This is a genomic window from Micromonospora sp. L31 (assembly GCF_052068075.1).
In the GTDB taxonomy this organism is placed as follows: Bacteria; Actinomycetota; Actinomycetes; order Mycobacteriales; family Micromonosporaceae; genus Micromonospora; species Micromonospora purpureochromogenes.
The window spans coordinates 1-104,406 of record NZ_JBQHDC010000017.1 but is presented as its reverse complement, the minus strand read 5'-3'; the positions used below and the strand labels follow the sequence as shown (position 1 = coordinate 104,406).

100 protein-coding genes and 1 riboswitch are annotated in these 104,406 nt (G+C 74.3%); of the genes, 83 read left to right on the top strand and 17 right to left on the bottom strand.

Annotated elements, in window-relative coordinates:
- Nucleotides 1-1,992: 1,992 nt before the first annotated feature.
- The 20 genes from ACTMS9_RS29235 (at nucleotide 1,993) to ACTMS9_RS29140 (ending at nucleotide 25,613) form a co-directional block, all read left to right on the top strand.
- Entirely contained in the window at nucleotides 1,993-2,616 is a 624-nt protein-coding gene (locus ACTMS9_RS29235) for a hypothetical protein (RefSeq protein WP_441166505.1), read from the top strand.
- Between the two features lie 147 nt (nucleotides 2,617-2,763).
- Complete coding sequence (locus ACTMS9_RS29230) at nucleotides 2,764-3,225, top strand: DUF948 domain-containing protein (RefSeq protein ID WP_179804301.1); 462 nt, start codon at nucleotides 2,764-2,766, stop codon at nucleotides 3,223-3,225.
- Nucleotides 3,226-3,257: 32 nt separating this feature from the next.
- On the top strand, nucleotides 3,258-3,563 hold the full coding sequence (locus tag ACTMS9_RS29225; RefSeq protein WP_441149164.1) for a hypothetical protein: 306 nt from the start codon (nucleotides 3,258-3,260) through the stop codon (nucleotides 3,561-3,563).
- The gene (gene alaS / locus ACTMS9_RS29220; RefSeq protein WP_441149165.1) at nucleotides 3,560-6,238 is read left to right on the top strand and encodes an alanine--tRNA ligase; all 2,679 of its coding nucleotides are present in this window, start codon (nucleotides 3,560-3,562) and stop codon (nucleotides 6,236-6,238) included. Before ACTMS9_RS29225 ends, alaS begins: the two co-directional genes overlap by 4 nt.
- A 72-nt stretch (nucleotides 6,239-6,310) precedes the next feature.
- On the top strand, nucleotides 6,311-6,772 hold the full coding sequence (ruvX, locus tag ACTMS9_RS29215; protein WP_088962751.1) for a Holliday junction resolvase RuvX: 462 nt from the start codon (nucleotides 6,311-6,313) through the stop codon (nucleotides 6,770-6,772).
- Nucleotides 6,769-7,971 carry an endolytic transglycosylase MltG gene (mltG, locus tag ACTMS9_RS29210; protein WP_441149167.1) on the top strand — a complete coding sequence of 401 codons (1,203 nt, stop codon included), beginning with the start codon at nucleotides 6,769-6,771 and terminating at the stop codon, nucleotides 7,969-7,971. Before ruvX ends, mltG begins: the two co-directional genes overlap by 4 nt.
- Nucleotides 7,972-7,999: 28 nt before the next feature.
- Nucleotides 8,000-8,827: a shikimate dehydrogenase gene (locus tag ACTMS9_RS29205; RefSeq protein WP_441166502.1), complete on the top strand. Its 828-nt coding sequence runs from the start codon at nucleotides 8,000-8,002 to the stop codon at nucleotides 8,825-8,827.
- A 102-nt stretch (nucleotides 8,828-8,929) separates the two neighbouring features.
- Entirely contained in the window at nucleotides 8,930-10,441 is a 1,512-nt protein-coding gene (locus tag ACTMS9_RS29200) for a family 16 glycosylhydrolase (protein WP_441166501.1), read from the top strand.
- Nucleotides 10,442-10,563: 122 nt separating this feature from the next.
- On the top strand, nucleotides 10,564-11,805 hold the full coding sequence (locus ACTMS9_RS29195; RefSeq protein WP_441166500.1) for a hypothetical protein: 1,242 nt from the start codon (nucleotides 10,564-10,566) through the stop codon (nucleotides 11,803-11,805).
- 301 nt (nucleotides 11,806-12,106) lie between these two features.
- Nucleotides 12,107-12,946: a phosphatase PAP2 family protein gene (locus tag ACTMS9_RS29190; protein WP_441166499.1), complete on the top strand. Its 840-nt coding sequence runs from the start codon at nucleotides 12,107-12,109 to the stop codon at nucleotides 12,944-12,946.
- 80 nt (nucleotides 12,947-13,026) lie between these two features.
- Nucleotides 13,027-13,968, top strand: a complete 942-nt coding sequence (locus ACTMS9_RS29185) for a glycosyltransferase (RefSeq protein WP_441166498.1) — start codon at nucleotides 13,027-13,029, stop codon at nucleotides 13,966-13,968.
- A gap of 121 nt (nucleotides 13,969-14,089) precedes the next feature.
- Nucleotides 14,090-16,111, top strand: coding sequence for a hypothetical protein (locus ACTMS9_RS29180; RefSeq protein WP_441166497.1), 2,022 nt, complete (start codon nucleotides 14,090-14,092; stop codon nucleotides 16,109-16,111).
- A 190-nt stretch (nucleotides 16,112-16,301) separates the two neighbouring features.
- Nucleotides 16,302-17,936, top strand: coding sequence for a Wzz/FepE/Etk N-terminal domain-containing protein (locus ACTMS9_RS29175; RefSeq protein ID WP_441166496.1), 1,635 nt, complete (start codon nucleotides 16,302-16,304; stop codon nucleotides 17,934-17,936).
- Nucleotides 17,929-18,870, top strand: coding sequence for a glycosyltransferase family 2 protein (locus tag ACTMS9_RS29170; RefSeq protein WP_441166495.1), 942 nt, complete (start codon nucleotides 17,929-17,931; stop codon nucleotides 18,868-18,870). Before ACTMS9_RS29175 ends, ACTMS9_RS29170 begins: the two co-directional genes overlap by 8 nt.
- Nucleotides 18,863-20,617: an O-antigen ligase family protein gene (locus ACTMS9_RS29165; RefSeq protein WP_441166494.1), complete on the top strand. Its 1,755-nt coding sequence runs from the start codon at nucleotides 18,863-18,865 to the stop codon at nucleotides 20,615-20,617. Before ACTMS9_RS29170 ends, ACTMS9_RS29165 begins: the two co-directional genes overlap by 8 nt.
- On the top strand, nucleotides 20,614-22,179 hold the full coding sequence (locus tag ACTMS9_RS29160; protein WP_441149177.1) for a lipopolysaccharide biosynthesis protein: 1,566 nt from the start codon (nucleotides 20,614-20,616) through the stop codon (nucleotides 22,177-22,179). The genes ACTMS9_RS29165 and ACTMS9_RS29160 overlap by 4 nt, the downstream gene beginning before the upstream one ends.
- 19 nt (nucleotides 22,180-22,198) lie before the next feature.
- Nucleotides 22,199-23,083 carry a sulfotransferase domain-containing protein gene (locus tag ACTMS9_RS29155; RefSeq protein WP_441166504.1) on the top strand — a complete coding sequence of 295 codons (885 nt, stop codon included), beginning with the start codon at nucleotides 22,199-22,201 and terminating at the stop codon, nucleotides 23,081-23,083.
- Between the two features lie 167 nt (nucleotides 23,084-23,250).
- Nucleotides 23,251-23,793 (top strand): class I SAM-dependent methyltransferase, encoded by a 543-nt coding sequence (locus ACTMS9_RS29150; protein WP_441149241.1) that lies wholly within the window; start codon nucleotides 23,251-23,253, stop codon nucleotides 23,791-23,793.
- A gap of 100 nt (nucleotides 23,794-23,893) precedes the next feature.
- Entirely contained in the window at nucleotides 23,894-25,072 is a 1,179-nt protein-coding gene (gene aroC, locus ACTMS9_RS29145) for a chorismate synthase (protein ID WP_441166493.1), read from the top strand.
- Nucleotides 25,073-25,106: 34 nt separating this feature from the next.
- Complete coding sequence (locus ACTMS9_RS29140; protein ID WP_210776852.1) at nucleotides 25,107-25,613, top strand: shikimate kinase; 507 nt, start codon at nucleotides 25,107-25,109, stop codon at nucleotides 25,611-25,613.
- 12 nt (nucleotides 25,614-25,625) lie between these two features.
- Here ACTMS9_RS29140 and ACTMS9_RS29135 read toward each other — a convergent pair whose 3' ends face one another.
- Nucleotides 25,626-26,354 (bottom strand): alpha/beta fold hydrolase, encoded by a 729-nt coding sequence (locus tag ACTMS9_RS29135; RefSeq protein ID WP_441166492.1) that lies wholly within the window; start codon nucleotides 26,352-26,354, stop codon nucleotides 25,626-25,628.
- Between the two features lie 82 nt (nucleotides 26,355-26,436).
- Here ACTMS9_RS29135 and ACTMS9_RS29130 point away from each other — a divergent pair, with 82 nt between their 5' ends.
- Nucleotides 26,437-27,417 (top strand): helix-turn-helix transcriptional regulator, encoded by a 981-nt coding sequence (locus ACTMS9_RS29130; protein WP_441166491.1) that lies wholly within the window; start codon nucleotides 26,437-26,439, stop codon nucleotides 27,415-27,417.
- Between the two features lie 113 nt (nucleotides 27,418-27,530).
- Here ACTMS9_RS29130 and ACTMS9_RS29125 read toward each other — a convergent pair whose 3' ends face one another.
- Nucleotides 27,531-28,298 (bottom strand): cytochrome c oxidase assembly protein, encoded by a 768-nt coding sequence (locus tag ACTMS9_RS29125; RefSeq protein WP_441149182.1) that lies wholly within the window; start codon nucleotides 28,296-28,298, stop codon nucleotides 27,531-27,533.
- Nucleotides 28,295-28,816 (bottom strand): DUF2243 domain-containing protein, encoded by a 522-nt coding sequence (locus tag ACTMS9_RS29120; protein ID WP_441149183.1) that lies wholly within the window; start codon nucleotides 28,814-28,816, stop codon nucleotides 28,295-28,297. The genes ACTMS9_RS29125 and ACTMS9_RS29120 overlap by 4 nt, the downstream gene beginning before the upstream one ends.
- Nucleotides 28,817-28,963: 147 nt before the next feature.
- On the opposite strand from ACTMS9_RS29120, the gene aroB reads away from it, so the two are divergent.
- The 4 genes from aroB to nusB all read left to right on the top strand — a co-directional run bounded on the left by aroB (nucleotide 28,964) and on the right by nusB (nucleotide 32,020).
- Nucleotides 28,964-30,040, top strand: a complete 1,077-nt coding sequence (aroB, locus tag ACTMS9_RS29115; protein ID WP_441166490.1) for a 3-dehydroquinate synthase — start codon at nucleotides 28,964-28,966, stop codon at nucleotides 30,038-30,040.
- The gene (aroQ, locus tag ACTMS9_RS29110; protein ID WP_441149185.1) at nucleotides 30,037-30,477 is read left to right on the top strand and encodes a type II 3-dehydroquinate dehydratase; all 441 of its coding nucleotides are present in this window, start codon (nucleotides 30,037-30,039) and stop codon (nucleotides 30,475-30,477) included. Before aroB ends, aroQ begins: the two co-directional genes overlap by 4 nt.
- Before the next feature lie 551 nt (nucleotides 30,478-31,028).
- Entirely contained in the window at nucleotides 31,029-31,586 is a 558-nt protein-coding gene (efp, locus tag ACTMS9_RS29105; protein WP_088962732.1) for an elongation factor P, read from the top strand.
- A gap of 23 nt (nucleotides 31,587-31,609) precedes the next feature.
- Nucleotides 31,610-32,020 (top strand): transcription antitermination factor NusB, encoded by a 411-nt coding sequence (nusB, locus tag ACTMS9_RS29100; RefSeq protein ID WP_172894702.1) that lies wholly within the window; start codon nucleotides 31,610-31,612, stop codon nucleotides 32,018-32,020.
- A 97-nt stretch (nucleotides 32,021-32,117) separates the two neighbouring features.
- Here the strand turns inward: nusB and bldD are convergent, their stop codons facing one another.
- Nucleotides 32,118-32,606 (bottom strand): transcriptional regulator BldD, encoded by a 489-nt coding sequence (gene bldD / locus ACTMS9_RS29095; RefSeq protein WP_013285505.1) that lies wholly within the window; start codon nucleotides 32,604-32,606, stop codon nucleotides 32,118-32,120.
- Nucleotides 32,607-32,894: 288 nt separating this feature from the next.
- Between bldD and pyrR the strand changes: the two genes are divergently transcribed.
- The 19 genes from pyrR (at nucleotide 32,895) to ACTMS9_RS29000 (ending at nucleotide 55,411) form a co-directional block, all read left to right on the top strand.
- Nucleotides 32,895-33,479, top strand: a complete 585-nt coding sequence (gene pyrR / locus ACTMS9_RS29090; RefSeq protein WP_280837108.1) for a bifunctional pyr operon transcriptional regulator/uracil phosphoribosyltransferase PyrR — start codon at nucleotides 32,895-32,897, stop codon at nucleotides 33,477-33,479.
- Nucleotides 33,476-34,402, top strand: coding sequence for an aspartate carbamoyltransferase catalytic subunit (locus tag ACTMS9_RS29085; RefSeq protein ID WP_154938070.1), 927 nt, complete (start codon nucleotides 33,476-33,478; stop codon nucleotides 34,400-34,402). The genes pyrR and ACTMS9_RS29085 overlap by 4 nt, the downstream gene beginning before the upstream one ends.
- Complete coding sequence (locus ACTMS9_RS29080) at nucleotides 34,399-35,676, top strand: dihydroorotase (RefSeq protein WP_441149186.1); 1,278 nt, start codon at nucleotides 34,399-34,401, stop codon at nucleotides 35,674-35,676. Before ACTMS9_RS29085 ends, ACTMS9_RS29080 begins: the two co-directional genes overlap by 4 nt.
- Nucleotides 35,677-35,734: 58 nt before the next feature.
- The gene (gene carA / locus ACTMS9_RS29075; RefSeq protein WP_441149187.1) at nucleotides 35,735-36,880 is read left to right on the top strand and encodes a glutamine-hydrolyzing carbamoyl-phosphate synthase small subunit; all 1,146 of its coding nucleotides are present in this window, start codon (nucleotides 35,735-35,737) and stop codon (nucleotides 36,878-36,880) included.
- On the top strand, nucleotides 36,873-40,220 hold the full coding sequence (gene carB / locus ACTMS9_RS29070) for a carbamoyl-phosphate synthase large subunit (protein WP_441149188.1): 3,348 nt from the start codon (nucleotides 36,873-36,875) through the stop codon (nucleotides 40,218-40,220). Before carA ends, carB begins: the two co-directional genes overlap by 8 nt.
- 97 nt (nucleotides 40,221-40,317) lie before the next feature.
- Nucleotides 40,318-41,355 (top strand): quinone-dependent dihydroorotate dehydrogenase, encoded by a 1,038-nt coding sequence (locus ACTMS9_RS29065; protein ID WP_441166489.1) that lies wholly within the window; start codon nucleotides 40,318-40,320, stop codon nucleotides 41,353-41,355.
- A gap of 43 nt (nucleotides 41,356-41,398) precedes the next feature.
- Nucleotides 41,399-42,673: an adenosylmethionine--8-amino-7-oxononanoate transaminase gene (locus ACTMS9_RS29060; protein ID WP_441149190.1), complete on the top strand. Its 1,275-nt coding sequence runs from the start codon at nucleotides 41,399-41,401 to the stop codon at nucleotides 42,671-42,673.
- A 92-nt stretch (nucleotides 42,674-42,765) separates the two neighbouring features.
- A complete protein-coding gene (gene pyrF / locus ACTMS9_RS29055) occupies nucleotides 42,766-43,599 on the top strand; it encodes an orotidine-5'-phosphate decarboxylase (RefSeq protein ID WP_357920364.1) in 834 nt (277 codons plus the stop codon).
- Nucleotides 43,600-43,768: 169 nt separating this feature from the next.
- Complete coding sequence (gene mihF / locus ACTMS9_RS29050; protein ID WP_088962722.1) at nucleotides 43,769-44,086, top strand: integration host factor, actinobacterial type; 318 nt, start codon at nucleotides 43,769-43,771, stop codon at nucleotides 44,084-44,086.
- Nucleotides 44,087-44,111: 25 nt separating this feature from the next.
- On the top strand, nucleotides 44,112-44,645 hold the full coding sequence (locus ACTMS9_RS29045) for a guanylate kinase (RefSeq protein WP_441149191.1): 534 nt from the start codon (nucleotides 44,112-44,114) through the stop codon (nucleotides 44,643-44,645).
- Between the two features lie 47 nt (nucleotides 44,646-44,692).
- The gene (gene rpoZ, locus ACTMS9_RS29040; protein WP_007075826.1) at nucleotides 44,693-44,956 is read left to right on the top strand and encodes a DNA-directed RNA polymerase subunit omega; all 264 of its coding nucleotides are present in this window, start codon (nucleotides 44,693-44,695) and stop codon (nucleotides 44,954-44,956) included.
- Between the two features lie 14 nt (nucleotides 44,957-44,970).
- Nucleotides 44,971-46,179 (top strand): bifunctional phosphopantothenoylcysteine decarboxylase/phosphopantothenate--cysteine ligase CoaBC, encoded by a 1,209-nt coding sequence (gene coaBC / locus ACTMS9_RS29035; protein WP_441149192.1) that lies wholly within the window; start codon nucleotides 44,971-44,973, stop codon nucleotides 46,177-46,179.
- A gap of 99 nt (nucleotides 46,180-46,278) precedes the next feature.
- Nucleotides 46,279-47,469: a methionine adenosyltransferase gene (gene metK, locus ACTMS9_RS29030; protein ID WP_179804331.1), complete on the top strand. Its 1,191-nt coding sequence runs from the start codon at nucleotides 46,279-46,281 to the stop codon at nucleotides 47,467-47,469.
- A gap of 65 nt (nucleotides 47,470-47,534) precedes the next feature.
- Entirely contained in the window at nucleotides 47,535-49,652 is a 2,118-nt protein-coding gene (locus ACTMS9_RS29025; RefSeq protein ID WP_441166488.1) for a primosome assembly protein PriA, read from the top strand.
- Nucleotides 49,653-49,856: 204 nt separating this feature from the next.
- Complete coding sequence (locus tag ACTMS9_RS29020; protein ID WP_441166487.1) at nucleotides 49,857-50,840, top strand: AAA family ATPase; 984 nt, start codon at nucleotides 49,857-49,859, stop codon at nucleotides 50,838-50,840.
- A gap of 141 nt (nucleotides 50,841-50,981) precedes the next feature.
- Nucleotides 50,982-52,253, top strand: coding sequence for a cytochrome P450 (locus ACTMS9_RS29015; protein WP_441149195.1), 1,272 nt, complete (start codon nucleotides 50,982-50,984; stop codon nucleotides 52,251-52,253).
- Nucleotides 52,254-52,296: 43 nt separating this feature from the next.
- Complete coding sequence (gene def, locus ACTMS9_RS29010; RefSeq protein ID WP_441149196.1) at nucleotides 52,297-52,857, top strand: peptide deformylase; 561 nt, start codon at nucleotides 52,297-52,299, stop codon at nucleotides 52,855-52,857.
- A 5-nt stretch (nucleotides 52,858-52,862) separates the two neighbouring features.
- The gene (fmt, locus tag ACTMS9_RS29005) at nucleotides 52,863-53,789 is read left to right on the top strand and encodes a methionyl-tRNA formyltransferase (protein ID WP_441149197.1); all 927 of its coding nucleotides are present in this window, start codon (nucleotides 52,863-52,865) and stop codon (nucleotides 53,787-53,789) included.
- The gene (locus ACTMS9_RS29000) at nucleotides 53,786-55,411 is read left to right on the top strand and encodes an RsmB/NOP family class I SAM-dependent RNA methyltransferase (RefSeq protein WP_441166486.1); all 1,626 of its coding nucleotides are present in this window, start codon (nucleotides 53,786-53,788) and stop codon (nucleotides 55,409-55,411) included. Before fmt ends, ACTMS9_RS29000 begins: the two co-directional genes overlap by 4 nt.
- 63 nt (nucleotides 55,412-55,474) lie before the next feature.
- On the opposite strand, the gene ACTMS9_RS28995 is transcribed toward ACTMS9_RS29000, so the two are convergent.
- Complete coding sequence (locus ACTMS9_RS28995) at nucleotides 55,475-56,365, bottom strand: septum formation family protein (protein WP_441166485.1); 891 nt, start codon at nucleotides 56,363-56,365, stop codon at nucleotides 55,475-55,477.
- A gap of 79 nt (nucleotides 56,366-56,444) precedes the next feature.
- Entirely contained in the window at nucleotides 56,445-57,332 is an 888-nt protein-coding gene (locus ACTMS9_RS28990; protein WP_441149200.1) for a septum formation family protein, read from the bottom strand.
- A gap of 258 nt (nucleotides 57,333-57,590) precedes the next feature.
- On the opposite strand from ACTMS9_RS28990, the gene rpe reads away from it, so the two are divergent.
- The 28 genes from rpe to argH all read left to right on the top strand — a co-directional run bounded on the left by rpe (nucleotide 57,591) and on the right by argH (nucleotide 84,933).
- Entirely contained in the window at nucleotides 57,591-58,271 is a 681-nt protein-coding gene (gene rpe, locus ACTMS9_RS28985; RefSeq protein ID WP_436682863.1) for a ribulose-phosphate 3-epimerase, read from the top strand.
- A 1-nt stretch (nucleotide 58,272) separates the two neighbouring features.
- The gene (locus tag ACTMS9_RS28980; RefSeq protein ID WP_357920337.1) at nucleotides 58,273-59,232 is read left to right on the top strand and encodes a response regulator; all 960 of its coding nucleotides are present in this window, start codon (nucleotides 58,273-58,275) and stop codon (nucleotides 59,230-59,232) included.
- A 62-nt stretch (nucleotides 59,233-59,294) separates the two neighbouring features.
- A riboswitch (FMN riboswitch) is annotated at nucleotides 59,295-59,469 on the top strand.
- 148 nt (nucleotides 59,470-59,617) lie between these two features.
- Nucleotides 59,618-60,679 (top strand): bifunctional diaminohydroxyphosphoribosylaminopyrimidine deaminase/5-amino-6-(5-phosphoribosylamino)uracil reductase RibD, encoded by a 1,062-nt coding sequence (ribD, locus tag ACTMS9_RS28975; RefSeq protein WP_441166484.1) that lies wholly within the window; start codon nucleotides 59,618-59,620, stop codon nucleotides 60,677-60,679.
- Between the two features lies 1 nt (nucleotide 60,680).
- A complete protein-coding gene (locus tag ACTMS9_RS28970; protein ID WP_334573467.1) occupies nucleotides 60,681-61,319 on the top strand; it encodes a riboflavin synthase in 639 nt (212 codons plus the stop codon).
- Nucleotides 61,319-62,011: a nicotinamide riboside transporter PnuC gene (gene pnuC, locus ACTMS9_RS28965; RefSeq protein WP_441166483.1), complete on the top strand. Its 693-nt coding sequence runs from the start codon at nucleotides 61,319-61,321 to the stop codon at nucleotides 62,009-62,011. Before ACTMS9_RS28970 ends, pnuC begins: the two co-directional genes overlap by 1 nt.
- Nucleotides 62,008-63,273 (top strand): bifunctional 3,4-dihydroxy-2-butanone-4-phosphate synthase/GTP cyclohydrolase II, encoded by a 1,266-nt coding sequence (locus ACTMS9_RS28960; RefSeq protein WP_441149203.1) that lies wholly within the window; start codon nucleotides 62,008-62,010, stop codon nucleotides 63,271-63,273. The genes pnuC and ACTMS9_RS28960 overlap by 4 nt, the downstream gene beginning before the upstream one ends.
- Before the next feature lie 2 nt (nucleotides 63,274-63,275).
- Nucleotides 63,276-63,776 (top strand): 6,7-dimethyl-8-ribityllumazine synthase, encoded by a 501-nt coding sequence (ribH, locus tag ACTMS9_RS28955; RefSeq protein ID WP_334573470.1) that lies wholly within the window; start codon nucleotides 63,276-63,278, stop codon nucleotides 63,774-63,776.
- Between the two features lie 170 nt (nucleotides 63,777-63,946).
- Nucleotides 63,947-64,210: a phosphoribosyl-ATP diphosphatase gene (locus ACTMS9_RS28950; RefSeq protein ID WP_013732805.1), complete on the top strand. Its 264-nt coding sequence runs from the start codon at nucleotides 63,947-63,949 to the stop codon at nucleotides 64,208-64,210.
- 45 nt (nucleotides 64,211-64,255) lie between these two features.
- Entirely contained in the window at nucleotides 64,256-65,101 is an 846-nt protein-coding gene (gene hisG / locus ACTMS9_RS28945) for an ATP phosphoribosyltransferase (RefSeq protein ID WP_088962703.1), read from the top strand.
- A complete protein-coding gene (locus tag ACTMS9_RS28940) occupies nucleotides 65,098-66,135 on the top strand; it encodes a DMT family transporter (protein WP_441166482.1) in 1,038 nt (345 codons plus the stop codon). Before hisG ends, ACTMS9_RS28940 begins: the two co-directional genes overlap by 4 nt.
- Before the next feature lie 82 nt (nucleotides 66,136-66,217).
- Entirely contained in the window at nucleotides 66,218-66,691 is a 474-nt protein-coding gene (locus ACTMS9_RS28935; RefSeq protein WP_441166481.1) for a PH domain-containing protein, read from the top strand.
- Nucleotides 66,692-67,038: 347 nt separating this feature from the next.
- The gene (gene infC / locus ACTMS9_RS28930; protein WP_441149207.1) at nucleotides 67,039-67,683 is read left to right on the top strand and encodes a translation initiation factor IF-3; all 645 of its coding nucleotides are present in this window, start codon (nucleotides 67,039-67,041) and stop codon (nucleotides 67,681-67,683) included.
- Nucleotides 67,684-67,702: 19 nt separating this feature from the next.
- The gene (gene rpmI, locus ACTMS9_RS28925; RefSeq protein WP_280837083.1) at nucleotides 67,703-67,897 is read left to right on the top strand and encodes a 50S ribosomal protein L35; all 195 of its coding nucleotides are present in this window, start codon (nucleotides 67,703-67,705) and stop codon (nucleotides 67,895-67,897) included.
- Nucleotides 67,898-67,929: 32 nt separating this feature from the next.
- The gene (rplT, locus tag ACTMS9_RS28920) at nucleotides 67,930-68,322 is read left to right on the top strand and encodes a 50S ribosomal protein L20 (protein ID WP_441149208.1); all 393 of its coding nucleotides are present in this window, start codon (nucleotides 67,930-67,932) and stop codon (nucleotides 68,320-68,322) included.
- A 29-nt stretch (nucleotides 68,323-68,351) separates the two neighbouring features.
- Nucleotides 68,352-69,191 carry a TrmH family RNA methyltransferase gene (locus tag ACTMS9_RS28915; protein WP_441149209.1) on the top strand — a complete coding sequence of 280 codons (840 nt, stop codon included), beginning with the start codon at nucleotides 68,352-68,354 and terminating at the stop codon, nucleotides 69,189-69,191.
- Between the two features lie 215 nt (nucleotides 69,192-69,406).
- Nucleotides 69,407-70,486, top strand: coding sequence for a phenylalanine--tRNA ligase subunit alpha (gene pheS, locus ACTMS9_RS28910; protein ID WP_441149210.1), 1,080 nt, complete (start codon nucleotides 69,407-69,409; stop codon nucleotides 70,484-70,486).
- Nucleotides 70,487-70,526: 40 nt separating this feature from the next.
- On the top strand, nucleotides 70,527-73,073 hold the full coding sequence (pheT, locus tag ACTMS9_RS28905; RefSeq protein ID WP_441166480.1) for a phenylalanine--tRNA ligase subunit beta: 2,547 nt from the start codon (nucleotides 70,527-70,529) through the stop codon (nucleotides 73,071-73,073).
- A gap of 263 nt (nucleotides 73,074-73,336) precedes the next feature.
- A complete protein-coding gene (locus ACTMS9_RS28900; protein ID WP_441149212.1) occupies nucleotides 73,337-74,548 on the top strand; it encodes a nucleotide sugar dehydrogenase in 1,212 nt (403 codons plus the stop codon).
- On the top strand, nucleotides 74,545-75,333 hold the full coding sequence (locus tag ACTMS9_RS28895; RefSeq protein WP_441166479.1) for a glycosyltransferase family 2 protein: 789 nt from the start codon (nucleotides 74,545-74,547) through the stop codon (nucleotides 75,331-75,333). Before ACTMS9_RS28900 ends, ACTMS9_RS28895 begins: the two co-directional genes overlap by 4 nt.
- An 8-nt stretch (nucleotides 75,334-75,341) precedes the next feature.
- A complete protein-coding gene (locus ACTMS9_RS28890) occupies nucleotides 75,342-76,367 on the top strand; it encodes an NAD-dependent epimerase/dehydratase family protein (RefSeq protein ID WP_441166478.1) in 1,026 nt (341 codons plus the stop codon).
- 173 nt (nucleotides 76,368-76,540) lie between these two features.
- The gene (argC, locus tag ACTMS9_RS28885; protein WP_441149215.1) at nucleotides 76,541-77,542 is read left to right on the top strand and encodes an N-acetyl-gamma-glutamyl-phosphate reductase; all 1,002 of its coding nucleotides are present in this window, start codon (nucleotides 76,541-76,543) and stop codon (nucleotides 77,540-77,542) included.
- Nucleotides 77,539-78,711 (top strand): bifunctional glutamate N-acetyltransferase/amino-acid acetyltransferase ArgJ, encoded by a 1,173-nt coding sequence (gene argJ / locus ACTMS9_RS28880; RefSeq protein WP_441149216.1) that lies wholly within the window; start codon nucleotides 77,539-77,541, stop codon nucleotides 78,709-78,711. The genes argC and argJ overlap by 4 nt, the downstream gene beginning before the upstream one ends.
- Entirely contained in the window at nucleotides 78,708-79,595 is an 888-nt protein-coding gene (gene argB, locus ACTMS9_RS28875) for an acetylglutamate kinase (RefSeq protein ID WP_441149217.1), read from the top strand. The genes argJ and argB overlap by 4 nt, the downstream gene beginning before the upstream one ends.
- Entirely contained in the window at nucleotides 79,592-80,818 is a 1,227-nt protein-coding gene (locus ACTMS9_RS28870; protein WP_441166477.1) for an acetylornithine transaminase, read from the top strand. Before argB ends, ACTMS9_RS28870 begins: the two co-directional genes overlap by 4 nt.
- Nucleotides 80,815-81,741, top strand: coding sequence for an ornithine carbamoyltransferase (gene argF, locus ACTMS9_RS28865; RefSeq protein ID WP_441149219.1), 927 nt, complete (start codon nucleotides 80,815-80,817; stop codon nucleotides 81,739-81,741). Before ACTMS9_RS28870 ends, argF begins: the two co-directional genes overlap by 4 nt.
- A complete protein-coding gene (locus ACTMS9_RS28860; protein ID WP_280837074.1) occupies nucleotides 81,738-82,253 on the top strand; it encodes an arginine repressor in 516 nt (171 codons plus the stop codon). Before argF ends, ACTMS9_RS28860 begins: the two co-directional genes overlap by 4 nt.
- A complete protein-coding gene (locus ACTMS9_RS28855; RefSeq protein WP_210778356.1) occupies nucleotides 82,250-83,452 on the top strand; it encodes an argininosuccinate synthase in 1,203 nt (400 codons plus the stop codon). Before ACTMS9_RS28860 ends, ACTMS9_RS28855 begins: the two co-directional genes overlap by 4 nt.
- Before the next feature lie 17 nt (nucleotides 83,453-83,469).
- Nucleotides 83,470-84,933: an argininosuccinate lyase gene (gene argH, locus ACTMS9_RS28850; protein ID WP_441166503.1), complete on the top strand. Its 1,464-nt coding sequence runs from the start codon at nucleotides 83,470-83,472 to the stop codon at nucleotides 84,931-84,933.
- 37 nt (nucleotides 84,934-84,970) lie between these two features.
- Here the strand turns inward: argH and ACTMS9_RS28845 are convergent, their stop codons facing one another.
- The 3 genes from ACTMS9_RS28845 to ACTMS9_RS28835 form a co-directional block, all read right to left on the bottom strand.
- Nucleotides 84,971-85,324, bottom strand: a complete 354-nt coding sequence (locus ACTMS9_RS28845; RefSeq protein WP_346534861.1) for an MmcQ/YjbR family DNA-binding protein — start codon at nucleotides 85,322-85,324, stop codon at nucleotides 84,971-84,973.
- 205 nt (nucleotides 85,325-85,529) lie between these two features.
- Nucleotides 85,530-85,949, bottom strand: coding sequence for a DNA-binding protein (locus ACTMS9_RS28840; RefSeq protein WP_441149220.1), 420 nt, complete (start codon nucleotides 85,947-85,949; stop codon nucleotides 85,530-85,532).
- 31 nt (nucleotides 85,950-85,980) lie between these two features.
- Complete coding sequence (locus ACTMS9_RS28835) at nucleotides 85,981-88,500, bottom strand: AMP-binding protein (protein WP_441166476.1); 2,520 nt, start codon at nucleotides 88,498-88,500, stop codon at nucleotides 85,981-85,983.
- A gap of 75 nt (nucleotides 88,501-88,575) precedes the next feature.
- Between ACTMS9_RS28835 and ACTMS9_RS28830 the strand changes: the two genes are divergently transcribed.
- From ACTMS9_RS28830 to ACTMS9_RS28805, 6 genes are all read left to right on the top strand, one after another.
- Nucleotides 88,576-89,199 (top strand): DNA-3-methyladenine glycosylase, encoded by a 624-nt coding sequence (locus ACTMS9_RS28830; RefSeq protein WP_357610162.1) that lies wholly within the window; start codon nucleotides 88,576-88,578, stop codon nucleotides 89,197-89,199.
- An 82-nt stretch (nucleotides 89,200-89,281) separates the two neighbouring features.
- Nucleotides 89,282-90,358 carry a WD40/YVTN/BNR-like repeat-containing protein gene (locus ACTMS9_RS28825; protein ID WP_441166475.1) on the top strand — a complete coding sequence of 359 codons (1,077 nt, stop codon included), beginning with the start codon at nucleotides 89,282-89,284 and terminating at the stop codon, nucleotides 90,356-90,358.
- A 2-nt stretch (nucleotides 90,359-90,360) separates the two neighbouring features.
- On the top strand, nucleotides 90,361-90,636 hold the full coding sequence (locus tag ACTMS9_RS28820) for a ubiquitin-like small modifier protein 1 (protein ID WP_088962682.1): 276 nt from the start codon (nucleotides 90,361-90,363) through the stop codon (nucleotides 90,634-90,636).
- Between the two features lie 77 nt (nucleotides 90,637-90,713).
- Nucleotides 90,714-91,025 (top strand): hypothetical protein, encoded by a 312-nt coding sequence (locus tag ACTMS9_RS28815; protein WP_441149223.1) that lies wholly within the window; start codon nucleotides 90,714-90,716, stop codon nucleotides 91,023-91,025.
- A 342-nt stretch (nucleotides 91,026-91,367) separates the two neighbouring features.
- Nucleotides 91,368-92,474, top strand: coding sequence for an LLM class flavin-dependent oxidoreductase (locus ACTMS9_RS28810; RefSeq protein ID WP_441149224.1), 1,107 nt, complete (start codon nucleotides 91,368-91,370; stop codon nucleotides 92,472-92,474).
- Nucleotides 92,471-93,094, top strand: coding sequence for an FMN reductase (locus ACTMS9_RS28805; protein WP_441149225.1), 624 nt, complete (start codon nucleotides 92,471-92,473; stop codon nucleotides 93,092-93,094). The genes ACTMS9_RS28810 and ACTMS9_RS28805 overlap by 4 nt, the downstream gene beginning before the upstream one ends.
- Nucleotides 93,095-93,098: 4 nt before the next feature.
- Here ACTMS9_RS28805 and ACTMS9_RS28800 read toward each other — a convergent pair whose 3' ends face one another.
- Nucleotides 93,099-93,980, bottom strand: coding sequence for a universal stress protein (locus tag ACTMS9_RS28800; RefSeq protein ID WP_441149226.1), 882 nt, complete (start codon nucleotides 93,978-93,980; stop codon nucleotides 93,099-93,101).
- Between the two features lie 257 nt (nucleotides 93,981-94,237).
- Here ACTMS9_RS28800 and ACTMS9_RS28795 point away from each other — a divergent pair, with 257 nt between their 5' ends.
- On the top strand, nucleotides 94,238-94,708 hold the full coding sequence (locus ACTMS9_RS28795; protein WP_154937978.1) for a cyclic nucleotide-binding domain-containing protein: 471 nt from the start codon (nucleotides 94,238-94,240) through the stop codon (nucleotides 94,706-94,708).
- Here the strand turns inward: ACTMS9_RS28795 and ACTMS9_RS28790 are convergent.
- Genes ACTMS9_RS28790 through ACTMS9_RS28780 form a run of 3 tightly spaced genes read right to left on the bottom strand, consistent with a single transcriptional unit; the run spans nucleotide 94,684 to nucleotide 97,559 of the window.
- On the bottom strand, nucleotides 94,684-96,750 hold the full coding sequence (locus ACTMS9_RS28790; RefSeq protein WP_441166474.1) for a M48 family metalloprotease: 2,067 nt from the start codon (nucleotides 96,748-96,750) through the stop codon (nucleotides 94,684-94,686). The two genes, ACTMS9_RS28795 and ACTMS9_RS28790, sit on opposite strands and share 25 nt — an antisense overlap.
- Nucleotides 96,747-97,217: a hypothetical protein gene (locus ACTMS9_RS28785; protein ID WP_441149228.1), complete on the bottom strand. Its 471-nt coding sequence runs from the start codon at nucleotides 97,215-97,217 to the stop codon at nucleotides 96,747-96,749. The genes ACTMS9_RS28790 and ACTMS9_RS28785 overlap by 4 nt, the downstream gene beginning before the upstream one ends.
- Before the next feature lie 51 nt (nucleotides 97,218-97,268).
- On the bottom strand, nucleotides 97,269-97,559 hold the full coding sequence (locus ACTMS9_RS28780) for a hypothetical protein (protein WP_441149229.1): 291 nt from the start codon (nucleotides 97,557-97,559) through the stop codon (nucleotides 97,269-97,271).
- 253 nt (nucleotides 97,560-97,812) lie between these two features.
- On the opposite strand from ACTMS9_RS28780, the gene ACTMS9_RS28775 reads away from it, so the two are divergent.
- The 3 genes from ACTMS9_RS28775 to ACTMS9_RS28765 all read left to right on the top strand — a co-directional run bounded on the left by ACTMS9_RS28775 (nucleotide 97,813) and on the right by ACTMS9_RS28765 (nucleotide 100,416).
- Complete coding sequence (locus ACTMS9_RS28775) at nucleotides 97,813-98,316, top strand: GNAT family N-acetyltransferase (RefSeq protein ID WP_441166473.1); 504 nt, start codon at nucleotides 97,813-97,815, stop codon at nucleotides 98,314-98,316.
- A gap of 10 nt (nucleotides 98,317-98,326) precedes the next feature.
- Nucleotides 98,327-98,959 (top strand): YgjV family protein, encoded by a 633-nt coding sequence (locus ACTMS9_RS28770; protein ID WP_238450274.1) that lies wholly within the window; start codon nucleotides 98,327-98,329, stop codon nucleotides 98,957-98,959.
- A gap of 128 nt (nucleotides 98,960-99,087) precedes the next feature.
- A complete protein-coding gene (locus ACTMS9_RS28765; RefSeq protein ID WP_441166472.1) occupies nucleotides 99,088-100,416 on the top strand; it encodes a hemolysin family protein in 1,329 nt (442 codons plus the stop codon).
- 110 nt (nucleotides 100,417-100,526) lie between these two features.
- Here ACTMS9_RS28765 and ACTMS9_RS28760 read toward each other — a convergent pair whose 3' ends face one another.
- The 4 genes from ACTMS9_RS28760 to ACTMS9_RS28745 form a co-directional block, all read right to left on the bottom strand.
- Nucleotides 100,527-100,838, bottom strand: coding sequence for a PRC-barrel domain containing protein (locus tag ACTMS9_RS28760; RefSeq protein ID WP_441149233.1), 312 nt, complete (start codon nucleotides 100,836-100,838; stop codon nucleotides 100,527-100,529).
- The gene (locus ACTMS9_RS28755) at nucleotides 100,825-101,205 is read right to left on the bottom strand and encodes a hypothetical protein (protein ID WP_441149234.1); all 381 of its coding nucleotides are present in this window, start codon (nucleotides 101,203-101,205) and stop codon (nucleotides 100,825-100,827) included. Before ACTMS9_RS28755 ends, ACTMS9_RS28760 begins: the two co-directional genes overlap by 14 nt.
- Nucleotides 101,202-102,428 carry an NRAMP family divalent metal transporter gene (locus ACTMS9_RS28750; RefSeq protein ID WP_441166471.1) on the bottom strand — a complete coding sequence of 409 codons (1,227 nt, stop codon included), beginning with the start codon at nucleotides 102,426-102,428 and terminating at the stop codon, nucleotides 101,202-101,204. Before ACTMS9_RS28750 ends, ACTMS9_RS28755 begins: the two co-directional genes overlap by 4 nt.
- A gap of 87 nt (nucleotides 102,429-102,515) precedes the next feature.
- Nucleotides 102,516-102,899, bottom strand: a complete 384-nt coding sequence (locus ACTMS9_RS28745; protein ID WP_172894699.1) for a PaaI family thioesterase — start codon at nucleotides 102,897-102,899, stop codon at nucleotides 102,516-102,518.
- Nucleotides 102,900-103,005: 106 nt separating this feature from the next.
- Here ACTMS9_RS28745 and tyrS point away from each other — a divergent pair, with 106 nt between their 5' ends.
- Nucleotides 103,006-104,289 carry a tyrosine--tRNA ligase gene (gene tyrS / locus ACTMS9_RS28740; RefSeq protein WP_441149243.1) on the top strand — a complete coding sequence of 428 codons (1,284 nt, stop codon included), beginning with the start codon at nucleotides 103,006-103,008 and terminating at the stop codon, nucleotides 104,287-104,289.
- Nucleotides 104,290-104,406: the final 117 nt, after the last annotated feature.

The window sequence follows — 104,406 nt, the reverse complement described above, 5'->3', positions numbered from 1 at the left end:
CGGGCCGCCGCGCCGCGCCCTGACGCGCCGCCACCCGGCCGTGCCGCCGGCCCGCGCGCCGACGCGTCTGCCGCACCCGCCGCCCCGCGTCCCGGGCCCGCCGGGCCGCGCCCGGACGGCGGGCCGGTCCGTCCCGGCCCGGTCGTCGGTCCGGGCCCGGACGGCCCCCGCCCGCCGCGCGCCGACGGCCCGCCCGCAGCGCGCGCGGGCGTTCCGCAGGCCACCCCGCCGGTACGCGGCGGCTGGCCCGCCGCTCCCGAACAGCGTCCCCGCCCCGGCGAGGGTGCCTGGCCCGGCCCGGCGGCCACGGCGCGCCCCGGCCAGCGGGGGCCCGAGCGACCCCAGCCGGACGCCGCCGGCGCCCCCGTCTCCGGTGCCGGTGGCGGCGCGGCGGCCCGCGCCCAGGCGCCCCGGGCCGCCGGTGCCGGGCAGTCGCCGTCCGGCTGGCCGGCCCCCGGCCCCGAGGCGTCGGCACCCGCCCCCCGAGCCGCAGGCCCCGCCTCCGGACGCCGCACCGTGCCCCGCGAGGGCGCCCGCCGCCCGGCCGACGCCACCGACCCGGCTCGTCGCGGGCCGGCCTTCCCGCCGGACCCGGCCTACCCGAACCCGGTCAGCGGCGGCCCGCGTCCCGACCAGACGCCGGTGAGCGGTGGGCCCCGTCCCCCGACGCCGGTCAGCGGCCCACCCCGCCCGGACCCGGCGGCCCCCGAGCCGCGTGGCCGGGGTCGCCGCGCCGCGGCGGAGCCGACCGGCGGCGAGGACCCCGGTGCCGCCGCGCGCCGAGGCGGCCGGGGCGCGGCCCCGGAGCGGGCCACCGGTCGACGCCGCGCCGCCGAACCGGACCCGTCCGTGCCGATGACCGGCAACGCCCCACCCGTGCCGCCGACCGCTCCCGTCTCGGGCGCCGGCGCCACCCCGCCCGGCCCTGTGCCCGCCGGACGGGACTCCGACGGCCGACGCCGGCCGCGCGCCGACGAACCCGGCACCGGACGTCGGGCCACCCCGCCCGGCGGTACGCCCCGCGGCGACCGGCCGGAACGGCCGGCGGACTGGCTGCGCCAGGCCGGCCGGACCTCGCACACCGATCCGGCGCTGCCGACCCTCGACCGCTCGACCCCGGCCGGCCGTACCGCCGTGCCCCCGGGCACGCCGGCTCCCGGCCGTCGTGGTGGCCCGGCCCCGGCGGGTCGGGCCCGCCCCGGTGCCGAGCCACCCGCCCCGCCCCGTGAGGGCGTACCCGGTCAGCCGGGTCCGGCGCGGGGAGCGGCCCGGCCGGACGGAGCGCACCCCGGCGGCCCCACCTCCGCCCGGGGTCCGCGTGCCGACGGTCCGCACCCGACGGCGGGTCCGCGGGCCGACGGTCCGCACCCCACCGGGGGTGCCCGGGCCGAGGGTGCCGCACCCGTCCGGGGCCCTCGTGGCGACGGCCCGCAGCCCGGCCGGGGGGCGCGTCCCGCCGGCCCGGAGGCCGCTGCCCGGGGGGCCGCCCCCATCCAGGGCGGGCGCCCCGGCGCGTCCCCGGCCGGCACCGGCGCGGTGTCCGGCCCCCGTCCCGCCGTCCCCGAGCAGCAGCCCGGGGCGCGCCCCGGAGGGCCGGCCCGCGCGGCGGTGCGCCCGGACGGCGCCGGTCCAGGCGTCGCCCGACCGCCGGGCGACGACCCGCGTCGGGGCGGTGCCCAGTCCGAGGGCGGGCCGCGTGCCGGGGCCCCGGGCCAGCCGGCGGTGGCCCGCGCGGCCGCACCGGCCCTGCGCCCCGACGAGCACCCCGACCGGGCCACCGGGCCGCAGCGGCAGCCCACTCGGCCGGAGCCCGGCGGCACCGGGTCCGCCGCGCCACGCCCGGGCGAGCCGGTGGGCGTCGCCCGCGCGGCGGCGGTGGTGCCGCCGGCCGGGCCGCGACCGGCCACCGAAGCGGTCGGCGGTCCGGGCCGGCCCGACGAGGAGGAGCCCGCCGGCGGGCTGCAGGGCGCCCGCTCCGAGCTGCGCCGGCAGATGCGCGAGCGGCGCCGGCTCCGGCTGGGCATCCTGGTGCTGGTCAGCGTGGTGCTGCTCGGCGCGATCCCGCTCTACTTCGGCATCAGTACGCTCAGCCGCGATCCGGTCTTCGACACCCTCGACGAGCTCGACGTGCCCGGCTGGGCGTCGGCGCAGACGGTCGACAACGTCAGCGGCAGCCGCTGGTGCCTGCAGGACTGCCGGCTGCGGGAACGCACCATGGAGTCGGAGCGCGCGCCGGAGGAGACCGCCGGGGTGTACGAGGCGGCGCTGCGCCGGGACGGCTGGGAGCCCTGGCAGGTCAGCCGCTGCCCGGAGCAGAAGGAGAAGGGCCGGTACACCTGCTGGCGTCGCGACGAGCTCACCCTCGACCTGTGGGTACGCGAACCGACCTGCGCGGCGCCGCCGGCCGCCGGGGCGTCGACGGTCCCGCCGTCCACCGAGGCGTCGCCCGCTGCGGGGACGTGTGCCGGCTCGTTGGTGTCGGTGAAGGTCCGCAACGCGATCGACGACGAACGGACCCGGCCGCAGCCGAGCACGGACCCGTCGCTGACCGGTGAGGATCCCTTCCCGACGTTCACCGAGGATCCGCTCGAGGAACTGACACGCTCACCGTCCTGAGCCGGTTTTCATCACGGACGGTAGGGTCTGGGGCTGGCGTGCCCGCCCGCTCCCGCCGGCCCCTCGTGGGCGCGGAGCGACGGCGGGCCCGGAGACGGTCGCGCGTTCCGGACGTTCGTTCCGGAACTCTGCTTGAGGAGGACATGCGTGGATGGTGGACAGATCGCTGCGCTGATCGCGGCCGGCGCGTTCCTGATGCTGGTGCTCGTCCTGGCGGTGCCGATCCTGCGCCTGCGGCACACCGTGGACGCCACGACCCGGATGATCAACGACATCAACGAGCAGACCACCCCGCTGCTGGGGGACGTGAACACCACGGTGAAGAACGTCAACACCGCCCTCGAGCAGGTGCAGACCTCGCTGGACGGGGTGAACCTCCAGCTCGCCAAGGTCGACACCATGACCAGCCACGCGCAGAACGTCACCGCCAACGTGGCGAACCTGGCGACCGTCGTCTCCGCCGCCGCGGCCAACCCGCTGGTCAAGGTGGCCGCCTTCGGGTACGGCGTACGCCGGGCCGCCTCGGCCCGCCGGCACGCGGAGACCGAGCGTGAGGTGCGCGACACCATCAAGCAGCAGCGCCGTGCCGCGCGGCGCGGCAACCGCTGAGCCGGTGGGCGACGAGCCGGAGGGATGAGAGCATGAGGCGACTGTTCTGGCTGGGCATCGGCCTGGCCGTGGGCGTGGTGGTGGTCCGCAAGGCGACCCGCACCGCGCAGGCGTACACCCCGGCCGGAATCGCGAGCGGGCTGTCCGAATCCGCTGGCAGCCTGGTCGAGTCGCTGCGTAGCTTCGTGGAGGACGTACGGATCGGGATGGCCGAGCGCGAGCAGGAGATCCACGAGGCGTTCGCCCGGGGCGAGGCGTTCGACGACCAGTTCGCCGAGCTGCGGGAGGACCCGCGCATCGGCGACCGAGAAATCTTTCCGGAGGAACACCAGCGATGAAGACGGCGGAGATCAAGCGGCGGTACCTCGCCCACTTCGAGGCGAACGGCCACACCGTGGTGCCGTCCGCTCCGCTGCCCGCCATCAGCGACCCGAACCTGCTGTTCGTCAACGCCGGCATGGTGCAGTTCGTCCCCTACTTCCTCGGGCAGCAGACCCCGTCGTACCGGCGGGCGGTCAGCGTGCAGAAGTGCATCCGCACCCCGGACATCGACGAGGTCGGCAAGACCAGCCGGCACGGCACGTTCTTCCAGATGAACGGCAACTTCTCCTTCGGTGACTACTTCAAGGACGGGGCGATCCCGCTCGCCTGGGAGCTGGTCACCAAGCCGGTCGCCGAGGGCGGCTACGGGCTGGACCCGGAGCGGATCTGGCCGACGGTCTACCTTGACGACGACGAGGCGTTCCAGATCTGGCGCTCGGTGGGTGTGCCGGCCGAACGGATCGTCCGGCGGGGCAAGGCCGACAACTTCTGGTCGATGGGCATTCCCGGCCCGTGCGGCCCCTGCTCGGAGCTGTTCTACGACCGCGGTCCCGAGTACGGCCGCGAGGGCGGCCCGGCGGTCGACGAGGACCGCTACATGGAGTTCTGGAACCTCGTCTTCATGCAGTACGAGCGGGGCCCGGGCACCGGCAAGGAGAACTTCCCGATCCTCGGCGACCTGCCGGCGAAGAACATCGACACCGGCATGGGCCTGGAGCGGATGGCCTCCATCCTCCAGGGCGTCGACAACCTCTACGAGATCGACGAGGTCCGGCCGATCCTCGACCGGGCGGCCGAGCTGACCGGCAAGCGGTACGGCGCCCAGTCCGGGCACGTGGCCAGCGAGTCGCACCCCGACGACGTGCGCCTGCGGGTGGTCGCCGACCACGTGCGGACCGCGCTGATGCTGATCGGCGACGGGGTGACCCCGAGCAACGAGGGTCGCGGCTACGTGCTGCGGCGGATCATGCGCCGGGCGATCCGGGCGGTGCGCCTGCTGGGCTACCAGGACCGGGCGCTGCCCGAGCTGCTGCCGGTGGCCCGGGACTGCATGTCCCCGTCGTACCCGGAGCTGGCGGAGGAGTTCGACCGGATCTCCCAGTACGCGTACGCCGAGGAGGACGCCTTCCTGGCCACGCTGCGCGCCGGCACCACGATCCTGGACACCGCCATCGCCGAGACGAAGTCGGCCGGCAAGCCGGCCCTCTCCGGCGACAAGGCGTTCCAGCTGCACGACACCTACGGGTTCCCGATCGACCTGACCCTGGAGATCGCCGGCGAGCAGGGCCTGCAGGTGGACGCCGAGGGCTTCCGCCGGCTGATGGCCGACCAGCGTAACCGGGCCAAGGCCGACGCGCAGGCCCGCAAGACCGGGCACACCGACGTGTCGGCGTACCGGTCGGTGCTGGACGCGGGCGGGGCGGTCGAGTTCACCGGCTACACCGAGCTGAACCGGGAGTCCCGGGTCCGCGCGGTGCTCGCCGACGGTGCCCAGGTGGGCGCGGCGGTCGAGGGCGACACCATCGAGCTGGTGCTGGACACCACCCCGTTCTACGCCGAGGGCGGTGGCCAGCAGCCGGACCAGGGCCTGATCACCGTGGGTGGCGGCCAGGTCGAGGTCTTCGACGTGCAGCAGCCGGTGCCGGGGCTGATCGTGCACCGGGCCAGGGTGCTGCGCGGCGAGGTGCGCGCCGGGGAGACCGGGTATGCGGAGATCGACGTGAGCCGGCGGCGGGCGATCTCCCGCTCGCACACCGCGACCCACCTGGTGCACCAGACGATGCGCAACTTCCTCGGCGAGTCGGCGACCCAGGCGGGTTCGCTGAACGCGCCGGGCCGGCTGCGGTTCGACTTCAACACCCCGACCGGGGTGGCGCCGAGCGTGCTGCACGACGTGGAGCAGCAGGTCAACGAGGTGCTCCAGGCGGACCTGGAGGTGCACGCCTTCATCACCACGCAGGAGGAGGCGCGCCGGATCGGCGCGATGGCGCTCTTCGGCGAGAAGTACGGCGAGCGGGTCCGGGTCGTCGAGGTCGGCGACTACGCCCGGGAGCTGTGCGGCGGCACCCACGTGGCCCGCTCGGCGCAGCTCGGCCTCGTCAAGATCCTCTCCGAGGCGTCGGTGGGCTCGGGCGTGCGCCGGATCGAGGCGCTGGTCGGCATGGACGCGTTCGGCTTCCTGGCCCGCGAGCACCTGCTGGTCTCCCGGCTGGCGGAGCTGTTCCGGGTGCCCGGCGACCAGGTGGCCGACCGGGTCGAGCAGACCGTGACGCAGCTGCGCGACGCCGAGAAGGAGCTGGACAAGCTCCGGGCCCAGCTGGTGCTGGGCGGCGCCGCGGCGCTCGCCGGGCAGGCGAAGGACGTCCGGGGCGTGGCGTACGTCGGCACCGAGGCGCCGGAGGGCGCGGCCGGCAACGACGTGCGGACCCTGGCCCAGGAGATCCGCGGCAAGATCGACCCGGCCCGGCCGGCGGTGGTGGCCGTGGCGGCCCGCGCCAACGGCAAGGCGTCCCTCGTGGTGGCCGTGAACGCGGCGGCCCGGGGTCGCGGGCTCGCGGCCAACGACCTGGTCAAGGCGGCGTTCTCCGGCCGCGGCGGGGGCAGCCCGGACGTCGCCCAGGGTGGCGGCCTGCCGGCGGCGGAAGCGCCGAACCTGCTGCTCACGGTCGAGAAGGCGATCGCCGAGGCGTGATCACGCACCATGGAACCCAGGGCGGACCGAACCGGTCCGCCCTGGCCCGTTCCGCCGGGGAAGTGGTCCGCCGTGGGTGAGTTGACCCGGGGCGTCCGGCTCGGCGTGGACGTGGGGCAGGTCCGGGTCGGGGTGGCCCGGTCGGACCCGCACGGCATCCTGGCCACCCCGCTGGTCACCCTCGCCCGGGACCTGACGGCGGCGCCCGACGCGGTGCCCAGCGACATGACGCAACTGGCGCAGCTGGTCGCCGAGCACGAGGCGGTGGAGGTGGTACTCGGCCTTCCGGTCAACCTCGCCGGTAAGCTCGGTCCGGCGGCGCACCACGTGACGGCGTACGCGGACCGTTTGGCCGATGTAATAGCGCCGGTTCCGGTGACGCTCACCGACGAGAGGATGTCGACCGTCGTCGCGTCTCGTAGGCTGGCGGAGCGAGGCGTCCGGGGAAAGCGCCAACGCGCGGTGGTGGACCAGGCCGCCGCGGTCGAGATCCTGCAGAGCTGGCTGGAAGCGCAGCGGAGGCGGACGGAATGATCGACGATCTGGACCTCGGGTTCGACGAGCCTGAGAGGGGTGAGAAGGGCCGGCACCGACGCGGCTTCGTCGAGCGACGCAAAGGCAGGTCCGGCGGCCGGGGGAAGACCATCTTCGCCCTGCTGATGGCGCTCGTCCTGTTGGGTGGCATCGGCGGCGGCGCCTTCTACGGCTTCGACCGGGTCCAGAACTACTTCGTCACCCCCGACTACGACGGCGCCGGCACCGGCGAGGCGATGGTCGAGGTGAAGCAGGGCGCGCTGATCGCCGAGATCGGCGACACCCTCGTCGCCGCAGACGTGGTGAAGAGCACCAAGGCCTTCATCGAGGCGGCCGAGGCGAACGCGCTCAGCAAGAACATCCAGCCCGGCCTGTACAAGGTGCGCAAGCAGATGAGCGCGGAGAAGGCGCTCGCGATGCTGCTCGACCGGAAGAACAAGGTCACCAACCAGGTGACCATCCCGGAGGGGCGTACCGCCAAGGACACGTACAAGCTGCTCTCCGACAAGACCAAGATCCCGGTCAAGGATTTCGAGGCCGCCGCCAAGGACCCGGAGGCGCTCGGCGTGCCGGACTGGTGGTTCGTCCGCAAGGACGGCAAGAAGGTCACCAAGTCGATCGAGGGCTTCCTCTACCCGGACACCTACGAGATCGCGCCGAAGGCGACCGCCGAGGGCGTGCTCAAGGACATGGTCGACAACTTCCTCAGCGTCACCGGTGAGATGAAGTTCGCCGAGCAGGTGCAGGAGAAGCGGGGCGGGATCAGCCCGTACGAGGCGCTGATCGTCGCCTCGATGGCACAGGCGGAGGCGGGCAACGCCGACGACCTCGGCAAGATCGCCCGGGTCGCGTACAACCGTGCCTACACGGGCAAGTTTCCGTGCAGCTGCCTGGAGTTCGACGTGTCGGTGAACTACTACTGGCAGCTCACCGGCAAGAAGACCAAGGCGTCGAAGGACATGACCACCGCGGAGATCCGCGACCCGAAGAACCCGTACAGCACCCACGCCCACCCCGGCCTGACCCCGACCCCGATCAACAATCCGGGCAAGCAGGCGTTGCAGGGGGCGATGGACCCGCCGGAGGGCGGCTGGCTCTTCTTCGTCGCCATCGACCACAAGGGGCACTCCGCCTTCGCCTCGACCAACGCCGAGCACGAGCGCAACATCGCGAAGGCGAAGGAGAACGGCGTCCTCTGAGCGGCGAGGTGGTGAGCGGGGGAGTGACGTGACGGTGCACAGAGCCGCGGTGCTCGGCAAGCCGATCGCGCACTCGCTCTCCCCGGTGATCCACAACGCCGGCTACGCCGCCGCCGGGCTCACCGGGTGGTCGTACACCCGGGTGGAGTGCGCGGCCGCGGAGCTGCCGGCCCTGGTCGCCGGCCTCGGCCCGGAGTGGGCCGGGTTGTCGGTGACCATGCCCGGCAAGGAGGCGGCGCTCGCGGTGGCCGACGCCGTCTCGCCGGTCGCCGCCGCCGTCGGCGCCGCCAACACCCTGGTACGCCGTCCCGACGGCTCCTGGTACGCCGACAACACCGACGTCAGCGGCATGGTCGAGGTGCTGACCTCCGCCGGGGTGGCCCCGGGCGGCACGGTGACCGTGCTCGGCGCCGGCGGCACCGCCCGCGCGGCGCTGGCCGCGGCGGCCCGGCTCGGCGCGGCCTCGGTGACCGTGGTGGCCCGCCGGGCGGCGGCGGTCGACGAGCTGCGACCGGTCGCCGGCGCGGTGGGGGTGGCCCTGACCGGCGCCGGCTGGGCGGATGCCGCCGCGCACGCCGGGGCCGACGTGGTCGTCTCCACCGTGCCGAAGGGGGTCGCCGACCCGCTGGCCGGCGAGATCCACTGGCGGCCCTCGACGGTGCTGTTCGATGCCCTCTACGATCCCTGGCCGACCCCGCTGGCCGCGTCGGCGCTCGCCGCCGGCGCCCGGGTGGTCTCCGGGCTGGACCTGCTGCTGGCCCAGGCGGTCGGCCAGTTCGAGCAGTTCACCGGCGTGCCCGCCCCCCGGGCGGCGATGGCCCGGGCGCTGGCCGCGCACCGGACCGGGCTTTCTTAGCTGCCGGTTAATTCGGCGCGGCAACCGGATGTCCGACGGACGACGAGCGGCAGGCGTCGATACGCTGCTGCCGGTAATCGTCGCCCACACGGGGAGTGTCCCTTGAGCCGGCACGGACTCCACCGCGCAGCGTCCCGCCTCGGCGCGCGCCGCAAGGCCGTCGTCCTGGGTGTCCTCGGCGCCGGCATGGTCGCCGGCGTGGTGGCCACGATGATGCCGCTGGTGGCGGCGGAGGTGCCCCCGCTCGTCGTGGCCGCGGCGGCGGACACCACCGCCACCCAGGTCCCGCAGGACGGCGACAACGGCGTCAAGACCACCCTGGCCAGCTGCCCCCGGCTCTGCGACGGCAACCGCACCGGCGAGCGGGACGCGCTGGTCGAGTTCGCGGTGCGCGACCTGCCGGCCGACGCGGTCGACGTCCGCGCCACCCTGCGGGTGTACGCCTGGCAGCCGTTCTCCTCCCGGGTGCACGCCCACCGGGCCTTCGGCTCCGCCGCCGGCACCGGCGCCTGGTCGCTGCGGCCGGAGCTCGGGCCGGCGCTGTCCAGCGTCGAGCGGGTCGGCCAGGGCTTCAACGAGTGGGACGTGTCCGGCTCGGTCGCCGGCAACGGCCGGTTCGTCTTCGCCCTGACCCAGGAGACCTGGAACACCCGGATCTACTGGGCCTCCCGGGAGAACGTCAAGGTGGCCATCCGGCCGCAGCTGGTGCTGCGCTACGGACGCGGCGGCCGGCCCGCGCCGACCCGGACGACCGCGGCACCCAGCCCGATCGCCACCACCGCCGCCCCGACGCCGTCGCCGAGCCGTACCGCGTCGCCCAGCCCGAGCCGGACCGCCCCGACCCCGCCGCCGAGCACCAGCGCGCCCGCCCCGTCGCCGACCGCCCGGCCGGGCGACCAGGTGCCCGGCTGGCGGCTGGTCTGGTCCGACGAGTTCGACGGCGCCGGCGTCGACCGGTCGAAGTGGAATCTCCGCGACGACGAGGGACGCGACATCGACCGGGGCTGCAACGTGGACGACCCGGACAACACCTTCGTCGCCGGCGGCGTGCTGACCCTGCGCGCCCAGCGGGAGACCGCGGTGTGCAGCTCGCAGACCCGCGAGTACACGCAGAGCTACCTGGACACCATCGGTCGGGCGTCGTTCCGGTACGGCCGGTTCGAGGTGCGCGCCCAGTCGCCCAACGGGCCCACCGACTCGAAGGGCCTGTGGCCGGCGTTCTGGCTGCGCCCGGACGACGGCGGCCGGGGCGAGATCGACGTGGTGGAACTGCCCGGCGGCGGCGCGTTCTACCAGGCCGCCACCTTCGGCATCTTCTACGACTACACCCCGGTCAAGCAGGACCAGCGGTACCCGTTCCCGACCGGCTACCCGGGCGACGGCTTCCACACGTACACCACCGAGTGGGAGCCGGACGCGATCCGCTGGTACGTCGACGGCCGGCTGGTCTGGCAGCGCGACCGGGCGACCACGCCCTGGTTCGACGAGGTCTTCCACAAGCCGTACAACCTGCGGTTGAACTTCCAGGTGGGCGGCTGGCTGGGCGACCCGGACGCGGCGACCCGCTTCCCGGCCGACTTCCGGGTCGACCACGTCCGCGTCTGGCAGCGCTGAGCGCGGCCACCGGCACCACGCCGCCCGGCGGTGCTCCGGCCCGTCGGCCGGTTCGTTGCCCCCGGGCCCTATCGTGTCCGCCAGCGCGGACCGGTGGCAGGTCCGGGCGGACGGGAGACGGCATGGCGGCGCACCGGGCGGACGATCCCCGCGAACGCTCCGACGGCATCGGCTGGGTGACCCGGGCGATCTTCGGTGACCCCCGGCTGTGGCTGGACGTCTCCGCCGCCCCACCCCCGCCGGGTCACCGCGTCGCCGCCCGCTACGCGGTGGTGCCGTCGGTGGCGCGGGCGAAGTTCCTGCTGCCGCTGGCCTCCCGGCGGGTCGGGGCCGCGTCGACGCTGGCGTACAACGCGCTGCGGCCGCGCCGGGTACGGGCCAACCGGCTCGCCGTCGGCGTGCTGGCCGGGCTCGGCGCCACCGGGCTGGCCCGGATGCCGGTGCTGACGGTCGCCGTGCCGGACGGGGTCGAGGAGACCGAGCTGCTGCTGGCCGCGCACCTGGGCCGGCTGGCCGGCCGCCGGCTGCACGCGGCGATCGGCATCCGGCCGCCCGACCCGCACCACAAGCCGACCCTGCAACTCTTCGACGACCGGGGCGCGGCCCGCGGGTACGCGAAGATCGGCTGGAACGACGCGACCCGGGCGATGGTGGCGGCGGAGGCGGTCGCGCTGCGCGAGCTGCCCCGCGACGGCGGCGACTTCCCGGACGTGCCCCGGGTGCTGCGCGAGCTGCGCTGGGGCGACCTGGCGGTGACCCTGGTCGAGCCGATGCCCGCCCGGGTCCGCCGGCTGTCGCACCCGGAGCGTCCCGAGGTGGCCGCGATGCTGGCGGTGGCCCGCCGGGGTGGCCCGGCGGCGGCGCCCCGCCCGCTGCGCGGTTCGCCGTTCCTGGCCGACCTCGGCGCGCGCGCCGAACGGGCCGGCGGTCCGGTCGTCGACGCGGTCGCCGCGCTCGTCGCCCGCGACGGCGACACCACGCTGGAGTTCGGCCACTGGCACGGCGACTGGGTGCCCTGGAACCTCGGCCGCCACGGCGGCCGGTTGGTCGCCTGGGACTGGGAGAACAGCGGAGCGCACCGCCCGGTCGGGTTCGACCTGGCCCACCAGGGGTTCCAGAGCGCGCTGTCGCTGGGCGGCCGGCCGGTGCCGGAGGCGGCCGGCGAGATGGTCGCGGTGCTCCAGCGGCACGGCGAGTCGTTCGGGCTGGACGCGACCCGCCGGCGGCTCGTCGCCGACGCGTACCTCGTCGAGCTGTGGCTGCGCACGGCGGAGCTGGCCGCCGGGGGCGGCGGCTGGAGCGACCGGCTGCACCCCGCGCTGCTGCACGTCCTCGCCGAGCGGCTGTCCGACGGGACCGGCTGATCGGGGCGCGACTGTCGGGGAGGCGACCGGCAAACCCGGGAAAAAGCCGCGTGAGCGATCTGCTCACTACCGCTCATCGGAACCGGTCCTCTAGGGTGTCAACACTCGATCACCACCTGCCGGCGACGGCGTGGTCGATCCTGCCCGGCGTGGGGGCGCCGCCGGGCTCCGTGTGGGGCGGCCGGCGGTGGGCCGGCGTGGCAGGGGGACGGATGGCAACGGCAGGTGACGTCGGGCGCGGGGCCGCCCGGCGGACGGTGGTCGGCGGGTCTACCGGCCGACGGAACGGCGGCGACCGACGATGACCCTCATCTACGCGCTGGGGCTGTTGGCGGTGCTGGTGCCCGCGGTGCTGACGCCGGTGGCGGCGACCCGCTGGGCGCCGGTGGTCCATGACGGTCGGGCGGCGCACCGGCTGCGGGTGGCGGTGGCCGGGCTGACCGCCGCGTTCGGCCGGAGCGGGGCCGCGCTGGTCGTGCTGCTCGCCGGCTGCGCCGCGGTGGTGGCGATCTGCTGGCCGCTGGGGGAGGCGCTGGCCCGCCTCGAACCGCACGTCGACCATCCGGTCTTCGACTACGTGCACGCCCGACGGGTCGACACCTGGGCGGAGTTGAACTCCTTCTACACCGCGCTCGGTGACCGGTATCCGTTGAAGTGGGTCACCGGCGTGGCGACGCTGGTCTTCGTCGTCCTGTGGCGGCGCCGCCGGTGGTGGGTTCCGCTGGTCGTACTGCCCCTGCAGTTCATCGTCGAGCAGTACGTCCAGGCCATTCTGGCGACGATGGTCGACCGGGGCCACCCCCCGACCGACCTGGGCACCTACCCGTCGGGCGGGTGCGCGCGGATCATGATGACCTTCGGCACCATCGCCGTGCTGGCGATGTTGACCTGGCGCCTGCCGCGCGGCGTCCGGGTGGCCCTGGTGACCCTGGTGGTGACGCTGGTCAGCCTTGAGGGCTACACGCGCATCTACGCCGAGAAGCACTGGCTGACCGACGTGCTCGGCGGCTGGATCTTCGCCACCCTGCTGTTCGCGGTGACGGCGCTGGCGCTGCTCGTCGCGGAGGGTCGGGTCCGGCCGCCGGCACCGTCCGGCGTGACCACCTCGGCGACCCCCGAACCCGCGATGACCGCCACCTGAGCACGAGCCCCGACGCCGCATCCCTTGCGGCGGCCGGAACGCCCGTCCCACCACTCCTCACCACGGAAGCTGGCACCGACGTGACCACCCTTCTCGTCGCCTCCACCGGTGGACACCTCGCCGAGCTGCACGACCTGGCCCCCCGACTCGGTGTGCAGGACGACTGCGTCTGGGCCACCTTCGACTCGCCGCAGAGCCGGTCGCTGCTCGACGGCCAGGAGGTCATCCACGTCCCGCCGGCCACCACCCGGGACGCGGTGGGCGCGCTGCGTGACCTCCTCGCGGCCCGCCGGGTGTTCGGCGGCGGACGGTTCCGGCAGGTGATCAGCACCGGCGCCAGCGTCGCCATGTCGTTCTTCCTGCCCGCCGTCCGCCACGGCCTGGCCTGCCACTACATCGAGAGCGCCACCCGCACCGAGGGTCCCTCGCTCACCGGACGGCTGGTCGCCCGGGTGCCCCGCACCCGGCTCTACACCCAGTACCCGGGCTGGGCCGCCGGCCGGTGGACCTACGGCGGCTCCATCTTCGACGGATACCTCGCCACCCGGCGGGCGACGCCCCGGCCGGTGTCGCGGATCGTGGTCGCCCTCGGCACCCACGACCGGTTCGGGTTCCCCCGGTTGCTGCGTCGCCTGATCGACGTCCTCCCGCCGGAGGCGGAGGTCCTCTGGCAGGTCGGCTCGACGGTCGTCCCGAGGATGCCCGCCGGCGCCCGCCGCCAGGTGCCGTACGCCGAGATGCAGCAGGCCATGCGGGAGGCGGACGTCGTCGTCACGCACGCCGGGGTCGGCTCGGCGCTGGCCGCGATGCGGGCCGGGCACCGTGCCGTCTACGTGCCCCGCCGCCGCCGGCACGGCGAGCACGTCGACGACCACCAGGTCGCGATGGCCTGCGAACTGGACCGCCGGGGGTTGGTGCTGGCCCGGGAGGCCGACGAGATCACCGTCGACGACCTGGCCGAGGCGGCATCGTGGACGGTCGGCGCGAGCGGCGCGCCGGCACCGTTCCGGTGGACGACGTGACGCCCGGCCCGGTTGGCACGTCCACCGGTCGAGACGCGATCCTCGTCCACGGTGGGCGGTGCCGCCGCGACCCGGACGGCGGGACCGGACCGAGCCGCCGTCGGAGCGGACCGGTCGGTTGATGGTGCGACAAATCGGAACGCAGCAAGCTACGCAGGATCTCACTTCATCATTGGGGGCGCCCGTGCTTCTCAGAACGTCGTCTCGATCGCGCCGGGTGCCGGCGCTGCGGCGGTGGCTCGCCGCGCTCGCCGCGCCGGTGCTGGCCGTCAGCCTGCTGGCGGCGCCCGCCCGGGCGGACGGCCTTCCGCCGGTGCCCATGACCCTCACCTCGGCGAACCCGGCCGACAACATCCCGCACGCGCAGAACGGCGACGTGAAGGCCTTCGCCGAGATCGGCGCCACCGTCTACGTCGGTGGCTCGTTCACCTCGATCAAGGCGGCCGGCGACGCGAGCTGGACGGCCCGCAGCTACCTGTTCGCGTACGACCGGGTGAGCGGGGCGCTGAAGGCGGGCTTCGCGCCGGCGCTGGACGGTGCGGTGCACGCGCTGGCGGCCAGCCCGGACGGCAAGCTCATCGTCGGCGGCGCGTTCGGCACGGTCAACGGCGTGGCCCGCAAGAACCTGGTCGAGCTGGACCCGACCACCGGCGCCACCGTCGCCTCCTGGGTCGGCCGCAGCGACGGCGGGCTCGTCCGGCGCACCGTCGTGCTGGGCAACAAGCTCTACATCGCCGGCGCCTTCCACTGGGTCAACGGCACCCAGCACTCGCTGCTGGCCCGGCTGGACGCCACCACCGGCGCCATCGACCCGACCTTCCAGATCGACGCCAGCGTCGCGCGCAGCAGCGCCGAGCTGGTCTGGGGCCTCGCCGTCGCGCCCGACGGCGGGACGCTGGTCGCGGTGGGCAACTTCACCCAGGTCAACGGGCAGGCGCGCAACCAGGTCGTGGTCGTCGAGAACCTGACCGGTACGCCGGCCGTCGCCAACTGGAGCACCCAGCGGTACGTGGCGCAGTGCGGCGCGGGCTTCCCGTTCTATGCCCGCGACGTCGACTTCTCCGACGACGGCAGGTACTTCGTGATCGCCGCGGACGGCGGCCGGGCCGACGGGGCGTACTGCGACACGATTGCCCGGTTCGAGACCGCCACCCGGGGCGCGGCCATCGACGGCACCTGGGTGGACGACACCGGCCACGACTCGGTGACCTCGATCGAGGCGGCCGACAACGTGGTCTACGTCGGCGGTCACTTCCGGTGGCTGAACAACGCCAACGGTGACGACTCCGCGGGCGCGGGCGCCATCAACCGGTACGGCCTGGGGGCGCTCGACCCGAGCAACGGCATGCCGCTGGTGTGGAACCCGACCCGCTCGGGCGCGCCGGCCGGCACCACCGACTGGGGCCCGATCCTGTGGGAGTTGTGGCGCGGCAGCAACGGTCTGCTCGCCGGCTTCGACAACGACGGCCTCGGCAACGAGTACCACGGCCGGATGGGGCTGTTCCCGCTGGCCGGTGGCCGGACGGTCCCGGCGGTCAACGCGCCGTCGGCCGCCTCGGGCTACCTCTACGTCGGCACCGCCAACGGCCAGGCCACCAAGGTGCCGTTCGACGGCACCACGCTGGGCACCCCGGTGGCCAGCAGCCAGCCGAACCTCACCGCGGCGGGCGCGGCGTTCTCCGTCGGCAACAAGCTCTACTGGTCCAAGACCGACGCGACCGCGCCGAACGGCAGCTACCTGGACGTGTCGATCTTCTCGGGCGGCTCGGTGGGCGTGCCCTGGATCAGCAGCGGCTACAACAACTGGTTCAAGGCCGCCACCATGAGCGGGGCGTTCTACCTCGACGGCCGGATGTACTACACCAAGGCCGGCACGAACAGGTTGTTCTACCGCTACCTGGAGCCGGACGGCTACATCGTCGGCTGCACCGAGTTCACGCTGCCCAGCCTGAACCTCGCCTGGGGCAACGTCCGGGGCATGGCCTGGGTGACCGGCAAGATCGTGTACGGCAACGCCGACGGCTCGCTGCGGGCTGTCCCGTTCGACGAGACGGCCGTCGACGGCACCGCCTCGGTCCAGCTCGCGCCCGCCTCGGCCGGCGTGAACTGGTCCAGCCGGACGCTGTTCTTCGCCACCTCCTGACCCGATCCGGGTTCCGGGCGGTCCGCCGGTGTCCCCGTGACACCGGCGGACCGCCCGTACCGCAGGGGGCCGGTCGGCTGTCGACCGCGGGTGAACGGTCGGCGACAATGAGACGACCCACCGGCCCCGGCGCGGTCGTCACCCGGCCGGTGCCGGCCACCCCTTCCTCATCGCGCAAGGACCTGACCTGATGGACGTGACCGACGTCGCTTCCGCCCGGCAACGCCCGGTCGGCCTCGTCGAGCTGGCCCGCATCCCGCTGCGGCGGTGGCGGATCGTGCTCGCCTCCGCGGCGCTGGTGCTGGCGGCCGTGCTGGCCTACCTGTTCGTGCTGCCCGCCACCTACACCGGGACCACGGCCGTGGTGGTCCGGCCGGTGGTGACCGACCCGTTCTCGGTGCCGTCCGGCGGCGCCGACCGCGCGGTGAACATGACGGCCGAGAGCGGGATCGCCACCAGCAACGACGTCATCGACAAGGTCGCCGGCATCACCGGGCGGGACACCAAGGAGGTGGCCGACGCCCTGGAGGTGGAGACCCCGGTCGGTGGGCAGGTGATGCGCTTCAGCTACGCCGGGCACAGCGAGCGCGAGGCGGTGGACGGCGCGAACGGCGCCGCCGAGTCGTACCTGGAACTGCGCAAGGGCATGTACGAGAACCAGCGCGCCGCGGTGCTCAAGTCGTACGACGACACGATCGACCTGGTCACCGCCCAGCGCACGACGACGCAGCGGTCGCTGCCGGCCAACCAGAGCTCCAGCAACCCGTCCCCGCGCACCAGCGCCCTGCTGGACCAGCTGCGGGCGCTCAACGACCAGCTCGCCACCCTCGCCGAGCAGCGGTCCAAGGTGGCCTCCGCCGACCTGAGCCCCGGCTCGGTGACCAGCGCCGCCCGTACCCCGGTGCCCTCCAGCCGGGACGCGGCGCCGCTGCTCCTGGTCGCCGGCCTGCTCGGCGGGCTGCTCCTCGGCGGGCTGGTGGCCTTCGTCCGGGAGTCCCTGGACCGCCGGGTGCGCACCGCCGCCGAGGCCGCCGCGACGATCGGCGCGCCGTTGCTCGGCACGGTGCGGTGCCGCCGGGGCGGCCAGCCGGACGAGTCGGACCTGCGCTACCTCGTGCTGGCCCTGGGTCGCTGGGTCGACGGGCCGCAGCGGACCCCGCTGGTGGTGCTCTCCTCGGCGACCGACGAGGGCCGCGAGCAGGTCACCGCCGGGCTCGCCGCGGTGCTGGCCGCCGCCGGCCACGACGTACGCCTCGGTGTCACGCCGGAGAGCCTGGACCGGATCCGCCCGCTGATGCTGGACGCGCAGCGCCGCAACCCGCCGGTGGAGCCGGCCCGCTCCCGCCCGCTGCCCCGTCCCCGCCCGGTGCCCGCCACCACCCCGGCGATGACGGCCGCCGGGCCGGAGGACACCGCCGTGATCCCGGCGGTCCGTAAGCCCCGACCGTTCCCCACCCCCGCCGAGGCGAAGAACGGCGCGGTGTACCGCTCCACCACCACTCCGGAGGACAAGACGGAGATCATCCCGACCGCCCGGCCGGCTGCCGACGGCGCGGCGACCGACGGGCAGGAGCTGCGGATCGGCACCGGCAAGGTCCGCCTCGTCGACCTGGACGGCACCTCCTCGGAGGGGCTCACCGTGCTGGACGCGCCGCCCGCGCTGCACGACGAGCGCGGGGTCCGGGCCGCGCGGGAGGGCCGGGCGCTGCTGGTCGCGGCCCGGGACCGGACCCGGACGGGTCAGCTGACCCAGCTGGTGGACCGGCTGCGCGCCGTCGGGGTGGTGCCGGTCGGGTTCGTGCTGACGGGAGACGGCCGTGACTGACCGCGACCAGCCGGGCGCCGCGACGGCGTACCCCCCGGTGACCGTGGTGGTGGCCACCCGGGACCGGCCGGGGCTGCTGGAGCGGGCCGTGCGGGCGGTGCTCGACCAGGACTACCCGGGGCCGGTCGAGTGCCTGGTGGTGTACGACCACACCGAGATCCGCCCGCTCGACCTGGCCGTACCGGCCGGGCGCACCCTGCGGTACGTCACCAACACGCACCGGCGCGGGCTGCCCGGCGGCCGTAACACCGGCGCGGACGAGGCGACCAGCGACCTCATCGCGTTCTGCGACGACGACGACTTCTGGCTGCCGACCAAGCTCGCCCGGCAGGTGGAGTTGCTGGCGGCCCGCCCCGACGCCGCCGCCGCGAGCTGCGGCATCCGGCTGGAGGGCCCGGGCATCGCCAAGGAGCGGCGCCTGGACCGGGCCGAGGTCGGCCTGCCCGACTTCGTCGAGGACCGGGTGATGGAGGTGCACTCCAGCACCATCCTGGTCCGGCGGTCCACGTGGGACGCGGTCGGCCCGGTCGACGAGGAGCTGCCGGGCGGCTACGGCGAGGACTACGAGTGGCTGCTGCGGGTGGCCGCGCACGGGCCGGTGGTGATCGTGCCGGAGGTGCTGGTGGTGGTGGACTGGCACGGCGGGTCGTTCTTCTTCGGCCGCTGGGCGATGATCGTCGAGGCCACCCGCTACCTGCTGGACAAGCACCCGGAGCTGGCCGGCAGCCGGACCGGGCTGGCCCGGCTGCACGGCCAGATCGCCTTCGCGCTCGCCTCCGGGCGGCGGCGTCGGGAGGCGCTGCGCGAGCTGGGCCGGGTGGTCCGGCTCAACCCCCGCGAGAAGCGGGTGCTGGTGACCGTGCCGGTGGTGCTCGGCCTGCTCTCCGGGGAGCGGGTGCTCCGGCTGGCCCAGCGCCGGGGCCGGGGTGTCTGACCGGCGGCCCGGGGCGACGCCGCCGCTGCCCGTCTGGCCGCTGACGGCCATGTTCGCCCTGATGCCGCTCTGGTGGGCGCTGGGCGCGTTCTACCTCGGCTGGTCGGTCTTCGGGGTGGTGCTGCTCGCCCTGCTGGTCACCCGCGGCCGGGTCGCGCTGCCCCCCGGCAGCGCCGCCTGGCTGGTCTTCCTCACCCTGGTGCTGCTCAGCGCCACCCGGCTGGACCGGGCCACCGCCTACCTCACCTTCGGGCTGCGCTTCGGCTTCCTGGCGACCGCGCTGGTGGTCTGCGTGTACGTGCACACCCTGGTCCGCGACGGCACCCGGTGGGACCGGGTGCTGCGCCCGCTGGGCTGGTACTGGCTGGGCGTGGTGGCGCTGGGTTGGCTGGCCGTGCTGATGCCTACCTTCGCCCTGACCACCCCGGTGGAGATGGCCCTGCCGCAGAGCATCTCGGGGGAGCGGTTCATCCAGGCGCTGACCCACGTACGGGCCAACGAGTTCAACCCGCAGTCGCGCACGCCGATCTACCGCACCGCGGCGCCGTATCCGTACACCAACAACTGGGGTACCGCGTACGCGTTGCTGGTGCCCTGCGTGCTGGCGTACCTGACCTCGGTGCGTACCGGGCGGTTCCGGGTGGCGCTGTGGGTGTCGCTGCCGCTGTCGGTGGTGCCGGCGTTCCTGACGCTCAACCGGGGCATGTTCCTCGGCCTCGGCGCCGGCCTGCTCTACCTGGGCCTGCGCGCCCTGGTCCGGGGCAACGCCCGGCTGATCGTCTCGATCGGCGGGCTGGTGGTGCTGGTCTGGGTGGTCAGCCTGGTCGTGCCGGTGCAGGAGATGATCGACGCCCGGGTCAGCAGCACCGACACCAACGTCGACCGGATGGACCTCTACGTGCGGACGTGGCAGGCGGTGGAGCGCTCGCCGCTGCTCGGGTACGGCGCGCCGAAGAGCGTGGACACCACCCTCGCCGAGGAGCCGCTGGGCACCCAGGGCCTCATCTGGCAGATCCTCTACAGCCACGGCATCCCGGCGCTGGTGGTCTTCCTCGGCTGGCTGGTGCTGGTGGCCCGGCGGCTGGCCGCCGCGGTCTCGCCGGCCGGGCACTGGCTGAGCACCGTCCCGGTGATCGCGCTGGTGGTCATCCCGGTCTACGCCTACATCGACCCGAACCTGTCGGTGATCTTCTTCGCGGTCGGGGCCGGGTTGGCGGCGGTCGGCGGGCCGGTCAACCGGGCCCCGACCGGCCCGTCCACCATGGCGCAGCCGGTGCCGCTGGCGCCCTGGCGTACCCGGGGGATCGGCCGGGCCACGGTGCCGGCGCCGCCGGTGCCCCCGCCCGCGCCGCCGCCGGCGACCGGGGTGGCCGCCGTCCCGCTGCGCATGCCGCAACCGCCGGCCCCGCCGGCCGTGCCTCCCGCGACCGTCCCGGCCCCGAGCGCCGCGCCGGTCGTGCCGGCGCCGCGATCCGCGCCGGCCACGCCGCCCGCGTCGATCCCGGCCCCGAATGCCACGCCGGTCGTGCCGGCACCGCGATCCGCGACCGCCCCACCTCCGTCGGCCGCCCCGCCGGCAACGACGGCGGCGGAGGTCACGGCCGGCGTGCCCGCGCCCCGGGCCGCGACCACCCCGCCTTCCGCGCCGGCCCCGACCGTGCCGGCGGCGGCCGAGGCGGCCCGGCCGCCGACGTCCGAGCCGGACCGGCCGGTCGCGGACGCGCCACGCCAGGGAGGGACGGCATGACCGATCCGGGTACGCGGCCGACCGGCGCGGCCGCCACGGCCGTCGCGGACGCCGGTGGGTCGGCCGGTGAGCGGGAGGTACGCCGCAGCACGCGCAGCGGGATGGTCGGGCTGGCCGGCGCGGCGGTCAACGGCCTGCTGGGCTTCGTGCTGACCGTGGTGATCGTCCGTGGGTTGGGGCCGGCCGGGTCCGGCGCGATGTTCACCGCGATCGGCGTGGTGGCGATCATGGGTGTGCTCTGTTGCGCCGGCGCCGACACCGCGCTGGTCTGGGCCCTGCCCCGGCGCCGGACGGGTCGCGACGGTGACGCCGCCCGGCTGCTGCCCGTAGCCCTGCTTCCCGCGCTGTTGTTCACGGTGGTCGTGGCGATGGCCGGCGTGGCCCTCTCCGGGGCGCTCGCGCCGGTGCTGTTCGACCCGGGCACGCATGCGGGGGCCGGCCTGCTCCGGCTGGCCTTCGCCGGCCTGCCGTTCGTGGTGGCGACCACGGTGCTGCTGGCCGCCGTGCGGGCGGTGCGACCGGTCGCCGCCCTGGTGGCGGTGCAGTACGTCTTCGTGCCGGCGGCCCGCCCGGCCCTGGTTTCGGCGGCGCTGCTCGCCGGCGCGGGGGTGACGGTGGCCTTCGCCGGCTGGCTCGCCCCGATCGCCGTGGCCGTGCTGGTCTGCGCGGCGCTGCTGGCCCGGCCGCTGGGCCTGGGGGCCGGCGCCGCGCTGCGCCCGGTCGGCGCGGACTGGCGGACGCTGTGGGGCTTCGCGCTGCCCCGGGCCGCCTCGGCGACCATCGACGCCAGCAGCATGTGGCTGACGGTGCTGCTCACCGCCGCGCTCGCCGACCAGGCCGAGGCCGGCATCATCGGCGCGGTCGGCCGCTACGCCCTCGCGGGCCTGCTCATCATGCAGGGCCTGCGGGTGGCCGTGGCGCCCCAGCTGTCCCGGCTGCTCGGGCAGGGGCGCACCGGGGAGGCGGCCCTGGTCTACCGGCGGATCACCGCGGTGATCATCGCGCTCTCCTGGCCCGCCTACCTGCTGCTGGCGGTCTTCGCGCCCGGTTTCCTGCGGCTGTTCGGCGCGGAGTTCACCGCCGGCGCCGCCGCCATGGTCGTGCTCGCCGGGGCGATGATGGTCAACTCCGGGACCGGGATCGTGCAGACCCTGCTGCTGATGAGCGGCAGCAGCGGGCGGCACCTGCTGGCCGCCGCCACCGGGCTGCTGCTCAACGTGGCGCTGGCCGTGCTGCTGATCCCGCCGCACGGAGCGCTCGGCGCGGCGGTGGCCTGGACGGTCGGCATCGTGGCGGAGAACGTCATCGCGACGGTGGCCGCCCGCCGGGTGGTCGGCGAGCCGCTGATCACCCGCTCGGTGCTGCGCGCCGCGGCCGCCGCCGGCACCGCCACCGCCGTGCTGGCCACGGCCGGCGCGACCGTCGCCGGCCGGGGCGTGGCCGGGCTGTTCCTCACCCTCGGGGTCGCGGTGCTGCTCGGCGCCGCGCTGCTGCTGCACCCGGGGGTACGCCGACGGGCGCGGGCGACGGCGCCGACCCTGCTCGGCCGTGGGCCGAGCTGACGAGGAGGACGAGATGACGATGCGGGACAGGGTCAAGGCGCTGGTGCCCGCCCCGGTGCGGGCCGGGGTGCGCACCTCGCTGGTCCGCTACGGGGAGCGCACCAGCGACCGGCGTCCGCTGCCGGACTTCCTCATCATCGGCACCAAACGCGGCGGCACCACCTCGCTCTGGCGCTACCTGCTGGAGCATCCGCTGGTGCCCCGGCTCTTCCCGGCCTGGAACACCAAGACCTCGCACTACTTCGAGGACACCTTCGCCCGGGGCGAGACGTGGTACCGCTCGCACTTTCCGACCCAGCGGCAGCGGTGGGCGCTGGAACGCCGGCACGGCGGCCCGACCCGGGTGGGGGAGGCCGCGCCGCTCTACATGTTCCACCCGCAGGCGCCGGGGCGGGTGGCGGACCTGATCCCCGCCGTGAAGCTGATCGTGCTGCTGCGCGACCCGGTGGAGCGGGCGTACTCGCACTGGAAGGAGCGGCGGACCGAGGGAGTGGAGCCGCTGGACTTCGCCGAGGCGCTGGCCCGGGAGGAGGAGCGGACGGCGGGGGAGCGGGAGAAGCTGATCGCCGACCCGACGTACGTCAGCACCGCCTACGACTGGTACACCTACCGGGCCCGGGGCCGCTACCTGGAGCACCTGGAGCCGTGGCTGGACCGCTTCGACCGCGGGCAGTTGCTGATCCTGCCCAGCGAGACGCTGTACCGCGAGCCCGCCGCCACCTACGCCCGGGTGCTGGACTTCCTCGGCCTGCCGGCCCACCAGCTCGACCGGTACGAGGTCTTCAACGACCGGCGCAGCAGCGCGATGGACCGGTCGGTCCGCGACGAGCTGACCCGGTACTACGCGCCGTACAACGAGGCCCTGGCCAGCCGGCTGGGCATGACCTTCGACTGGGGGAGCTGACCGTGGCGAGCGGGACCCGGACCAACGACGACAACCCGACGGCACGCCGCCGGAGTTCCCTGAACGCGCTGCGCTTCCGCCTGGTCGACTCCCCGGACTCGTACGGCGCGAAGCGCCGGGCGAAGCGGGCGCTCTGGCTGTCGGAGACGTTCCCCGACCTCGCCCAGATGTCCGTGCTCGACCTCGGCGGCCGGGTCGACAGCTGGTCGACGGTGCCGGTACGCCCGAAGCACGTGCACGTGGTCAACCTGGAGCCGCTGCCGGCGGAGCTGCCCGACTGGGTGGAGGCCGACCACGCCGACGCCTGCGAGCTGCCCCCGGCCATCCTGAGCCGCCGCTACGACCTGGTGTTCAGCAACAGCGTGCTGGAGCACGTGGGCGGGCACGAGCGGCGCCGCCGGATGGCCGAGGCGATCCGGACGCTCGCTCCCCGGCACTGGGTGCAGACCCCGTACCGGTACTTCCCGGTGGAGCCGCACTGGGTGGCGCCCGGCATGCAGTTCCTGCCGGTGCCGGCCCGGGTGGCGGTGGCCCGCAAGTGGCCGCTGGCCTACACCCCGGGCAAGTCCTGGGACCAGGCCATGAAGCAGGTGCTCACCACCGAGCTGATCGGTCGGGCCGAGATGCGCTACCTCTTCCCCGACTCGACCATCCGGGCCGAGCGGATGCTCGGCCTGACCAAGTCGATCATCGCGGTCCGGACGGTCTGACGGGCCACCGGTGACCCGCCCGGCGGACGTCCGCGTCCGCAGGGCGGGACGCGCCGGGCGGCACGTCGGGGCGGCGACCGACCGTGACAGACTGAGCGCTGTGTTGCGCTGGCTGACTGCAGGTGAATCCCACGGACCCGCCCTCGTCGCGATGCTCGAGGGGGTGCCCGCCGGGATCGAGGTGACCACCCGGGAGATCTCCGACGAGCTGGCCCGGCGCCGGCTCGGCTACGGCCGGGGCGCCCGGATGTCGTTCGAGCGGGACGAGGTCGAGGTCATCGGCGGCCTGCGGCACGGCGTCACCCTGGGCAGCCCGGTCGCCATCCGGGTCGGCAACTCCGAGTGGCCGAAGTGGCAGACCGTGATGGCCGCCGACCCGGTCGACCCCGACGAGCTGGCCCGGCAGGCCCGCAACGCCCCGCTGACCCGCCCCCGGCCCGGCCACGCCGACCTGGCCGGCATGCAGAAGTACGGCCACACCGACGCGCGGCCCATCCTGGAGCGGGCTAGCGCGCGGGAGACCGCCGCGCGGGTGGCCGTCGGCACGGTGGCGAAGGCGCTGGTGAAGCAGGCCCTCGGCATCGAGATCGTCTCGCACGTGGTGGAGCTCGGCCCGGTCGCCGCCAAGCCGGGCCTGCGGCCCCGGCCGGAGGACGCCGAACGGATCGACGCCGACCCGCTGCGCTGCCTGGACCCGGCGGCGAGCGCCCGGATGGTCGCCGAGGTCGACGCCGCGAAGAAGGCCGCCGACACCCTCGGCGGCGTGGTCGAGGTGCTGGCGTACGGGGTGCCGCCGGGCCTGGGCAGCCACGTGCAGTGGGACCGCAAGCTCGACGCCCGGCTGGCCACCGCGCTGATGTCCATCCAGGCCATCAAGGGCGTGGAGATCGGCGACGGCTGGCAGCAGGCCCGCTCCCGCGGCTCCGAGGCGCACGACGAGATCATGCCCACCGCCACCGGCGTCCGCCGGGTCACCGACCGGGCCGGCGGCCTGGAGGGCGGCATCACCACCGGTGAGCCGCTGCGGGTGAAGGCCGCGATGAAGCCGATCTCCTCGCTGAACCGGGCGCTGGCCACGGTCGACGTGACCACCGGCGAGCCGGCCACCGCCATCAACCAGCGCTCCGACGTCTGTGCCGTGCCGGCCGCCGCCGTGGTCGCCGAGGCGATGGTGGCGCTGGTGCTGGCCGAGGCGGCCACCGAGAAGTTCGGCGGCGACTCGGTGACCGAGATCCGCCGCAACCTCGCCGGGTACCTCGACGCGCTGGTGATCCGGTGACCGGCCGGGCGGCGGCGGGACGGAGCGTGCTCCGGTGACGAAGCCGGTCTGTGTGCTGGTCGGGGCCCCGGGCTCCGGCAAGACCACCGTCGGCGAGGAGTTGGCGGCGCTGCTCGGGGTCGACTTCCGGGACACCGACGCCGACATCGAGCGCCTGGCCGGCAAGCCGATCCCGGAGATCTTCATCGACGAGGGGGAGGCGCACTTCCGTACCCTCGAACGGGCGGCGGTGGCGGCGGCGCTGGCCTCGCACGGCGGGGTGCTCGCCCTCGGCGGCGGCGCGGTCCTCGCCGAGGAGAACCGCGCCGCGCTGGTCGGGCACACCGTGGTGCACCTGTCGGTGGAGCTGCCCGACGCGGTGAAGCGGGTCGGGCTCGGCGCCGGCCGGCCGCTGCTCGCGATCAACCCGCGGGCCACCCTCAAGCACCTGATGGACCAGCGCCGCCCGCTCTACGCCGAGGTGGCGACCGCGACCGTGGTGACCGACGGGCGTACCCCGCCGGAGCTGGCCGCGGAGATCGTCGCCCTGCTCAAGCCCTGACCCGGCCGGCGGTCAGCTCCGGGCGATGGTGTCGAGCAGGTCGGCGAGGGCCTTCGGCTCGCTCAGCATCGGCCAGTGGCCGGTCGGCAGCCCGTGCAGCTCGGCGCCGGTCAGACCGGCGAAGAACGGGTGGCCCTCGGCGATCATCGCGGCGGCCACCTCCACCGGGAAGGTGCACGCCACCAGCGCGGTCGGCACCGGCCGCCCCCCGGTACGCCGCACCGGGTCGGTCGCCGCGCCCAGCGGGTGCCCGGTGGACCGGCGCCGCAGCAGCGCCAGCGCGCCGTCGTCCAGGCCGGCCAGGTTCTGCGGGTCCTTGGCCGGCTCCCAGGCCGGCGGCGGCAGCAGGTGCCCGTCGCCGATCCGCGCGCGCAGCCGCTCCTGCTCCTCCGGCGGGTTGACGTCGAACTGGGACATGCCGTCGGGCAGCGGCCCGCTCTCCACGTAGACCACCCGGGCGATCCGGTCCGGCATCCGGTCGGCCGCCTGGGTCACCGGCATCCCGCCGCCGGAGTGCCCGACCAGCACCACGTCGCGCAGTTCCTCCGCCTCGATGAGCGCGGTGAGGTCGGTGGTGTGCGTCTCCAGGCCCACCTCGGGGCCGGCCAGGTGGGCCCGGTCGGCCACTCCGGTCAGCGTCACCGCGTACACGTCGTGGCCGCGCCCGCGCAGGTCGGCGGTCACCTCCCGCCACGCCCAGCCGCCCAGCCAGAATCCCGGCACCAGCACGAACGTCGCCATCTCGGATCTCCCTCGTCTCGATGTCCACGGACACCGTAAGCTGGAATCCGGACAGTTTCCGCCCGGTATTGCGAGGTGGCCCGTGTCACATCCCGCCGGTCGGGTGCTCGCGATGCTCGAACTGCTCCAGAGCCACCACCGGCTCACCGGCGTCGAGCTGGCCGACCGGCTGCGGGTCGACGAGCGCACCGTGCGTCGGTACGCCGCCACCCTGGTCGACCTCGGCATCCCGGTCACCGCCGAGCGGGGCCGGTACGGCGGCTACCGGCTGCGCCCCGGCTACAAGCTGCCGCCGTTGATGCTCACCGACGACGAGGCGGTCGCGGTCCTGCTCGGCCTGGTCGCGGCGGAACGGCTGGGGCTGGGCACCGACGAGCCGGCCACCGCCACCGCCCTGGCCAAGATCCGGCGGGTGCTGCCGGCTCCCCTCGCGGAGCGGCTCGCCGCCGTCCAGGACCACCTCGGCTTCACGCTGCGCCGCGCCGACCCGGCGCTCCGCCCGGCCACCGGCACGCTGCTCGCCCTCGGCGCGGCGGCTCGGCAGCGGCGGCGGGTGACGCTGGACTACCGCTCCTGGCGGGGTGACCCGTCGCGGCGGCAGCTTGACCCGTACGGGCTGGTCTTCCACGCCGGCCGCTGGTACGTCACCGGTTACGACCATCTCCGCGACGAGGTACGCACCTTCCGGCTGGACCGGATCGGCGCGGTCAGCACCGGCCCGGAGACCTTCGCCGTGCCGGACGACTTCGACCCGGTGGCGCAGGTGACCCGTTCGTTGGCCGGCGTGCCGTACGCGCACTCGGTCGAGGTGCTGCTGGAGACCGACCTGGTCGCCGCCCGACGCCGCATTCCGCCCAGCGTCGGCGAGCTCACCGAGGTCGCCGACGGGGTGCTGCTGCGGACCCGCGCCGAGCACCTCGACGGGATGGCGCAGCTGCTCGCCGGGCTCGGCTGGCCGTTCACCGTGCTCCGCCCGGACGCGCTGCGCGACGCCGTCCGCGCCCACGCGACCCGACTCGCCGGCTGGGCTGACCGGCCCGGCGAGGCCCCACCGTCCGACTGACGAACCAGACCCCGGCGAAGCCCGCGCCTGGCCGGGACCGGTAGCACCGGCAGGACCGGCGGCGGCCGGGACCGACGGCGGCCCCGGCCGGGACCGGCGGACGGGGTCCCGGTTCAGGCGGGCGCCGGCGGCGGCTCGGACCGGGCGCGCCGGGCCACCGGCCGCCAGGTGACCAGCAGGGCGAGGGCGAGCAGGATCTCGGCCAGGTCGCCGCCGTAGTACATCAGCGTCGCCGCCGTCCGCAGCTGCGCCACCGGCGCGGCCGCGTCGACCAGGCCGGCGTACATGAGCTGGGCCAGGGTGGCGTGCGCGGCCACCGACAGCCCCAGCACGACCAGCCGCAGCGGCACCCCGGGGCGGTGCGGCCCCGGGTCGGGGCCGGCGATCGCCCAGGTGAAGAGGTACCCGCTGGCCAGGAAGTGCAGCAGCACCAGGTCGTGCAGCCCCGGGTGGGCCAGGGTGGCCCGGTACAGCGGGGTCAGGTGCAGCAGGTAGAGCCCGCCGGCGGTGAGCAGCAGGCCGGTGACCGGGTGGGCGGCCACCCGCGGGACCGGGTGGCGCAGCACCCGCAGCGCCGCCCGCCCGACGTCGCGGCGCACCGTGCGCAGCGCGAGGGTGCCGGGCGCGCCGAGCACCAGCCCGAGCGGCGCCAGCATCCCGACCAGCAGGTGCCGCCACATGTGCCCGACCAGGTCGTGGCCGGGCAGCACCGCGGCCACCGCGAGCAACGCGGCGCCCGCACCGAAGCTCGCGGTACGCCAGTGGCTCCAGCCACCGCGCCCCGGGTCCCGCTGGCGCAGCGCCGCGGCCAGGTAGACCCAGAAGACCAGCAGCGGTACGAGCAGCAGCGGGCCGACCCCGTCGCCGTGCTGCCCGGTCATCGCCGGTCGGCGCAGGTGTCCAGCGTGCCGGCGCGGCGCTGCACCGCCCAGCCCACGGCGATCAGCGCCGCGCCGAACAGCAGGAAGCCGACGTCCCAGGCCGTCTGGTGGGGGCCGCCGTGCACGTGGTGGATGCCCAGCAGGTGGTGGTCGACGAGCCCCTCGACCAGGTTGAACAGGCCCCAGCCCACCAGCGCCCAGCCCCACAGCGCCGGGGAGCGCCAGAGCCGGCCGCGGGACCGGGTCACCCGGGCGTAGAGCAGGGCCAGCCCGGTGAGGACCGCCACCCAGGTGACCACGTGGAAGATGCCGTCCCAGAGGGTGTTCATCTGCAGGCCGGAAACCGTGTCCACCGGGTACGCCCGGATCCCGACGTTGTCGGTGTCGGTGCTGCTGAGCAGGTGGTGCCACTGGAGCACCTGGTGCAGGACGATGCCGTCGGCGAAACCGCCGAGCCCGACGCCGAGGATGGTGGCGGGCAGCCGGATGTCGGCGCCGTCGATGGTCGTGGTGGCCATGGGGAACCTCCGCCGTCGTGGGTCCGGTCCGCTTCGCCCTACCCCCGGCCCTTACGAGCCGAACGTACCCGGTGGCCGGCAATGTCGCTTGCCACCAGGTGGACGAGCGCCGTCGCGGCGGTGCCGGCTGCACTAGGCTCCCCTGCGATGGACGAGGTGACCCGGATTCCGGTCGGCGGCGAGCGGCCGTACGACGTGCTCGTGGGACGCGACCTGCTCGATCCGCCGCCGCGGCTGCTGCCCGGCGCCGAGCGGGTCGCGCTGCTCTTCGCGCCGCCGCTCAAGGACCTGGCCGACACGCTGGCCGAGCGGCTGCGCGCGGCCGGGGTGACCCCGCTGCCGATCGAGGTGCCCGACGCCGAGGCGGGCAAGCGGATCGAGGTGGCCGCCGACTGCTGGGAGCGGCTCGGCGCGGCCGGGTTCACCCGTACCGATGCGGTGGTCGGGGTGGGCGGGGGCGCGGTGACCGACCTGGCCGGCTTCGTCGCCGCCTGCTGGCTGCGCGGAGTGCGGTGGGTGCCGGTGGCGACCTCCCTGCTCGGCATGGTGGATGCCGCGGTCGGTGGCAAGACCGGCGTGAACACCGCCGCCGGCAAGAACCTGGTCGGCGCGTTCCACCCACCGGCCGGCGTGCTCTGCGACCTGGCGACGCTGGACAGCCTGCCCCCGGCCGACCTGGCCGCCGGGATGGCCGAGGTGGTCAAGTGCGGCTTCATCGCCGACCCGGTGATCCTCGACCTGGTCGAGCGGGACCCGGCCGCCGCCGTCGACCCGACCGGCCCGGTGGCCCGCGAGCTGATCGAGCGGGCGATCCGGGTGAAGGCCGACGTGGTCTCCGGCGACCTGCGCGAGTCCGGGCTGCGCGAGGTGCTCAACTACGGCCACACCCTGGCGCACGCGATCGAGAAGGTGGAGGGCTACCGCTGGCGGCACGGGCACGCCGTAGCGGTGGGCACCGTCTTCGCCGGCGCCCTGGCTCGGCTGGCCGGCCGGCTCGACGCCGCCACCGCCGAACGGCACCGCACGGTGATGGCCGCGCTCGGCCTGCCCACCAGCTACCCGGCCGACGCCTGGCCCGACCTGCTGGCCGCGATGCGGGTGGACAAGAAGGCCCGGGGCAGCACCCTGCGCTTCGTGGTGCTCGACGCCCTGGCCCGGCCGGCGATCCTGGAAGGGCCGGACGACGAGCTGCTGCACGCCGCCTACCGGGAGATCGCCTCGTGAGGGTGTACGTGCTGAACGGGCCGAACCTGGGCCGGCTCGGCACCCGGCAGGTCGACGTGTACGGCGTGACCAGCTACGCCGACCTGGTGACGCTCTGTGTGGACACCGGCCGCGAGTTGGGGCTGGACGTGGTCGTCCGGCAGACCGACGCCGAGCACGAGCTGCTGGGCTGGCTGCACCAGGCGGCCGACGAGCAGGCGGCGGTGGTGCTCAACCCGGCCGCCTGGTCGCACTACTCGATCGCCGTCCGGGACGCCTGCGCGATGCTTCACGGGCCGCTGGTGGAGGTGCACATCTCCAACATCCACGCCCGGGAGGAGTTCCGGCACCACTCCGTGGTCTCCGCCGTGGCGACCGGGGTGATCTGCGGCCTGGGCGTCGACGGCTACCGCCTCGCCCTGCGCCACCTGGCCACCCGCCTCGGCGCGACCGGCTGAACGGTCGCCCGACCGGCCGACCGTCCCCTGCAACCGGCGCCGCCCGCCGCCGTCGCGGCGCCGCTCGCCACCCTCGCCGCCGCACCCACCCTCGCGCCCCGGGCGCCGGGCGCCGGGCCACAGCGTGACCGGCGGCACGATCGCCGGCGACGGCCGGGGCACGCCGCGCGCGGCGTGGTGTCTTCGACGATCACCGTCAGTGGTGGGCGAGTCATGCAACGCTCGGTGATGTGCGGCTCCCCTCCGCCGACCTCCCCTGACGCCTTTGCTCTGCTGCCCTCCCGGCGACACCGGACGTGAGCTGCTCAGATGGATCGTGGCGCGACCGGCCCCTGCTTCGGGCGCGGACACTCCGGGTGACTGTCGCCTCCGGGGCAGCAGAGCAAAGGAGGGGGTGGGGGTGTCCGGGGGTGGGCCTGCCGGTGACGCACGGTGGTCAGGAGGGCGGCGTCGGTCGGGCTGGGAACGGGCCGGCCGGAGGCGGAGTCGCCGGTTGGACACAACTAGTAGACTTGCCAGGTCTGTCCGCCAATTGATGATCAAGGCAGGAAATGGCATCCACCAACGACCTCAAGAACGGCCTGGTACTCAACCTCGACGGGGAGCTCTGGGCCGTCGTCGAGTTCCAGCACGTCAAGCCCGGTAAGGGTGGGGCGTTCGTCCGCACGACGCTGAAGAACGTGCTGTCCGGCAAGGTCGTCGACAAGACCTTCAACGCGGGCACCAAGGTCGAGACCGCGACCGTCGACAAGCGCACCATGCAGTACCTGTACGCCGACGGCGAGGACTACGTCTTCATGGATCTGGAGACGTTCGACCAGATCACCGTCCCCGGCGGCACCGTCGGCGAGGCGGCCAACTACCTCCTCCCCGAGGCCGAGGCGACCGTCGCCACCCACGAGGGTGTCCCGCTCTACATCGAGCTGCCGACCTCGGTCGTGCTCGAGGTCACCTACACCGAGCCGGGTCTGCAGGGCGACCGGTCGACCGGCGGCAACAAGCCGGCCACCGTCGAGACCGGCGCGACCGTGCCGGTGCCGCTCTTCATCACCACCGGCGAGAAGATCAAGGTCGACACCCGCGACGGCCGTTACCTCGGCCGAGCCTGATGGCCGAGGGTCCCAAACAGCAGATGCCGTCGCGCCGCAAGGCGCGCAAGCGGGCGCTGGACGTGCTCTACGAGGCCGACCTGCGTGACCGGCCCCCGGTCGAGGTGCTGGCCGGCTACGTCGAGCGGATCGAGAAGCCCCGGCCGGAGCACCTGGGCTACGCGGTCGGCCTGGTCGAGGGGGTCGCCGCCCACCTCGACCGGATCGACGAGGTGATCGCCAGCTACGCCGAGGGGTGGACGCTGGAACGGATGCCGGTGGTCGACCGCAACCTCGCCCGCATCGCGGTCTACGAGCTGCTCTACGTCGACGAGATCGACGACGCGGTGGCGATCAGCGAGGCGGTGGAGCTGGCCCGGCAGATGTCGACCGACGACTCGCCGCGCTTCCTCAACGGCATCCTCGGCCGGATCGCCGAGTACGCCACCCGCTGATCCGACGCGCCGGCGCTCCGCCGCCGACCGCACCCGATCACCAGTTCGCAGCAGGGGCCCGTGCCGTCCGGCACGGGCCCCTGCTGCGAACAGTGGATCAGGACGCGAAGAACGCCCGCGGGTCGGCGACCAGCACACCGTGCTCGGTGAGCCGCTCGATCAGGCCCGACGGCGAGGCGTCGTACACGATGGCGAGGGCGCGCAGGTCGTCGGCGCGGATGGAGAGCACCCGGCCGTTGTAGTCGCCACGCTGCTGCTGGATGGCGCGGGCGTACCGGGCGACGTAGGCGAGGTCCTCGGAGGCCTCGTCGTAGAGCCGCTCCAGGTCCAGGACGATCTTGCTGGTGGGCTCGTGCCGCACCCCGCTGCCGTCGGGCAGCAGCTCCGAGACGGGAACGCGGTAGAAGTCGGCCAGCTCCGCCAGGCGGGACACGGTGACGGCCCGGTCGCCGCGCTCGTACGAGCCGACCACCACGGCCTTCCACCGCCCGTTCGACTTCTCCTCCACACCCTGCAGGGACAGGCCCTGCTGCTGGCGGATGGAGCGCAGGCGGGCGCCCAGCGACTTGGCGTATTCAGAGGGCATTCGGACACTCCCAGTGCTGCTTTGGGGTTCTCCCAGCGATCGCTACGGAGCGTGACGGTACGGGGATTGCGACACGCGGTCAAGTGGTCGTGTCCTTACAGTTGGGGAGCGCGGGGGGACTTATCCCCATTTCACCGCCCTGATCCGGGGATCAGTGGGTGCCCGGGGCCGCGCCGGTGACCGCTGGTAACGTGGAACGAAGCCCCGGTCCGGGCCGTCCGCGATCCGACCGGAGTCCCCAGACGTCCTTTAACGACCCGTCCCGTGAGGCGGGGAAGGAGGTCCGCCGTGGCCTGCCCACCGGCTGCCCAGTCGTCGCCGCCGCGACAACCCTCGGTGAAGGTGATCCTCGCCAGTGCCGACGTCCAGCGCGTCGTCGACCGGATCGCCCACCAGATCCTGGAGAAGACCCAGGGCGCCGCCGACACCGTCCTGCTCGGCATACCCACTCGCGGGGCTCCACTCGCAAGGCGCCTCGCCGCCCGGATCAGCACCTTCGAGGACGTCGACGTCCCGGTCGGGGTGCTCGACATCACTCTCTACCGCGACGACCTGCGCCGGCACGCCACCCGCGCGGTCGGCCCGACCCAGCTCCCGCCGGGCGGCATCGACGGCAAGCGGGTCATCCTCGTCGACGACGTGCTCTTCTCCGGCCGCACCGTCCGGGCCGCGCTCGACGCGCTCAACGACGTCGGCCGGCCGGCCAGCGTGCAGCTCGCCGTCCTGGTCGACCGCGGCCACCGCGAGCTGCCGATCCGCGCCGACTACGTCGGCAAGAACATCCCGACCGCGCTCACCGAGAGCGTCAAGGTCACCCTCGCCGAGACCGACGGTGCCGACGAGGTCAAGCTCTTCGGGGGTACCACCTCATGATCCGGCACCTGCTCTCCGGGGCCGACCTGGACGCGGCCACCGCCACCCAGATCCTCGACACCGCCGCCGAGATGGCCACCGTCGCCGGCCGGGAGGTCAAGAAGCTCCCCGCCCTGCGCGGCCGGACCGTGGTGAACCTCTTCTACGAGGACTCCACCCGGACCCGCATCTCCTTCGAGGCGGCCGCCAAGCGGCTCAGCGCCGACGTGATCAACTTCTCGGCCAAGGGCTCCAGCGTGGCCAAGGGGGAGAGCCTGAAGGACACCGCGCTCACCCTCCAGGCGATGGGGGCCGACGCGGTGGTCGTCCGGCACCCCGCCTCGGGCGCGCCGCACCGGCTGGCCAACTGGGTGGACGGGTCGGTGGTCAACGCCGGCGACGGCACCCACGAGCACCCCACCCAGGCGCTGCTCGACGCGTACACGATGCGCTCCCGGCTGGGTCGGCTCGCCGGCCTGCACGTGGCGGTGGTCGGGGACGTGCTGCACTCCCGGGTGGCCCGCTCCAACGTGCTGCTGCTCTCCACCCTCGGCGCCAAGGTCACCCTGGTCGGCCCGCCGACGCTGATCCCGGTGCACATCGGCCAGGCGCTCGCGCCCGGCACCGACGTCTCCTACGACCTGGACGCGGTGCTGCCGCAGTCGGACGTGGTGATGATGCTGCGGGTGCAGCGGGAGCGGATGAACGACTCCTACTTCCCCTCCGCCCGCGAGTACGCCCGCCGCTACGGGCTGGACGGCCCGCGCATGCGCCGGCTGCCCGAGCACGCGATCGTCATGCACCCGGGCCCGATGAACCGGGGCATGGAGATCACGCCCGAGGTTGCCGACTCGCCCCGCTCCACCATCGTCGAACAGGTCGCCAACGGGGTCTCCGTGCGGATGGCCGTCCTCTACCTGCTGCTCGGGGGGAACAACCTGTGAGCTCGTACCTGATCCGCAACGTGAGCGTCGTCGGCGCCGCGCCGACCGACCTGCTGATCCGCGACGGCGTCGTCGCCGAGACCGGCGCCGGGCTGACCGCGCCGGAGGCCACCGTCGTCGACGGCACCGGGCTGGTCGCCCTGCCCGGCCTGGTCGACCTGCACACCCACCTGCGCGAGCCGGGCCGGGAGGACGCCGAGACGGTCGAGTCGGGTTCCCGCGCGGCCGCGCTCGGCGGCTACACCGCTGTCTGCGCGATGGCCAACACCTCCCCGGTCGCCGACACCGCCGGCGTGGTCGAGCAGGTCTGGCGGCTGGGCCGCGAGGCCGGGCTGGTCGACGTGCAGCCGATCGGCGCGGTCACCGTCGGGCTGGCCGGCGAGCGGCTGGCCGAGCTGGGCGCGATGGCCGACTCCGCCGCCCGGGTCCGGATCTTCTCCGACGACGGCTTCTGCGTCGCCGACCCCAAGCTGATGCGCCGGGCCCTCGAGTACGTCAAGGCGTTCGACGGCGTCGTCGCCCAGCACGCCGAGGAGCCCCGGCTCACCGAGGGCGCGCAGATGCACGAGGGTGAGGTCTCGACCCGGCTCGGGCTCACCGGCTGGCCGGCGGTCGCCGAGGAGGCGATCATCGCCCGGGACGTGCTGCTGGCCGAGCACGTCGGCAGCCGGCTGCACGTCTGCCACGTCTCCACCGCCGGCAGCGTCGAGGTGTTGCGCCAGGCCAAGGCGCGCGGGGTGCGGGTGACCGCCGAGGTGACCCCGCACCACCTGCTGCTCACCGACGAGAAGGCGTCCACCTACGACCCGGTCTACAAGGTCAACCCGCCGCTGCGCACGGCCACCGACATCGCCGCGCTGCGGGCCGCGCTGGCCGAGGGCGTCATCGACGTCGTCGCCACCGACCACGCCCCGCACGCGGTGGAGGACAAGGAGTGCGAGTGGGCGTACGCCCGGCCGGGGATGCTCGGCCTGGAGACGGCGCTCTCGATCGCCCTGGACGTGTTCGGGCCGCAGTGGGACCTGATCGCCGAGCGGATGTCGCGTACCCCGGCCCGGATCGCCGGGCTCGACGGGCACGGCATCGACCCGGCGCCCGGCGTGCCGGCCAACCTCACCCTGGTCGACCCGGCCGCCCGTCGGGTGATCGAGCCCGCGGAGCTGGCCAGCCGCAGTCGCAACACCCCGTACGCCCGCATGACGCTGCCGGGTCGCATCGTGGCGACCTTCCTGCGCGGCGAGCCGACGGTCCTGGACGGAAAGGCTGTCAAGTGAGCGCGAGGAATGCAGCGCAGCGGAGTCCCGCAGTCGCGAATGAAAGGCCGGCACAGTAATGGCTAAGCGCAGGCCCGCGATCCTCGTTCTCGAGGACGGGCGCACGTTCCACGGCGAGGCGTACGGCAGCGTCGGGGAGACCTTCGGCGAGGCGGTCTTCAACACCGGCATGACCGGCTACCAGGAGACCCTGACCGACCCCTCGTACCACCGGCAGGTGGTGGTGCAGACCGCGCCGCACATCGGCAACACCGGCGTCAACGCCGAGGACGACGAGTCCGGCCGGATCTGGGTCGCCGGGTACGTGGTGCGCGACCCGGCCCGGATCGGCTCCAACTGGCGCGCCACCGGCGGGCTGGAGGACCGGCTCGCCGCCGAGGGTGTGGTCGGGATCGCCGGCGTGGACACCCGGGCGCTGACCCGGCACCTGCGCGAGCGCGGCGCGATGCGGGTCGGCATCTCCAGCGTCGACGACGACCCGCGCGCCCTGCTGGCCCGGGTCCGCCAGTCGCCGCAGATGGTCGGCGCGGACCTCTCCGCCGAGGTGACCACCGCCGAGCCGTACGTCGTCGAGGCGGTCGGCCCGCACCGGTTCACCGTGGCCGCGCTCGACCTGGGCATCAAGCGCAACGTGCCGCGGCGGCTCGCCGCGCGCGGGGTCACCACCCACGTGCTGCCGGCCGGCTCGACCATCGACGACCTGCTGGCCACCGGCGCGGACGCGGTCTTCCTCTCGCCCGGCCCGGGCGACCCGGCCACCGCCGAGGGGCCGGTGGCGCTCGCCCGGGAGGTGCTGCGCCGCGAGGTGCCGCTGTTCGGCATCTGCTTCGGCAGCCAGATCCTCGGCCGGGCGCTGGGCTTCGGCACCTACAAGCTCGGCTACGGCCACCGCGGCATCAACCAGCCGGTGCTCGACCGGGTCACCGGCAAGGTCGAGGTGACCAGCCACAACCACGGCTTCGCCGTGCAGGTGCCGGGCGCCGGGCAGGGCGCGGTGGTCCCCGACCAGGTGATCGACACCGAGTTCGGGGGCGTCCAGGTGTCCCACGTCTGCCTCAATGACAACGTGGTCGAGGGGCTGCGGGCCAAGGACGTGCCCGCCTTCACCGTCCAGTACCACCCGGAGGCGGCGGCCGGCCCGCACGACGCGGACTACCTGTTCGACCGCTTCGCCGAGCTCATCGAAGGCGGGAAGAATGCCTAAGCGCACCGACCTCAAACACATCCTGGTGATCGGCTCCGGGCCGATCGTCATCGGGCAGGCCTGCGAGTTCGACTACTCCGGCACCCAGGCGTGCCGGGTGCTACGCAGCGAGGGCATCCGGGTCAGCCTGGTCAACTCCAACCCGGCGACGATCATGACGGACCCCGAGTTCGCCGACGCCACGTACGTCGAGCCGATCACCCCGGAGTTCGTCGAGCTGGTCATCGCCAAGGAGCGCCCGGACGCCCTGCTGCCCACCCTCGGCGGGCAGACCGCGCTGAACACCGCGGTCGCCCTGCACGAGGCCGGCGTGCTGGACAAGTACGGCGTGGAGCTGATCGGCGCCAACATCGACGCGATCAACCGCGGCGAGGACCGGCAGCTGTTCAAGGACATCGTCGCCAAGGCCGGCGTACGCATCGGGCTGGAGGATCCGACCAACCTGGTGCCCCGCTCCCGGGTCTGCCACTCGATGGCCGAGGTCGAGGCCACCGTCGCCGAGCTGGGCCTGCCGGTGGTGATCCGGCCGTCCTTCACCATGGGCGGCCTGGGCTCCGGCATGGCGCACACCGACGAGGACCTGCACCGCATCGCCGGGTCCGGCCTGGCCGCCAGCCCCGTGCACGAGGTGCTGATCGAGGAGAGCGTGCTCGGCTGGAAGGAGTACGAACTCGAACTGATGCGCGACCGCCACGACAACGTGGTGGTGGTCTGCTCGATCGAGAACGTCGACCCGATGGGCGTGCACACCGGCGACAGCGTCACCGTCGCCCCGGCCATGACGCTCACCGACCGGGAGTACCAGCGCCTGCGCGACCTGGGCATCGCGGTGCTGCGCGAGGTCGGGGTGGACACCGGCGGCTGCAACATCCAGTTCGCGGTCAACCCGGCCGACGGCCGGATCGTCGTGATCGAGATGAACCCCCGGGTGTCCCGCTCCTCGGCGCTGGCCTCCAAGGCCACCGGCTTCCCGATCGCCAAGATCGCCGCGAAGCTGGCCATCGGCTACACCCTGGACGAGATCCCCAACGACATCACCCTGAAGACCCCGGCGGCCTTCGAGCCGACGCTGGACTACGTGGTGGTGAAGATCCCCCGGTTCGCGTTCGAGAAGTTCCCCGGCGCCGACCCGGAGCTGACCACCACCATGAAGTCGGTCGGCGAGGCGATGAGCCTCGGCCGGAACTTCACCGAGGCGCTCAACAAGGCGATGCGCTCGATGGAAACGAAGGGCGCGGGCTTCTGGACCCAACCCGATCCGGCGGGCGCGACCAGGGAGAACACCCTCGCCGCGCTGCGGATGCCGCACGACGGCCGGCTCTACACGGTGGAGCGGGCGCTGCGGCTGGGCGCCACCATCGCGGAGGTCGCCGCGGCGTCCGGCGGGATGGACCCCTGGTTCCTGGACCAGATCGCCGGCCTGGTCGAGCTGCGCGCGGAGATCGTGGACGCCCCGGTGCTCGACGCCGAGCTGCTGCGCCGGGCCAAGCGGGCCGGCCTGTCCGACCGGCAGCTGGCCGCGCTGCGCCCGGAGCTGGCCGCCGAGGACGGCGTACGCACCCTGCGGCACCGGCTCGACGTGCGGCCGGTCTACAAGACGGTGGACACCTGCGCGGCCGAGTTCGAGGCGACCACGCCGTACCACTACTCCACCTACGACTCCGAGACCGAGGTCGCGCCCTCGGACCGGCCCAAGGTGCTCATCCTGGGCTCCGGGCCGAACCGGATCGGCCAGGGCATCGAGTTCGACTACTCCTGCGTACACGCGGTCATGGCCCTGCGCGCGGTCGGCTACGAGACCGTCATGGTCAACTGCAACCCGGAGACGGTCTCCACCGACTACGACACCGCCGACCGGCTCTACTTCGAGCCGCTGACCTTCGAGGACGTGCTGGAGGTCTGGCACGCGGAGGACACCTCCGGCCGGGCGGCCGGCGGCCCGGGCGTGGTCGGCGTGATCGTGCAGCTCGGCGGGCAGACCCCGCTGGGGCTGGCGCAGCGGCTCAAGAACGCCGGCGTGCCGATCGTCGGCACCTCCCCGGAGTCGATCCACCTCGCCGAGGAGCGCGGCGCGTTCGGCGCGGTGCTGGCCCGGGCCGGGCTGCGCGCCCCGGCGCACGGCATGGCCACCTCGTACGACGAGGCGAAGGCGATCGCCGACGAGATCGGCTACCCGGTGCTGGTCCGGCCGTCGTACGTGCTCGGCGGGCGGGGCATGGAGATCGTCTACGACGACGCCACGCTGCGCGACTACATCGGCCGGGCCACCGACATCTCCCCGGACCACCCGGTGCTGGTGGACCGCTTCCTCGACGACGCCATCGAGATCGACGTGGACGCGCTCTGCGACGCCGACGGCGAGGTCTACCTCGGCGGCGTGATGGAGCACATCGAGGAGGCCGGCATCCACTCCGGCGACTCGTCCTGCGCGCTGCCGCCGATCACCCTGGCCAGCTCGCACCTGACCCAGGTGCGCCGCTACACCGAGGCGATCGCCCGGGGGGTGGGCGTCAAGGGCCTGCTCAACGTTCAGTACGCCCTCAAGGACGACATGCTCTACGTGCTGGAGGCCAACCCCCGGGCGTCCCGGACGGTCCCGTTCGTCTCCAAGGCCACGGCGGTGCCGCTGGCCAAGGCGGCGGCCCGGATCGCGCTCGGCGCCACCATCGCCGAGCTGCGCGCCGAGGGGCTGCTGCCGCCGACCGGCGACGGCGGCGTGATGCCGCCGGACGCCCCGATCGCGGTCAAGGAGGCGGTGCTGCCGTTCAAGCGGTTCCGCACCCGGTCCGGCAAGGGCATCGACTCGCTGCTCGGCCCGGAGATGAAGTCCACCGGCGAGGTGATGGGCATCGACACCAACTTCGGGCACGCCTTCGCCAAGAGCCAGTCGGCCGCGTACGGGTCGCTGCCCACCGGCGGCCGGATCTTCGTCTCCGTCGCCAACCGCGACAAGCGCGGCATGATCTTCCCGATCAAGCGGCTGGCGGACCTGGGCTTCGAGATCGTCGCCACCACCGGCACCGCCGAGGTGCTGCGCCGGCACGGCATCGCCTGCGAGCAGATCCGCAAGCACTACGAGTCGGGCGAGGGCGAGGACGCGGTGTCGATGATCCTCGGCGGCGACGTGGCGCTGGTGGTGAACACGCCCCAGGGCTCCGGCGCGAGCGCCCGCTCGGACGGCTACGAGATCCGCAGCGCGGCCGTGACCGCCGACATCCCCTGCATCACCACCGTCCCCGGCGCCGCCGCGGCGGTCATGGGCATCGAGGCCCGCATCCGCGGCGACATGCAGGTCCGCCCCCTCCAGGAGCTCCACGCCGCCCTGCGAGCCGGCGAGTGACCCGCTCCATTCCCGCGTCGATCATGAAGTTGTCGCCCCGACCCGCCGCCGGACCTGGCGACAACTTCATGATCACCGAGCCGGGGGGAGCCGGGGCGTGATTTTCGAGAAGGTGGTGCGGCCTCAGCTGTTCCGGGTGGGGGGCGGGGACGCCGAGGCGGCGCACGAGTGGACGTTGCGGCGGTTGGCGGCGCTCTCCCGGCGGCCGGCGGCGCTCGCGGCGTTGCGGGCCCGGTACCAGGTGCGGGCGCCGCGCACGGTGTTCGGGGTCCAGTTCCCCAACCCGGTGGGGCTGGCCGCGGGGATGGACAAGAACGGCGTGGCCCTGCCGGCCTGGCCGGCGCTGGGCTTCGGCTTCGTCGAGGTCGGCACGGTCACCGCGCACGCCCAGCCGGGCAACCCCCGGCCCCGGCTGTTCCGGCTGCGCGACAGCGAGGCCGTGGTCAACCGGATGGGCTTCAACAACGCCGGCGCCGAGGCCCTGGCGGCCCGGCTGGCGGCGCTGCCCCGCCTGATCGGGGCGCCGCTGGGCATCTCGCTGGGCAAGTCCAAGGTGACCCCGCTGGCCGACGCCGTCGAGGACTACCTGGCCTCGTACCGGGCGCTGCGGGCGCACGGCGACTACTTCGCGGTCAACGTCTCCTCGCCGAACACCCCCGGCCTGCGCTCGTTGCAGGACAAGTCGCACCTGGACGCGCTGCTGGCGGCGCTGGTGGGGGAGAAGCCGGTGCTGGTGAAGATCGCCCCGGACCTGACCGAGCCGGCCATCGCCGAGCTGCTGGAGGTCTGCCTGGCCCGCGGCGCGGCCGGGGTGATCGCCACCAACACCACCCTCGCCCGCGACGGGCTCGCCCCGGCCGACGCCGGCCGGGGCGCGGAGACCGGCGGGCTCTCCGGCCGCCCGCTCGCCACCCGGGCCCGCGAGGTGGTCGCCTTCGTACACCGGGAGACCGGCGGCCGGCTGCCGGTGGTCGGCGTCGGCGGCATCCTCGACCTGGACGCCGCCGCCCGGATGTTCGACGCCGGGGCCAGCCTGATCCAGCTCTACACCGGCTTCATCTACCGGGGCCCCGGCCTGGTCCGGGCCGCGGCCCGCGCGTCGGCGGGCGCCACCGCGCCGGTGCCGGCCGGGTGACACCTCCCGGCCGGGCAACCCTCGACGGTACGAAGGAGAGCGTGTGACGCCCGAGGAGATCCTGGCCGCCGACCGGGCCCACGTCTGGCACCCGTACGCGGCGCTGCCCCCGGCCCACCCGCCGTACGTGGTCCAGAGCGCCCAGGGCGTCCGGCTGCGGCTGGCCGACGGCCGGGAACTGGTCGACGGGATGTCGTCCTGGTGGGCGGCGATCCACGGCTACCGGCACCCGGTGCTGGACGCGGCGGTCACCGACCAGCTCGGCCGGATGAGCCACGTGATGTTCGGCGGGCTCACCCACGAGCCCGCCGTGCGGCTGGCGCGGACGCTGGTCGAGCTGGCCCCGGCCGGGCTGGAACACGTCTTCCTGGCCGACTCCGGCTCGGTCAGCGTCGAGGTCGCCGTCAAGATGTGCCTGCAGTACCAGCGGGCCACCGGCCGGCCGGAACGCCGCCGGCTGGGCACCTGGCGGGGCGGCTACCACGGCGACACGTTCCACCCGATGAGCGTCTGCGACCCGGAGGGCGGCATGCACCACCTCTGGGGCGACGTGCTGCCCCGCCAGGTCTTCGCGCCCGTCCCGCCCGGTGGCTTCGACGACCCGCCCGACCCGGCGTACGTGGCGGCGCTGACCGACGCGGTGGAGCGGCACGCCGACGAGCTGGCCGCGGTCATCGTCGAGCCGGTGGTGCAGGGCGCGGGCGGGATGCGCTTCCACCACCCGGAGTACCTGCGGGTGCTGCGCGAGGTGACCCGGGCGCACGGGGTGCTGCTGGTCTTCGACGAGATCGCCACCGGCTTCGGCCGGACCGGCGCCATGTTCGCCGCCGAGCACGCCGGGGTGAGCCCGGACGTGCTCTGCGTCGGCAAGGCGCTGACCGGCGGGTACCTCACCCTGGCCGCCGCGCTGTGCACCCCGCGGGTCGCCCGGGGCATCTCCGCCGACGGGGTGCTGGCGCACGGTCCCACCTTCATGGGCAACCCGCTGGCCTGCGCGGTCGCCAACGCGTCCCTGGAGCTGCTGCGAGCCGGTGACTGGGCCACCCAGGTCGCCCGGGTGGGTGCGGGCCTGCGGGCCGGCCTGGAGCCGCTGCGCGGCGCGCCCGGCGTGGCCGACGTGCGGGTGCTGGGCGCAATCGGCGTGGTGCAGCTCGACCACGAGGTGGACATCGCGGCGGCGACCGCCGCCGCCGTGGCCCAGGGCGTCTGGCTGCGCCCGTTCCGCGACCTGGTCTACACCATGCCGCCCTACGTGACCGACGACGCGGACCTGGCCCGGATCGCGGCCGGCATCGCGGCGGCGGTGAAGGCCGGCTGAGCCGGCGGCAGGACGGGGCCGGCTGAGCCGGCGGGCAGGACGGGGCCGGCACGGGCCGGCCACCGAGCGCGAGCGTGAGGAGAGGAACGCCGATGGAGAGTTTCGGGACCCGGCTGCACCGCGCCGTCGCCGAGCGGGGGCCGCTCTGTGTGGGGATCGACCCGCATCCCGGGCTGCTGGCCCGCTGGGGGTTGCCGGACGACGTCGACGGGTTGGACCGGTTCGCGCGGACCGTCGTGGGAGCGCTTGCGGACCGGGTCGCGGTGGTCAAGCCCCAGTCGGCCTTTTTCGAGCGGTTCGGTGCCCGAGGTGTCGGAATTCTTGAGTCAACTATCCGACAGTTACGAGATTGTGGCGCGCTCGTTCTGCTGGACGTGAAGCGCGGCGACATCGGCTCGACCGTCGCCGCGTACGCCTCGGCCTACCTCGACCCGTCCGGTCCGCTGCACGTCGACGCGATCACCGCGAGCCCCTACCTGGGGGTCGGATCGCTGGCCCCGATGTTCGAGCTGGCGGCCACCCACGGCGGCGGCGTCTTCGTGCTGGCGCTCACCTCCAACCCGGAGGGCGCCGCGGTCCAGCGCGCCCGGACGGCCGACGGGCGCACCGTCGCGCAGACCGTCATTGACGAGATTTCCCAGCTCAACAGGGGTGCGGAGCCGATCGGCAGCTTCGGGCTGGTGGTCGGCGCGACGATCGGCGACACCGGTCACGACCTGTCCAAGGTGAACGGGCCGCTGCTCGCCCCGGGGCTCGGCGCGCAGGGCGCGACGGCCGCGGACCTGCGGACGGTCTTCGGCTCCAGCCTGTCGTCGGTGCTGCCGTCGTACTCCCGAGAGGTGCTGAACGCCGGCCCGGACGAGGCCGCTCTGCGAGCCGCCGTGGACCGCGTGCTGGCCGACTGTCGGGACGTTCTGGCTGACTGACGGCTCGGTCACTTTTTCCGATCTTGGCGCGCCCACGTTGCCGAAACCGCCCGCGACCGCTAGTTTTCCCCGCGCTGGGAACCACGGACCCCTTTGGTTGCCAGCGACACCACGTTTCACAGAGCGGCGGTGCGCCCCGCCCGTCGCGATAGGGACCTGAGGAGAACTGGTGCCGCTCCCGTCACTGACCCCCGAGCAGCGCGCTGCCGCGCTGGAGAAGGCCGCGGAGATCCGCAAGGCCCGTGCTGAGCTGAAGGAGCAGCTCAAGCAGGGCAAGACCACCCTTGCCGCCGTCCTCGAGCGGGCCGAGTCCGACGACGTCGTCGGCAAGCTGAAGGTTTCGGCCGTCCTGCAGGCGATGCCGGGCATCGGCAAGATCCGGGCTACCCAGATCATGGAGAAGCTCAAGATCGCCGACAGCCGTCGCCTGCGCGGGCTCGGCGAGCAGCAGCGCAAGGCTCTGCTTGGAGAGTTCGCCGCCAACTGAACGCCGCAACGTGTAGAAACAAGCGGTGAGCACGGATGACGAGGCGCGCCCGGCGGCTCGGCTCACTGTCCTGGCGGGGCCCTCGGGCGCCGCGCGGGAGAGTGTCGTCGAGTTGGTCCGGGCGCGTTCTCCGTCCGTGTGGGTGCCGGTGCCGGTGACCACCCGGCCCCGTCGCCCCGACGAGGTCGACGGCGTCGACCGGCGCTTCGTGGACCCGGTCGGCTTCGACCGGATGATCGCCGCGGGCGAGCTGCTGGAGTGGTCGCGGATCGGCGGGCACCGCCGTGGCACGCCCCGCGAGCCGCTGCGGTCCCGGCTGGCCGACGGCCGGCCGGTGCTGCTCCCGCTCGACCTGCCCGGCGCGCTCGCCGTCCGGGAGGCCCTGCCGGACGTCCGGCTGGTCCTGCTGACGCCTCCGGGCCACCGTCCGGACCCGGCGGTCCTCGCGGCCGTCGGACACACCGTGGTCCACGACCTCACCGAGCGGGTCGTGGCCGAACTGGTAGGCTTGCTCGGTTCTTCCTATCTGGCTCCCGCCCAGCCGCGACTGCGCGGTTGAGCGACCAGCCGCGCTCGCGCGGACACTTCAGACGCAGAGGGTATTTCGTGGGATCCATCGCCAACCCCGAGGGCATCACCAACCCGCCGATCGACGAGCTCCTCGAGAAGACCACCTCGAAGTACGCGCTGGTGATCTTCGCCGCCAAGCGTGCCCGCCAGGTCAACGCCTACTACAGCCAGCTCGGTGAGGGCCTGCTGGAGTACGTCGGCCCGCTCGTGGAGACCACCCCGCAGGAGAAGCCGCTCTCGATCGCGATGCGCGAGATCAACGCGGGCCTGCTCACCGCCGAGCCGACCGACCAGCCGTAACACCCGCTCCGCCGATGCCCGCCGAGATCGTCCTCGGGGTCGGCGGCGGCATCGCCGCCTACAAGGCGTGTGAGCTGCTGCGGCTCTTCACCGAGTCGGGCCACCGGGTCCGGGTCGTGCCGACCGCGTCGGCGCTCCGTTTCGTCGGGGCGCCGACCTGGGCGGCGCTCTCCGGCCAGCCGGTCGCCGACGACGTCTGGTCCGACGTGCACGAGGTGCCGCACGTCCGGCTCGGCCAGCGGGCCGACCTGGTGGTGGTCGCGCCGGCGACGGCCGACCTGCTCGCCAAGGCGGCCCACGGCCTCGCCGACGACCTGCTCACCAACACGCTGCTCACCGCGCGCTGCCCGGTGGTGCTCGCCCCGGCGATGCACACCGAGATGTGGGAGCACCCGGCCACCGTCGCCAACGTCGCGACGCTGCGCTCGCGCGGCGTACGGGTGATCGAACCAGCGGTCGGCCGGCTCACCGGCGCCGACACCGGCAAGGGGCGGCTGCCCGACCCGGCCGAGATCTTCGCCGTCGCCCGCCGGGCCCTGGCCCGGGGCCTGGACGCCCCCGCCGACCTGGCCGGCCGGCACGTCGTGGTGACCGCCGGCGGCACCCGCGAACCACTGGACCCGGTCCGCTTCCTCGGCAACCGCTCCTCCGGCAAGCAGGGGTACGCCTTCGCCCGCGCGGCCGTCGCCCGGGGCGCCCGCGTCACCCTGATCGCCGCGAACGTCGCCCTGCCCGACCCGGCCGGGGTCGACCTGGTCCGGGTGGGCACCACAGAAGAACTGCGCAAGGCCACCCTGGAGGCCGCCGCCGACGCCGACGTGGTGGTGATGGCCGCCGCGCCCGCCGACTTCCGGCCGGCGACCTACGCCCCCGGCAAGATCAAGAAGTCGGAGGACGGCAGCGCGCCGACCATCGCGCTGGTCACCAACCCCGACATCGCCGCCGAGCTGGGGCGGCAGCGCCGCCCGGAGCAGCTGCTGGTGGTCTTCGCCGCCGAGACCGGCGACGCCGAGGCCAACGGCCGGGCCAAGCTCGCCCGCAAGCGGGCCGACCTGATCGTCATCAACGAGGTGGGCGTGGACAAGGTCTTCGGGGCCGAGACCAACGCGGCGACCGTGGTGGGCGCGGACGGCAGCGTGACCACCCTTCCGGAACAGTCCAAGGAAGACCTGGCCGACCGGGTCTGGGACCTCGTGGTGACCCGGCTGGCCGCGTTGTCCTGAACGCTGGTCACTTTCGCGTTGGCTGCGGCACCCTGGAACCGGGTGACTAAACTGCCGCGGAGCGACCTTTCCAGAGAGACTCAAGTGCTTAGGAGTGCCGTGACACGTCTTTTCACGTCCGAATCGGTCACGGAGGGCCACCCGGACAAGATCGCCGACCAGATCAGCGACGGCATCCTGGACGCCCTGCTGGCCAAGGACCCGCACAGCCGTGTCGCGGTGGAGACCCTGATCACCACCGGGCAGGTGCACGTCGCGGGCGAGGTGACGACCAAGGCGTACGCCGACATCCCGACGATCGTCCGGGAGACCATCCTCGGGATCGGGTACGACTCGTCGAAGAAGGGCTTCGACGGCGCCTCGTGCGGCGTCAGCGTCTCGATCGGCGGCCAGTCCGCCGACATCGCCCAGGGTGTGGACAACGCCTTCGAGCTGCGTACCGGTGAGTCGGAGAGCGCGCTCGACGCGCAGGGCGCCGGCGACCAGGGCATGATGTTCGGCTTCGCCTGCTCGGAGACCCCCGAGCTGATGCCGCTGCCGATCGCGCTGGCGCACCGGCTGGCCCGCCGGCTGGCCGCCGTGCGCAAGGACGGCACCATCCCCTACCTGCGGCCCGACGGCAAGACCCAGGTCACCATCGAGTACGACGGCCTGCGTCCGGTCCGGCTCAACACCGTGGTCGTGTCCAGCCAGCACGCCGCGGACATCTCGCTGGACTCGCTGCTCACCCCGGACGTGCGCGACCACGTCATCGCCCCCGAGCTGGAGAGCCTCGGCCTGGACACCGAGGGCTACCGGCTGCTGGTCAACCCCACGGGCCGGTTCGAGATCGGTGGCCCGATGGGCGACGCCGGCCTGACCGGCCGCAAGATCATCGTCGACACCTACGGCGGGTACGCCCGGCACGGCGGCGGCGCGTTCTCCGGCAAGGACCCGTCGAAGGTGGACCGGTCGGCCGCGTACGCGATGCGCTGGGTGGCCAAGAACGTGGTGGCCGCCGGCCTCGCCGAGCGCTGCGAGGCGCAGGTCGCCTACGCGATCGGCAAGGCCCACCCGGTCAGCCTGTTCATCGAGACCTTCGGCACCGAGACCGTGCCGGTCGCCTCGATCGAGAAGGCCGTCACCGAGGTCTTCGACCTCCGCCCGGCCGCCATCATCCGGGACCTCAACCTGCTCCGCCCGATCTACCAGCAGACCGCCGCGTACGGCCACTTCGGCCGCGAGCTGCCGGACCTGACCTGGGAGAGCACCGACCGGGCCGCCGACCTCAAGTCGGTAGCGGGAGCCTGACCGGCACCAGGCGCAGCGACCGGCGACCCGCTGAGGGGTCGCCGGTCGCTCGTGTCTGCGTCGACGTGCCACTGCCGCACCTCGACCGCCCGTTCGACTACCTGGTCCCCGCCGAGCTGGACGCCGACGCCGTGCCCGGGGTGCGGGTGAAGGTGCGCTTCGCCGGGCAACTGGTCGACGGCTGGCTGCTGGACCGCGCCGACGACTCCGGGCACACCGGCCGGCTGGCGTACCTGGAGAAGGTGGTCTCCCCGGAGCCGGTGCTGGCGCCGGAGATCGCCCGGCTGGCCCGGGCCGTCGCCGACCGGTACGCCGGCAGCCTCGCCGACGTGCTCCGGCTCGCCGTCCCGCCCCGCCACGCCCGGGTCGAGAAGGACCTGCGCGCGCACGCCGCGACGGTGGACGCGGACACCTCCGACACCGCCTCGACGCCCGACGAGGTCAGCGCGGCCCCGACCGCCGACACGCCGCCGACGCACGGGGTCGCCGCCGCGCCGTCCCCGTCCGCCGGGGTCGGTGCTGCGTCGGACGCGTCCGGGCCGACCGGGGTCGCCGCCGCACCCGACCCAACCCGGGCCGGCGCCGCGTCGGACGCGTCCGAGCCGAGCGGCGCACCGGCCCCGCCCGCCGTCGACCCGCGCGGCTGGCGGGACTATCCGGCCGGCCCGGCGTTCCTGCGCGCGCTCGCCGAGGGCCGACCGCCCCGCGCCGTCTGGTCGGCGCTGGCCGGGGAGGACTGGGCCGCCCGCTACGCCGACGCCGTCGCCGCGACCGTGGCCGGGGGGCGGGGCGCCGTCGTCGTGGTCGCCGACGCCCGGGACCTGGACCGGCTGGACGCCGCGCTGACCGGCACGCTCGGCCCGGGCCGGCACGTCTGCCTCTCCGCCGCGCTCGGACCGGCCCGCCGGTACCGGGCCTTCCTCACCGCCCGGCGCGGTACCGCGCCCGTGGTGATCGGCACCCGGGCGGCGATGTTCGCCCCGGTCGACCGGCTCGGCCTGGTGGCGATCTGGGACGACGGCGACGACCTGCACGCCGAGCCCCGCGCCCCGTACCCGCACGCCCGGGACGTGCTGCTCACCCGGGCCCAGCTCGCCGGGGCCGCCGTGCTGGTCGGCGGGTACACCCGGACCGCCGAGGCGCAGTTGCTGGTGGAGACCGGCTGGGCCCGCGAGGTGGTCGCCGACCGGGCGACCCTGCGGGCGCGTACCCCGAGCATCGCGCCGACCGGCGACGACCCGCAGCTGGCCCGCGACCCCGGCGCGGCGACGGCCCGGCTGCCCAGCCTGGCCTGGACCACCGCCCGGGACACCCTGCGCGCGGACGCCCCGGTGCTGGTGCAGGTGCCGCGCCGGGGCTACCTGCCCTCGATCTCCTGCGCGGACTGCCGCACCCCGGCCCGCTGCCCGCACTGCGCCGGCCCGCTGGCGCTGCCCTCCGCCGAGGGCATCCCCGCCTGCCGCTGGTGCGGCCGGGTCACCGCCGCGTACGCCTGCCCGGAGTGCGGCGGTCGGCGGCTGCGCGCGGCGGTCACCGGCGCCCGGCGCACCGCCGAGGAGCTGGGCCGCGCCTTTCCCGGCGTGCCGGTACGCACCTCGGGCCGGGAGGAGGTGCTGGCCAGCGTGCCCGGCGGCGCCGGCCTGGTGATCGCCACCCCGGGCGCGGAGCCGCTGGCCGAGGGGGGCTACGGCGCGGTGCTGCTGCTGGACTCCTGGGCCCTGCTCACCCGGGCCGACCTGCGCGCCGGCGAGGAGACGCTGCGCCGCTGGCTGAGCGCGGCCGCGCTGGCCCGGCCGGCGTCGGCGGGCGGGCGCGTGGTGGTGGTCGCCGACGGCGCGCTGGCGCCGGTGCAGGCCCTGCTGCGCTGGGACCCGGCCTGGTTCGCCGCCCGGGAGCTGGCCGAGCGGCGGGAGCTGGGCTTCCCGCCGGCGACCAAGATGGCCAGCGTGACCGGCCCGGCGGTCGCGGTGGCCGACCTGCTGGCGGAGGCCCGGCTGCCGGACGGGGCGGAGGTGCTCGGCCCGGTCCCGGCCGACGGCGACCGGGAGCGGATGCTGGTGCGGGTGCCCCGGGCCCGGGCCGCCGCCCTCGCCGAGGCGCTGCACACCGCCGCCGGGGTGCGCAGCGCCCGCAAGGCCGCCGACCCGGTGCGCCTCCAGGTCGACCCGCTCAGCCTCTTCTGACCGGCCGTGATCCGCGGCACCGGCCGGGCACGACCCGGCCCGGAGCGGGTACCGTCGCACACCTCGTCCGGCAAACCGGTGGTGGGGGAGTGATAACATCGCCCGTCATGCCCGGGCGCACGGATGGCGCGACGATGGCGGAGCGCGTCGATCCGACGCCATATCGATGATGTCAATCAGCCGGTGATCAGGGGTGGACCAGTCGTGACCGTTCGTCAATCGATCGTCTTCAACGGGGACCTCGGCAGCGGCAAGAGCACCGTCTCCGTCGAGATCGCCAAGCGGCTGGGCCTTCGCCGGGTCAGCGTCGGCGACCTCTACCGGCAGATGGCGCAGGAGCGGCAGATGACCGCCCTCCAGCTCAACCTGCACGCCGAGCTGGACCAGGCCGTCGACGGCTACGTCGACCAGCTCCAGCGGGACATCGCCGCCTCCGGCGAGTCGCTGGTCATGGACTCCCGGCTGGCCTGGCACTTCTTCACCGACGCGCTCAAGGTGCACATGATCACCGAGCCGGGCGAGGCGGCCCGCCGGGTGCTGCTGCGTCCCTCCGGCCCGGCCGAGAGCTACACCTCGCTGGAGGAGGCCAAGGCCAAGCTCCGCGAGCGCAGCGAGAGCGAGCGGAACCGGTTCATCCTCCGCTACGGGGTGGACAAGGCCCGGCTGCGCAACTACGACATGGTCTGCGACACCACCCGGGCCTCGGCGCCCGAGGTGATCGAGCACATCGTCGACGCGTACGAGGGCCGGCTCGGCGCCGAGGTGCTGCGCGACGCCCCGCCGCTGCTGCTGCTCGACCCGGCCCGGGTCTACCCGACCGAGGACATCACCACCCTGCGCGGGCTCTGGGACTCGGAGTTCGTCGGCGACGTGGCCGGGGCCGGCGACGAGGCCCTGGAGCCGCTGCGGATCGGCTACACCGGCGAGTACTTCTTCGTCGTCGACGGGCACCGCCGGCTCAGCGCCGCCCTGCAGAACGGCTTCAACCTGGTCCCCGCCCAGCTGGTCGCCGAGGTGGACGAGCCGGTCGTCGGCGGAATGAGCGCGCTGGACTTCTTCGCCGCCCAGGTCCGGCCGAGCACCGTCTACGACTGGGAGGCCGCGCACGGCATCCAGCTCCCGCTGCCCGAGCACGCCCTGCTCGGCGGCGCCGCCGTGCTGGCGGGGGAGCCCGGCGCCGGCGCCTGAGCCTCGCCACGATCGCCGGCGGGCCGGCCCGCCGCCCGCCGTCGCGACCGCCCGCCGTGGCGGCGGTCGGTCGCGGGGTCGCCGGGCGCCGCCCGGACGCGCATGATGAAGCCTCCGACGCATCGACGCGGGAGGCCGGTCATGGACGCAGCCGAGGCGCTCGCCCTGCTCATGTCGCCGCAGGGGCGCATCGACCCGTACCCCACGTACGAGCGGCTGCGCCGGTACGGGCCGGTGGTCCAGGCCGGGCCGGTGTTCTACGTGGTCACCGGCTACGCCGAGGCCGACGAGATCCTGCGCGACCCGCGGTTCGGGGTGATGGACGACGCGCTGCGCGACCAGTTCCTCCCCGGCTGGCGGGACAGCCCGGCCGTCGCGTCGATCTCCCGGTCGATGCTGCGCACCAACCCGCCCGACCACAGCCGGATGCGGCGACTCGCGGCCGGCGCCTTCACCCCGCGCCGCATCGCCGCCATGCGCGACGTGGTCGAGGCGCAGGCCGACGAGCTGGTCGACGCGATGCTGGAGCGGGCCCGCGACGGTGAGCCCGTCGACTTCCTGGCCGAGTTCGCGTATCCGCTGCCGGTGGGGGTGATCTGCACGCTGCTCGGTGTGCCGGCGGCCGACCGGCCGCTGTTCCGGCGCTGGGCCGCCGACCTGACCGGCGTGCTGGAGCCGGAGATCACCACCCAGGAGCTGGCCGTCGCCGACCGGGGCGCCACCGAGCTGCGCGACTACTTCGCCGCGCTGGTCCGGGCCCGCCGCGCGGCGCCCGCCGACGACCTGACCACCGCCCTGGTCCAGGTGCACGACGCCGACGGCGACCGGCTCTCCGGCGAGGAGCTGCTGGCCAACCTGGTGGTGCTGCTGGTCGCCGGCTTCGAGACCACCACCAACCTGCTCGGCAACGGCCTCGTGGTGCTGCTGGACCACCCGCGCGCGGCCGATGCGCTGCGCGAGCATCCCGACCTCGCCCCCGGGTACGCCGACGAGCTGCTGCGCTACGACTCGCCGGTGCAGCTCACCACCCGGATCAACGAGGCGCCGGTGCGCTGCGGCGGGGTCGAGCTGCCGGCGGGCAGCTGGACGTTGCTGCTGCTGGGCGCGGCCAACCGGGACTCCCGGAGCTACCCCGAGCCGCAACGGTTCGACCCGTGGCGCCCGCAGGTCCACCCGCTGTCGTTCGGGGCCGGCCCGCACTACTGTCTCGGCGCCGGGCTGGCCCGGCTGGAGGCGCAGGTCGCCTTCCCGCTGCTGCTGCGCCGGCTGCCCGGCCTCGCCCTGGCCGGCCGGCCCCGCCACCGGACCCGGCTCACCCTGCGCGGCTACGAGACCCTGCCGGTGATCATCGACACGGAGTCGGCGGCGGCGCATCGCGGTACGCCGGCCGGGGCGACCCCCGGCACTCCGTAGACTGGTACGGCACCCGTCCGTACAGCCGAAGGAGCCACACCGCGTGACCGTCCAGCCCATCCGTCTGTTCGGGGACCCGGTGCTGCGCACGCCGGCCGATCCGGTCGTCGACTTCGACACCGAGCTGCGTAGGCTCATCGCCGACCTCACCGACACGATGCGGGAGCAGAGCGGCGCCGGCCTGGCCGCGCCCCAGCTCGGTGTGGGCCTGCGGGTGTTCACCTTCGACGTGGACGACGTGCTCGGGCACCTGGTCAACCCGGTGCTGGAGTTCCCCGACGAGGAGGAGCAGGACGGCCCGGAGGGCTGCCTGTCCATCCCCGGGCTCTACTTCGACACCAAGCGCCGGCAGAACGTCATCGCCAAGGGCTACAACGGCTACGGCGACCCGATGCAGATCGTCGGCACCGGGCTGATGGCCCGCTGCGTGCAGCACGAGACCGACCACCTCGACGGGGTGCTCTTCGTCGACCGGCTGGACCCGGCCGGGCGCAAGGAGGCCATGAAGGCCATCCGCCAGGCCGAGTGGTACGACCCGGCCGCCCCGCCCACGGTCAAGCTCAATCCGCACGCCTCCGGCAGCCCCTTCGGTCTGGGGCGGTGAGGCGGATGCGCCTGATCTTCGCCGGCACGCCGGCCGTCGCCGTTCCCGCCCTGGACGCTGTCGCCGCCTCCGGGCACGAGCTGCTGGCCGTGGTCACCCGTCCCGACGCCCCGGCCGGGCGCGGTCGCGGCCTGGTCCGCTCGCCGGTCGGCGCGTGGGCCGACGAGCGCGGGATTGAGGTGCTGACCCCGGCGAAGCCCCGCGAGCCGGAGTTCCTCGACCGGCTGCGCGAGCTGGCGCCGGACTGCGTGCCCGTGGTCGCGTACGGCGCGCTGGTGCCGCCGGTGGCCCTGGAGATCCCCCGGCACGGCTGGATCAACCTGCACTTCTCGCTGCTGCCCGCCTGGCGCGGCGCGGCCCCGGTGCAGCAGGCCGTGCTGCACGGCGACGAGCTGACCGGCGCAAGCGTCTTCCAGCTCGAACAGGGCCTGGACACCGGCCCGGTCTACGGCACGCTCACCGACGAGATCCGGCCGACCGACACCTCCGGCGACGTGCTGGAGCGCCTCGCGCAGTCCGGCGCGGGCCTGCTGGTGGCCGTCCTCGACGCGATCGAGGCCGGGACGGCCCGGGCCGAGCCGCAGCCGGCCGACGGGGTGTCCCTGGCCCCGAAGCTGACCGTGGAGGACGCCCGGGTGCGCTGGACCGATCCGGCCTTCGCCGTCGACCGACGGATCCGGGCCTGCACGCCGGCCCCGGGGCCGTGGACGACCTTCCGGGGCGACCGGGTCAAGCTGGGCCCGGTGACCCCGGTCGGCAACGGCCCCGAGTTGAAGCCGGGAGAACTGCTGGTGGAGAAGTCCCGGGTGCTGGCCGGCACCGCGACCGTGCCGGTGCAGCTCGGTGAGGTGCGCGCGGCGGGCAAGAAGGCCATGCCGGCCACCGACTGGGCGCGCGGCGTCCGGGTCGGCGCCGGCGAGGTGCTCGCGTGAGCACCCCCGAGGACCGTTCCGACAGCTCCCGTTCCGACAGCTCCCGTTCCGACAGTCCCCGCGGCGACCGGTCCGCCGGTCGCGCCGACGGCCCCCGCGGTGACCGGTTCGATCGGTCCGCGCCCCGCCGCTCCGACGCGCCGCGCGGCGACCGCCCGACCGGCGGTTACCGCGGCGACCGCCCGACCGGCGGCGGTTACCGCGGCGACCGCCCCGGTGGTGGCCGTCCCGGCTTCGACCGGCGCGGCGGCCGTCCCGCCCGCCCGGCTGTCGACCTGCCCCGGTACGCCGCCTACCAGGCCGTCGCGGCGGTGCACCGGGACGACGCGTACGCCAATCTGGTGCTCCCGTCGATCCTGCGCGAGGAGGGGCTGGTCGGCCGGGACGCCGCCTTCGCCACCGAGCTGACCTACGGCACGCTGCGCCACACCGGCACCCTGGACGCGATCATCGCCGACGCCGCCGGGCGGGAGGTCGAGCGGATCGACCCGCCGGCCCGCGACGCCCTGCGGCTCGGGGCGTACCAGCTGCTGCACACCCGGGTGCCGGCGCACGCGGCGGTCTCCTCGACCGTCGACCTGGTCCGCTCGGTCGCGCCGGGCGCCGCCGGTTTCGCCAACGCCGTGCTGCGGGAGATCGCCGGCCGGGACGTCGACGCCTGGGTGGCCAAGCTCGCCCCGCCGATGGAGACCGACCCGGTCGGCCACCTGGCGCTGGCGTACAGCCATCCGCAGTGGATCGTGCGGGCCTTCGCCGAGGCGCTCGGCGGGGACCTGGGGGAGACCGCCCGGCTGCTGATCGAGGACAACGAGCGGCCCCCGGTGCACCTGTGCGCCCGGCCCGGCCTGGCCGACCCGGTGGAACTGGCCGACGAGGTGGGCGGCGCGCCCGGCGCCTTCTCGCCGTACGCGGTCTACCTCTCCGGGGGCGCGCCGGGTGACCTGCCGGCGCTGGCGCAGGGGCGCGCGCACGTACAGGACGAGGGCTCGCAGCTGGTGGCGAACGCGCTGGCCGTCGCGCCGCTGGACGGCCCGGACGGGCGCTGGCTCGACCTGTGCGCCGGCCCCGGCGGCAAGTCCGGCCTGCTCGGCGCGCTCGCCGCGCAGCGTGGCGCCCGGCTGACCGCCGTGGAGGTCTCCGAGCACCGCGCCCGGCTGGTCGAGCAGGCCACCCGGGGCCTGCCGGTGAGCGTGCTGCACACCGACGGCCGCACGGTCGGCGCGGACCCGGAGCTGCCCGAGGGGCAATTCGACCGGGTGCTGGTGGACGCCCCGTGCACCGGCCTGGGCTCGCTGCGCCGCCGGCCGGAGTCGCGCTGGCGGCGTCAGCCGTCGGACCTGCCGCCGCTGACCCGGTTGCAGCGCGAACTGCTCACCGCGGCCCTGCGCGCGGCCCGTCCCGGCGGCCTGGTCGCGTACGTCACCTGCTCCCCGCACGTGGTGGAGACGCACGTGACGGTGACCGAGGCGGCCCGGCGCGCCAATGTGCCGGCGGACTTCGTCGACGCCCGTACGCTGCTGCCGGCCAGCATGCCGGGGCTGGGCGACGGCCCGACGGTGCAGCTCTGGCCGCACCGGCACGGCACGGACGCGATGTTCCTGGCGGTGCTGCGCCGCGGCTGAGCGGCGGGCAGCGCAGCGGTACGGGGGCGGGGCGGAGCACGGCAGGGCCGCCCCGCCGCGGGCTCAGCGGACCGGCAGACCCCGGGTGCCGACGCCCTTGAGCGAGCGGGTCAGGGTGCGGTCGCTGACCCACACGAAGCACTGCACCCCGCGGTTGCCGTCGCGCCACTCCCGCTCCAGCGGGTGGTAGAAGATCGAGCCGGCGCGGAACCGCAGGTTGCCGTCGTTCGGCACCCCGGTGTACTTCGCCAGCACGCCGAGGCATCCCTTGTGGACCCGCCCGTCGCCCTTGGTGACCTGGGCGTAGCTGAGGCCGGCGGCCGGCCAGACGCCGACGAACTCGGCGTGGTGCCGGGCGGTGCAGGAGACCGGCTTCATCGCCTCGACGTCGTCGCCGTCGACCTTCGGTTCGAAGCAGCGCAGCCGCAGGTCGGTGTCGCGGGTCAGGGCGCCCTTCAGGCTGCCGGTGCGGGGGGTGGCCCGCGCCTCGTCGACGCTCTCGACCTCGGTCAGGTCGCAGCGGAACCAGCGGGCCCCACCCGTCCAGGCCGCCGGTGAGGGAAAGACGACGGCGAGGCCGAGCCGGCCGGAGCGCCAGTCGGCGCCCACCGCCCGCCGGACCTCCCGGTCACACTCGGCGCGGGCGGCGAGCATCGCGCCGGTGCCGCCGGCCGGGGGAGTGGCGCGCCGGGCGTCGGCGCCGGTGACGGTGCCCACGTGCATCGTCTCGGCCCGGTGCGAGCGGCCGCAGTCGACCGGGTGGTAGCCGCTGAGGTAGCCGACGTCCTGCACCTCGGCGTGGCAGACCCCGGCGGCGGGGACGAATCCCTGCGGCGCGGCGAGGGCCGGCCAGTCGTCGGCGAGGTCCGCGTCCACCCCGGCGGGGGCGCCGCACCCGGTCAGCGCCAGCAACGCCGCGCCGCCCACGGCGACCGCCGTCCACCACCGCCGCATCGCACCCGACCTTTCGCCGACCGTGACCGTGACGCCCGCCGAGCGGGTGTCACGGTGCGGCAGCTTACGGCACCCGGCCTTAGATGGCGGGGAGTCCCTTCGGGCCGGCGCCGCGCATCGAGCGGGTCAGCTTCCGGTCGTCGCTCCACAGGAAACAGCGGATGCCACGGTCGCCCTCCTCCCACTCCCGCTGCGACGGCGGGTAGAAGATCGACCCGGCCCGGTACGGCAGGTCGGAGTTGTTCGGCACGGCGGCGAAGTTGGCGATCAGTGCCATGCAGCGCCGGTGCACCTCCTGGTTGGCCCGGCCGAACTCCGCCCAGGTCATGTCCCGTTCGAGGTAGACCCCGACGAACTCGGCCCGGTGCGGCTCGGAGCAGAGCACCGGCGCCATGTAGTTGAGGTTGTCGCCGATCAGCTTGGGGTCGAAGCAGCGGTGGGTGAGCGGGTTGTCGCCGATCATCGCGCCGCGCAGGCTGCCGGTCCGGTTGACCGGGCGGGTGTTGTCGATGCTGTCGGTCTCGCTCAGGTCGCAGCGGAACCAGCGGGCGCCGCCGTTCCACGCCGGCACGGAGGGCAGCGCGATGTTCATGGTGAGCCGGGCCGAGTGCCAGTCGCCCCCGAGCACCTCGCGGGCCCGCTGGTCGCACTCGGCGCGGGCGGGGCGCAGCGCCGGGGAGCCCGGCTCGGGGCGCGGCCCGGCAGCCGCGTCGCCGGTGAAGGTCCCGACGTGGATCGCCTCCGCCAGGTGGTTGCGGGCGCAGTCCACCGTGTCGTAGGTGCCCGCCTGGACCACCGCCGTGATCCGGGGCAGGCAGGCGTCCGTGGCGGGCACGAACATCCGCGGTGCGGGCAGGTCCGGCCAGTCGTCGGCCAGGTCGCCGTCGGGCCGGTGCTGCGGGACGCAGCCGCTCATCGCCATCGTCGCCGCGCCGGCCAGCGCCAGCGCCACGAGCCACCGTCGCATCGTCCGCCCTTTCCGGGAGATGACGGCCGGTCGTTGCGGCCCGCGCGGAGTTGCGGTTCCGCGGGACGTGCAGCACGGCTGACCGTCTCTGATGGAGTGTTGCCGCCTTTCCGTCGGGCGGCCAGTCGCGGCTGGCCGTCCGTCCGGTTTTGCGTTCCGTGGAGCCCAATCTTGCACCAGCGGTCACTCCTGGGTCACAGGGCGTTCCCGTGGGGCCGCGATGCCCGCGGCGGGTGGCCGCATTCGTACACTGACCCCGTGACCGTACCGCCGCCGATCGTCGCGCCCAGCATCCTCGCCGCCGATTTCGCCCGCCTCGCCGACGAGGTCCGTGCCGTGGAGAACGCCGCGGACTGGCTGCACGTCGACGTGATGGACAACCACTTCGTGCCCAACCTGACCATCGGCCTGCCCGTGGTGCAGAGCCTGCGCGCGGTGACCCAGATCCCGTTCGACGTGCACCTCATGATCACCGACCCGCGTCGTTGGGCCCCCGGTTACGCCGACGCCGGCGCGTACAACGTCACCTTCCACGCCGAGGCCTGCGACGACCCGGTCGCGCTGGCCAAGGACCTCCGCTCGGCCGGTGCCAAGGCCGGGCTGGCCATCGACCGGGACACCCCGATCGAGCCGTACCTGGAGCTGCTGCCCAGTTTCGACACCCTGCTGATCATGACGATCAAGGCCGGCTTCGGCGGGCAGCGGTTCATCCCGCAGCTGCTGGAGAAGGTCCGCGCGGCCCGCCGGCACGTCGACACCGGCCACCTGGAGCTGCGCATCGAGGTCGACGGCGGGATCGCCGCCGACACCATCGAGCAGGCCGCGGCGGCCGGCGCGGACGCCTTCGTCGCCGGCACCGCCGTCTACGGGGCGGCCGACCCGGCCGAGGCGGTGCGCCGCCTGCGGGGGCTCGCGGAGCGCGCGGTTCCCGGAGCCTGACGTGGACCCGGCCGGCGACCGACCCGACGTCATCCTGGTCGTCGACGACGACGAGGACATCGCCCGCTTCGTCGAGTTCAACCTGCGGCTGCACGGCTTCGAGGTGCTCCACGCCGGCGACGGCCAGGAGGCGCTCGAGATGATCGAGCGGCACCGGCCCGACCTGGCCGTGGTGGACCTGATGATGCCCCGGATCGACGGGTTGGAGCTGACCCGCCGGCTGCGCGCCGACCCGATGACCTCCGCCCTGCCGGTGATCATGTTGACCGCCAAGGGGATGACCGTGGACAAGGTGCACGGCCTCAGCGCCGGCGCCGACGACTACCTGGTCAAGCCCTTCGACACCGCCGAGCTGGTGGCCCGGGTCAGCTCCACGCTGCGCCGCAACAAGGAGTTCCGGGAGGTCTCCCCGCTGACCGGGCTGCCCGGCAACAGCCGGATCCGCCGGGAGATCAGCGACCGGGTCCGCAGCGGCGTCGACTACGCCGTCGGCTACATCGACATCGACCGGTTCAAGAGCGTCAACGACCGGTACGGCTTCGTCCGCGGCGACGAGTTCATCTCCGCGCTGGCCCGCAGCCTGCACCGGGCGGTGGTCTCGATCGGGCTGCCGCCGGCCTTCCTCGGCCACGTCGGCGGCGACGACTTCGTCGTCGTCTGCACCCCGGAACAGGTCCGGCCGTTGACCTTCCGCGCGGTGGAGGACTTCGAGAAGGCCGCCGACAAGCTCTACGACCCGGCCGACGCCGAGCGCGGCTACGTCGAGCTGAAGGACCGCCGGGGCAACGTCCGCAGGGCGCACCTGGTCACCCTCTCCATCGGGGTCTCCCTCTCCGACGCCCGGAAGCGCTTCACCGACCCGCTCGCCGCGATCGCGGTCGCCTCGGAGATGAAAACCGTCGCCAAGAGCCAGCCCGGTTCGTACGTGGCGGTGGACCGGCGGCGCGCCGACGGGGTGTGAGGTAGCCCGCGTGCAGTGGCGTACCGGCCGGGGGAACGTGTAAGACTTCCCATGTACCCACCACGCGCTGGCGGGGCTCGGTGAAATTCCGAACCGGCGGTGATCCACGGTCCGACCGTGGTAAGCCCGCGACCCGGACGGCTCAGGCCGCCCGGTGGACCTGGTGAGAATCCGGGGCCGACGGTTGGGAGCGGGGAACGTTCCGCACCCAGAAAGTCCGGATGGGAGACAGCGCGCGGGACGGGGCGGGCCTGCGTGGGTCGTTGCATCCAGCCATCGCGTGGGCTCCCCGGGGGCGGCCGTGCCGTTCCCGGATCCGCCGCCGCCTGCCCGCGGCTCCTCCCGTACCGCCCGCGCGCGGCCCGGCGAGTGAGAGGGCAGAGGCATGGCCGGCGTCTCCGTCGACGACGCGATGCGTCGCGCCGTCACGCTGGCGGCCCGTGGCCTCGGCACCACCAGCCCCAACCCGGTCGTCGGCTGCGTCCTGCTCGATCCGGACGGCACGGTCGTCGGGGAGGGATTCCACGCGTACGCGGGCGGACCGCACGCCGAGATCGTCGCGCTCGCCCAGGCCGGTGAGCGCGCCCGCGGCGGCACCGCGGTGGTCACCCTCGAACCCTGCGACCACATCGGCCGCACCGGCCCCTGCAGCCTCGCGCTGGTCCAGGCCGGTGTGGCCCGGGTGGTGATCGCCGTGCCCGACCCCAACCCGGTCGCCACCGGCGGCGCCGCCACCCTGCGGGCCGCCGGCATCCAGGTCGAGTTCGGGGTACGCGCGCAGGAGGCCGAGACCGGCAACATCGCCTGGCTGACCTCGATGCGCCGCGGCTGGCCGTACGTCATCTGGAAGTTCGCCGCGACGCTCGACGGCCGGTCGGCGGCGGCCGACGGCACCAGCATGTGGATCACCTCCGAGGCGGCCCGCATCGACGTGCACGCGCTGCGCGGCACGGTCGACGCGGTGCTCGCCGGGGTGGGCACCGTGCTCGCCGACGACCCCCGGCTCACCGCCCGCAACCTGCGCGACGGCACCCTGGCCATCCGGCAGCCGCTGCGGGTGGTGGTGGACAGCTCCGGGCGTACCCCGGCCGGGGCCCGGGTCCGCGACGGCGCCGCCCGGACGTGGATCGCCACCGCGGCGGAGGTCGGGGCCGGCCCGGACGGCCGGGTCGACCTGCCGGCGCTGCTGGCCGAGCTGCACCACCGCGGCGTGCGGGCCGCGCTGCTGGAGGGCGGCCCCCGGCTGGCCGGCGCGTTCCTCGCCGCCGGCCTGGTCGACAAGGTCGTCGGGTACGTCGCACCGAAGCTGCTCGGCGCGGGCCGGACCGCGCTGGTCGACGCCGGCGTGACGACCATCGCCGATGCCATCGACCTGGAGATCACCGACGTTACGCAGATCGGTCCCGACCTGCGGATCACCGCGCTGCCCCGGAAGAGGGAGGCCTGAGATGTTCACCGGCATCGTCGAGGAGTTGGGCGAGGTCGTCCGCGTCACGGACACCGGGGGTGACTCCGCGCTGGTCGCCGTCCGCGGCCCGCTGGTCACCTCCGACGCCCGGCACGGCGACTCCATCGCGGTCAACGGCGTCTGTCTCACGGTCGTCGACGTCGAGGAGGGCGTCTTCACCGCCGACGTGATGGGGGAGACGCTGCGCCGCTCCGCGCTCGGCGCGCTGCGGGTGGGTGACCCGGTGAACCTGGAGCGGGCCGCCGCGCTGAACAGCCGGCTCGGCGGGCACATCGTGCAGGGCCACGTCGACGGGGTGGGCGAGATCGTCGCCCGGGAGCCCGCCGCGCAGTGGGAGACGGTCCGCTTCCGGCTCCCCGCCGACCTCGCCCGGTACGTGGTGGAGAAGGGCTCGATCACCATCGACGGCGTCTCGCTGACCGTGGCCGCCGTCGGCGACGACTGGTTCGCCGTCGGGCTGATCCCCACCACGCTGAAGCTGACCACGCTCGGCGGCAAGGGCGTCGGCGACCCGGTCAACCTGGAGGTCGACGTGCTGGCCAAGTACGTCGAGCGCCTGCTCGGCGACCGCCTCGCCGGCGGCGGCCTGCCCGGCGGGCCCGCGGGGGGTGGGCGCTGATGGGCCCGCTCGGCTGGCTGCTCGAGGCCCAGCTCGAGATCGCCGGCTCGCCGGTGCTGGTCCGCGAGATCGTCGGCAACGTCTTCGGGCTGGCCTCCGCGCTGCTCGGGCTGCGCCGACTGGTCTGGGCCTGGCCGGTCGGCATGATCGGCAACGCGCTGCTGTTCACCGTGTTCCTCGGCGGCGTCTTCGTCACCCCGCAGTCGCACGACCTCTACGGCCAGGCCGGCCGGCAGGTCTTCTTCTTCTCGGTGAGCGTCTACGGCTGGTGGCGCTGGTCGCGCAACCGCCGGCAGGGCGACGACCAGCCGGCGGTCAGCCCGCGCTGGGCCACCGGCCGCGAGCGGCTCGGCCTGCTGCTGGCCGCCGCCGTCGGCACCGCCGCCGGGTACCCGGTGCTCGCCGCGCTCGGCTCCTGGGGCCCGCTGCCGGACGCCTGGATCCTGACCGGCAGCCTGCTCGCCACGTACGGCATGGCCCGCGGCTGGGTCGAGTTCTGGCTGATCTGGATCGCCGTCGACGCGGTCGGCGTGCCGCTGCTGCTGCGCGGCGGCTTCTACCCGTCGGCGGCCATGTACCTGTTCTACGGCGCGTTCTGCGTCTGGGGTCTCGCCGCCTGGTGGCGGACCTCGCGGGCCGCCCGGTCGGCCGCCCCGTCGATTCCGTCCACCTACTCGGAGGCAGTCGCATGAGCACCTTCGCCAGCATCGAGCAGGCGGTGGCGGACATCGCCGCCGGCCGGCCGGTCGTCGTGGTCGACGACGAGTCCCGGGAGAACGAGGGGGACCTGATCTTCGCCGCCGAACTGGCCACGCCGGAGCTGGTGGCGTTCATGGTCCGCTGGACGTCCGGCTACATCTGCGTGTCGCTGACCGAGTCGGAGTGCGACCGGCTGGACCTGCCGCCGATGCACCACACCAACCAGGACCGGCGCGGCACCGCCTACACGGTGACCGTGGACGCCCGGGAGGGGATCGGCACCGGCATCTCGGCCGCCGACCGGTCGCACACCATCCGGCTGCTGGCCGACCCGGGCACCGACCCGACCGACCTGTCCCGCCCCGGGCACGTGGTGCCGCTGCGCGCCCGCGAGGGCGGGGTGCTGCGCCGCCCCGGGCACACCGAGGCGGCCGTCGACCTGACCCGGCTGGCCGGGCTGCGACCCGCCGGCGTGCTCTGCGAGCTGGTCAACGACGACGGCACCATGATGCGGGTGCCCGACCTGGAGAAGTTCTGCGCCGAGCACGCCCTGACCCTGGTGACCATCGCCGACCTGGTGGCCTACCGGCGGCGGCACGAGAAGCAGGTGGAGCAGGTCGCCGACGCCCGGATGCCCACCCCGTACGGGGTGTTCCGGGCGCTGGGCTACCGCGCCGAGCACGACCCGGCCGAGCACGTCGCCCTGGTCTACGGGGAGCTCGGTGACGGGCAGGACGTGCTGGTGCGGGTGCACTCGGAGTGCCTGACCGGGGACGTCTTCGGCTCGCTGCGCTGCGACTGCGGCCCGCAGCTCCAGGCGTCCCTGGCCCGGGTCGCCCGGGAGGGGCGGGGCGTGGTGCTCTACGTGCGCGGGCACGAGGGGCGCGGCATCGGGCTGCTGCACAAGCTCCAGGCGTACCAGCTCCAGGACCTGGGCCGGGACACCGTGGACGCCAACCTCGACCTGGGGCTGCCCGCCGACGCCCGCGACTACGGCACCGGCGCGCAGATCCTCTACGACCTGGGTGTGCGCTCGATGCGGCTGCTGACCAACAACCCGGCCAAGCGGGCCGGGCTGGAGGGGTACGGCCTGACCATCACCGGCCGCGAGGGGCTGCCGATCCGGCCGCACCCGGAGAACGTGCGGTACCTGCGGACCAAGCGGGACCGGATGGGGCACCTGCTGGACGAACTGGACGAGGTGACCGAGGCCCCGATGGGCCGCCCGGTCCCCGGCGACGAGATCGGAGCGTAGACATGGCGGGATTCGGCGAGCCCGGGGTGACCACGGTGGACGCCGCCGGGCTGACCGTGGGCGTGGTGGCCGCGCGCTGGCACGCCGACCTGACCGACCACATGCTCGACCGGGCGGTGGCGGCGGCCGAGGCGTGCGGCGCCCGGTCGGTGGTCGCCCGGGTGGCCGGCTCGGTGGAGCTGCCGGTGGTGGCCCAGGCCCTGGCCCGGCGCTGCGACGTGGTGGTCGCCCTCGGCGTGGTGGTCCGGGGTGCCACCGCACACTTCGACTACGTCTGCCGGTCGGTGACCGACGGCCTGACCCGCGTCGCGCTGGACGAGGGGAAGCCGGTGGCGCACGGGGTGCTCACCGTGGAGACGATCGAGCAGGCCCGCGACCGGGCCGGGCTGCCCGGCTCGGCGGAGGACAAGGGGTGGGCGGCCACCGTGGCGGCCCTCGACGCCGCGCTGGCCATCCGGGACGTGGCCGCGGCCAACGGCCACCGGCTCGGCTTCGGCCGCTGACCCCGCCCGTCGTCGATCGGCTCCGTCCTGCGGCGTGTCGCGGTGTCCCTGATCGGGGACACCGCGACACGCCGCAAACGGGGGTGGAGGTCGACCGTCCGGGTGGGAAGGGCGACGCGGCCGGACCCGGTGCGCGAGGTGTCGCCCGGTGACTGGAAGAATCGGATCCCGTGAAGACGTTCGAGGAGTTGTTCGCCGAGCTGCAGGCCAAGGCCGCGGCCGGCACCCCGGGCTCGGGCACGGTCGCCGCCCTGGAGAAGGGCGTGCACTTCATCGGCAAGAAGGTCGTCGAGGAGGCGGCCGAGTCGTGGATGGCCGCCGAGCACGAGGGGCCGGAGCGGACCGCCGAGGAGATCTCCCAACTGCTCTACCAGGTCCAGGTGCTGATGCTCGCCAGCGGTCTCGAGCTCAAGGACGTCTACCGACATCTGTGAGTGCGCCCCGTCGTTGATCACATCTGATCGAAGGAGCACTCCGTCATGCTGCGTGTCGCCGTACCCAACAAGGGCGCCCTGGCCGAGAAGGCCGCCGAGATGCTGCGCGAGGCGGGCTACCGCCAGCGCACCGACCCCAAGGACCTCGTCAGTCGGGACGAGCCCAACGACATCGAGTTCTTCTACCTGCGTCCCAAGGACATCGCCACCTACGTCGGCTCCGGTGACCTCGACGTCGGGATCACCGGCCGCGACCTGCTGATCGACTCCGGCGCGCCGGCCGAGGAGGTGATGGACCTGGCCTTCGCCCGGGCCACCTTCCGCTTCGCCGCCCGCCCGGAGGACGTCCACTCCGTGCAGGAGCTGGGCGGGCACCGGATCGCCACCGCGTACCCGGGGCTGGTCGATCGGTACCTCGGCGAGCTGGGGGTCAAGGCCGACGTGATCCGGCTGGACGGGGCGGTGGAGAACGCCATCCGGCTCGGCGTCGCCGACGTGGTCGCCGACGTGGTGGAGACCGGGGCCACCCTGCGCCAGGCCGGCCTGGTGGTCTTCGGCGACCCGTTGCTGCGCTCCTCGGCGGTGCTGGTCCGCCGCACCGGCGCCCCGACCCACCCGCAGGCCGAGCAGTTGCTGCGCCGCCTGCACGGGGTGCTGGTCGCCCGCCGCTACGTCATGCTCGCCTACGACGTGCCGGCCGGCCTGCTGGACCGGGCCAGCTCGCTGACCCCGGGCATCGAGTCGCCGACGGTGTCGCCGCTGCACCGGGAGGGCTGGGTGGCCGTGCAGGCGATGGTGCTCCGCGACGACGTGCACCGGATCATGGACGAGCTGTACGACCTCGGCGCCCGCGCCATCCTGGTCACCAACATCCACGCCTGTCGGCTGTGAGGTCACTGCCGCCGACGGTCGTGCTGGCCCTGGTGGTGCTCGGCGGGGTGGCGTCGGCCGCGCAGGGGGCGGCGAATGCCGAGCTGGGCGAGCGGGTGGGCAGTCCCGTGCTCGGGGCGGTGGTCAACAACGCCGGTGGCACCCTGCTGGTGCTGGTCGGATTGCTGGTGCTGCCGTCGATGCGGACCGGGCTCGGCGTGCTGCGTCGGTCCCGGCTGCCCTGGTGGTGCTACCTGGGTGGGCTCGGCGGGGCGGCGATCATCGTGATCGGCACGTACGTCGTGCCGGTGCTCGGGGTGGCCGTCTTCACCATCGCCCAGGTCGCCGGGGGCAGTCTCGGTGGCCTGGCGGTGGACCGGGCCGGGCTCGCCCCGGTGGGTCGGCTCGCGCTCACCCCGTCCCGGGTGGCCGGCGCCCTGCTCGGCACGGCGGCGGTGGGGCTCGCCCAGCTGGGCCAGCCCCTGGGCGAGCTGGCCGTCGGCCTGGTCCTGCTCGCCGTGGTGGGCGGGCTGGCGGTCGCCCTGCAGTCCGCGCTCAACGGCCGGGTGGCCGCGGCGGGCACCGCCGCGGCCAGCACCGCGATGAACTTCGCCGTCAGCACGCCGGCCGTGCTGGCCGTCGCGGCGCTCGCCGGCGCGTTCACCGTGGCCCGGCCCGACTGGCCACCGGCCTGGTACCTGTACACCGGCGGACTGCTCGGGGTCGGCATCGTGGCCAGCCTGCTGGTCGGCGTGCGGGCGCTGGGCGTGCTGCGGACCGGTCTGGCGCTGGTCGCCGGCCAGCTCGGCGGGGGACTGCTGCTGGACCTGCTGCTGCCCGGTGGGCCGGGGCTGCGCTGGCCCGTCCTGGCCGGCGCGGTGCTCACGCTGGTCGCCTCGGTGGTCCCTGGCCAGCAGCGGCGTCCGACCGCCCGGACGGCCTCGGCGTCCGCCGTCAGCCGGTCGGTGCCGGCGATGCGGTCGACCCCGGAGGATCCGGCGGGACGGCAGCGAGGCTCCACGTACGCCGACCGGCCCGCTCCGCCGGCCGGCTGACACCGCCCGCGCGGTCGGGCGACGAGGGCGCCGGCCGTGTGGCGGCGGACCACCGCCCGGGACCGGGTGGCAGACTGGTGGGGTGAGCGATACCGAGCTGATCCGCCTCAAGCCCCGTCGCATCCGGGTGGTCTGCTGGGCCTCGGCCGCCGCCGTCCTGGTGGTCTTCAGCCTGGTGGCGACCTCGCTCACCGGCCGGACCGGCGACGGCTACGGCTCCTTCCAGCGCGGCGACCAGCTCGCCATGGTCGGCCTGGGCGTCTTCGGCGCGCTGGCCATCCTGCTCTTCACCCGCCCCCGGATCGAGGCGGACGCCCGGGGCGTGCGGGTGCGCAACGTGATCGGCTCGTACGAGCTGCCCTGGGAGGTCGTCCGCAGGGTGCGTTTCGACCGGGGCGCCCCCTGGGCCAGCCTGGAGCTGCACGACGACGACCTGGTCCCGATGGTTGCCCTCCAGGCGGCCGACGAGGAGCTCGCGGTCGAGGGCGTCCGCGCGCTGCGCCGGCTGCACCAGGCCCACCTGGCCGCGTCGGCGGCCGGCCAGACGATTCGCTGAGCCCCCGGTCACACCCGCGCTGACCTGCGAGCCCGGTTTGGGGATGCCTGGGGCGAGGGTGTAGTGTTGCCGAGTCGACCAGACTGCCCCCGTTCCGACGTGCGGGCGGTCTTGAAGCGGAGCGCCTGCTCCCACCCGAGTCGCCCCTGACGGTGGCCGGGTCCGGTCCCCGGTTCCGGGCACGTCCCGGTCCCGGATGCGCGATCATGTGATCGTGCCGACCGGTCGAGCGGGCCCTGGCATGCGCCAGGGCCTTCTGCTTTCCGGCGGCCCCCACCCGGGGGCCCACGGGGTCGCCACACGCAGGACACTCGACTCGAGGAGGCCCCATCAGCGTCGAACCACGCGTGAACGAGCAGATCCGGGCACGTGAGGTCCGACTGGTCGGCCCTGAGGGTGAGCAGGTGGGCATCGTCCCGCTGGAGCGCGCCCTGCAGCTGGCCGCGGACGTCGACCTGGACCTGGTCGAGGTTGCGCCGATGGCGCGCCCGCCGGTGTGCAAGCTCATGGACTTCGGCAAGTTCAAGTACGAGAGCGCACTGAAGGCGCGCGAAGCGCGGCGTAACCAGCAGCAGACCGTCATCAAGGAGATGAAGCTCCGGCCGAAGATCGACCCGCACGACTACGAGACCAAGAAGGGTCACGTGGTGCGGTTCCTCAAGGCGGGCGACAAGGTCAAGGTGACGATCATGTTCCGCGGTCGCGAGCAGAGCCGCCCGGAGCTGGGTTACCGGCTCCTGCGCCGGCTCGAATCCGAGATCACGGACCTGGGCTACGTCGAGGCCGCTCCGAAGCAGGACGGCCGAAACATGATCATGGTTCTCGCTCCGCACCGGGCCGTCAAGGCCTCCGCGGTCGCCGCCACGGCGTCCCGTGGCGGGCCCCGGGACCGGGCGGAGGAGTCCGCCCCGGAAGCCGGTGAGGCCGCGGCGACCGGCGAGACCGCAGCAGCCGGCGAGACCGGCGCCGTCGCCGAAAACACCGGCGAGTAACAGGGGAGAGACGTTCCACATGCCGAAGATGAAGAGCCACACGGGTATGGGCAAGCGGGTCAAGGTGACCGGCAAGGGCAAGATCGTTGCCCAGCAGGCCGGCCTTCGCCACAACCTGGAGAAGAAGCCCTCCCGCCAGACCCGGCGGCTGACCGGCACGGTCGAGCTGGCCAAGGCCGACGTCAAGCGAATCAAGAAGCTGCTCGGCCGCTGACGCGCGCCACCTGAACCGAAAGAGGAGTTGAGATGGCACGCGTCAAGCGGGCTGTGAACGCCCAGAAGAAGCGTCGTACCCTGCTGGAGACCGCGAGTGGTTACCGCGGTCAGCGCTCCCGGCTGTACCGCAAGGCCAAGGAGCAGGTGCTGCACTCGATGCAGTACGCCTACCGGGACCGTCGTGACCGCAAGGGCGACTTCCGGCAGCTCTGGATCCAGCGCATCAACGCTGGTGCCCGGGCCAACGGCATGACCTACAACCGGCTGATCCAGGGCCTGCGCCTGGCCGGCATCGAGGTCGACCGCAAGATCCTGGCCGACCTGGCCGTCAACGACGCCGCGGCGTTCGCCGGGATCGTCGAGCTGGCCCGCGCCGCCGTGGCGGCCGAGGGCACCGGTGGCGCCGCGGCCCAGGCCGCCTGATCCACCCGCAGCAGATCGAGGCGTCTCCCATGCAGTCACCATCGCGCGGGAGGCGCCTCGACGCTGTCTCCGGCCCGTTCACGCCGCGTACCCCCAGGGTCGCCGCCGCCCGCCGGCTGCACCGCCGCCGGGACCGCGAGGCCACCGGCCGGTTCCTGGCCGAGGGCCCGCAGGCGGTCCGCGAGGCCCTCGCGCGCGCCGGAACGGTCACCGAGCTGTTCGGTACGCCAGCCGCCCTCGACCGGTACGCCGACCTCGCGGCGGCCGCCGCCCGGGCCGACGTAGCAGTCTCCGAGGTGACCGACGAGGCCCTGGCGGCGCTCGCCGAGACCGTCGCCCCGCAGGGCCTGGTCGCCGTCTGCCGGCACCTCGACGTGCCGCTGGAGCAGGCGCTGGGCGCCGGCCCGCGCCTGGTCGCGGTGCTCGCCGAGATCCGCGACCCGGGCAACGCCGGCACCGTGCTGCGCACCGCCGACGCGGCCGGCGCGGGCGCGGTGATCTTCGCCGGCGACGCCGTCGACCCGTACAACGGCAAGTGCGTGCGGGCCTCCGCCGGCAGCCTCTTCCACGTCGACGTGGTCCGCGCCCCCGACCCCCTCGACGTGGTCGCCGCGCTGCGGGCCGCCGGGCTCACCGTGCTCGCCACCACCGGGTACGGCGACAGCGACCTCGACGACCTCATCGACTACGGACGGCTCGCCGCCCCCACCGCCTGGCTCTTCGGCTCCGAGGCGCACGGGCTGCCCGAGGAGCTGACCGCCGCCGCCGACGCCCGGGTCCGGGTGCCGCTGCACGGCCGCGCCGAGAGCCTGAACCTGGCTGCGGCCGCCGCCGTCTGCCTGTACGCTTCAGCCAGAGCACTGCGCTGACCTCGTCACGCGCGCTACTGAGCACAGGGGAGTCGTCCGCATGGTGAACGCGTCACGGCGTTCGTTTAGCCAGCCCGCCGGTGTCGGCGGGCGGCGGGCTGCGACCCTTCCTCCCGCGTAACTCCCACCGGCGGGCTGCGGCACAGCCGCGCGTCCGTAGACTCGCCTAGCCGCCCGTGAGGGCCGGCGCCGCCGTGAGGGAGTGCCCGTACGCCATGAGCTACCGCAACGATCCGTACGACCCGAAGCAGGTCGCCCTGCTGGACCCGGCCGCCCTGGCCGAGGCCGTCGCCGTCGCCGAGAAGGCGTTCGCCACCGCCGCCGACCCGGACGCGCTGACCGCGCTGCGCCCCGCGCACCTCGGGGACCGGGCCCCGGTCTCGCTGGCGCGCCGGGAGATCGGCGCGCTGCCGCCGGCCGCGAAGTCCGACGCGGGCAAGCGGGTCAACGAGGCCCGCCGGGCGATCGAGAGCGCCTACGCCGCCCGCCAGGAGGTCCTGGAGCGCGAGCAGGCCGCCCGGGTGCTGGTCGAGGAGCGGGTCGACGTGACCCTGCCGTACGACCGGCACCCCCGGGGCGCCCGCCACCCGTTGAGCACCCTGATGGAGCAGATCAGCGACCTGTTCGTCGGGATGGGCTACGAGGTGGCCGAGGGCCCCGAGGTCGAGCTGGAGTGGACCAACTTCGACGCGCTGAACATCCCCGCCGACCACCCGGCGCGTGGGCTGATGGACACCTTCCACATCGCACCGCCGGTGGGCACGGACACGTCCGGTCTTGTGCTGCGCACGCACACCTCGCCGGTGCAGGCGCGCACCATGCTCACCCGTAAGCCGCCGATCTACGTGATCGTGCCCGGCCGGGTCTACCGCACCGACGAGCTGGACGCCACCCACGCGCCGGTCTTCCACCAGGTCGAGGGCCTGGTGGTGGACAAGGGCATCACCATGGCGCACCTGCGCGGCACGCTCGACCACTTCGCCCGGGCGATGTTCGGCGAGGGCGCGAAGACCCGCTTCCGGCCGCACTACTTCCCGTTCACCGAGCCGTCGGCCGAGTTCGACGTCTGGTTCCCGGAGCACCGGGACGGGCCGCGCTGGGTGGAGTGGGGCGGCTGCGGCATGGTCAACCCGCGGGTGCTGCGCGCCTGCGGCATCGACCCGGAGGTCTACTCCGGATTCGCGTTCGGCATGGGCATCGACCGCACCGTGATGTTCCGGCACGGGGTCAGCGACATGCGGGACATGGCCGAGGGCGACGTGCGGTTCACCCGCGCGTTCGGGGTCGGGGCGTAGGCGATGCGGGTACGAGTCACGGGAACGGTGGTCTGAAGTCATGCGAGTTTCTGTCAGTTGGCTGCGGGAGTACGTCGACCTCCCCGCCGACCTGCCCACCGGCGACCTGGAGCAGGCCCTGGTCGACCTCGGCATCGAGGTCGACTCCGTGGTGGACCTGCGGGAGACCGTCACCGGTCCGCTGGTGGTCGGCGAGGTCCTGGAGATCGAGGAGCTGACCGGCTTCAAGAAGCCGATCCGGTTCTGCCGGGTTGACGTCGGCGCCGCCAACGGCACCGGCGAGCCGCAGGAGATCGTCTGCGGGGCGCGCAACTTCGCCCAGGGCGACCGGGTGGTGGTGATCCTCCCCGGTGGGGTGCTGCCGGGCGACTTCGTCATCGGTGCGCGCAAGACCTACGGGCGCAACTCCGCCGGCATGATCTGCTCGGCGAAGGAGCTGGGCCTGGGTGACGACCACTCCGGCATCATCGTGCTGCCCCCGGACACCCCGGCCAAGCCGGGCGACGACGCGCGCCCGGTCGTGGGGCTCGACGACGTCGTGGTCGAGCTGGACATCACTCCCGACCGGGGGTACGCGCTGAGCGTGCGCGGCCTGGCCCGCGAGCTGGGGCACGCCCTCGGCGTGCCGTTCCGCGACCCGGGTCTGATGCCCGCGCCCGGCGGCACCGCCGAGCCGGCGTACCCGGTCGAGGTGCGCGACACGGTCGGCTGCGACCGGTTCGCCGCGCGGATGGTGCGGGGCATCGACCCCACCGCCGAGACGCCCGGCTGGATGTCGCGACGGCTCACCGTGGCCGGCGTGCGCAGCATCTCGCTGCCGGTCGACATCACCAACTACGTGATGCTCGAACTCGGCCAGCCGATGCACGCCTTCGACGCCGACCGGATCAGCGGCCCGCTGGTGGTCCGCCGCGCCGAGGCGGGGGAGAAGCTGACCACCCTGGACGGGGTGGCCCGCACCCTGACCGCCGAGGACATGGTCATCTGCGACGACACCGGGCCGATCTCGCTCGCCGCGGTGATGGGCGGCGAGACCAGCGAGGTCATCGGCGGCACCACCGACGTGCTCTTCGAGGCCGCCCACTGGGATCCGGTGATGGTCGGGCGCACCGCCCGCCGGCACCGGCTGTTCAGCGAGGCGGCGAAGCGCTGGGAGCGGGGCGTCGACCCGGCCCTGCCGCTGGTCGCCCTGGAGCGGGCGGTGCGGCTGCTCACCGAGCACGCCGGTGGCACCGTCGGCGAGCAGATCCTGGACCTCGACCACGTCCGGCCGGTGCGGCCGGTCATCCTCCCGGCCGACCTGCCGTCCCGGCGGGTCGGGGTGGCGTACACCCCGGAGCGGGTGGTCGTCCTGCTGGAGCAGGTCGGCTGCACCGTCGTCCGGGGCGCCGACCGGCTGGCCGAGGACCCGGGCGAGGTCGGCGTGGCGGCCGGCGCCGGTGACGTGCTCACCGTGACCCCGCCGACCTGGCGACCCGACCTCACCGACCCGGCCGACCTGGTCGAGGAGGTGGTCCGCCTCGACGGGTACGACCGGGTGCCGTCCGTGCTGCCCACCGCGCCCGCCGGGCGTGGCCTCACCTGGCAGCAGCGCCGCCGCCGGGCGGTGGCCCGCGCGCTGGCCGAGCGCGGCCACGTCGAGGTGCTGGCCCACCCGTTCACCGCGCCGGAGCTCGCCGACCAGCTCGGCCTGCTCGCCGACGACCCGCGCCGGGCGGCGGTCCGGCTGGCCAACCCGCTCTCCGAGGAGGAGCCGGTGCTGCGGACCACGCTGCTCGGCCCGCTGCTCGGCATCCTCAAGCGCAACCTGGGCCGGGGCCAGCGGGACCTGTCCATCTACGAGATCGGGACGGTCTTCCACCCGCGCCCCGGCGCCGGCACCCCGCCGGCGATGGGCGTGGACCGGCGGCCCACCGAGGCCGAGTTCGCCGCCGCCGACGCGGTGGTGCCGTACCAGCCGCGGCACGTCGCGGTCGTGCTGGCCGGCGACGTCGACCCGGCCGGCTGGTGGGGGCCGGGTCGGGCGGCCAGCTGGGCGGACGCGGTCGAGGCCGGCCGGGTGGTGCTTGCCGCCGCCGACATCCCCGCGGACCGGATCGAGGTGCGGGCCGTCGAGTACGCGCCCTGGCACCCGGGACGCTGCGCGGAGCTGCTGGTCGACGGGGCGATCGTCGGTCACGCCGGCGAGCTGCACCCGGCCGTGGTGGCGGCACTGGAGCTGCCCCGCCGCACCAGCGCCATGGAGCTGGACCTGGACGCGTTGCCGGCCCCGCCGGTCGCGCCCGCGCCGACCGTGTCCGGCTTCCCGCCGGCGCTGATCGACGTGGCGCTGGTGCTGGACGAGTCGGTGCCCGCGGCCCAGGTGGAGCGGGCGCTGGTCGAGGGCGCCGGCGAGCTGCTGGAGAGCGTCCGGCTCTTCGACGTGTACGCCTCGGAGCAGCTCGGCGCGGGACGCCGGTCGCTGGCGTACAAGCTCACCTTCCGGGCTCCGGACCGGACGCTGACCGTGGAGGAGGCGGTGGCCGCCCGCGACGCGGCCGTCGCCGTCGCGGCGCAGCGGTTCGGCGCCACGCTGCGCGGCGCCTGACCGGCGAGCGAGGGCCCCTTCCGCGACGGTGGGAGGGGCCTCGTCGTGTCTGTCGCCGGCCGGTGTCGGCAGTGCGGGGTCATGGCCTCCGCCGCGTTCCGGCGAGGGTGACCGGTCCCCTACGTACGGTGAGGCATCGGCCGAAAGGCCACCGCCGACGGCATGTTCGGCTACCCACTGGTCACATGGAAGCGGTTAACCTGCTTGGATTCCGACTCACCACCTCGATCACACCCCCACCACCCCCACCGGGAGCTGACCCAATGTCCGAGGATCCGGGCCCCGCGCCGCTCTCCGTCGACGTCTGCATCGTCGGGGGTTGCGGCCGGGTCGGCTTGCCGCTGGGCATCGCGTTCGCCGCCCGCGGCCTCTCCGTCGTGCTGTACGACATCAACGCCGACGCGGTCGCCACGGTGAACGCGGGCACCCTGCCCTTCGCCGAGCCGGGCGCGGCCGACGTGCTGGCCGAGGCGGTCTCCGCCGGCCGGCTGCGGGCCACCACCGACCCGGTCGCCGTGGGCGCCTCCGAGCACCTGGTGGTGGTCGTCGGCACGCCCGTCGACGAGCACCTCAACCCGGACCTGGGCGCGGTGCCCCGCGCGCTGGAGCGCTGCGCCGAGCACCTGCGCGACGGCCAGTTGGTGGTGCTGCGCAGCACCGTCTATCCCGGCGTGACGGCGCTGACCGAGAAGCTGCTCGCCGGCAAGGGCGTCAAGGCCGACGTGGCGTTCTGCCCGGAGCGGATCGCCGAGGGCCGGGCGATGACCGAGCTGTTCACGCTGCCGCAGATCGTCGCGGCCCGTACGCCCGTCGCCCTGGCCCGGGCGGAGAAGCTGTTCCGGCACCTCACCGAGCAGATCGTCCCGCTCGAGCCGGAGGAGGCGGAGCTGGCGAAGCTGTTCACCAACACCTGGCGGTACATCAAGTTCGCCACCGCCAACCAGTTCTGGATGATGGCCAACGACTTCGGGCTGGACTTCGCCCGGATCCGGCACGCGGTCGCCCACGACTACCCACGCGCGGCGGACCTGCCGATGCCGGGCTTCGCCGCCGGGCCGTGCCTGTTCAAGGACACCATGCAGCTGGCCGCGTTCAACCGGAACAACTTCGTGCTGGGCCACTCCGCGATGCTGATCAACGAGGGGCTGCCGCTCTACCTGGTGTCTCGGCTGGAGGACCGGTTCGACCTGTCCGAGCTGACCGTGGGCATCCTCGGGATGGCCTTCAAGGGCGGCTCGGACGACCCGCGGGAGAGCCTGGCGTACAAGCTGCGCAAGATCCTGGCGCTCAAGACCCGGGAGACCATCTGCACCGACCCGTACGTCGCCGACGAGCGCCTGGTCGACCTGGACGAGGTGCTGCGCCGGGCCGATCTGCTGGTCATCGCCGCCCCGCACGAGCAGTACGCCCGGCTGGACACCGACAAGCCGGTGATCGACATGTGGGGCCTGACCGGGACGGGGGTGCGGGTGTGAGGCCCCGGGTGTCGGTGATCGTGCCGGTCTACAACGAGGGCGAGGCCATCCTGCGCTGCCTCGAACGGATGCTGCGCGAGATGCTGCTCCCGGCCGAGGTGCTGATCGTGCACGACATGCCGGAGGACACCACCGTCCCGTACGTCGAGCAGATCGCCCGCACCGACCCGCGGGTGCGCGCGGTGCTCAACACGTACGGGCGCGGGCCGGCCAACGCCATCCGGTTCGGCATCGACGCGGCGCTCGCCCCGGTCGTCGTGGTCACCATGGCCGACGGCTGTGACGATCCGCGCCAGATCGACGAGCTGGCCCGGCTGGTGGACCGGGGCGTGGTGGTCGCCGCCGCCTCCCGCTACATGCCCGGCGGGCAGCAGGTCGGCGGGCCCCGGCTGAAGCGGATGATGTCCCGCTGGGCGGGGCGCAGCCTCTACACGCTGGCCCGGGTGGGCACCCGGGACGCCACCAACAGCTTCAAGGCGTACGACACGGCGTTCGTCCGGGAGGTCGGCATCGAGTCGCGCACCGGCTTCGAGATCGGGCTGGAGCTGACCGCGAAGGCCACCCGGCTGCGCCTGCCGGTCGCCGAGATCCCCACCATCTGGCTGGACCGGCCGCTGGGGGAGTCCCACTTCGACCTGGGTCGGTTCCTCCCCGGCTACCTGCGGTGGTACTTCTTCGCCTACGGTCGACGGCTGAGCCGGGAGAAGCTGACCGACCGCACGGCCCCGGCCGTGCCCGCCCCGCGCGGCGAGCGGGACAGCACCGAGTACGAGAAGACCGCATAGGAGCGCACGTGGCGAAGGTCCTGGTAACTGGTTCGGCCGGCTTCATCGGCGGTTACCTCGTCGAGGAGTTGCTGGGCCGGGGCCACGAGGTGGTCGGCATCGACAACTTCTCCAAGTACGGCCCGGTCACCCACAGCTACGACACCCATCCCCGGTTCCGGTTCGTGGAGGGCGACGCCCGCGACGTCGACCTGCTCACCGAGCTGCTGGACGGCTGCGACCACCTGGTCGCCGGGGCGGCGATGATCGGCGGCATCTCCTACTTCCACGCCTACGCCTACGACCTGCTCGCCACCAACGAGCGGATCATGGCGGCCACCTGCGACGCGGCCATCCGCGCCCACCGCGACGGCAGCCTGGCGAAGGTCACCTACCTCTCCTCCTCGATGGTCTACGAGTCCACCGAGCACTGGCCCAGCTCAGAGGGCGACGAGCGGCGCATCCCGCCGCCGCTGTCCTCGTACGGCTTCCAGAAGCTGGCCGTGGAGTACTACGCCCGGGCCGCCTGGGAGCAGTACCAGCTGCCGTACACCATCGTCCGGCCGTTCAACTGCGTCGGCGTGGGGGAGGGGCGGGCGCTGGGCCAGGCCGAGGTGCTCTCCGGCAACGTCAAGCTCGCCATGTCGCACGTCGTGCCGGACCTGGTGCAGAAGATCGTCAAGGGGCAGGATCCGCTGCACATCCTCGGCGAGGGCCACCAGGTGCGGCACTACACCTACGGCGGGGACCTGGCCCGGGGCATCGCCACCGCGGTGGAGCACCCGGCGGCCCGCAACGAGGACTTCAACCTCTCCACCGCCGAGTCGACCAGCGTGCTGGAGCTGGCCGAGCTGATCTGGCGCAAGATCAAGGGCCCGGACGTGCCGTTCCGGTACGTCTCCGACGAGCCCTACCAGTACGACGTGCAGAAGCGGGTGCCGGACGTGGCCAAGGCCCGCGAGGTCCTCGACTTCACCGCCACCACCTCGCTGGACGAGATGCTCGACGAGGTCGTGCCGTGGGTGACCCGGGCGGTCGAGGAGGGCCGCCTGTAGTTTCGGCCCGTTGTCGTCCCGTCCGGCCCGGTTCGCCTCCCGCGACCCGGGCCGGGCCTTTTGCTGCCCGGTGACCGGAGTCACGATCACATGCCCATGCAGTGGGACGTATGAACTTGCAGTGAAGGGGTCCGGGCCGTTAGCCTTCTCTGCATAGTCATGCGGAGGTGAGTATGGGCATTCGAGTCGCGGTCGCCGGGGCGAGTGGATACGCCGGGGGTGAGCTGCTGCGCCTGGTCGCCGGGCACCCCGAGCTCGACCTCGTCGCCGCCACCGCCCATTCCCGGGCCGGTCAGCCCGTCAGCGCCGTACACCCGCAGCTCGCCGGCCTCGACCTGACGCTCACGGCGACCGACCCGGCGGCCCTGGCCGACGCGGACCTGGTCTTCCTGGCCCTGCCGCACGGCGAGTCGGCGGCCCTCGCCGCCGCCCTGCCGGCGACGGTCAAGGTGGTCGACCTCGGCGCCGACCACCGGCTGCACGACGCCGACGCCTGGGCCCGTTACTACGGCGGCCGGCACGCCGGCGCCTGGACCTACGGGCTGCCCGAGCTGCCCGGCCAGCGGGCGGCGATCGCCGCCGCCACCCGGGTGGCCAGCACCGGCTGCTACGCCGTGGCCACCACCCTCGCCCTGGCCCCGCTGATCGCCGCCGGCGCGGTCTTCCCCGCGGACGTGGTGGTGGTCGCCGCCTCCGGCACCTCCGGCGCCGGCCGGGCCGCCAAGGCCCACCTGCTCGGCAGCGAGGTGATGGGCGACCTGTCGCCCTACAAGGTCGGCGCCCACCAGCACGTACCGGAGATCAAGCAGGCCACCGGCGCGACCAGCCTCTCCTTCACCCCGGTGCTCGCGCCCATGCCGCGCGGCATCCTCGCCACCGTCACCGCGGTGCCGACCGGCGACGCCGACCCGCGCGACGTGCTGGCCCGGGCGTACGCGGACGCGCCGTTCGTGCACGTCCTGCCCGAGGGCGCCTGGCCGCACACCGCCGCCACAGCCGGCGCGAACTCCTGCCACCTCCAGGCGGGCGTCGACGTCGACTCCGGCCGGGTGATCGTGGTCAGCGCGATCGACAACCTCGGCAAGGGCGCCGCCGGCCAGGCCGTGCAGTGCGCCAACCTCATGCTCGGCCTGCCCGAGACCACCGGCCTTTCCGTCTTCGGAGTCGCGCCATGACAGTCACCACCCCCCGGGGATTCCGGGCGGCCGGGGTCGCCGCCGGGCTCAAGACCAGCGGCGCCGCCGACCTCGCCCTCGTCGTCAACGACGGCCCTGACGCCGGGATCGCCGGCGTCTTCACCGCCAACCGGGTCAAGGCCGCGCCGGTGCTCTGGACCCAGCAGGTCGTCCGGGGCGGCGTGGTCCGCGCCGTGGTGCTCAACTCCGGCGGCGCCAACGCCTGCACCGGCCCGGCCGGTTTCCAGGACACCCACGCCACCGCCGAGCACACCGCCGCCGCGCTGACCTCGGTCAGCCCCCGGCTGATGCTCGGCGCCGGCGAGGTCGCGGTCTGCTCCACCGGCCTGATCGGCGAGCGGCTGCCGATGCAGAAGCTGCTGCCCGGCGTGCGCAGCGCCATCCGGGGGCTCGGCCGCGACGGCGGCACGGCGGCCGCCGAGGCGATCATGACCACCGACACCCGGCCGAAGACCACCGTCGCCAAGGGCAGCGGCTGGACCGTCGGCGGCATGGCCAAGGGCGCCGGGATGCTCGCCCCGGCCATGGCGACCATGCTCTGCGTGCTCACCACCGACGCGGTCGCCGGGCCGGAGGCGCTCGACGCCGCGCTGCGGGCCGCCACCCGGGTCACCTTCGACCGGATCGACTCCGACGGTTGCATGTCGACCAACGACACCGTGCTGCTGCTCTCCAGCGGCGCCTCCGGCGTCGAGCCCACCGACGCCGAGCTGACCGCCGCGGTCACCGCCGCCTGCCACGACCTGGCCCAGCAGCTCATCGCCGACGCCGAGGGCGCGACCAAGCAGATCGCGATCGAGGTGGTCGGCGCCGCCACCGAGGCCGACGCGGTCGAGGTGGGCCGGTCGGTGGCCCGGAACAACCTGGTCAAGACCGCGCTGTTCGGCAACGACCCGAACTGGGGGCGGATCCTCGCCGCGGTGGGCACCACCGCCGCCGCCTTCGAGCCGGACGGCGTCGACGTCGCGGTCAACGGGATCTGGGTGTGCCGCTCCGGCGCCGCCGCCGAGGACCGCGCCAAGGTCGACCTGTCCGGCCGGGACGTCACCATCCGGATCGACCTGCACGCCGGGTCCTCGGCCGCGACGATCTGGACCAACGACCTGTCGCACGCGTACGTGCACGAGAACTCGGCGTACTCGTCATGAGCCTCTCCGCCGACCTCACCCGGGCCCAGGTCAAGGCCGAGACGCTGATCGAGGCCCTGCCCTGGCTGGCCCGCTTCTCCGGGGCCACCGTCGTGGTCAAGTACGGCGGCAACGCCATGGTCGAACCGGCGCTCCAGCGCGCCTTCGCCGCCGACATGGTCTTCCTCCGGTACGCCGGCCTCAAGCCGGTCGTCGTGCACGGCGGCGGCCCGCAGATCTCCACCATGCTCGGGCGGCTCGGCATCGCCAGCGAGTTCCGGGGCGGCCTGCGGGTCACCACCCCCGAGGCGATGGACGTCGTCCGGATGGTGCTGGTCGGGCAGGTCGGCCGGGAACTGGTCGGGCTGATCAACGCGCACGGCCCGTTCGCCGTCGGCCTCTCCGGCGAGGACGCCGGGCTGTTCACCGCCGTCCGCCGGACCGCGTACGTCGACGGGCAGCCGGTGGACGTCGGGCAGGTCGGCGACGTGGAGTCGGTCGACGTCTCGGCGGTGACCGACCTGATCGCGGCCGGCCGGATCCCGGTCATCTCGACCGTCGCGCCGGACGTCGACGGGGTGCTGCACAACCTGAACGCCGACACGGCCGCCGCCGCGCTCGCCGTCGCCCTCGACGCCCGCAAGCTGGTCGTGCTCACCGACGTGGCCGGCCTGTACGCCGACTGGCCGGACACCACCAGCCTGGTCAGCGAGATCACCGACGACGAGTTGGCGAAGCTGCTGCCGTCTCTGGAGTCGGGGATGGTCCCGAAGATGGAGGCCTGCCTGCGGGCGGTGCGCGGGGGCGTACCCGCCGCGCACGTCGTCGACGGCCGGGTCGCCCACTCCACGCTGCTGGAGGTCTTCACCTCGGAAGGATTCGGCACGATGGTGGTTCCCGCATGAGCACGCTGGTCGAACGGTGGGGCCAGGCCCTGATGGACAACTACGGCACGCCGCCGCTGGCGCTGGTCTCCGGCTCCGGCGCCGTCGTGGTCGACGAGGCCGGCCGGGAGTACGTCGACCTGCTCGGCGGCATCGCGGTCAACGCCCTCGGCCACGCCCACCCGGCCGTGGTGGCCGCCGTCTCCCGGCAGGTCGCCACCCTGGGCCACGTCTCCAACCTGTTCGTCGCCGAGCCGCCGGTGGCCCTGGCGGAGCTGCTGCTGGCCCTCGCCGGCCGGCCCGGCCGGGTGTTCTTCGCCAACTCCGGCGCGGAGGCCAACGAGGCGGCGTTCAAGCTCTCCCGGCTCACCGGCCGCAGCCATGTGGTGGCGGCCCGGGGCGGCTTCCACGGTCGGACCATGGGGGCGCTCGCGCTCACCGGCCAGCCCGCCAAGGCCGACCCGTTCCGCCCGCTGCCCGGCGACGTCACCCACGTGGCGTACGGCGACACCGACGCCCTCGACGCGGCCGTCAGCGACGCGACCGCCATGGTGATCCTGGAGCCGATCCAGGGTGAGAACGGCGTCGTCGTGCCGCCCGCCGGCTACCTGGCCGACGCGCGGCGGATCACCGCCCGGCACGGCGCCCTGCTCGTCCTGGACGAGGTGCAGACCGGGATCGGCCGCACCGGGCACTGGTTCGCCCATCAGGCCGACGGGATCGAGCCGGACGTGGTGACCCTGGCCAAGGGGCTCGGCGGCGGGCTGCCCATCGGGGCCTGCCTCGCCTTCGGTCGGGCCGGGGAGCTGCTCGCACCCGGCTCGCACGGCACCACCTTCGGCGGCAACCCGATCAGCTGCGCGGCCGCCCTGGCGGTGGTCGCCACCATCGCCAGCGAGGGGCTGCTCGACCACGTCAAGCGGACCGGCGAACGGCTGCGCCGGGGCGTCGAGGCGCTCGGCCATCCGCTGGTCGCCGAGGTCCGGGGCGCCGGCCTGCTGCTCGGGATCGTGCTCACCGCCCCGGCCTCCGGCCCGGTCACCGCCGCGCTGCGCGAGGCGGGCTTCCTGGTCAACCCGGTGCAGCCGGACGTGGTCCGGCTCGCCCCGCCGCTGATCCTCACCGCCGACCAGGTCGACGCCTTCCTGACCGCCCTCCCCGCCGCCCTCGACGCGGCGGCGCCCGCCGACCTCGCGCCGGCCGCCGGCCCGACCACGACCAGCGCCACGGAGGTCAACGCATGATCCGGCACTTCCTGCGCGACGACGACCTGACCCCCGCCGAGCAGTCCACCGTGCTCGACCTGGCCGCCCGGATGAAGGCCGACCGGTTCGCGTACACGCCGCTGGCCGGGCCACGGTCGGTGGCGGTGCTCTTCGACAAGCAGAGCCTGCGCACCCGGATCTCCTTCGACGCCGGCATCGCCGAGCTGGGCGGCCACCCCCTGGTCGTGGACACCCAGGTCACCCACTTCGGGCGGGGCGAGTCCCTCGCCGACGCCGGGCGGGTGCTGTCTCGCTACGTCGCCGCGATCGTGCTGCGTACCCACGGCGACGACCGGATCACCGAGGTCGCCTCGCACGCCACCGTGCCGGTGATCAACGCCCTCACCGACGGCTACCACCCCTGCCAACTGCTGGCCGACCTGCTCACCGTCCGCGAGCACTGCGGCGGCACCCAGGGGCGGACCCTGGCGTACGTCGGGGACGCCGCCAACAACCTGTCGCACTCCTACCTGCTCGCCGGGGCGACCGCCGGGATGCACGTGCGGGTCGCCGGCCCGGACGGTTTCCAGCCCGACCCCGACGTGGTGGCCCGCGCCGAGAAGATCGCCCTCGGCACCGGCGGATCGGTCCGGGCGCTCGTCGATCCGGTCGAGGCGGTCCGCGGGGCCGACGTGGTCGCCACCGACACCTGGACCTCGATGGGCCAGGAGGACGACGGGCTGGACCGGATCACCCCGTTCCTGCCGTACCAGGTCAACGACGCGCTGCTGGCCCACGCCGCGGCCGACGTGATCGTGCTGCACTGCCTGCCCGCGCACCGGGGCGAGGAGATCACCGACGAGGTGCTGGACGGGCCGCGCAGCGCGGTCTTCGACCAGGCGGAGAATCGCCTGCACGCCCAGAAGGCGCTGCTGACGTATCTCCTGGAGGCCTCCACATGACCGCCCCGCTGACCCGCGCCGCCCGGCACGGCCGCATCGTCGAGCTGATCCGCGACAAGGCCGTCCGGTCGCAGACCGAACTGGCCGACCTGCTCGCCAGCGACGGGATCCAGGTCACCCAGGCCACCCTGTCGCGGGACCTGAAGGAACTCGGCGCGGTCACCGCCCGCGGCGGTGACGGGCGGGCCGTGTACGTGATCCCCGAGGACGGCCACTGGCCGCTGCGCGACGCCGAGGCCGCCCCGGCCCGGCTGGTCCGGCTGCTGCGCGAGCTGCTCAACGGGGTCGACGCCAGCGGCAACATCGCCGTACTGCGCACCCCGCCGGGCGCAGCCCACTACCTGGCCAGCGCGTTGGACCGAGCGGGCCTGCCCGAGATCGTCGGCACCATCGCCGGCGACGACACCATCCTCGTCGTGGCCCGCGAGGCCGTCGGCGGGGCCGCGCTCGGCGACAAGCTCGCCGGGTGGGCCCGCCGGGAAGAAAATGTTGAAGGGAGCACCACACCATGACCGAGCGGGTCGTCCTTGCCTACTCCGGAGGCCTCGACACCTCCGTGGCCATTCCGTACCTCGCCGAGCAGACCGGCGCCGAGATCGTCGCGGTGGCTGTCGACGTCGGACAGGGCGGCGAGGACCTCGACGCCATCCGGCAGCGCGCGCTGGACTGCGGCGCCGTCGAGTCCGAGGTGGTCGACGCGCGCGACGAGTTCGCCGCCGACTACTGCCTGCCGGCGATGCGCGCCAACGCCCTCTACATGGACCGCTACCCGCTGGTCTCCGCGCTGTCCCGGCCGCTGATCGTCAAGCACCTGGTGGCCGCGGCCCGCAAGCACGGCGGCACGATCGTCTCGCACGGCTGCACCGGCAAGGGCAACGACCAGGTCCGCTTCGAGGTCGGGCTGAGCGCCCTCGCCCCCGACCTGAAGATCATCGCCCCGGCCCGGGACTTCGCCTGGACCCGGGACAAGGCCATCGCCTTCGCCGAGGAGAAGGGTCTGCCGATCGACGTGTCGGCCAAGTCGCCGTACTCCATCGACCAGAACCTCTGGGGTCGGGCGGTGGAGACCGGCTTCCTGGAGGACATCTGGAACGGCCCCATCGAGGACCTGTACTCCTACACCGCCGACCCGGCCGAGCCGCGCGACGCCGACGAGGTCGTGATCACCTTCGACGCCGGCAACCCGGTCGCCATCGACGGCGAGACGGTCACCCCGTACCAGGCGATCCTGGAGCTGAACCGGCGCGCCGGCGCCCAGGGCGTCGGCCGGCTCGACATGGTCGAGGACCGCCTCGTCGGCATCAAGAGCCGCGAGGTGTACGAGGCCCCCGGCGCGATCGCGCTGATCACCGCCCACCAGGAGCTGGAGGCGGTCACCGTCGAGCGTGACCTGGCCCGGTTCAAGCGCGGCGTCGACCAGCGCTGGGGCGAGCTGGTCTACGACGGCCTCTGGTTCTCGCCGCTCAAGGGCAGCCTGGACGCCTTCATCGACGACGCCCAGCGGCACGTCTCCGGTGAGGTGCGGCTCACCCTGCACGGCGGCCGGGCGACCGTCACCGGCCGGCGCTCCGAGGCCAGCCTCTACGACTTCGGCATGGCCACCTACGACACCGGCGACACCTTCGACCAGTCCCTGGCGAAGGGTTTCGTGCAGCTGTGGGGCCTGCCGAGCAAGATGGCCGCCGCACGCGACGCCCGGCTGGGCGGCTAGGAACCGTGGCAACCACAATGGGCGGCGTGGACGACAAGAGCCTGACCGAGAACAGCGCCGCCACCAACCGGACGAGCCTGTGGGGTGGCCGGTTCGCCGGCGGCCCCGCCGAAGCCCTCGCGCGGCTGTCGGTGAGTGTCCAGTTCGACTGGCGCCTCGCCCCGTACGACATCGCCGGCTCCCGGGCGCACGCCCGGGTGCTGGCCGGCGCGGGCCTGCTCGACCCGGAGGAGCTGGGCCGCATCCTGGCCGCGCTGGACGACCTGGAGGCGGCCTGCGCCTCCGGGCAGTTCCGCCCGACCATCGACGACGAGGACGTGCACACCGCCCTGGAGCGCGGCCTGCTGGAGCGGCTCGGCAGCCTCGGCGGCAAGCTGCGTGCCGGGCGGTCCCGCAACGACCAGGTCGCCACCGACCTGCGGCTCTACCTGCGCGACCACGCCCGGGGCGTGGCCGGCCGGCTGGTCGAGCTGGCCGAGGCGCTGGTCGAGCAGGCCGAGCGGCACGTGGACACCGCCGCGCCCGGGATGACCCACCTCCAGCACGCCCAGCCGGTCACCTTCGGGCACTGGCTGCTCGCCCACGTGCAGCCGCTGCTGCGCGACCTGGAGCGGCTGCGCGACTGGGACCACCGGGCCGCGATCAGCCCGCTCGGGGCGGGCGCGCTGGCCGGCTCCGGCCTGCCGCTGGACCCGGTGGCCGTCGCCAAGGAGCTGGGCTTCCGCACGTCCTTCGCCAACTCGATGGACGCCGTCGCCGACCGGGACTTCGTCGCCGAGTTCCTCTTCGTCACCGCGCTGGTCGGGGTGCACCTGTCCCGCCTCGGCGAGGAAGTGGTGCTCTGGACCTCGCACGAGTTCGGCTGGGTGGAGCTCGACGACGCCTTCGCCACCGGCTCGTCGATCATGCCGCAGAAGAAGAACGCGGACATCGCCGAGCTGGCCCGGGGCAAGTCCGGCCGCCTGGTCGGTGGCCTGATGACCGTGCTCACCATGCTCAAGGGCCTGCCGATGACCTACGACCGGGACATGCAGGAGGACAAGGAGCCGGCCTTCGACGCGGTCGACACCCTGGAACTGCTGCTGCCGGCGCTCGCCGGGATGATCTCCACGATGACGGTACGCGTCGACCGGCTGGTCGCCGCCGCGCCGGTGGGCTTCTCGCTGGCCACCGAGGTGGCCGACTGGCTGGTTCGCAAGGGCGTGCCGTTCCGCGACGCGCACGAGATCACCGGCAAGCTCGTCGCGCTCTGCGTGGCCCGGGACTGCGCCCTGGACGAGGTCTCCGACGACGACCTCGCCACGGTCAGCGAGCAGCTGGACCCGAGCGTGCGCGACGTGCTCTCGGTCCGCTCCGCGCTGGCCGCCCGGACCACGCCCGGCTCGACCGGCCCCGGCCCGGTGGCCGACCAGCTCGCCGCCGCCGCCGACAAGTTGGCCGGCTGGCGGGAGTGGGCCAGCGAGCGGGTCGTACCCCGCTGAGTCGACGGGTCGGCGCGGCGCGACGCCGCGCCGACCCTCAGACCGTCGGCCGCTCCCGTTTCGGCAGTTTCGCCACCACCGCCTCGTACGAGCCGTCGACGGCCTCGATCAGCTCGTCGTCCGGGATCGCGCCGCCGAGGCGCAGCGAGTTCCACCCCGACCGCCCGATGTACGCCGACGCCTTCGCGTCGTCCGGGAACCGGTGGATCCACTCGTCGGCGACCTCCCGGTTCGGGCCGCACTTCACGCCGACCCGCGCCTCGCCGTCCGGCGAGCCGAGGAAGGCGAAGATCCGGCTCCCCACCTTCACCACCTCGTCGCCCTCCCAGGGCTGGTCCAGCCGGGCGCCCGGCTTCCCGAGGCAGTACGCCAGCATCTCGTCGCGCGTCATCGCGTCCTCCCGGTGGCAGCGGTCACCGGCACAGTCTCGCCGACCCGTCCAGCCCTGGGGCCCCCTCCGCGCCGACCGGGCGGTCGGGAAGCCGGCCCCGCGGCGCTGATCGGGCAGCCGGGAAGCCGGCCCCGCGGCGCTGATCGGGCGGTCGGGCAGCCGGCGCCTCGGCGTCGCGGGTGGCCGGCGAGAGCGCGATCGCCGCTCAGTCGGTGCCGGCGGTGCGGGCGGACACCCGCTCGAAGCGCTGCTTGGCGGCCTGCGCGCTGCCCAGCCCCAGCCCGAAGGCGATGGCCTGCCAGGTCATGCCGCGCCCCCGGGCGAGGGTCAGCAGCCCGGCCTCCAGGGTGTCGAGCTCGGCGCGCAGGTGGGGCAGGAGGGTCAACGCCGCCGTCAGGTCGGCCTCGTCGACCGGTTCCTCGCCGGGCTCCCGCTCCGCCCCGCCGGCGGCGAGGGCGGTCACCAGCGCGACCGCCTCGTACGGATCGGCCAGGTACGGGTTGGTGTGGCGCCGGCGGCGCGTCTCGGTGCCGGCGTGCCGCGCGGTGATCCGTTCCAGCGCGGCGTAGGTGCGGTGGGCGCGGGCGCGCGCCGCGTCGGGGGCGGTGAAGGCGTCGTCGGTCACGCCTCCAGCAGACCCCACCGCGCCCGCGGTGTCAACGGAATCTTTTCAACAAGCCGTTGATAGCTGGCCCGGCCCGCTGCACCAGGGCGGCGTACCCGACGCCCAGCGCCAGCGACGCCACCAGGGCCAGCAGCGGCTGGTCGCGCAGGTGCGGGTAGACCTGCCAGTGGGTCAGGTAGATGTACAGGGAACTGCCCGCCAGCACGCCGGCGACCCGGTTCAGCGGACCCAGGCTCGGCACGGTCGGCAGCCAGACCAGGAGTGCGAACCCCGCCACGATCAACGCCTCCCGCTGCGGCTGGCCGAAGAAGCCCGGCACGGTGGCCGCCGCGGCGGCGGTAACCAGCAGCCGCTGCCGTACCCCGTCGGCGCGGGCCGCCGCCCACCCGAGCGCGAAGAGCCAGAACGCCACGATCGCCGTCGGCAGGTCGTACCGGGCGTCCAGGCCGAACACGTCGTAGCGGCTGAGCAGCCCGAGCCCGGCGAGGGTCAGCGGCAGGCCGAACGGGTGGCGGCGTTCCAGCCGGTCCAACCCCGGCACCGCCAGCAGGACGGCCACCGCGACCAGGATGTAGACCAGCGCCTCGACGAACCAGAAGTGCCACTCGGTGCGCCCGTCGTCCGGGCCGACGAGGCTGTTGAGCAGCAGCAGGTTGCTCCACCGGTACTGGTCGGTGAGGACCAGCATCGCCGCGATCCAGGCGGTGGTGGGCAGCACGATCCGGGTCAGGGCGGAGCGGACGTGTCGCAGCCGGTCGGTCCGTCCGGCGTCGGTGAGCAGGAACCGGGCGAAGTTGAAGCCGGCCACCCCGAGCAGGAGGTGCGCCCCACCGGTGAGGGTGAACATCGGGATGTGCGAGCCGACGACCAGCACGATCGCCACGGCCCGCAGCGCCACGCTGGTCTCCAGCGCCCGCCGGCGGCGCGGCCGACCGCTGCGCGGCGAGGGCAGCGCCCCGATCGGCAGGGTGTGCCAGTTCGGCGGCAGCTGCCCGAGCACCCGCTCCAGGCGGACCGACATCTCGACGTACGACAGCGAGTCGCCCCCCAGGTCGACGAAGCTGTGTTCCGGGGTCACGTCGGTGCGGTCCAGCACCTCGGCGAAGAGCCGGCACAGGTCGTCGTCGGGGGCGGGGGCCGACGGCGTGGGCGGGGCGACCGGCCCGGCCGCCAACTCGCGCAGCGCCGGGTAGTCCACCTTGCCGGTAGCCAGCCGGGGCAGCCGCGGCAGCGCCAGCACCCGCACCGCCCGGGGTGGCAGGGCCAGCTCGCCCGCGACCAGCCGGCGGACCCGCGCCGGGTCCACCTCGCCGGCCACCGCCACCAGCAGCTCGTCGTCCGCGCCCAGGCAGGCCGCGTCCACGTCGTGCGCGGCCAGCAGCGCCTCCACCCGCTGCGGGTCCACCCGCAGGCCGAGGATCTTGGCGAACCGGCTGCGCCGGCCCACCAGCTCGTACAGGCCGTCCGGGCCGCGGCGGGCCAGGTCGCCGGTGTGCAGCTCGGTCACGGTACGCCCCGACGCCAGGTCGGCCGGGCGCTCGGCGTAGCCGAGCATCACGTTCGGGCCGGCGTACACCAGCTCGCCGACGCCGTCCGGCTGCTCCGGCAGCGCAGCGAGCCGGAACTCGCCGCCCGGCACCGGCACGCCGATCGCCTCCGGTCGGCTGGTCGCCAGGTCCGGCGGCAGGTACGCCATCCGGGCCGTCGCCTCGGTCTGCCCGTACATGACGAACAGGTCCCAGCCGCTGCGCCGGCCCAGCTCGGCGAAGCGGACCACCTTCGCCGGCGCCAGCCGGCCGCCGGCGGCGGTGACGTAGCGCAGGTGCGGCAGGTTCATCGCGGCGAAGCCGACCCGGTCCAGCAGGTCGAAGGTGTACGGCACCCCGGCGAAACTGGTGGCCCGGGCCTGGCGGAACAGCTCCCAGAAGCAGTCGTCGGCGACCGAGCGGTCGGTCAGCACCAGCGCGGCGCCCAGGGCCAGGTGGCTGTTCACCACCGACAGGCCGTAGCAGTAGTGCAGCGGCAGGCTGGTGGCCGCCCGGTCGGTCTCCCGCACCCCCAGGTACTCGGCGATCGACTCGGCGTTGGCCTGGAGGTTGGTGTGCGACAGCCGGACCAGCTTCGGCGAGCCGGTCGACCCCGACGTGCTCAGCAGCAGCGCCAGGTCGGGGTGCAGCTCGTGCGCCGACCCGGCCCGCCGCTCGTGCAGCGTCCACACCCCGTCGACCGGCCCGATCACCACGTCCGGGTCGTACGCCTCGGTCAGCGCCCGCGTCGCCGGGCCGTCGCCGGGCACCAGCAGGACCGGGTGCCCGCCGTGCAGGCCGGCCAGGTAGCCCACCAGGGCGTCGACCGTGTTGGCGCCGGTGACGAGGACCAGCCGCCGCCGCGGACCCAGCCGGCGCGCGGTCTCGGCGACCCGGCCGGCGAGCTCGGCGTACGACAGCACGCCGTCGGCGGTGACCACGGCGGGGCGGTCACCGTGGTCGGCCAGGTCGCGGGCGAAGGACACCGCGCGCACGGCCGGCAGCAGGTCAGGCGGGTGCGTCACGGGGGTCACTCTAAGGTGAGGCAACCCTAATCAGAAGTGCAGGTGGCGAGACACACGGCTGGGTACCGTGGTCGCGTGACCTCCTCCCGCACCGACCTCTCGCCGCTGGCCGACCTGCTGGCCGGGCCGCTGGTGCCCGCCGCGCGCGGGCTGCTCGGCTGCCGACTCTCCGCCGGTGGCGTCACCGTCCGGATCACCGAGGTCGAGGCGTACGCGGGGACGGCCGGCGACCCCGCCTCGCACGCGCACCGGGGGCGCACCCCGCGCAACGCCGTCATGTTCGGCCCGGCCGGCCACGCCTACGTCTACTTCACCTACGGCATGCACTGGTGCATGAACGTGGTCACCGGCCCGGACGGCGAGGCCGCCGCGGTGCTGCTGCGCGCCGCCGAGGTGGTCGACGGCCTCGAAGCGGCCCGCGCCCGCCGACCCGCCGTACGCCGGGACGTCGACCTGGCGCGCGGCCCGGCGCGGCTCTGCGCGACCCTCGGCATCGACCGCTCGGCGTACGGCCTGGACCTGCTCGGCGACGGCCCGGTCCGGCTGCGGCCGGCGGTGGCGCCGGTGCCGGAGGCGGCGATCTCCGCCGGCCCCCGGGTCGGGGTGACCGGGGCGCACGACGTGCCCTGGCGGTTCTGGATCACCGGCGATCCGACGGTGAGCAGCTATCGGCGGCACGTCCCGCGCGCGCGGGGTTGAGCTTCCCGGCGTGGCCGGGCGATTCTGTCGGGGGGTGTGGCCATAATCACGCCACGCGTTCACGACTGATCGGAGGACGGTCATGCCCACGCTGCTCGCGATCGGCACCGCCAAGGGGCTCTTCCTCGCCACCAGTCCGGGCGGGCGCGGCTGGGAGGTGAGCGGCCCGCACTTCCCGATGACCGGGGTCTACGCCGTCGCCGTCGACCCCCGCCCCGGCACGCCCCGACTGCTCGTCGGGATGACCAGCTCGCACTTCGGGCCGAGCGTCGCCACCAGCGACGACCTCGGTGCCTCCTGGGCCGAGCCGGAGCTGGCGCCGGTGGCCTTCCCGGCCGACACCGGCGCCAGCCTCGGCCGGGTCTGGCAGATCGTCCCGGGCGGCGCGGACGCGCCGGAGGTGGTCTGGGCGGGCACCGAGCCCTCCGCGCTGTTCCGCTCCACCGACGGCGGGCGCAGCTTCACGCTGGTCCGCTCGCTCTGGGACCACCCGCACCGGGAGCAGTGGGGCGCGGGCTTCGGCGGCCAGGCGGTGCACACCGTGCTGCCGCATCCGCGCGACCCCGACCGGATCCTGGTCGCCATGTCCACCGGCGGGGTCTACCGCTCCGAGGAGGCCGGCCGGAGCTGGTCGCCGGGCAACACCGGCATCCGGGCCTACTTCCTGCCCGACGAGTGGCCCGAGTTCGGCCAGTGCGTGCACAAGGTCGCCCGGGACGCGGGCAACCCGGAGCGGCTCTACGCGCAGAACCACCACGGCGTCTACCGCTCCGAGGACGACGGCCGCACCTGGACGTCGATCGCCGATGGCCTGCCCAGCGACTTCGGCTTCCCGATCGTGGCCCACCCGTCGCGCCCCGGCACGGTCTTCACGTTCCCGCTGGTCGCCGACTCCCAGCGGTACCCGGTCGACCACCGGTGCCGGGTGTTCCGCTCGACCGACGCCGGCGACAAGTGGGAGCCGCTGTCGGTGGGGCTGCCGGACGAGCCGTTCCACCCCTCGGTGCTGCGCGACGCGATGTGCGCGGGCGGGGCGGGCGACGTCTACTTCGGCACCCGCTCCGGCGAGGTCTACGCCAGCCGCGACGACGGCGACTCCTGGTCGCTGGTCGCCGCCCACCTGCCCGACGTGCTCTGCGTCCGGGCGGCGGAGGTCTGACGATGGTCACCGTGCTGGTGCCGGGTCCGCTGCGCGGTGAGGCCGGCGGCGCGAGCCGGCTCACCGTGGAGGCCGCCGGATCGGTCGGGGCCGTCCTCGACGCGCTCGCCGACTCCTGGCCCCGACTGGCCCGCCGGATCCGCGACGAGCGGGGCGAACTGCGCCGGTACGTCAACGTCTACGTCGACGGGGAGGACTGCCGGCACGCCGGGGGAGTGGCCGCGCCGGTCGCCGACGGGGCCGAGGTGCAGGTGCTGCCCTCGGTGGCCGGCGGCTGACGCCCGACGGGGCAGCCCACGTATCCATGATCCGCTAGCATTCGGCGCTCACCTACGACGGACAGGGGAGCGGCGGCATGGACGCGCACCAGGCGGGTTACCTCGTGGGGCGGCTGGCCTGCCTCGTCATCCCGCTGCTGCTGATCGTCGGGCTGGTCGTGCTCGGCGTGGTCCTGCTCGTCCGCAAGGGCCGTCGGACCACGCCGCCGCACCACCCCGGCGGATTCCACCCGGCGCCCGGGACGTTTCCCACGCCGCCCTATCTGGCCCCGCCGTCGTCCGGCCGGTGCTACCCCGTGCCCGGGCCGCCCGCTCACCCCGGGCCGGAGCCGCACGGTGAGAGGTACCCGCCGCACGGGTGGTCGCCGCCGGGAGATGGTTCGAGGTGAGCGACATGCCTGCCAGGCATATTGATGCCTCACCGGCATGTCGCTCGCTCGAACATCGATCAGCCGGGCACTGCCGCTGACGTCGCAAAACTCGCCGCCGGCCCGTCGCCGGCGCGCTTTGCGGCGTGTCGCGGTGACCTCGCCGCCGGAGGGCGCGACACGCCGCAAACGGCAGCGGGCCGAGCGACGCGTCCAGGTGATGTCCGGGGGAAGCGCCGCCCCCACGGTGACCGGGGCCACCCCACGACACTTCGACGGTGGAATAGTTGATTCGTCAAATATGTTGTGGGCAGCGTCCGGGTGGCCACCGCGGCCCCGGTCTTCCCACGCGAGGAGCTGGTCATGCAGTTCGGAGTCTTCACCGTCGGTGACGTCACGGTCGACCCGACCAACGGTCGGGAACCGACCGAGCATGAGCGGATCAAGGCGATGGTGGCCATCGCGCTGAAGGCCGAGGAGGTCGGCCTCGACGTCTTCGCCACCGGCGAGCACCACAACCCGCCGTTCGTGCCGTCGTCGCCCACCACCATGCTCGGCTACATCGCGGCCCGCACCGAGCGGCTGCTGCTCTCCACCTCGACCACGCTGATCACCACCAACGACCCGGTGAAGATCGCCGAGGACTACGCCATGCTCCAGCACCTGGCCGACGGCCGGGTGGACCTGATGATGGGTCGCGGCAACACCGGGCCGGTCTACCCGTGGTTCGGCCAGGACATCCGCAACGGCATCCCGCTGGCCATCGAGAACTACGACCTGCTGCGCCGGCTCTGGCGCGAGGACGTCGTCGACTGGCAGGGCCGCTTCCGTACCCCGCTGCAGTCGTTCACCTCGACGCCGCGCCCGCTCGACGGCGTACCGCCGTTCGTCTGGCACGGCTCGATCCGCAGCCCGGAGATCGCCGAGCAGGCGGCCTACTACGGCGACGGCTTCTTCGCCAACCACATCTTCTGGCCCAAGGAGCACACCCAGCGGATGGTCGGTCTCTACCGGCAGCGCTTCGCCCACTACGGGCACGGCAGTCCGGAGCAGGCCATCGTCGGCCTCGGCGGGCAGGTGTTCGTCCGGAAGAACTCGCAGGACGCGGTCCGGGAGTTCCGGCCGTACTTCGACAACGCCCCGGTCTACGGGCACGGCCCGTCGCTGGAGGAGTTCAGCCGGGAGACCCCGCTGACCGTGGGCAGCCCACAGCAGGTCATCGACCGCACGCTGGGCTTCCGCGAGTACGTCGGCGACTACCAGCGGCAGCTGTTCCTTCTCGACCACGCGGGCCTGCCGCTGAAGACCGTCCTGGAGCAGCTCGACATCCTCGGCGAGGAGGTGGTTCCCGTGCTGCGCAAGGAGTTCGACGCGCTGCGCCCCGCGCACGTGCCCGAGGCGCCCACGCACGCCTCGCTGCTCGCCGCCCGGGACGCCGCCGGCCCGACCGGCGCGGAGGCGGCCCGATGACCCGGCGCACCCTGGCCGTGGTCTCGGCCGGTCTCGGCCAGCCCTCCTCGACCCGACTGCTCGCCGACCAGCTCGCCGCGGCCACCCGCGACGAGCTGGTCCGGCGCGGCCACGAGGTCGAGCTGCGCACCATCGAGCTGCGCGACCACGCGCACGACGTGGTGAACAACATGCTCACCGGGTTCCCGTCGGCGGCGCTGCGCGAGGCCCTGGACACGGTGGCCGGCGCGGACGGCGTCGTGGCGGTCACGCCGATCTTCAACGCGTCGTACAACGGGCTGTTCAAGTCCTTCTTCGACGTGGTGGAGGCCGGGTCGCTGGTCGACCGGCCGGTGCTGATCGCCGCCACCGGCGGCACCGCGCGGCACTCGCTCGCCCTGGAGCACGCCCTCCGCCCGATGTTCAGCTACCTGCGGGCCGTGGTGGTCCCCACCGCGGTCTTCGCCGCCCCCGAGGACTGGTCGGGCGGCACCGCCGACGGCGCGCTGCGCGGCCGGATCCAGCGCGCCGCCGTGGAGCTGGCCGACCAGGTGGAGCGCCGACCGCCGTCGACCGGCCCGGTCGACCCGTTCGCCCTCACCACCGACTTCGCGCAGCTTCTCGGCCGCCGGGACGGCTGAGGGGTCAGTCCGCCCGGTCGTACGGGTGGGCGACCAGCACCGGGCAGTGTGCGTGGTGCACGACCGTCTGGCTGACGGAGCCGAGCAGCAGCCCGGTGAAGCCGCCCCGGCCCCGGGTGCCGATCGCCAGCATCGAGGCCGCACCGCTCGCCTCGATGAGCCCCTGCGCCGCGCCGGCCGCCCGGACCGGGTGCTCGCGCACCACCAGGTCCGGGTGGTCGGCCCGGACGGCGGCGGACGCCCCGGCGAGCAGCCGCACCGCCTCCGCCTGGTACGCGGCCTGCGACTCCTCGACCTCCTCCGGCACCGGACGGTCCCCGTCGGGCGGGCCGACGTGCACCAGCACCAGCGGCACGTCGCGGCGGGCCGCCTCGTCGGCGGCGTACCCGGCGGCCAGCCCGGCGGACTCCGAGCCGTCCACCCCGACCACCACCGGCCCGTCCACCGGGATCGGTTGCTCGTCGGGGCGGACCACCAGCACCGGGCAGTGCGCGTGCGCGGCGACCTGGGCGCCGACCGAGCCGAGCAGCAGTCCGGCGAAGCCGCCCAGGCCCCGGCTGCCCACCACCACCAGCTCGGCGCGGCGGGACTCCTCGATCAGGGTGGCGCCCGGGCCGCCGGCGACCTGGCGTACCTCGACGGTCAGTCCGGGCCACCGGTCGGCGAGCTCCGCCGCGGTGCGTTCCAGCATCTTCCCCGACTCCTCGGTGGGCGCCGGCAACCCCAGGTCGTACGGGTTGAGCGGCACCCCGTAGCCGAGCGGATGCAGGTAGCCGTGCACCAGGTGCAGCGGCCGGCGGCGCAGCGCGGCGGCCCGGGCCGCGTGCTCGGCGGCGACCAGGCTGGACGGCGATCCGTCGACGCCCGCCACGACCGGTCGGTTCATCAGCCCTCCCACGACTCGTCAGCTCATTGTCGACGTACCCGGCGCACGGCACGGGCATTCGGCGCCGACCCGCGCGCCGCCACCCATTGTCGGCGCCCTGGGCGTCAGCGCCCGTGGATCGGCGGCGGCCGGACGGCGGCGGCCTTTCGGTCGCCGGGGCCGGGACCATCGGCCCTGACGTCGTCGGCCGGCACGGTGTGCAATGGAGTCAGGACACCGAGGTCCCCCGGCCCCGCCGAGGTGAGGAGGACCAGCCCATGACCCCGCTGGACATGCTGCGTGAGCACCCGTTCCTGACCGGCCTGCCGCCGGAGTGGCTGCCCCGGCTGACCGGGTACGCCCGGCCGGTGGCCTGGCATCCCGGCCACCGGCTGTTCCGCGCCGGCCAGCCGGCGGAGCGGTTCTGGCTGGTCCGGGGCGGCGAGGTGGCGCTGGACTTCCCGGTGCCCGGGCGGGGCGATGTCGGCATCGAGATGATCGGTCCGGGTGGGGTGCTGGGCTGGTCCTGGCTCTTCCCGCCGTACCGCTGGCAGTTCGGCGCGGTCGCCGTGCGGCGCACCACGACGGTGGAGTTCACCGCCGCGGGAGTGCGCCGGTTGATGGACTCGGACGACGCGCTCGGCCGGCAGCTCACCACCCGGTTCATGAGCGTGGTGGTGGACCGGCTCCAGGCGTCCCGGGGGCGGCTGTTGGACCTGTACGGCTACCCGACGTCGTCGGCGAGCTGATAGGTCCGCTTCCGCTGCGGGGGGCGTGGCGCGCCGACCGGCGGCCGCCGGCGCCGCCGGCCGATCAGGGTACGCGCGGCGAGCGCCGCCGCGACGGCCAGCAGGACGACCGCGAGCGCCTGACCGAGGAAGGTCCCCACCGCGTACGTCAGGTCCTCGGGCCGGGCCGCCACGGGACCGTCGGCCCACTCGGCCAGCTGTGCGTCCAGCCCCGCCGCCAGCACCAGCCACCCCGCCCCGGCGGCGAGCGGGCCGGCCGACGCCCGGGGCAGCAGAACCGCCAGCGGCACCGCCACCAACAGCGTCACCTGGAGGGCGAGCGCGGCGGTCGGGGTGCCGAGCCGGGGGTCCAGCGAGGTCCAGACGTCGAGCGCCACCGCGTCGGCGACCCCCAGCCGGGGCAGCGCCAGCACGAGCAGCGCGCCCGACAGGGCCGCCCCGGCCGCCGTGACCAGGGCACCCCGGGTGCTCCGGCGCGGTGTCACCACCAGCAGCGCGAGGGTGGCCAGCGACAGCACCCCGACCGCCCACGGCGTGCCGGCCACCCGCAGCGCCAGCCGCACGGTGTCCAGCGGTCCGCACTCCACCGCGTAGTGGTCGCACTCGTACGCCCACCCGCCCACCCACAGCAGCGTCTCCCAGGCCAGCAGCAGCACGCCGACCCCGACCGGCAGCGCCGGCAGCAGCAGGACCCGGCGACCCACGGAGGTGGCCGGGGCGGCCCGCCGCACCAGCCCGGTCAGCCACCGGCAGAGCAGCACCGCCGCCGCAGCGAGCACGACCAGGCTGGGCAGCAGCGGCCACCCGTCCGGCCGTGGCTGGTGGACCAGTCCGGCGTACGGGGCGAGGTACGTCCCGGCGAGCAGCCCCGCGGCGAACACCGCCCCGAGCGCGGCGGGCCGCTCCGGGCGCCCGGCGAGGTGGCGTCCCCGTACGTCGCGCCAGACGCCATCGGCCAGGAAGATCGCCGGCTGGATCGCGGCGAGCGCCAGCACGGCGAGCCCACCCCAGAGCACCTCCTCGCCGGCCGGCACGGCCAGCACCTCGTCGGCGACCATCAGCTCGACGAGGAGCTGCGCGTTGGTCAGCGCGACCGCGGTGAACACGCCGCCGGCGAAGAGCTGCCCGAGCGGGAAGGTCAGCGCGGCGGTCGGGTCGGCCAGCGCGGCGAGGCGGGTGGCCACGCTCGGGTGCCGGTCCCACAGCCGCTCCCACAGCCGGCTCGGCAGCCCCCGGGGCGCCTCGGGCCCCTGGTGCAGGGCGACCCGGATGCCGTCCGGGTCGCCGCCGGCGGCGCGGACGTCCGCCTGGTGCTCCCGCAGCCGCAGGAACGCCCGGGTGGCGAGCTCGGCGAGGACGGCCAGCAGGGCCGCCCGCACCACCACGCCGAGCGCCCCGCCCGCCGTCAGCGGGCCCGGCACCCAGATCAGCAGGGCGAGCATCAGCAGCCCGGTGCCCAGCGCGGTGGCCCGGGTGCTGATCCGCAGCACGGTGGCGAAGCGCAGCCGCAGCAGGTCGTGGTTCTGCACGTGGGCCAGCTCGTGCCGGAGCACCGCCTCGAGGACCGCCCGGCCCTCCGGGCCCTTCGCCGCTGTGGCGAGCAGTTCCGGCCCGAGTGCCACGTAGGGCTTGTCGCCGGTGCCGCCGGTGAAGGCTCGCCGTCCCAGCCGGGTGCCGAGCAGCACCGGGGTCGGCCGGCGCAGGGTGACCGAGGCGAGCACCTCGGCGATCACCTCCTCGGCAGCGCGGAACATGCCTGGTTCCAGCGGCCGGGTGTGGCGCCGCTGCCGCCGGGTCTGCCAGGCGAAGAGCACCACACCGGGCACCGCCAGCAGGTTGAAGAAGTTCGACATCCGCACGAACATCTCGCTGCACGGGTGATCGAGCACGTCCCCGAGGCCGCAGCCGGGCCGGGCGAGCACGGTCAGCCCGAAGACGACGGCGAGCAGCACCGCCGAGCTGAACACCAGCGCGGCGAGCGGGAGCAGCAGGAAACCGGTCTCGTCCGGCCGTCCGCGCCAGACCGGGGTCGGCGCGCTCACCGGTCGGGCTCCGGGTCGAGCACCAGGGCCGCGACCACGGCGTCGGCGATGGCCGCGGCGAGGGCCGGTTCGGCGCCCAACGCGGTGGCCCGCGCGGACGCCACGGCCCGCACCCGGGCCAGCTGCTCCCGGCTGAACTCGGCCGGCGGTGGCGGCGCCGGTCGCCGGCGCAGCGCGCCGAACAGGCCGCGGGTGGCCCGGCCGCCGAGCTGTTCCAGCTCGCCCTCCGCGCCGCGCAGCAGCGCCCCGGTCACGGTCGCGCAGACCAGCGTCACCACCGGCGTCACGGTGGCGACCGCGTCGAGCACTCCGAACTCCAGCCGGCCGCCGTCGGTGGAGGTGTCCACCCCGGTCAGGTACGGCGCGGCCAGCACGTCGAAGGCGGGCAGCTCCTCGGGGGCGAGGTGGGCGACCACCGTACGGGCGAGCACGGTTATCCGGTCGACGTCGACAGGTCTGGGTGACATGCCTCATTGGTAGCGGGCGGTGACCACCCGTGCCACAGTGGGCACTGTCCGTTATCCGTCGCCCTGCCCCGCCGGGCCGGCGCGCCGGTGCACGATCAACTCGTCCACCTCCAGCCGGCCGATGCGCAGCTCCCGGATCACGGCCCGGCGCACCGCCAGCCGGCCGATCGCCAGCACGCCCAGCGCGGTGGCCCCGCCGGCGAGCGCGGACACCGCCAGCGAACCGATCGCCGCGGCACCGACCGCCCGGGCACCCACCGCCAGCGCGCCGGTCGCCACCGCGCCGACCGCCCGCGGACCGGCGACGCCCCGTCGACCCCGCCGCTCCCACATCCCCCGCATGTGCCGATCCTGCGCGCCAACGACCCGCGCCACCCCGCGCCCACCCGCACCTCCACCGGCCGGGTGAACCCCCGAACGCCGAACGCCCCGAGCGGACCAGCCCGATCCGGGTGCACTTTCCCGGAAAGCGTGGCTATCCGGCCCCGAATAGGCACGCTTTCCGGGAAAGTGCCGCCTCCAGCACAGGGGCCCGGGGTGGGCGGTGTGGCCGGCGGTGCGGGGGTGTCGGAGTGGGTGCGTATCGTCCGGGGGCGTGACGGCCAACCTCCAGCTGCGCCCGGTGCGCGACGACGACCTGCCCGTGCTCTTCGGCTATGGGCAGGATCCGCAGGCGAACTGGATGGCCGCCTTCGGCCCCGCCGACCCGACCGACCGGGCGGCCTTCGACGCGCACTGGTCGCGGATTCGCGCCGACCCGCGGATCGTGGTGCGCGCCGCCACCGTCGCCGGCGAGGTGGTGGGGCACGTGACCGCCTTCCCGGTCGAGGAACGCACCGAGGTCAGCTACTGGATCGACCCGACCCGCTGGGGCCGGGGGTACGCCACGGCCGCGCTCGCCGCGCTGCTGCGCGAGCTGCCGCAGCGGCCGGTGCACGCCCGCGCCGCCAAGGACAACCGCGCCTCCCTCGCCGTCCTGCGCAAGTGCGGCTTCGTCGTGGTCGGCGAGGACTCCGGATACGCCGCCGGCCGCGGCACCGAGGTGGAGGAATGGGTGCTGGAGCTGCCCGCCGAGGCGGCTGACCAGCGCAACCACTAGTGTCCCCGGGGTGAACTGGCTGGAACTCGTCGGCTGGGCCGGCTCCGCGCTGCTGGTCTGGTCCCTGCTGCAGACGCGCATCCTGCGGCTGCGCGCGCTCAACCTCGTCGGCTGCCTGATCCTCATCGGCTACAACGCCGCCGTGCACGTGTGGCCCATGGTCGGCCTGAACGTGGTGCTCACCGTGATCAACGTGTGGTACCTGCGGAAGATGCTGGCCACCCGGCACGACGAGGAGACCTACCAGGTGGTCGAGGTGGGCGTGGACGACCAGTTCCTGGCGCACACGCTGCGGGTGCACGCCGCCGACATCGCCCGGTTCAACCCCGACTTCCGGTGGGCGGCGCCCGCCGCCGAGCGGTCGGCGTTCCTGGTGGTGCGCGCCGACGAGGTGGTCGGCGTGGTGCTCTCGCACGCCGAGCCCGACGGGGTGGCCCAGATCGACCTGGACTACGTCACCCAGCGGTTCCGCGACTTCACCCCGGGGGAGTTCGTCTACCGCCGCAGCAGCCTGTTCACCGACCGGGGCTTCCGCCGGGTGGTCAGCCCGCCCGGCATGGTCGCCCCCTACTACCACCGGCTCGGTTTCCGCCCCGAGGGCGGCTCGTATGTGCTGGACCTGCCGACCTCCACTCCGGCGTAGGCGGCACCCGCCCGGAGGATTCACCCGGGTCCGCGCTGGGCACTGACAGGCCTACGCCGGTCGGGTCCTCCGTCCGGCGGTGTCGGCCACGGCGGCCGGCGCCGGTCGCGTGAGGGAGAGAACCGGGCGTGCAGAGCTACTGGAGCCAACTGGCCCTGGTCGGAGTCCTGGTGGTCCTGAACGCGATGTTCGCGGGCAGCGAGATGGCGCTGGTGTCGCTGCGCGACAGCCAGGTGCAGCGGCTGGAACGCGCCAGCCGGGCCGGGCAGGTGCTGGCCCGCCTCGCCAAGGACCCGAACCGGTTCCTCGCCACCATTCAGATCGGCATCACGCTGGCCGGTTTCCTGGCCTCCGCCGCCGCGGCGGTCTCGCTGGCCAAGCCCCTGGTGCCGCTGCTCGGGTTCTTCGGCGGCGCCGCCGAGACGGTCGCCATCGTGGTGGTCACCCTGGCGCTGACCTTCGTCACCCTGGTCTTCGGCGAGCTGGCGCCGAAGCGGATCGCCATGCAGTCCGCCGAGCGGTGGGCACTGCTGGTGGCCCGCCCGCTGGACCTGCTGGCCACCGTCACCCGGCCGGCCGTCTGGGCCCTCGGCGCCACCAGCGACCTGGTGGTACGCCTGGTCGGGCTCAACCCGAAGCACCAGCCCGAGGAGATCGGCCCGGACGAGCTGCGCGACATCGTCGCCGGCAACCACGGCTTCACCAAGGAGCAGCGCACCATCATCGCCGGCGCGGTGGAGATCGCCGACCGGCAGCTTCGGGCGGTCCTCGTACCCCGGTTGCAGGTCTTCACGCTCGACAGCGGGACCACCGCGGAGGCCGCCCGGCTGCTGCTGGCCGCCACCGGCCACTCCCGGGCCCCGGTGGTCCGGCACGGCGGCCTGGACGACGCCGTCGGTGTGATCCACCTCCGTGACCTCGTCGGCGTCCCCGACGACCGCCCGGTCGACGAGTGCGCCCGCCCGCCTATGCTGCTGCCCGACTCACTGCCGGTGGTGGACGCGCTGCGCCAGTTCAAGGCGGAGCGGCAGCACATCGCCCTGGTGGTGGACGAGCGCGGCGCCGTCGACGGGATCGTCACCCTGGAGGACATCCTCGAGGAGATCGTCGGGGAGATCTACGACGAGACCGACCGGGACGTCCGATCGGTGCGCACCGAGGCCGACGGCGCGCTGCTGCTGCCCGGCACCTTCCCCGTGCACGACCTGCCCGACATCGGTGTCGAGGTGCCCGCCCGCCCGGCCGGCGACTACACCACCGTCGCCGGCATGGTGCTGGCCTGCCTCGGGCACATTCCCACCGTCGCGGGGGAGAGCGTCACCATCGACGCCTGGGAACTGGAGGTGTCCGCGATCGACCACCGCGCGATCACCCAGGTCCGACTGCGCCGCGTCGCGCCGCCCGCCGACGAGAGCACCGACCAGGAGGAACAGCTCCTGGACGAGGCCCGCAGCTGACCCGACCGGCGGCCGGGCGTCCACCCGCCCGCCGGCGTCCGGGCGAGCCGGGGGGAACGACGAGAACCGGTGGCCGGACGGCGGCCGCGAGCCCGGGCGGTCGGACCGGGTCAGGATCCCGGGTCGCCGAACGGGAAGCCGGACACCGGCGGCAGGAGCTGCACCTGGTCGGCGGGGACCTGCCGGCTGCCGCGGCTCACCGCCCGCGCCACCACCCGGATCGCCCACGGCCCCGACGGGTGCCGCTCCGCCCCGATCAACCGCCCCACCACCCGGCTCCACCAGTGCCGGGTGACGATCACGTCGGTCAGCCGCAGCGGGCCGTCCGGGAAGCCCCCGCGCACCACCACGTCCACCACCCGGCCGAGCCGCCGGCCGTGCAGGTCGTACGCGGCGCGGCCGAGCAGCTCACCCGCTCGCACGGCCGGCTCCGGGAATCCGGTCGATCAGGTGCCGGCGCAGCCAGGCCTCCGCCGGCGGCCGGGGCAACTCGTCCGCACGGGTGCGCAGCCGTACCGCGCTGTCGATCCGGGCGACCTGGGCGAACGGGATCTGTCGCGGCCGCACGGGCGGATCGTCGGCGAGCCGGTCGGCGACCGCGACCAGGAATCGGCCCGTCCGTCCGCCGATCCGCCGGGCGAGCGCCGCCTGGCCGGTGAGCAGGAAGGCCACGTACGGGACGCCGTCGGCGTCGACGGCGAACTCCACGTCGTCGACCTTGCCGACCAGCCGGCCGTCGCGGTCCACGATCTGCCGGTCCAGCAGCTGCCGGCCCAACTGGAGCCTCATCGGCCCATCCCCGTCGTGACGGCGAGCGGGATCGCGGCCACCGACGCCGCCACGATCACCACCAGGAACACCGCGCCGAGCAGGTTCAGCAGCGGCCCGTTGACCCGGTCGCCCAGGTACGTCCGGTCGTTGGCCACGATCAGGATCGGCAGGTACGTCAGCGGCAGCGCCACCGCGCTGACCACCAGCATGTACTCGGTCAGTCGCACCGGGTCGACCGAGGTGAGGAGCACCAGCACCCCGAGCAGCACGCTGACCAGCAGCACGCTGTGGAAGCGGGCCGCGTCCCGGGGGTTGACCCGCTTGCCCCACTGCCAGCCGAAGTACTGCGCCGCCGTGTACGCCGCCGACAGCCCCGTCTCCAGCGCGGCGCCGAAGGTGACCGCGAAGAACGCCAGCGCGGCGATCGCCAGCCCCACCCCGCCGAAGGCGATGACCACCGGCGCGGCCACCTGGTCGAGCGTCGACAGCGTGGTGCCGGTCGGGTGGAAGACCACCGTGGCGGTGGCCACCAGCGACAGGGCGAGGAACCCGCCCACGGGGAAGCCGACCAGCACGCTCGCCCGGGCGTCGGCCAGGTCGGCGGCGCTCCACTTCTCCTCCACCCCGCCGGAGGAGAAGAAGAACACCTCGTACGGGCTGACCGTGGAGGCGAACAGCGCGACCCCCACGAACCAGTACGCCGCCCAGCCCTGCCCGGCCGCGCCGGGGTGCAGCGCGCCCCGGGCCAGCGCGCCCCAGTCGGTCGGCAGCCGGAACAGCGCCACCGCGAACACCACCAGGGCCAGCCCGGCCAGCCCGAAGACCCGCTCCATCAGCTGGAAGCGCATCCGCCACAGCACCAGCCAGACCCCGAACGCGGCCACCGGCACCCACAGCAGGTAGCTCACCCGGGAGGCCAGGTGCAGGGCGAGCGCCACCCCACCCAGCTCCGCGGCCAGGGTGAGCACCGTGACCAGGTAGGACGCGACCAAGTTGAGCAGCGCGACGCGCGGCCCGAGCCGCTCCCGGACCAGGTCGAACACCGCCCGGCCGCTCACCGCCGCGATCCGGCCGGCCATCTCCGCGTACGCGCAGATGCCGACCACCCCGGCCACCAGCACCCAGCCGTGCCCCATGCCGAAGCGGGCGCCCGCCTGGCTCGCCGCCACGAGGTCGCCGATGTCGACGAAACCGCCGACGGCCGACAGCACGCCGAGCGTGGCGGCCAGCAGCTTCTTCACCTCGGGTACGCGTCGGCCGGCGTCATCGAGGCCGACGATAGCGGCGCGCGGACCCGCTTTCCCGGCAAACCGGGCAGGCCCGGTCGGTCAGCCGGCGGTGAGGTTCTGCAGGCGGACCTGGCCGCGCGAGACCAGCCGGCCCTCCCCGTCGGTGATCTCCACCTGCCAGAGCTGCTGGCTGCGACCCCGGTGCACCGGAGTGCCGACGGCGGTCAGCTCGCCGTCGCGGACCGCGCGGAGGAAGTCCGTCTGGTTGGACACGCCGACCACGGTGCCGCGCCCGCCGAGCCAGATCGACCCGCCGACGCTCGCCGCCGTCTCCACCACCGCGCAGTACACGCCGCCGTGCTGGATGCCGAACGGCTGGTGCAGCTCGGGGCGGACCTCCCAGCGGATGACCACCCGGTCCGGGCCGACCTCGTCCAGCTTCAGCCCGAGCAGGGCGACCAGCCCGCCCGTCAGGTCCGGCATCTCCACGACGTTCCTCCTCGATTCGCGGAGCCGCCAGCCTAGTCAACCGCCGGAACGACCAAACCCGGTACGGTCCGGTGCCCGGCATGGGGGAGAATCGGTGACCGTGACCGACAGCAACCTCCCGCACGGGCGGGACTCCCTGACCGAAGACCTGCGGTGGCGGGGCCTGATCCAGGACTCGACCGGCCTCGACGAGCTGCGCGAGCTGCTCGACGGCGGGAGCGCCACCTTCTATGTGGGCTTCGATCCGACCGCGCCCAGCCTGCACGTCGGCCACCTCATGCAGGTCGTCACCGCCCGCCGGCTCCAGCTCGCCGGCCACCGCCCGCTGCTGCTGGTGGGCGGGGCGACCGGGCAGATCGGCGACCCGAAGGAGAGCGCCGAGCGGACGCTCAACCCGCCGGAGGTGGTCGCCGGCTGGGTCCAGCGCATCCACGACCAGCTTTCGCCCTTCGTGTCGTACACCGGGGAGAACGCGGCGCAACTGGTCAACAACCTGGACTGGACCGGCGAGATGTCGGTGGTCGAGTTCCTTCGCGACGTCGGCAAGCACTTCCCGGTGAACAAGATGCTGGCCCGGGAGGTGGTCCGGGCGCGGCTGGAGACCGGCATCAGCTTCACCGAGTTCAGCTACCAGCTGCTCCAGGCCAACGACTTCTTCGAACTGCACCGCCGGCACGGCTGCCAGCTCCAGTACGGCGGCTCGGACCAGTGGGGCAACATCACCGCCGGCGTCGACTACGTGCGGCGCCGGGGCGCCGGCCCGGTGGAGGCCTTCACCACCCCGCTGGTGACCCGGTCCGACGGGACGAAGTTCGGCAAGACCGAGGGCGGGGCGGTCTGGCTCGACCCCAATATGACCAGCCCGTACGCCTTCTACCAGTTCTGGATCAACGCCGACGACCGAGACGTCACCCGCTACCTGCGCTACTTCAGCTTCCGCTCCCGTGAGGAGATCGAGGCGCTGGAGAAGGAGACCGCCGAGCGGCCGGCCGCCCGGTCGGCCCAGCGGGCCCTCGCCGAGGAGCTGACCACCCTGGTGCACGGCGAGCGGGAGATGGCCCAGGCGGTCGCTGCCAGCCAGGCGCTCTTCGGCCGGGGCTCGCTCGACGAGCTGAGGCCCGAGACGCTGCGGGCCGCGCTGACCGAGGCCGGCCTGGTCCACCTGGACGAGCTGCCCGACGTGGCCGGGCTGCTGCGCGACTCCGGCCTGGTGCCGAGTCTCAAGGAGGCGAGGCGGGTGATCGCCGAGGGCGGCGCCTACGTCAACAACACTCGGGTGACCGAGGCGGACGCGACGGTCGCGCCGGAGGACCTGCTGCACGGCCGGTACCTGGTGCTGCGCCGCGGCAAGCGGTCGTTCGCGGGGGTTGAGCTGCGCGGATAGTCGCCGCTGGATGATGTGACGGGGGACGCGCCCGGCCGAGTTGACGATCAACTCGCCGGGCGCGTAACTTTCTCTCTGCCAGCGCGGAACGGACGAAACAGGCGAAATGCCTGGGAG

Coding starts and splice junctions, on each gene's coding strand:
- mltG (WP_441149167.1), top strand. CDS start 6,769: ATGATCGACGATCTGGACCTCGGGTTCGACGAGCCTGAGAGGGGTGAG.
- ACTMS9_RS28745 (WP_172894699.1), bottom strand. CDS start 102,899: ATGCCGGACCTGACGGGCGGGCTGGTCGCCCTGCTCGGGCTGAAGCTG.
- ACTMS9_RS28915 (WP_441149209.1), top strand. CDS start 68,352: ATGCAGTCACCATCGCGCGGGAGGCGCCTCGACGCTGTCTCCGGCCCG.
- ACTMS9_RS28900 (WP_441149212.1), top strand. CDS start 73,337: ATGTCCGAGGATCCGGGCCCCGCGCCGCTCTCCGTCGACGTCTGCATC.
- ACTMS9_RS28855 (WP_210778356.1), top strand. CDS start 82,250: ATGACCGAGCGGGTCGTCCTTGCCTACTCCGGAGGCCTCGACACCTCC.
- ACTMS9_RS28780 (WP_441149229.1), bottom strand. CDS start 97,559: ATGCGGGGGATGTGGGAGCGGCGGGGTCGACGGGGCGTCGCCGGTCCG.
- ACTMS9_RS29125 (WP_441149182.1), bottom strand. CDS start 28,298: ATGACCGGGCAGCACGGCGACGGGGTCGGCCCGCTGCTGCTCGTACCG.
- argF (WP_441149219.1), top strand. CDS start 80,815: ATGATCCGGCACTTCCTGCGCGACGACGACCTGACCCCCGCCGAGCAG.
- argJ (WP_441149216.1), top strand. CDS start 77,539: ATGACAGTCACCACCCCCCGGGGATTCCGGGCGGCCGGGGTCGCCGCC.
- hisG (WP_088962703.1), top strand. CDS start 64,256: ATGCTGCGTGTCGCCGTACCCAACAAGGGCGCCCTGGCCGAGAAGGCC.
- coaBC (WP_441149192.1), top strand. CDS start 44,971: ATGCCCGCCGAGATCGTCCTCGGGGTCGGCGGCGGCATCGCCGCCTAC.
- pheT (WP_441166480.1), top strand. CDS start 70,527: ATGCGAGTTTCTGTCAGTTGGCTGCGGGAGTACGTCGACCTCCCCGCC.
- pyrF (WP_357920364.1), top strand. CDS start 42,766: ATGGAGAGTTTCGGGACCCGGCTGCACCGCGCCGTCGCCGAGCGGGGG.
- carB (WP_441149188.1), top strand. CDS start 36,873: ATGCCTAAGCGCACCGACCTCAAACACATCCTGGTGATCGGCTCCGGG.
- pheS (WP_441149210.1), top strand. CDS start 69,407: ATGAGCTACCGCAACGATCCGTACGACCCGAAGCAGGTCGCCCTGCTG.
- ACTMS9_RS29175 (WP_441166496.1), top strand. CDS start 16,302: ATGGACGTGACCGACGTCGCTTCCGCCCGGCAACGCCCGGTCGGCCTC.
- ACTMS9_RS28960 (WP_441149203.1), top strand. CDS start 62,008: ATGAGCACCTTCGCCAGCATCGAGCAGGCGGTGGCGGACATCGCCGCC.
- ACTMS9_RS28825 (WP_441166475.1), top strand. CDS start 89,282: ATGCCCACGCTGCTCGCGATCGGCACCGCCAAGGGGCTCTTCCTCGCC.
- ACTMS9_RS28860 (WP_280837074.1), top strand. CDS start 81,738: ATGACCGCCCCGCTGACCCGCGCCGCCCGGCACGGCCGCATCGTCGAG.
- ACTMS9_RS28795 (WP_154937978.1), top strand. CDS start 94,238: ATGACCCCGCTGGACATGCTGCGTGAGCACCCGTTCCTGACCGGCCTG.
- ACTMS9_RS28990 (WP_441149200.1), bottom strand. CDS start 57,332: ATGCGACGGTGGCTCGTGGCGCTGGCGCTGGCCGGCGCGGCGACGATG.
- ACTMS9_RS28815 (WP_441149223.1), top strand. CDS start 90,714: ATGGACGCGCACCAGGCGGGTTACCTCGTGGGGCGGCTGGCCTGCCTC.
- ACTMS9_RS29150 (WP_441149241.1), top strand. CDS start 23,251: ATGTCCGTGCTCGACCTCGGCGGCCGGGTCGACAGCTGGTCGACGGTG.
- aroB (WP_441166490.1), top strand. CDS start 28,964: ATGGACGAGGTGACCCGGATTCCGGTCGGCGGCGAGCGGCCGTACGAC.
- ACTMS9_RS29135 (WP_441166492.1), bottom strand. CDS start 26,354: ATGGCGACGTTCGTGCTGGTGCCGGGATTCTGGCTGGGCGGCTGGGCG.
- alaS (WP_441149165.1), top strand. CDS start 3,560: ATGAAGACGGCGGAGATCAAGCGGCGGTACCTCGCCCACTTCGAGGCG.
- ACTMS9_RS28800 (WP_441149226.1), bottom strand. CDS start 93,980: ATGAACCGACCGGTCGTGGCGGGCGTCGACGGATCGCCGTCCAGCCTG.
- ACTMS9_RS28870 (WP_441166477.1), top strand. CDS start 79,592: ATGAGCACGCTGGTCGAACGGTGGGGCCAGGCCCTGATGGACAACTAC.
- ACTMS9_RS28785 (WP_441149228.1), bottom strand. CDS start 97,217: ATGTCACCCAGACCTGTCGACGTCGACCGGATAACCGTGCTCGCCCGT.
- ACTMS9_RS29120 (WP_441149183.1), bottom strand. CDS start 28,816: ATGGCCACCACGACCATCGACGGCGCCGACATCCGGCTGCCCGCCACC.
- argC (WP_441149215.1), top strand. CDS start 76,541: ATGGGCATTCGAGTCGCGGTCGCCGGGGCGAGTGGATACGCCGGGGGT.
- ACTMS9_RS28820 (WP_088962682.1), top strand. CDS start 90,361: ATGGTCACCGTGCTGGTGCCGGGTCCGCTGCGCGGTGAGGCCGGCGGC.
- bldD (WP_013285505.1), bottom strand. CDS start 32,606: ATGCCCTCTGAATACGCCAAGTCGCTGGGCGCCCGCCTGCGCTCCATC.
- ACTMS9_RS29160 (WP_441149177.1), top strand. CDS start 20,614: ATGACCGATCCGGGTACGCGGCCGACCGGCGCGGCCGCCACGGCCGTC.
- ACTMS9_RS29155 (WP_441166504.1), top strand. CDS start 22,199: ATGCGGGACAGGGTCAAGGCGCTGGTGCCCGCCCCGGTGCGGGCCGGG.
- ribD (WP_441166484.1), top strand. CDS start 59,618: ATGGCCGGCGTCTCCGTCGACGACGCGATGCGTCGCGCCGTCACGCTG.
- ACTMS9_RS28810 (WP_441149224.1), top strand. CDS start 91,368: ATGCAGTTCGGAGTCTTCACCGTCGGTGACGTCACGGTCGACCCGACC.
- argB (WP_441149217.1), top strand. CDS start 78,708: ATGAGCCTCTCCGCCGACCTCACCCGGGCCCAGGTCAAGGCCGAGACG.
- rpmI (WP_280837083.1), top strand. CDS start 67,703: ATGCCGAAGATGAAGAGCCACACGGGTATGGGCAAGCGGGTCAAGGTG.
- ACTMS9_RS29085 (WP_154938070.1), top strand. CDS start 33,476: ATGATCCGGCACCTGCTCTCCGGGGCCGACCTGGACGCGGCCACCGCC.
- ACTMS9_RS28805 (WP_441149225.1), top strand. CDS start 92,471: ATGACCCGGCGCACCCTGGCCGTGGTCTCGGCCGGTCTCGGCCAGCCC.
- ribH (WP_334573470.1), top strand. CDS start 63,276: ATGGCGGGATTCGGCGAGCCCGGGGTGACCACGGTGGACGCCGCCGGG.
- ACTMS9_RS29180 (WP_441166497.1), top strand. CDS start 14,090: ATGGTGCGACAAATCGGAACGCAGCAAGCTACGCAGGATCTCACTTCA.
- ACTMS9_RS29195 (WP_441166500.1), top strand. CDS start 10,564: ATGGCGGCGCACCGGGCGGACGATCCCCGCGAACGCTCCGACGGCATC.
- ACTMS9_RS29235 (WP_441166505.1), top strand. CDS start 1,993: ATGCGCGAGCGGCGCCGGCTCCGGCTGGGCATCCTGGTGCTGGTCAGC.
- pnuC (WP_441166483.1), top strand. CDS start 61,319: ATGGGCCCGCTCGGCTGGCTGCTCGAGGCCCAGCTCGAGATCGCCGGC.
- ACTMS9_RS28755 (WP_441149234.1), bottom strand. CDS start 101,205: ATGAGGCTCCAGTTGGGCCGGCAGCTGCTGGACCGGCAGATCGTGGAC.
- ACTMS9_RS28970 (WP_334573467.1), top strand. CDS start 60,681: ATGTTCACCGGCATCGTCGAGGAGTTGGGCGAGGTCGTCCGCGTCACG.
- ACTMS9_RS29225 (WP_441149164.1), top strand. CDS start 3,258: ATGAGGCGACTGTTCTGGCTGGGCATCGGCCTGGCCGTGGGCGTGGTG.
- carA (WP_441149187.1), top strand. CDS start 35,735: ATGGCTAAGCGCAGGCCCGCGATCCTCGTTCTCGAGGACGGGCGCACG.
- efp (WP_088962732.1), top strand. CDS start 31,029: ATGGCATCCACCAACGACCTCAAGAACGGCCTGGTACTCAACCTCGAC.
- fmt (WP_441149197.1), top strand. CDS start 52,863: ATGCGCCTGATCTTCGCCGGCACGCCGGCCGTCGCCGTTCCCGCCCTG.
- ACTMS9_RS29015 (WP_441149195.1), top strand. CDS start 50,982: ATGGACGCAGCCGAGGCGCTCGCCCTGCTCATGTCGCCGCAGGGGCGC.
- nusB (WP_172894702.1), top strand. CDS start 31,610: ATGCCGTCGCGCCGCAAGGCGCGCAAGCGGGCGCTGGACGTGCTCTAC.
- ACTMS9_RS28995 (WP_441166485.1), bottom strand. CDS start 56,365: ATGCGGCGGTGGTGGACGGCGGTCGCCGTGGGCGGCGCGGCGTTGCTG.
- argH (WP_441166503.1), top strand. CDS start 83,470: ATGGGCGGCGTGGACGACAAGAGCCTGACCGAGAACAGCGCCGCCACC.
- rplT (WP_441149208.1), top strand. CDS start 67,930: ATGGCACGCGTCAAGCGGGCTGTGAACGCCCAGAAGAAGCGTCGTACC.
- ACTMS9_RS29190 (WP_441166499.1), top strand. CDS start 12,107: ATGACCCTCATCTACGCGCTGGGGCTGTTGGCGGTGCTGGTGCCCGCG.
- ACTMS9_RS28845 (WP_346534861.1), bottom strand. CDS start 85,324: ATGACGCGCGACGAGATGCTGGCGTACTGCCTCGGGAAGCCGGGCGCC.